The organism is Spirochaeta dissipatitropha (genome assembly GCF_054657935.1).
On the sequence record NZ_BAAHXT010000004.1, the window covers coordinates 171,688 to 287,030 of the forward strand.

Annotated in this window: 98 protein-coding genes and 7 tRNA genes (2 of these 105 only partly in view); 51 read left to right on the plus strand and 54 right to left on the minus strand. The window is 45.2% G+C overall.

Annotated elements, in window-relative coordinates:
- Positions 1-537, plus strand: partial view of a tetratricopeptide repeat protein gene (locus ACYQ2L_RS06255; protein WP_460052767.1) — the 3' portion only. Its footprint begins 342 nt before the window's first position; 537 of the gene's 879 nt are visible here — the last part of the coding sequence; its start codon lies off the left edge, out of view; it ends in the stop codon at positions 535-537.
- A 27-nt stretch (positions 538-564) separates the two neighbouring features.
- On the opposite strand, the gene ACYQ2L_RS06260 is transcribed toward ACYQ2L_RS06255, so the two are convergent.
- On the minus strand, positions 565-1,419 hold the full coding sequence (locus ACYQ2L_RS06260; protein WP_460052775.1) for a M23 family metallopeptidase: 855 nt from the start codon (positions 1,417-1,419) through the stop codon (positions 565-567).
- Between the two features lie 223 nt (positions 1,420-1,642).
- Between ACYQ2L_RS06260 and ACYQ2L_RS06265 the strand changes: the two genes are divergently transcribed.
- Entirely contained in the window at positions 1,643-1,951 is a 309-nt protein-coding gene (locus ACYQ2L_RS06265) for an ArsR/SmtB family transcription factor (RefSeq protein WP_460052782.1), read from the plus strand.
- Positions 1,948-3,009: a 3-dehydroquinate synthase gene (locus ACYQ2L_RS06270; RefSeq protein ID WP_460052786.1), complete on the plus strand. Its 1,062-nt coding sequence runs from the start codon at positions 1,948-1,950 to the stop codon at positions 3,007-3,009. Before ACYQ2L_RS06265 ends, ACYQ2L_RS06270 begins: the two co-directional genes overlap by 4 nt.
- 52 nt (positions 3,010-3,061) lie before the next feature.
- Here the strand turns inward: ACYQ2L_RS06270 and ACYQ2L_RS06275 are convergent, their stop codons facing one another.
- The 4 genes from ACYQ2L_RS06275 to ACYQ2L_RS06290 are packed head-to-tail and all read right to left on the minus strand — an operon-like array spanning position 3,062 to position 8,523.
- On the minus strand, positions 3,062-5,533 hold the full coding sequence (locus tag ACYQ2L_RS06275) for a helicase-related protein (protein ID WP_460052789.1): 2,472 nt from the start codon (positions 5,531-5,533) through the stop codon (positions 3,062-3,064).
- Entirely contained in the window at positions 5,530-6,855 is a 1,326-nt protein-coding gene (hisS, locus tag ACYQ2L_RS06280) for a histidine--tRNA ligase (protein WP_460052792.1), read from the minus strand. The genes ACYQ2L_RS06275 and hisS overlap by 4 nt, the downstream gene beginning before the upstream one ends.
- A complete protein-coding gene (locus ACYQ2L_RS06285) occupies positions 6,855-7,541 on the minus strand; it encodes an aminotransferase class IV (protein ID WP_460052797.1) in 687 nt (228 codons plus the stop codon). The genes hisS and ACYQ2L_RS06285 overlap by 1 nt, the downstream gene beginning before the upstream one ends.
- On the minus strand, positions 7,510-8,523 hold the full coding sequence (locus ACYQ2L_RS06290; RefSeq protein WP_460052800.1) for an aminodeoxychorismate synthase component I: 1,014 nt from the start codon (positions 8,521-8,523) through the stop codon (positions 7,510-7,512). Before ACYQ2L_RS06290 ends, ACYQ2L_RS06285 begins: the two co-directional genes overlap by 32 nt.
- An 81-nt stretch (positions 8,524-8,604) precedes the next feature.
- On the opposite strand from ACYQ2L_RS06290, the gene pcnB reads away from it, so the two are divergent.
- Positions 8,605-9,774 carry a polynucleotide adenylyltransferase PcnB gene (gene pcnB / locus ACYQ2L_RS06295; protein WP_460052803.1) on the plus strand — a complete coding sequence of 390 codons (1,170 nt, stop codon included), beginning with the start codon at positions 8,605-8,607 and terminating at the stop codon, positions 9,772-9,774.
- Between the two features lie 21 nt (positions 9,775-9,795).
- Here the strand turns inward: pcnB and ACYQ2L_RS06300 are convergent, their stop codons facing one another.
- The 6 genes from ACYQ2L_RS06300 to ACYQ2L_RS06325 form a co-directional block, all read right to left on the minus strand.
- Positions 9,796-10,392 carry a chemotaxis protein CheD gene (locus ACYQ2L_RS06300; protein ID WP_460052806.1) on the minus strand — a complete coding sequence of 199 codons (597 nt, stop codon included), beginning with the start codon at positions 10,390-10,392 and terminating at the stop codon, positions 9,796-9,798.
- A 14-nt stretch (positions 10,393-10,406) separates the two neighbouring features.
- The gene (locus tag ACYQ2L_RS06305) at positions 10,407-12,188 is read right to left on the minus strand and encodes a hypothetical protein (protein ID WP_460052810.1); all 1,782 of its coding nucleotides are present in this window, start codon (positions 12,186-12,188) and stop codon (positions 10,407-10,409) included.
- A gap of 6 nt (positions 12,189-12,194) precedes the next feature.
- Positions 12,195-13,391 (minus strand): tetratricopeptide repeat protein, encoded by a 1,197-nt coding sequence (locus ACYQ2L_RS06310; RefSeq protein ID WP_460052817.1) that lies wholly within the window; start codon positions 13,389-13,391, stop codon positions 12,195-12,197.
- 74 nt (positions 13,392-13,465) lie between these two features.
- The gene (locus ACYQ2L_RS06315) at positions 13,466-14,335 is read right to left on the minus strand and encodes a hypothetical protein (protein WP_460052822.1); all 870 of its coding nucleotides are present in this window, start codon (positions 14,333-14,335) and stop codon (positions 13,466-13,468) included.
- A 36-nt stretch (positions 14,336-14,371) separates the two neighbouring features.
- Positions 14,372-15,391 (minus strand): RluA family pseudouridine synthase, encoded by a 1,020-nt coding sequence (locus ACYQ2L_RS06320; protein WP_460052825.1) that lies wholly within the window; start codon positions 15,389-15,391, stop codon positions 14,372-14,374.
- The gene (locus ACYQ2L_RS06325; protein ID WP_460052829.1) at positions 15,378-16,682 is read right to left on the minus strand and encodes an HD domain-containing protein; all 1,305 of its coding nucleotides are present in this window, start codon (positions 16,680-16,682) and stop codon (positions 15,378-15,380) included. Before ACYQ2L_RS06325 ends, ACYQ2L_RS06320 begins: the two co-directional genes overlap by 14 nt.
- An 86-nt stretch (positions 16,683-16,768) precedes the next feature.
- On the opposite strand from ACYQ2L_RS06325, the gene nrdR reads away from it, so the two are divergent.
- Entirely contained in the window at positions 16,769-17,236 is a 468-nt protein-coding gene (nrdR, locus tag ACYQ2L_RS06330; RefSeq protein ID WP_460052835.1) for a transcriptional regulator NrdR, read from the plus strand.
- A 126-nt stretch (positions 17,237-17,362) separates the two neighbouring features.
- Here the strand turns inward: nrdR and ACYQ2L_RS06335 are convergent.
- The 5 genes from ACYQ2L_RS06335 to murJ all read right to left on the minus strand — a co-directional run bounded on the left by ACYQ2L_RS06335 (position 17,363) and on the right by murJ (position 23,588).
- Positions 17,363-17,435: transfer RNA gene (locus ACYQ2L_RS06335), tRNA-Met, on the minus strand.
- Positions 17,436-17,517: 82 nt separating this feature from the next.
- On the minus strand, positions 17,518-20,235 hold the full coding sequence (locus tag ACYQ2L_RS06340; RefSeq protein WP_460052840.1) for a hypothetical protein: 2,718 nt from the start codon (positions 20,233-20,235) through the stop codon (positions 17,518-17,520).
- A gap of 140 nt (positions 20,236-20,375) precedes the next feature.
- On the minus strand, positions 20,376-21,197 hold the full coding sequence (locus ACYQ2L_RS06345; protein WP_460052845.1) for a hypothetical protein: 822 nt from the start codon (positions 21,195-21,197) through the stop codon (positions 20,376-20,378).
- On the minus strand, positions 21,194-21,928 hold the full coding sequence (locus ACYQ2L_RS06350; protein ID WP_460052849.1) for a hypothetical protein: 735 nt from the start codon (positions 21,926-21,928) through the stop codon (positions 21,194-21,196). The genes ACYQ2L_RS06345 and ACYQ2L_RS06350 overlap by 4 nt, the downstream gene beginning before the upstream one ends.
- A gap of 52 nt (positions 21,929-21,980) precedes the next feature.
- A complete protein-coding gene (gene murJ / locus ACYQ2L_RS06355) occupies positions 21,981-23,588 on the minus strand; it encodes a murein biosynthesis integral membrane protein MurJ (RefSeq protein ID WP_460052854.1) in 1,608 nt (535 codons plus the stop codon).
- A 50-nt stretch (positions 23,589-23,638) separates the two neighbouring features.
- Here murJ and ilvY point away from each other — a divergent pair, with 50 nt between their 5' ends.
- Entirely contained in the window at positions 23,639-24,553 is a 915-nt protein-coding gene (gene ilvY / locus ACYQ2L_RS06360; RefSeq protein ID WP_460052857.1) for an HTH-type transcriptional activator IlvY, read from the plus strand.
- A 41-nt stretch (positions 24,554-24,594) separates the two neighbouring features.
- On the opposite strand, the gene ACYQ2L_RS06365 is transcribed toward ilvY, so the two are convergent.
- From ACYQ2L_RS06365 to ACYQ2L_RS06445, 17 genes are all read right to left on the minus strand, one after another.
- A tRNA-Leu gene (locus ACYQ2L_RS06365) sits at positions 24,595-24,678 on the minus strand.
- Positions 24,679-24,787: 109 nt separating this feature from the next.
- A complete protein-coding gene (pepF, locus tag ACYQ2L_RS06370) occupies positions 24,788-26,602 on the minus strand; it encodes an oligoendopeptidase F (RefSeq protein ID WP_460052861.1) in 1,815 nt (604 codons plus the stop codon).
- 4 nt (positions 26,603-26,606) lie between these two features.
- On the minus strand, positions 26,607-27,254 hold the full coding sequence (gene rdgB / locus ACYQ2L_RS06375) for an RdgB/HAM1 family non-canonical purine NTP pyrophosphatase (RefSeq protein ID WP_460052864.1): 648 nt from the start codon (positions 27,252-27,254) through the stop codon (positions 26,607-26,609).
- Entirely contained in the window at positions 27,175-28,170 is a 996-nt protein-coding gene (locus tag ACYQ2L_RS06380; protein WP_460052867.1) for a hypothetical protein, read from the minus strand. Before ACYQ2L_RS06380 ends, rdgB begins: the two co-directional genes overlap by 80 nt.
- Before the next feature lie 284 nt (positions 28,171-28,454).
- Positions 28,455-29,438 (minus strand): DHH family phosphoesterase, encoded by a 984-nt coding sequence (locus tag ACYQ2L_RS06385; RefSeq protein WP_460052869.1) that lies wholly within the window; start codon positions 29,436-29,438, stop codon positions 28,455-28,457.
- A gap of 10 nt (positions 29,439-29,448) precedes the next feature.
- Positions 29,449-29,883: a hypothetical protein gene (locus ACYQ2L_RS06390; protein WP_460052872.1), complete on the minus strand. Its 435-nt coding sequence runs from the start codon at positions 29,881-29,883 to the stop codon at positions 29,449-29,451.
- Positions 29,884-29,992: 109 nt separating this feature from the next.
- Positions 29,993-30,922 (minus strand): ornithine carbamoyltransferase, encoded by a 930-nt coding sequence (gene argF, locus ACYQ2L_RS06395; RefSeq protein WP_487247720.1) that lies wholly within the window; start codon positions 30,920-30,922, stop codon positions 29,993-29,995.
- Between the two features lie 44 nt (positions 30,923-30,966).
- Positions 30,967-33,333, minus strand: coding sequence for an endopeptidase La (gene lon, locus ACYQ2L_RS06400; protein WP_460052878.1), 2,367 nt, complete (start codon positions 33,331-33,333; stop codon positions 30,967-30,969).
- Positions 33,330-34,571: an ATP-dependent Clp protease ATP-binding subunit ClpX gene (gene clpX / locus ACYQ2L_RS06405; RefSeq protein ID WP_460052882.1), complete on the minus strand. Its 1,242-nt coding sequence runs from the start codon at positions 34,569-34,571 to the stop codon at positions 33,330-33,332. Before clpX ends, lon begins: the two co-directional genes overlap by 4 nt.
- Entirely contained in the window at positions 34,561-35,169 is a 609-nt protein-coding gene (clpP, locus tag ACYQ2L_RS06410; RefSeq protein ID WP_460052885.1) for an ATP-dependent Clp endopeptidase proteolytic subunit ClpP, read from the minus strand. The genes clpX and clpP overlap by 11 nt, the downstream gene beginning before the upstream one ends.
- Before the next feature lie 22 nt (positions 35,170-35,191).
- Positions 35,192-36,544, minus strand: a complete 1,353-nt coding sequence (gene tig / locus ACYQ2L_RS06415) for a trigger factor (protein ID WP_460052888.1) — start codon at positions 36,542-36,544, stop codon at positions 35,192-35,194.
- Positions 36,545-36,606: 62 nt separating this feature from the next.
- Positions 36,607-36,678, minus strand: a tRNA-Gly gene (locus ACYQ2L_RS06420).
- A 52-nt stretch (positions 36,679-36,730) separates the two neighbouring features.
- Positions 36,731-36,812: transfer RNA gene (locus tag ACYQ2L_RS06425), tRNA-Leu, on the minus strand.
- A 104-nt stretch (positions 36,813-36,916) separates the two neighbouring features.
- A tRNA-Lys gene (locus ACYQ2L_RS06430) sits at positions 36,917-36,989 on the minus strand.
- A 29-nt stretch (positions 36,990-37,018) separates the two neighbouring features.
- Positions 37,019-37,092 (minus strand) — tRNA-Arg (locus ACYQ2L_RS06435).
- Between the two features lie 18 nt (positions 37,093-37,110).
- Positions 37,111-37,182 (minus strand) — tRNA-His (locus tag ACYQ2L_RS06440).
- Positions 37,183-37,219: 37 nt separating this feature from the next.
- Complete coding sequence (locus ACYQ2L_RS06445) at positions 37,220-39,433, minus strand: AAA family ATPase (RefSeq protein ID WP_460052890.1); 2,214 nt, start codon at positions 39,431-39,433, stop codon at positions 37,220-37,222.
- Positions 39,434-39,513: 80 nt separating this feature from the next.
- Here ACYQ2L_RS06445 and ACYQ2L_RS06450 point away from each other — a divergent pair, with 80 nt between their 5' ends.
- Together ACYQ2L_RS06450 and ACYQ2L_RS06455 are read left to right on the plus strand one after the other, a co-directional pair.
- Positions 39,514-41,529, plus strand: coding sequence for a hypothetical protein (locus ACYQ2L_RS06450; protein ID WP_460052895.1), 2,016 nt, complete (start codon positions 39,514-39,516; stop codon positions 41,527-41,529).
- Positions 41,513-42,550, plus strand: coding sequence for a PQQ-binding-like beta-propeller repeat protein (locus ACYQ2L_RS06455; protein WP_460052898.1), 1,038 nt, complete (start codon positions 41,513-41,515; stop codon positions 42,548-42,550). The genes ACYQ2L_RS06450 and ACYQ2L_RS06455 overlap by 17 nt, the downstream gene beginning before the upstream one ends.
- On the opposite strand, the gene ACYQ2L_RS06460 is transcribed toward ACYQ2L_RS06455, so the two are convergent.
- Positions 42,547-43,692, minus strand: a complete 1,146-nt coding sequence (locus tag ACYQ2L_RS06460; protein ID WP_460052902.1) for a coiled-coil domain-containing protein — start codon at positions 43,690-43,692, stop codon at positions 42,547-42,549. The two genes, ACYQ2L_RS06455 and ACYQ2L_RS06460, sit on opposite strands and share 4 nt — an antisense overlap.
- A 174-nt stretch (positions 43,693-43,866) precedes the next feature.
- On the opposite strand from ACYQ2L_RS06460, the gene ACYQ2L_RS06465 reads away from it, so the two are divergent.
- The 3 genes from ACYQ2L_RS06465 (at position 43,867) to ACYQ2L_RS06475 (ending at position 47,202) form a co-directional block, all read left to right on the plus strand.
- A complete protein-coding gene (locus ACYQ2L_RS06465) occupies positions 43,867-45,081 on the plus strand; it encodes an extracellular solute-binding protein (protein WP_460052904.1) in 1,215 nt (404 codons plus the stop codon).
- A gap of 62 nt (positions 45,082-45,143) precedes the next feature.
- Complete coding sequence (locus tag ACYQ2L_RS06470) at positions 45,144-46,259, plus strand: carbohydrate ABC transporter permease (RefSeq protein ID WP_460052907.1); 1,116 nt, start codon at positions 45,144-45,146, stop codon at positions 46,257-46,259.
- Between the two features lies 1 nt (position 46,260).
- On the plus strand, positions 46,261-47,202 hold the full coding sequence (locus ACYQ2L_RS06475) for a sugar ABC transporter permease (RefSeq protein ID WP_460052911.1): 942 nt from the start codon (positions 46,261-46,263) through the stop codon (positions 47,200-47,202).
- A gap of 50 nt (positions 47,203-47,252) precedes the next feature.
- Here ACYQ2L_RS06475 and ACYQ2L_RS06480 read toward each other — a convergent pair whose 3' ends face one another.
- Together ACYQ2L_RS06480 and ACYQ2L_RS06485 are read right to left on the minus strand one after the other, a co-directional pair.
- Positions 47,253-47,483, minus strand: a complete 231-nt coding sequence (locus ACYQ2L_RS06480; protein ID WP_460052913.1) for a cation transporter — start codon at positions 47,481-47,483, stop codon at positions 47,253-47,255.
- A gap of 39 nt (positions 47,484-47,522) precedes the next feature.
- Positions 47,523-48,239: a histidine phosphatase family protein gene (locus tag ACYQ2L_RS06485; protein ID WP_460052917.1), complete on the minus strand. Its 717-nt coding sequence runs from the start codon at positions 48,237-48,239 to the stop codon at positions 47,523-47,525.
- Positions 48,240-48,355: 116 nt separating this feature from the next.
- Here ACYQ2L_RS06485 and ACYQ2L_RS06490 point away from each other — a divergent pair, with 116 nt between their 5' ends.
- A complete protein-coding gene (locus tag ACYQ2L_RS06490) occupies positions 48,356-49,990 on the plus strand; it encodes an ABC-F family ATP-binding cassette domain-containing protein (protein ID WP_460052922.1) in 1,635 nt (544 codons plus the stop codon).
- A 14-nt stretch (positions 49,991-50,004) separates the two neighbouring features.
- Here ACYQ2L_RS06490 and ACYQ2L_RS06495 read toward each other — a convergent pair whose 3' ends face one another.
- Positions 50,005-51,363, minus strand: coding sequence for a deoxyribodipyrimidine photo-lyase (locus ACYQ2L_RS06495; RefSeq protein WP_460052926.1), 1,359 nt, complete (start codon positions 51,361-51,363; stop codon positions 50,005-50,007).
- A gap of 39 nt (positions 51,364-51,402) precedes the next feature.
- Between ACYQ2L_RS06495 and ACYQ2L_RS06500 the strand changes: the two genes are divergently transcribed.
- From ACYQ2L_RS06500 to ACYQ2L_RS06525, 6 genes are all read left to right on the plus strand, one after another.
- Positions 51,403-52,821 carry a sigma-54-dependent transcriptional regulator gene (locus ACYQ2L_RS06500; protein ID WP_460052929.1) on the plus strand — a complete coding sequence of 473 codons (1,419 nt, stop codon included), beginning with the start codon at positions 51,403-51,405 and terminating at the stop codon, positions 52,819-52,821.
- Between the two features lie 374 nt (positions 52,822-53,195).
- Positions 53,196-53,630, plus strand: a complete 435-nt coding sequence (locus tag ACYQ2L_RS06505; RefSeq protein WP_460052933.1) for a response regulator — start codon at positions 53,196-53,198, stop codon at positions 53,628-53,630.
- Between the two features lie 52 nt (positions 53,631-53,682).
- Positions 53,683-54,486 carry a tetratricopeptide repeat protein gene (locus ACYQ2L_RS06510; RefSeq protein ID WP_460052937.1) on the plus strand — a complete coding sequence of 268 codons (804 nt, stop codon included), beginning with the start codon at positions 53,683-53,685 and terminating at the stop codon, positions 54,484-54,486.
- Positions 54,483-55,685, plus strand: a complete 1,203-nt coding sequence (locus ACYQ2L_RS06515) for an acetate/propionate family kinase (RefSeq protein ID WP_460052941.1) — start codon at positions 54,483-54,485, stop codon at positions 55,683-55,685. The genes ACYQ2L_RS06510 and ACYQ2L_RS06515 overlap by 4 nt, the downstream gene beginning before the upstream one ends.
- Positions 55,686-55,687: 2 nt before the next feature.
- The gene (locus ACYQ2L_RS06520) at positions 55,688-57,184 is read left to right on the plus strand and encodes a DUF2779 domain-containing protein (RefSeq protein WP_460052943.1); all 1,497 of its coding nucleotides are present in this window, start codon (positions 55,688-55,690) and stop codon (positions 57,182-57,184) included.
- 8 nt (positions 57,185-57,192) lie between these two features.
- Positions 57,193-57,498 (plus strand): YhbY family RNA-binding protein, encoded by a 306-nt coding sequence (locus tag ACYQ2L_RS06525; protein WP_460052946.1) that lies wholly within the window; start codon positions 57,193-57,195, stop codon positions 57,496-57,498.
- Between the two features lie 19 nt (positions 57,499-57,517).
- On the opposite strand, the gene ACYQ2L_RS06530 is transcribed toward ACYQ2L_RS06525, so the two are convergent.
- Positions 57,518-57,997, minus strand: a complete 480-nt coding sequence (locus tag ACYQ2L_RS06530; protein ID WP_460052948.1) for a MarR family winged helix-turn-helix transcriptional regulator — start codon at positions 57,995-57,997, stop codon at positions 57,518-57,520.
- Between the two features lie 294 nt (positions 57,998-58,291).
- Here ACYQ2L_RS06530 and ACYQ2L_RS06535 point away from each other — a divergent pair, with 294 nt between their 5' ends.
- The 4 genes from ACYQ2L_RS06535 to ACYQ2L_RS06550 all read left to right on the plus strand — a co-directional run bounded on the left by ACYQ2L_RS06535 (position 58,292) and on the right by ACYQ2L_RS06550 (position 61,951).
- Positions 58,292-59,179: a glycine betaine ABC transporter substrate-binding protein gene (locus ACYQ2L_RS06535; RefSeq protein ID WP_460052950.1), complete on the plus strand. Its 888-nt coding sequence runs from the start codon at positions 58,292-58,294 to the stop codon at positions 59,177-59,179.
- 90 nt (positions 59,180-59,269) lie between these two features.
- A complete protein-coding gene (locus ACYQ2L_RS06540; protein ID WP_460052953.1) occupies positions 59,270-60,529 on the plus strand; it encodes a quaternary amine ABC transporter ATP-binding protein in 1,260 nt (419 codons plus the stop codon).
- Complete coding sequence (locus tag ACYQ2L_RS06545) at positions 60,519-61,373, plus strand: ABC transporter permease (RefSeq protein ID WP_460052956.1); 855 nt, start codon at positions 60,519-60,521, stop codon at positions 61,371-61,373. The genes ACYQ2L_RS06540 and ACYQ2L_RS06545 overlap by 11 nt, the downstream gene beginning before the upstream one ends.
- Before the next feature lie 113 nt (positions 61,374-61,486).
- Positions 61,487-61,951, plus strand: a complete 465-nt coding sequence (locus tag ACYQ2L_RS06550; RefSeq protein ID WP_460052959.1) for a hypothetical protein — start codon at positions 61,487-61,489, stop codon at positions 61,949-61,951.
- Between the two features lie 8 nt (positions 61,952-61,959).
- Here the strand turns inward: ACYQ2L_RS06550 and hemW are convergent, their stop codons facing one another.
- Positions 61,960-63,267 (minus strand): radical SAM family heme chaperone HemW, encoded by a 1,308-nt coding sequence (hemW, locus tag ACYQ2L_RS06555; RefSeq protein WP_460052961.1) that lies wholly within the window; start codon positions 63,265-63,267, stop codon positions 61,960-61,962.
- Between the two features lie 108 nt (positions 63,268-63,375).
- Positions 63,376-65,040, minus strand: a complete 1,665-nt coding sequence (locus tag ACYQ2L_RS06560) for a diphosphate--fructose-6-phosphate 1-phosphotransferase (protein WP_460052965.1) — start codon at positions 65,038-65,040, stop codon at positions 63,376-63,378.
- Positions 65,041-65,310: 270 nt separating this feature from the next.
- Here ACYQ2L_RS06560 and ACYQ2L_RS06565 point away from each other — a divergent pair, with 270 nt between their 5' ends.
- The 5 genes from ACYQ2L_RS06565 (at position 65,311) to ACYQ2L_RS06585 (ending at position 71,912) form a co-directional block, all read left to right on the plus strand.
- Positions 65,311-67,146 carry an alpha-amylase family glycosyl hydrolase gene (locus tag ACYQ2L_RS06565; protein ID WP_460052968.1) on the plus strand — a complete coding sequence of 612 codons (1,836 nt, stop codon included), beginning with the start codon at positions 65,311-65,313 and terminating at the stop codon, positions 67,144-67,146.
- A gap of 32 nt (positions 67,147-67,178) precedes the next feature.
- Positions 67,179-68,444, plus strand: a complete 1,266-nt coding sequence (manA, locus tag ACYQ2L_RS06570) for a mannose-6-phosphate isomerase, class I (RefSeq protein WP_460052971.1) — start codon at positions 67,179-67,181, stop codon at positions 68,442-68,444.
- On the plus strand, positions 68,444-68,914 hold the full coding sequence (locus ACYQ2L_RS06575; protein WP_460052975.1) for a DUF188 domain-containing protein: 471 nt from the start codon (positions 68,444-68,446) through the stop codon (positions 68,912-68,914). The genes manA and ACYQ2L_RS06575 overlap by 1 nt, the downstream gene beginning before the upstream one ends.
- 78 nt (positions 68,915-68,992) lie before the next feature.
- Positions 68,993-70,240 carry an FprA family A-type flavoprotein gene (locus ACYQ2L_RS06580; protein WP_460052979.1) on the plus strand — a complete coding sequence of 416 codons (1,248 nt, stop codon included), beginning with the start codon at positions 68,993-68,995 and terminating at the stop codon, positions 70,238-70,240.
- The gene (locus tag ACYQ2L_RS06585; protein ID WP_460052982.1) at positions 70,227-71,912 is read left to right on the plus strand and encodes a bacteriohemerythrin; all 1,686 of its coding nucleotides are present in this window, start codon (positions 70,227-70,229) and stop codon (positions 71,910-71,912) included. Before ACYQ2L_RS06580 ends, ACYQ2L_RS06585 begins: the two co-directional genes overlap by 14 nt.
- Positions 71,913-71,960: 48 nt before the next feature.
- On the opposite strand, the gene ACYQ2L_RS06590 is transcribed toward ACYQ2L_RS06585, so the two are convergent.
- Together ACYQ2L_RS06590 and asnS are read right to left on the minus strand one after the other, a co-directional pair.
- Entirely contained in the window at positions 71,961-72,929 is a 969-nt protein-coding gene (locus tag ACYQ2L_RS06590) for a TraB/GumN family protein (protein ID WP_460052984.1), read from the minus strand.
- Positions 72,916-74,304, minus strand: a complete 1,389-nt coding sequence (gene asnS / locus ACYQ2L_RS06595; protein WP_460052987.1) for an asparagine--tRNA ligase — start codon at positions 74,302-74,304, stop codon at positions 72,916-72,918. Before asnS ends, ACYQ2L_RS06590 begins: the two co-directional genes overlap by 14 nt.
- A gap of 75 nt (positions 74,305-74,379) precedes the next feature.
- Here asnS and ACYQ2L_RS06600 point away from each other — a divergent pair, with 75 nt between their 5' ends.
- The 10 genes from ACYQ2L_RS06600 (at position 74,380) to ACYQ2L_RS06645 (ending at position 86,291) form a co-directional block, all read left to right on the plus strand.
- The gene (locus tag ACYQ2L_RS06600; RefSeq protein WP_460052991.1) at positions 74,380-75,636 is read left to right on the plus strand and encodes an arginine deiminase family protein; all 1,257 of its coding nucleotides are present in this window, start codon (positions 74,380-74,382) and stop codon (positions 75,634-75,636) included.
- A 35-nt stretch (positions 75,637-75,671) separates the two neighbouring features.
- Entirely contained in the window at positions 75,672-77,885 is a 2,214-nt protein-coding gene (locus tag ACYQ2L_RS06605) for a bifunctional alpha,alpha-trehalose-phosphate synthase (UDP-forming)/trehalose-phosphatase (RefSeq protein ID WP_460052995.1), read from the plus strand.
- A 34-nt stretch (positions 77,886-77,919) separates the two neighbouring features.
- Positions 77,920-78,567: a beta-phosphoglucomutase gene (pgmB, locus tag ACYQ2L_RS06610; RefSeq protein ID WP_460052998.1), complete on the plus strand. Its 648-nt coding sequence runs from the start codon at positions 77,920-77,922 to the stop codon at positions 78,565-78,567.
- Between the two features lie 80 nt (positions 78,568-78,647).
- Complete coding sequence (locus tag ACYQ2L_RS06615) at positions 78,648-80,432, plus strand: hypothetical protein (RefSeq protein ID WP_460053001.1); 1,785 nt, start codon at positions 78,648-78,650, stop codon at positions 80,430-80,432.
- Positions 80,433-81,410 carry a tRNA dihydrouridine synthase gene (locus ACYQ2L_RS06620; RefSeq protein WP_460053005.1) on the plus strand — a complete coding sequence of 326 codons (978 nt, stop codon included), beginning with the start codon at positions 80,433-80,435 and terminating at the stop codon, positions 81,408-81,410. It begins immediately after the preceding gene.
- A 90-nt stretch (positions 81,411-81,500) separates the two neighbouring features.
- Positions 81,501-83,057, plus strand: a complete 1,557-nt coding sequence (locus ACYQ2L_RS06625; RefSeq protein WP_460053009.1) for a DUF3369 domain-containing protein — start codon at positions 81,501-81,503, stop codon at positions 83,055-83,057.
- Complete coding sequence (locus ACYQ2L_RS06630) at positions 83,047-84,201, plus strand: DUF3095 family protein (RefSeq protein WP_460053013.1); 1,155 nt, start codon at positions 83,047-83,049, stop codon at positions 84,199-84,201. The genes ACYQ2L_RS06625 and ACYQ2L_RS06630 overlap by 11 nt, the downstream gene beginning before the upstream one ends.
- A gap of 25 nt (positions 84,202-84,226) precedes the next feature.
- Positions 84,227-85,327, plus strand: coding sequence for a 3-deoxy-7-phosphoheptulonate synthase (locus tag ACYQ2L_RS06635; protein WP_460053016.1), 1,101 nt, complete (start codon positions 84,227-84,229; stop codon positions 85,325-85,327).
- A complete protein-coding gene (locus tag ACYQ2L_RS06640) occupies positions 85,324-85,749 on the plus strand; it encodes a hypothetical protein (protein ID WP_460053019.1) in 426 nt (141 codons plus the stop codon). The genes ACYQ2L_RS06635 and ACYQ2L_RS06640 overlap by 4 nt, the downstream gene beginning before the upstream one ends.
- Positions 85,746-86,291: an LOG family protein gene (locus ACYQ2L_RS06645; RefSeq protein WP_460053023.1), complete on the plus strand. Its 546-nt coding sequence runs from the start codon at positions 85,746-85,748 to the stop codon at positions 86,289-86,291. The genes ACYQ2L_RS06640 and ACYQ2L_RS06645 overlap by 4 nt, the downstream gene beginning before the upstream one ends.
- Here the strand turns inward: ACYQ2L_RS06645 and gnd are convergent.
- Positions 86,268-87,719 (minus strand): decarboxylating NADP(+)-dependent phosphogluconate dehydrogenase, encoded by a 1,452-nt coding sequence (gnd, locus tag ACYQ2L_RS06650; RefSeq protein ID WP_460053026.1) that lies wholly within the window; start codon positions 87,717-87,719, stop codon positions 86,268-86,270. The genes ACYQ2L_RS06645 and gnd overlap by 24 nt on opposite strands.
- A 109-nt stretch (positions 87,720-87,828) precedes the next feature.
- Here gnd and argA point away from each other — a divergent pair, with 109 nt between their 5' ends.
- Together argA and ACYQ2L_RS06660 are read left to right on the plus strand one after the other, a co-directional pair.
- Positions 87,829-89,145, plus strand: coding sequence for an amino-acid N-acetyltransferase (gene argA, locus ACYQ2L_RS06655; protein ID WP_460053028.1), 1,317 nt, complete (start codon positions 87,829-87,831; stop codon positions 89,143-89,145).
- A gap of 6 nt (positions 89,146-89,151) precedes the next feature.
- The gene (locus ACYQ2L_RS06660) at positions 89,152-89,502 is read left to right on the plus strand and encodes a dihydroneopterin aldolase (protein ID WP_460053033.1); all 351 of its coding nucleotides are present in this window, start codon (positions 89,152-89,154) and stop codon (positions 89,500-89,502) included.
- 12 nt (positions 89,503-89,514) lie between these two features.
- Here ACYQ2L_RS06660 and ACYQ2L_RS06665 read toward each other — a convergent pair whose 3' ends face one another.
- Both ACYQ2L_RS06665 and ACYQ2L_RS06670 read right to left on the minus strand, forming a co-directional pair.
- Complete coding sequence (locus ACYQ2L_RS06665) at positions 89,515-91,818, minus strand: hypothetical protein (RefSeq protein ID WP_460053037.1); 2,304 nt, start codon at positions 91,816-91,818, stop codon at positions 89,515-89,517.
- Position 91,819: 1 nt separating this feature from the next.
- Entirely contained in the window at positions 91,820-92,362 is a 543-nt protein-coding gene (locus ACYQ2L_RS06670) for a TIGR03546 family protein (protein ID WP_460053040.1), read from the minus strand.
- A gap of 77 nt (positions 92,363-92,439) precedes the next feature.
- Here ACYQ2L_RS06670 and dcd point away from each other — a divergent pair, with 77 nt between their 5' ends.
- Positions 92,440-92,982 carry a dCTP deaminase gene (gene dcd, locus ACYQ2L_RS06675; protein ID WP_460053043.1) on the plus strand — a complete coding sequence of 181 codons (543 nt, stop codon included), beginning with the start codon at positions 92,440-92,442 and terminating at the stop codon, positions 92,980-92,982.
- 25 nt (positions 92,983-93,007) lie between these two features.
- On the opposite strand, the gene ACYQ2L_RS06680 is transcribed toward dcd, so the two are convergent.
- Positions 93,008-94,597, minus strand: coding sequence for a UTP--glucose-1-phosphate uridylyltransferase (locus ACYQ2L_RS06680; protein ID WP_460053046.1), 1,590 nt, complete (start codon positions 94,595-94,597; stop codon positions 93,008-93,010).
- Positions 94,590-95,645, minus strand: coding sequence for a glucokinase (locus tag ACYQ2L_RS06685; protein ID WP_460053049.1), 1,056 nt, complete (start codon positions 95,643-95,645; stop codon positions 94,590-94,592). The genes ACYQ2L_RS06680 and ACYQ2L_RS06685 overlap by 8 nt, the downstream gene beginning before the upstream one ends.
- A gap of 68 nt (positions 95,646-95,713) precedes the next feature.
- On the opposite strand from ACYQ2L_RS06685, the gene ACYQ2L_RS06690 reads away from it, so the two are divergent.
- Genes ACYQ2L_RS06690 through ACYQ2L_RS06700 form a run of 3 tightly spaced genes read left to right on the plus strand, consistent with a single transcriptional unit; the run spans position 95,714 to position 99,593 of the window.
- Positions 95,714-96,655, plus strand: coding sequence for an exopolyphosphatase (locus ACYQ2L_RS06690; protein WP_460053052.1), 942 nt, complete (start codon positions 95,714-95,716; stop codon positions 96,653-96,655).
- A gap of 11 nt (positions 96,656-96,666) precedes the next feature.
- On the plus strand, positions 96,667-97,119 hold the full coding sequence (locus ACYQ2L_RS06695; RefSeq protein WP_460053055.1) for a SufE family protein: 453 nt from the start codon (positions 96,667-96,669) through the stop codon (positions 97,117-97,119).
- Entirely contained in the window at positions 97,116-99,593 is a 2,478-nt protein-coding gene (locus ACYQ2L_RS06700; protein ID WP_460053058.1) for a S49 family peptidase, read from the plus strand. Before ACYQ2L_RS06695 ends, ACYQ2L_RS06700 begins: the two co-directional genes overlap by 4 nt.
- Here the strand turns inward: ACYQ2L_RS06700 and sbcB are convergent, their stop codons facing one another.
- Together sbcB and ACYQ2L_RS06710 are read right to left on the minus strand one after the other, a co-directional pair.
- On the minus strand, positions 99,594-101,060 hold the full coding sequence (gene sbcB, locus ACYQ2L_RS06705; RefSeq protein ID WP_460053061.1) for an exodeoxyribonuclease I: 1,467 nt from the start codon (positions 101,058-101,060) through the stop codon (positions 99,594-99,596).
- 17 nt (positions 101,061-101,077) lie between these two features.
- Positions 101,078-102,460, minus strand: a complete 1,383-nt coding sequence (locus ACYQ2L_RS06710) for a glycoside hydrolase family 32 protein (protein WP_460053064.1) — start codon at positions 102,458-102,460, stop codon at positions 101,078-101,080.
- Between the two features lie 47 nt (positions 102,461-102,507).
- Between ACYQ2L_RS06710 and ACYQ2L_RS06715 the strand changes: the two genes are divergently transcribed.
- The 5 genes from ACYQ2L_RS06715 to mnmC2 all read left to right on the plus strand — a co-directional run bounded on the left by ACYQ2L_RS06715 (position 102,508) and on the right by mnmC2 (position 108,435).
- On the plus strand, positions 102,508-103,668 hold the full coding sequence (locus tag ACYQ2L_RS06715; RefSeq protein WP_460053067.1) for a tRNA-queuosine alpha-mannosyltransferase domain-containing protein: 1,161 nt from the start codon (positions 102,508-102,510) through the stop codon (positions 103,666-103,668).
- A gap of 43 nt (positions 103,669-103,711) precedes the next feature.
- Entirely contained in the window at positions 103,712-104,869 is a 1,158-nt protein-coding gene (locus tag ACYQ2L_RS06720; protein WP_460053070.1) for a lycopene cyclase family protein, read from the plus strand.
- Position 104,870: 1 nt separating this feature from the next.
- Positions 104,871-105,650 carry a carotenoid biosynthesis protein gene (locus tag ACYQ2L_RS06725; RefSeq protein ID WP_460053073.1) on the plus strand — a complete coding sequence of 260 codons (780 nt, stop codon included), beginning with the start codon at positions 104,871-104,873 and terminating at the stop codon, positions 105,648-105,650.
- A gap of 72 nt (positions 105,651-105,722) precedes the next feature.
- A complete protein-coding gene (locus ACYQ2L_RS06730) occupies positions 105,723-107,678 on the plus strand; it encodes a GAF domain-containing SpoIIE family protein phosphatase (RefSeq protein ID WP_460053077.1) in 1,956 nt (651 codons plus the stop codon).
- 31 nt (positions 107,679-107,709) lie between these two features.
- Entirely contained in the window at positions 107,710-108,435 is a 726-nt protein-coding gene (gene mnmC2 / locus ACYQ2L_RS06735) for a tRNA (5-methylaminomethyl-2-thiouridine)(34)-methyltransferase MnmC2 (RefSeq protein WP_460053080.1), read from the plus strand.
- Here the strand turns inward: mnmC2 and ACYQ2L_RS06740 are convergent.
- Both ACYQ2L_RS06740 and ACYQ2L_RS06745 read right to left on the minus strand, forming a co-directional pair.
- Positions 108,423-108,728, minus strand: a complete 306-nt coding sequence (locus ACYQ2L_RS06740) for a DUF1820 family protein (RefSeq protein WP_460053082.1) — start codon at positions 108,726-108,728, stop codon at positions 108,423-108,425. The genes mnmC2 and ACYQ2L_RS06740 overlap by 13 nt on opposite strands.
- Positions 108,728-109,417: a TrmH family RNA methyltransferase gene (locus tag ACYQ2L_RS06745; protein ID WP_460053084.1), complete on the minus strand. Its 690-nt coding sequence runs from the start codon at positions 109,415-109,417 to the stop codon at positions 108,728-108,730. The genes ACYQ2L_RS06740 and ACYQ2L_RS06745 overlap by 1 nt, the downstream gene beginning before the upstream one ends.
- 67 nt (positions 109,418-109,484) lie before the next feature.
- On the opposite strand from ACYQ2L_RS06745, the gene ACYQ2L_RS06750 reads away from it, so the two are divergent.
- Positions 109,485-110,507, plus strand: a complete 1,023-nt coding sequence (locus ACYQ2L_RS06750) for a M23 family metallopeptidase (protein WP_460053087.1) — start codon at positions 109,485-109,487, stop codon at positions 110,505-110,507.
- Positions 110,508-110,516: 9 nt separating this feature from the next.
- A complete protein-coding gene (gene rlmD / locus ACYQ2L_RS06755) occupies positions 110,517-111,788 on the plus strand; it encodes a 23S rRNA (uracil(1939)-C(5))-methyltransferase RlmD (protein WP_460053090.1) in 1,272 nt (423 codons plus the stop codon).
- Positions 111,789-111,800: 12 nt separating this feature from the next.
- Here rlmD and ACYQ2L_RS06760 read toward each other — a convergent pair whose 3' ends face one another.
- Positions 111,801-112,883, minus strand: coding sequence for a THUMP domain-containing protein (locus tag ACYQ2L_RS06760; RefSeq protein ID WP_460053094.1), 1,083 nt, complete (start codon positions 112,881-112,883; stop codon positions 111,801-111,803).
- Between the two features lie 65 nt (positions 112,884-112,948).
- Here ACYQ2L_RS06760 and ACYQ2L_RS06765 point away from each other — a divergent pair, with 65 nt between their 5' ends.
- Positions 112,949-113,737, plus strand: coding sequence for an outer membrane lipoprotein-sorting protein (locus tag ACYQ2L_RS06765; protein ID WP_460053098.1), 789 nt, complete (start codon positions 112,949-112,951; stop codon positions 113,735-113,737).
- On the opposite strand, the gene cls is transcribed toward ACYQ2L_RS06765, so the two are convergent.
- Entirely contained in the window at positions 113,697-115,157 is a 1,461-nt protein-coding gene (gene cls / locus ACYQ2L_RS06770) for a cardiolipin synthase (protein WP_460053102.1), read from the minus strand. The two genes, ACYQ2L_RS06765 and cls, sit on opposite strands and share 41 nt — an antisense overlap.
- A 79-nt stretch (positions 115,158-115,236) precedes the next feature.
- On the minus strand, positions 115,237-115,343 hold the 3' portion of the coding sequence (locus ACYQ2L_RS06775; RefSeq protein ID WP_460053107.1) for an AMP-binding protein. 793 nt of this gene lie beyond the right edge of the window; the window shows 107 of its 900 coding nt (coding positions 794-900); its start codon lies off the right edge, out of view; it ends in the stop codon at positions 115,237-115,239.

Sequence of the window (115,343 nt, forward strand, 5' to 3'; positions counted from 1 at the left end):
TCTTCATTATCCGGTGAGAAAGTGCGTGCGCGTGTGGCTCTTGCAGAAATATCACTTCAGGAGAGGAACGGGACCCAGGCATTGGAGCTATTGAGTGGTCTGGAGGATGATCTCGATTCTCAAGCGATTGAAAGAGCAATGGTGTATCACAGCAGAGGAATTGCGCAGCGCTTGAACGGTAATTATGGCGAAGCGCTTGCAGCACTGAATGAGGCTATCAAAATAGCAGAGCGCAGGGGGGATTTACTCGCAAAAGCTTCAAGTCATTTTCAGCTGGCATCGGTATATTCATTACAGAATGATTTTGAAACAGCTCTCAAACACGCAGATATTTCGCTGCAGCTGGACAGACAGCTGGAAAATTCTATGGGAGTGATCTCTTCACTGCAAGCACTGGCAGCAATTTACGATCGAATGTCGGAAAGGGAATTGGCGAGCTGGTATCTCCTCCGGGCTCAATCGGTTCAGCAAGGAATAAGCAGTCAGGAAAGCGGTCAGAAAAGTCTCTGGGAATCAGAAGCAATTCGAATGGAATGAGTTAATTAGTATTCTTTTTGGGGTTGATTATCTGCGTATACGTCGTGGAAAGTCATTCGAAATTGCCAGAAACTGGGCAGGGTCAAGAATCTGATTTTCCATCCAGAGTTCAAGGTGCAGGTGTGGCCCCGTAGAGAGCCCTGACGAGCCAAGGGTGCCTATTAAATCCCTCTGATTGACTCTGTCTCCCTCATTAACACGAATGCTTGCCAGATGGGCATACATGGTCCGGAATCCATAGCGGTGACGGATCCAGATATAATTACCATAGTCGAAGGCAGACCCGGTTTTCTCTACTACCCCATCAGCAAGGGCAAGGATCGGTGCGCCCGGTCTTGGTTCCGCTATGTCAAAACCTTTATGCAGGTATACCTGATTCGTGAAGGGGTGGATATTCGGACCGTATTCCAGGGTAACGATTCCCCTGCCGTCGGGGAGGGGCCATGCATTCGGAATATGCCGTAGCAGATTCTTGTTCAGGGTGAATAATCTTTCTACGTTCTCCAGTGAGGCGGCAGCCTGATAAAACTGTTCAGCGATACCAGGTAAGTCGTCGGGATTGTCGGACAGGATAATGTCATTCATTCTTCCGGTATATGCAGAGGACTGGGCAGCCGGGTTTCCGTACTGTGCAATGGTCCTGTCGATTGTAATATTGAATGTTTCAGCGGCACGGATCAGTGAAGCGATCTCAGCAGAAACCAGTTCAAGGCTGGCCTCGGTACTTGATGAGCTATCTACATTATCGTTACGCGTTCTGAGCATGTTGTTTGCCATAACAGCGGTTCCCACCGTCATGAGTGCAAAGATGCACAGCCCGAAAATTACCGACGCAATGTGGATACGGAACTGGTATGGCTGCTCCGATTCCGAGTCAGGCATTATTATGAGAGTAAATTCACCAAATTTTTTCTTTTTCTGACTATTTTTTCTCTTTTGCCTTTGCACTCGCTCTCCCGATACACATCTAACATCTCATGACTTGGATGATTCGTCAAGACTAATACAGTAAGCCATTTAATATTGTTATCGGTAAACATATGCTGTTGCATTATTGATTTTTATATTGTAAAGTAACTATATAAGAAAATTTTGGAGTGGAAATATGCAAGTAGCGCAGCCATGTCCGGAGGATTATCTAAGCGAGCGAGCACAGCGTCTCAAGGTCTGCGGACATCCTCTTCGTCTTAAATTATTATGTGCAATATATTACTCCGGTGAACCCTGTGTCAGTCAGCTGTGGGAGTGTGTAGGGCAGGCTCAGCCTGTCGTTTCACAACACCTTGCTGTTCTCAAGGATAACGGAATTGTCAGCTCTGAGATCAAGGGAAATCGCCGTATATATTCCATTACTGATCCATTTATAAGGAATATTGTTTCATCGGTTGTTTCTGAATCTGGTGTCAATGTATGACTTTGAACGTAGATAAGTTCTCGACTGCTGTTCACTTTGGTTCCACAAGACTATCTGAACTCCGTTGTGATCTGAGTGTGTACGACAGTGTCATGGCCGCAGCCCCGCATGGTGTAAAACTTCCTCCAGGGGATCTAACCTTGCAGGCTGATGAACAACATAAAACCTGGGATACCGTTACTCTTGTTCTACAGACACTGCTAGATAGAGGAGTCGCCAGGGACGGTAGTCTGCTTGCTGTCGGTGGCGGTGTGCTTTGTGATTTATCTGCCTTTGCTGCATCAATCTATATGCGGGGAATCAACTGTATACTGGTCCCGAGTACGCTCCTGTCTATGGTTGATGCTGCCTTCGGCGGAAAAACAGGAATGAATTTCGGTGGTTACAAGAACATGATTGGCACCTTTTATCCTGCTTCTGAATTGATTATCGAGGTTGATTTTTTACGTAGTCTTCCCGATTACGAGCTGCAAAGCGGTATGGGAGAAGTTTTCAAGGCTGCATTACTCGATAGTGGGGATTTATGGAAGAAGCTTCGGAAACATGCCGCGGAGCTAATGGATTCAGACCGCAGAGATGACTCACGCTGGGAAACAGATAGATATGTCTGGGAGGAAATAATCAGAGAAGCCCTGGCGATCAAAGGAAGCATTGTGGAGGCTGATTTCCGGGAGTCCGGTCAACGAGCCTTTTTGAATCTTGGACACACCTTTGGACATGCTGCTGAATCTGTACTTGGTTTCGGGACAATTCCTCATGGAACCCTGGTTGTGTGGGGAATACTATGTGCCCTGAAATCAGGCTTATGTCTGGGAAAAACACCGCAGTCCTATTATGACGAAGTTTATCAATTGGCAATTGAACTGGGTTATCCTGAAAAGATAAAGCTTCCAGACGGGAAATCGATTGAAGATCTCATAAGCGCAATGCGTTCTGACAAGAAAAAGCGTGACGGGCAGGTTCGTTTTGTTCTTCAGCATGGTCAGGCTGACACCTTTCAGGAAGTAGTCAGTGAAACCGTACTGAGAGAGGTTCTGGCTGAAGCAGTTCTGAGCTGAACACCCCCTCAGTCAGTTTTTTATCGGACATTTGAGTAATTTGTGTTCTAATTCAGGCCTCGTACATATGTATGAGGCGCCTGTAACTTTCATTTACTGCATGCTCTGCATCCAGATTTTTATGTTCAGGAAGCTCTTCAAGCAGCTCTTCCAGAGAAGCCAGACTCTCTCCGAGGGCCGTGAAATAGAACCTTTGAACACTAAAATAGAAGGTTCCCGTACCATTGCTTTTTAAACTTATAAATCCTAGATTTTTTGATTTCTTTTTTAATCCAGCAGGTTTCATAAGCAGATGCAGGTTGGAGCAGATTTCTGTAAAGATATCATCGTTTGACAATGTGAATTGTTTTCTTCCGGGCCAGTTCCTGATAATATCCTTATCCAGATCAAAAAAACGTATATGTGAAAGTATAACTGCTATTTTTTCGCGGGAAAACAATTCATGTCCCTCGTATATAACAACTGCCTTCCTGTTGCCGATCTCCTGAGGCAGATTGGAAACACCTTTACGCATACAGTTTTTCAACTCCGGCCAGGGCAGTTCAACAATGTTCTTACTGCCTTTCTGCTGTCTGACTGGAAAATCATGATTATTGATTTTGACACTGTACTGATTGGAGTCTGCCTTTGTTTTTCTACCTTTTTCCGCATCCTGCAACATTGACAGAAGCTCCGGGCGGACGGTATGAATCATATCGGGTTCAAGAGGTGAGACCGAGCGAGCCCACATTCTGGTCGTTCTGACTATTTCACCTGCCAGAATGAAGCGAGGTGTTTCCCTGAATAATATTGATCCGGGATGTATCTGTATTCTATCTGTTGTGAGGCTTCGATACTGTCCTTTTCCGGAACGTACACAGATAAACTGGATCAACCCGGTAGCCATTGCGCATAAATAGTCTTCTATGCGCCCACCACTCAGGAGAGGAACGCCTTGTTCGCTCACAATTTCCCCTAACTGGTTTTTTACATTGAATATCTCTGCCATCGCCTGGGAGTCGAGGTAGTTACGTTCACAAAAGTCACTGCGGTTGCGGGCAGATTTATAGGAACGAAACATACGAATATAGGAGACAAAGTCACCCTTGCTGTCACGGAAGCCATGATGTGCTTTCCTTGCTGCAACCTCTTCTCCCGGAGGCAGCAGGAAAGGAGACGGGCAGGTGAGGAATGATGTGCCAATCAATACTTCATCCATTACCTGCGGATAATCGTACATAGCAGATATTATAATGCGTGAATGACGAGGGAGCAGGGGGAACTTGGCCATCATTTCGCCGATTTTTGAAAGAGAGTTGTCGGGATTTAATGCATTGAGATCCTTGAGGGTATCGATCGCACCTATAATTCCCTGTCTTCCTGGAGGACTGATAAAATCAAACCCTTCAAAATTCCGGATGCCGATTTCAGCCATTCGGAGAACTACTTCACTTAGATCCGTGCGATATATTTCTTCCTGGGCGTATAAGGGACGACTTTCATAATCATCCCTGGAGTATAATCGATAACAGGTTCCGGGTTGGGTTCTCCCTGCCCGCCCTTTGCGTTGATTTGCTGAGGCCCGGGATACAGGACCCTCAACGAGCGAAGATGTAAATGTCTTGGGATTGTAAAAGTTTGTCTTTGCCAGGCCGGTGTCAATGACAGTCGTAATACCATCTATAGTTACGCTGGTTTCAGCAATATTTGTAGCGATAACTATCTTCATCTTGTTTTTCGGTGCTGGAAGAAAAACTGATTCCTGTTCTTCCTTGCTGAGTCGGCCGTAAAGCGGCTGAATATGAAGTTTCCGCCTGTAGGGCATGCGTTCAAGCTGCAATACAGTATCCTTGATGAATTTCTCGCCACTGCAGAACACCAGAATGTCTCCATCCTGTTTGTTATCGATTACTCTTCCCACAACGTCGGAGATTCTGGTTATAAAACCCTCATACCCCTGCTCAGAAGGCGGAGGGTTATAAATTACCTGCACAGGATATACGGGTGTATCTATGCGTATTACAGGGCACTTGTTGAAATACTCGGAAAATATTTCAGCATTGATTGTTGCTGATGATATAATCACCCGTAATTCAGGCCTGCTATCCAGGGCTCGCTTCAGCAATCCCAGTATAAAATCAATGGTCAGGCTGCGTTCGTGGGCTTCATCCACAATAATAACAGAATACTGAGTCAGACTCGTATCATGCTTGATTTCCTGTAGCAGAGTACCGTCGGTCATTATTTTTAGATGTGTAGCGGGAGTAGTGTGATCTTCGAACCGCATCTTGTAGGCAACAAAATCAACATTTTCAGGTTTAATCTGCTTACGGATAAAATCGCAGACTGATACTGCAGCGATTCTTCGCGGCTGAGTTACACCAACCATTCCTTTCTTTGTATATCCTGCTTCCTGGAGCAGCACTGGAAGCTGGGTGGTCTTTCCTGAACCGGTCGGGCTTTCAACTACAATAACCTGATTGTCTTTCAACGCATCGAGAATCCTGCTGCGCTGGGCATATACCGGAAGGTCTTGATATCTCATAATTTCCTGCTTTTGTCACTGATTATCTCAGTATTATTTTTCAGATGTGAGCCAATATCCTGCAAGGGGATATTTTCCATACTTTCACGGCTCACAAGGTTCTTTATATTAGCCGTTCCTGTAGTTTTTTCATCAGGTCCAAAAAGTATACCGAAGGGAATGTTCTTTTTCTCGGCAAAGGAAAACTGCTTCGGGAGTTTTTTGGCCTCGGGATACACCTCTATTTTAAGCCCCTGGGCCCTGAGAGCTGCTGCAAGACGATGATAATCCGGTAGACAGCCTTCATCTACGCAGAAAATCAATGCATGAGTCTGCGGGCCGAGATCAGGGATCGAGTTCAGTTCATCAAGGCCGGCAAGTAACCTGTCCAGACCTATTGATGCGCCAACTCCGGGCAGTTCCTGTTTGCTGTACAGTGCAGCAAGATCGTTATATCTACCACCGCTACAGACAGATCCAATCTCAGGGAGTTCACTGAGAAAGGTTTCAAAGACAATTCCAGTGTAGTAATCCAGTCCCCTGGTGATTGAGGGATCTATTACGATATCTGCTTCGATACCAGCGTCTTCACAGAGCTGAATAACCTGGCCCAGCCGTCGGGATGCATCAGTTTCACCGCCTGCGAGACGTGTCATATTTTCCAGCGTCTGGGCATTGTTCCCGGCAGGCTGAATAAATGCAAGGATATCTTCTGCAGCAGAATGGCTACTGAGTGTGGTCAGTCCTTCAAGCACCTTGTCCTGACCGATTTTTCTGAGTTTATCTACAAGTCTCAGAATTTCGACTGATTGTTGGGCGATTTCCAGACGGTCAAGCAGTTGGTTGAAAAGCCCACGGTGAGAGACTTTAATACTGATTCTGTCGATCTGCAGGGCCTTGAAAGAGGCTGCCATTATACTCAGGATTTCAAAATCCGAGGATACTGAGTCAGATCCTACTATATCAAAATCACACTGCACAAATTCACGGTATCTACCTCGTTGGGTATTTTCACCCCTGAAGACCTTCGAGATGTGATATCTCTTGAAAGGCAACTGCAGTTCGTTATGGTGCATAGCCATGAATCTGGCAAAGGGAACTGTGAGATCAAAACGCAGTGCAATATCCCTGCCCCCGTGATCTATAAAGTGGTAGACCTGTTTATCCGTTTCACCTCCGCCTTTTCCCAGCAGTACTTCAGTGTACTCCAGCATGGGTGTATCAATCGGAACGCAGCCGAATCCTTCAAATACATTCTGGAGTTTGCTCTGCAGGTGGAGCCTCAGCCGTTCATCATTCGGCATCATATCTCTGAAACCTTTTAGAATTCTGGGGTTTATCATCAGCTTCTCTCCTGTGCTTCACGTAAATTATGTATAGTGCTTGTAGGAAAACACCGTGTTCCTAACGGATTCATTGCATTCAGAATGCAGATTGAATCATATAAAAATAGATCCGTACAACGGATACTAGCTTCAGTTAACCTTCCGGAACGGAGTTCCCTGTTTCTGGAAGTGCTGTACAGCAGCGGGGTATCAGGTGTGAACCACTTGCCACCGCGATGGAAGGCAAGTGCTGAATAACCAGCATCTGTAATAAAGCCATTATATACCAGAATGACTTCCTCTGTCGCCTCCAGGCCTTTACTGCAGTTCTGTATATAATGCCTGTTTTCAAATTTGAGTGGATAGATTTCGTTCAGGGGAATATGAGTGGGCAGATCCCGAAGTATGAAGGATGTGATTTCTTTTTTGCTGTACTCAACTATTTCAGTATCTATCAATTTCTCAGTCGTATAACGGAAACGCAATTTCCATGTGCCAGTCGATGAATCAGGAACGGATTCAAGCGCACGGGAATAATATGCTTTCGCCTTTTCTTCAGCGCTGAATCTTGTGTCTCCTGCAGCACGCAATGCAAGTATCATCCGGTCAATATGATCCTCTGGATAGCAGGCTGAACCTTCTATTATACAGATAGCCTCAAAAAATACTGTATCAGCCGAAATGTGGAATTCTGATCTTGGCATGTAGTTCAGCATATTCTTCTTTGGGATCACTGTAAATGGTTATTCCTCCTCCAGCCCTGAAGCGTGGAAAGGCAAGAAGTGGCTGGCTGCTTAATCCTCCTGCTCTCTGCTCTATAAATCGTATCATTACGGCACTGCAGAATTCATTCCCGTCGAAAAAACCAAGGATACCAGTATAATAACCTCGATCTTCACCTTCAGCCTGGCGTATCAGTTCCATAGTACGTTTTTTCGGTGCCCCGCTTATCGATCCGGCTGGCAGCATACTCTGAAGTGCCAGGGCCAGTTTCTTTTTCCAGCTCGTACCAAGCTGAGCAATTATTTCTGAACTTGCCTGAATAATGCCGCCCGAATCACTTTGTATGTGTTCCAGGTATCTATATTTGCGTACTTCAATCTCAGATGCAATTGATCCCAGGTCGTTACGCAGGAGATCAACTACCGTCAGATGTTCTGCTGCTTCCTTCGGATTGTTCAGCAAGCTGTTTTCAGCATCCTGTTCCGACGCGAGAATAGTTCCTTTCATTGGATATGTCGAAATTTCTCCTTCAGAACTAATTCGGATAAAGGACTCAGGTGAAAACACGCAGAAGTGATCCTTCAACCAGAACCTGTATGGTGCCCTGGCATACAGCAATACCTGTTTGAGATCTGTATTCAGGCGAATATCTACCGGGTATGTCAGGTTGGCAAGAAAGGATTCACCGTACAATTGACCTTCATGAATAACAGAAAAGCCTTTCAGGTATTCATGGTAGGCTTTTTTTCTGAATATCTCAATCTTTGGTACAGTATTAAGTGAGTAATCCAGTGGAAGATTTGATCCTAAGGGGGTCGAATACAGGATGTCTGAGGGATCAATCGAATCAAGCGTCCAGAGCATGGGCTGCTTCATTTCTACATCCAGGATGAAGAGGTAGGGGACAGATGCAATGCTTAATTCATGTAAGTCTGAAAAAAAATCTATGTATATACCGCTCACAAAAAGGACTATACAGAATCCTGATTCAAAGGTACACTACTATCAGACATATCAATACCATACATTTGAAGGTGCAGCACCTTGCTGATTCGATACACAACCGGAAAAAACGGAAAAGCTATACCACAGGCGAAAATATATACCTCCCAGGAACATGGAATTCAACCTGCCTCTATAGATTATGATGCTGTCAGAATCGCCAGGAGACTACGCCGGCATGGTTTTCAGGCTTATATTGTAGGCGGTGCTGTGAGGGATCTCCTCCTGGGAAGAAGTCCGAAAGACTTCGATATGGCTACTAATGCCTCACCGGCACAGATCAGAAAACTCTTTAGAAACTCAAGGGTTATCGGAAAAAGGTTCCGACTTGTTCATATATTTTTCCAGGATAAAATCATTGAGGTTGCCACCTTCAGAGCACTTGAGTCCGAGGGCTTCCATACAGTGTATGGAAGCATTGAAGAGGATGCCGCCCGGCGTGACTTCACCCTGAATTCTCTTTACTACGATACAGAGAATAATCAGGTTCTTGATTTCAACACAGGATTTGAGGATATCAGGAGCGGTATAGTAAAGCCAGTTATTCCCGTAAAGCGGATTTTTCATGAAGATCCGGTAAGGATGATCAGGGCTGTCAAATATTCGGTCCGCTGTAATTTCAAGTTAACTTTCAGACTCAAGCGAAATCTGCTTCGCTCATCGGATTTACTGGCTTCTACGCCTAATTCCAGGATGACTGAGGAAGTATTCAAGATATTACAGTCCGGGAACGCCGCTGGTATTTTGCGTACATGCTTTGAATACAAACTTCTCGTTCATATGCTCCCGTTTCTTGATGCACAATTGCGTGACAAGACCACTGCGTATTTTGATGGCTTTTTTTCTTCAATGAATAAGCTGGATGCGGCAATAGAACATTTGCCTTCAGAATCAAGATCTATTGCTATTGCGTATATAGCTTCCGAGTATTTCTACAATATCACCGAGATAGGCAAGAAGCGGAAGATTCCAAGTGGTGATGTATATACTGCGCTCAAGATGTTTCTCAAACCGGTAACCCCGCCAAACCGCGATGTCGAATCGGCTGTTCATATGTTGATTAAGGGAAGAAAGCAGTATTTTGAGAATGGCTATTTTACCGTGCCACTTGCAGGCGAACAGATCGAACCTCAGCGGCCGAGAAGGGCCAGAAATAAAAGAAGACGTTCCGGGAGAAAACCTGCCGGAGGACAGAATCCTGTGCAGCCATAGGCGAATACAGGCTCTGATTTATCAGAAAAGATCCGGCTCGCTGCTTTTGGGTTCGGGAGCGGTCTGTACGGTACGCAGGAATTGTTTTTCTTCTGCCACAATCTGCTGTTCTTCCTGAACCTTGCGGATACCTTTCAGAAAAACCTGGGATGTGTCCGGCAGAAACAGAACCTTGCGTGCATAAGTATTGCCGACTTCCTGTGCTACAACTGGTATTCCCTCCGTCTTGAGGTACTCAAATGCGAAACTGACATTGCTTTCTGATACGGTAAAGCCGGTCGATTCTCCATCAAATTTGAACATTTTTGCTCCACCGAATACCTTGGCTTTGAGTCTATGCTTCTGGGCACCGAGCTTGAGCAGCTGATTTATCAGTAATTCCATAGCAAAAAGTCCATAACGGCCTTCCTTGCTGGTGTATAGATGGCTCTTATCTACGGAGCCCGGGAGAAGGAAATGGTTCATACCACCGATTCTGGCTTGCGAATCAAACAGTACTACGGCAATACAGCTGCCAAGAACTGTTGATATTATGACCGGATCACCGGTAGCGTGATACTCACCAGGATGAAGGACATAAGTCAAACGATCAAGTTTAGAATTGTATTGTGTGTCCATTTATTGCACCATTTTCAGAAGAGTGTTACCTCACCGCTTTCAGCTGTTTGATCATCAACCACAAACCCAGCAAGATCACTGGCTGCTTTCTTATGCGTATAGATTGTAAATCGCTCTATAAGCTGTACTAAACGGCTGCTCTCTATTTCCCATTCTGTCAGACCCATTTTTGCAAGCAGCTTCTGCCGTTGATCGGCTGCTTCAGTCTTTACGTCATTCAATGTTTTAAAGATACTATCCAGATCATCCAGAAGTCCACGTAAACCTTTTAAATCCTGCTTGCTTGTTTTGAATAATTCCTGGAAATTTCGGGAGAATACGGAAAAACTATGTATCTGTGTACTGAGTTCATTTTGTGTTTTATGTAGACTATTAAAATCACTGGCAATTTTACTGAAACGCGATTCTACCTGGGACTGCTGATCATCAATCATTCTTCTGTATTTCGTAATAGAAGAGTTTGTGCCTTGAATGAAATCCTGCACTGTATCTATAGCTTCCTGAACGTGACCGGTCACTTGATCTGTCAGTTCATTCATTTCTTCAATGGTACCGTCCATATCCCGAAGCACTGAGCTTTTTGCAACTTCAATCCGTGATGACATATTAAGGTTGTGGAAGCGAGATATTATTGTCTGGAAAGACTGGAAGTTATGATCGATCTGGAACACTCCCTGGACCAGATTTTTACTGTCATGTGAGAGTGTCTCTTTTTTCTGCATCGCATTACGCATCTGCTGAAATAAGCCTGAAAGACTTTTTTCCGTTTCAGCGAGCCAGTCAGAAAAAATGTGTTTCTGATCAGCAGGGAAGAGCTCTCTGAGTTTTCGGTTGATAGCGTCATCCACCTCGTTAATAATTTTATGAGCGCGGGCAGATTCTGCTTCAAAGCATTCCAGACTCTGAATGAGTCGTTCCTGAACCTCTTTTATTACTGTTCCTGCTAAATCGGGGAGACTCATTAAAAAGCTGAGTTCATCCAGAGATGCCTGGTCATCTGTCAAGTCGGTTGAACTTTCCATCTCTTCAAGGGTCATTATTACATGGTCGATTGATTGCTTGATAATATCCTGCTGTTGAATTTCCTGCATAATGACGGTCAATGGGGACTTTATTCTTGCTGCTTCTTCGCGTATTCCCAGGAAAATGGAAAATATTCTGTCAGCCGATTCGAGAAAAGCCTGAACTCTTTGCTCAAGCACAGGCTTGAAACTCTGGAAAAGTTCCTGTTCAACCGTCCTCGCAGAAGAAACATTCTGTCTGAAAGTGTGAAAGAGTGTAGAAACCAGTTCTCCCTTGCGGGTAGTATCCTCAGTCAGCGCGATAGTCCGGCCGGAAATCCGTTGCAGTTCTTCAGTAATAAAAGAGAAACCGCGGCCTGCGCTACCTGCTTTTAAGGCCACTGTAAGAGCATTCAGGGAAATAAGTTCCATTAATTCCGAATCTGTACGGATTCTATTGATATGATCTTCCAGTGCATACAGATACTTGATTCCCTGTTCCATATCTGCAAAGACGCTGTCATCCTCATGCAGCATGGACTGGAATTGCTGATCCGATGTCTGTATAGCTGAAAATAATCTTTCGGCTGCAGAAAATACTGGACTTTTACCCAGTGAAGTGTCAGAGGAGAGGCTCCCTATGAGCCTGGATGATTGATCCAGACTATATTCCATCTCCTTGATCAGTAAAGGGAATTGCTGTGCGAGCGAGAGATACACATTTTCGGTATGTGCTTCAAGCTCGCGCAGTTTATGAATCAGGGTATCCCGTAAAGCAATGCTGCGTAACTCCATTGATTGTTATGCTTCTTCCTGAATTCGATCCCGCAGATACTCAACCTTTTCTCTATAGGTTTCAGTATCAATCTGTAATGTTTCTTCCAGCAGGCTTAAAGCACGATCATAATCAGCTTCGGCATAGGCATTTACACTCAATGCGTATGTGGTTAATCCGGGGTCTGAACCAAGATCAATTGCAGTATTATAGTAGAATTCTGCAAGACGATAGTTACCTCGTGAATAATTAATGAGGCCTAAATAGTAATAGGGAATGTAGTTGGCATCCTGCAGGTTCAAAGCCTGTATAAAACGCTGTTCAGCTCGGTCAAGTCTGTCATTAGTGTAATGCTCGATACCATCGAGAACAAGACTTCTGAATGTCTGGCGTGTCTCAATATAAAAGTGGAAGTCTTCGGTAAGTGTTTCAGGGTCAATCCAGGCAAAGGCCGATCTGAGGACTTTGTCATTATTTTCCTGCAGACTGCCTTCCCTTGCTAATGCACTTATACTGTCCCACAAAAGCCGATTGTATTCACGAATCGGGGAGTGTAGAAGAAATGAAATCATACCCCATGCTCTCGGGTAGAAATCAGTTAAATTTTCCTGGGCTGTCTGAACATCCATAAGGAGGATTTCTTCGGCACTCAAGCGATCGAATAGACCGTTTACAAGATCATTCTGTAGTGTTTCGAGCCAGGAGAGATTTTCCCGGTATGAAACAGTCTCGAATTCCTTGTCATACTGGGCATATTCGAAATACACAGCAAAGCCTTCTCTGAGCCATAACGGAGGATTTGGTATAAATGATCTGAGAAACTGGATAAATGCCTGGTGGCTCAAGGTCTGTAGATTTTCTCTGCTCTCACTGGCATAGCCAATCAGCTCGCTGCGCTGCGGATCACTGTAATGAAGATAGACATAATCCTCATCAGGATTATCGATAAAGCGCCCTATATATGCTTCGTAATTACTGCGGTCACCGAAAATCCTGACTCGCAATGGATGTTGTAAAGAATCCGGATGAAAATGAAAGTAGGAGTTGTAAAACTCGTAAAGGGCTTCCATTGCTTCAAGCTGATATTCAGCGTTCTCCTGGCTGATATCTGATACAACGTAATAGTAGTTGCCTGCTGCTGTGTAGTCTTCTGCTGCAGCGGCTGTCGCTGCTGTTAATCCTGTCAAAGCCAGCACAAGACTTATTCTGATCAGCTTTTTCATCTATTGTACCCTCCATATATACATATTAGGTGCGGTAAATCAGGATGTCAAACTCTTGTTGCCTGGTTTACCGACTATCTGTGGTTTGTCATTACAGTATCGACCTTTATGTGCAATTCCTCGATCATGATACCAGTGAATCTTTCAATATTGTCCACTATATAGCGGTGTAGCTGGTGAATTGTGCCGGAGAGCTGCGTTCCGAAAGGAACTCTCAAGCTGATATTAAGCCGGTATCCAGCTTTTTCCATCCGAATGGATACCTTCTGCACCTGCAGTTCAGGTGCGAACTCTGCAACACAATGAAATATCATCTGACCCAAAGCTGCTTCAGATATACTGACTGTGCCCTTGGTGGAAAACTCCGGGCGGACCACGGTTTTTTCAAAAACCTTGCTTTTTTTTCCGAATGAGAGTCCCCCTGAGAAAAGGATCTTGAAGGAATCTGCCATAATCTTGGGATAGTTCTGTTTAACTTCAATCGAAGGAACCGGGATTACGTGTCTTCCATGGTTCTTTCGATGATGTATTGCGGTCTGAATTTCATTTTCTGTCGCAATTTCCTCTATGTGTATCATTTTATGCACAGAAGGAAGATCAAGGGCTTCAGTAATCCTGTGAATCATCTTTTCTGAAGTACCTAGTATGAGGATATTATTTATCTGCTCTTTTTTGAGCATGTTCAGGACTTCTTCACGGTGCTCTTTATCAGCAAAAATCGCAGTTTTGACAGCGGCAAGATATGCATTTTCCCGTTTGGCAGATCTGCCGGCCAGAATTTTATCCTTGCGGATCAGCAGTCCATCATCGATCATATGGGTAATTGAATATTTTTCCATGATCAGTGCCGAACGAAAGCTTTTTCCGGTACCACTTTTCCCTACAAGAGCATAAACCTTGACGCCTTTCATTCTCCATGACATGTTACGAAACAAATTGCGCATAGCTGTATAGTATCTCTTGCAGGCATTTTTGTATACTTAGGGCACAGATAACTGCAACTGAATATTCTTTATTACCTGCGCATACCACTGTTTTCTGCCTTCTGTATCTCTGGGTGCTGCTGAAATACAATCCAGCCTGAATTGCTCATACCATCTACGGGGAAGCGGTGCGCTAATCAGAACCCGATCTGAATGTTCCCATGCGGGAAGGCTTACGACCGCAGCATGCAGAAACATAGAATGGGCACTTCCTTCGGTGCTGCCGTATTTCCTGTCACCGTAGACCGGCCAGCCGCGTTCTGATGTCTGAATACGTATCTGGTGTGTTCTTCCGGTTTCAATTTCGAGGGCGGTCAGGGAATAGGAGCTTGACCTGCTCTCCGGGCTGTATCCTTCCGCGGAACCTATTTTCAGACAGTGGGTAACGGCAAGATCGCCTCCAGAGTTTGCAATATAACTTTTCATTTCGCTGCGCTGTACCCTATCAGTCCATGTCATAATTCCGGTTTTCTGAATTGATCCCTGTAGCACTGCGAGATAAATCTTTCTTATGCCCCCGTTTTTCATGGCTTCTGAAAACCACTGGGCTCCAGCCAGTGATTTACTGAAAACAATGGCACCTGATGTGTTTCTGTCAAGCCGATGCAAGGGCCCGGGACGAAAGCTTAATGATGGTTCTGCCTGCTCAAGCAAATATGGCTTTACTCTGGCTGCCAGGGATTCCGGACCGTCATGAACTAGCATTCCGGCAGGTTTTGAGAATACGATTATATGTTTGTTCTCATAAAGTACAGGTATATCTGCAGAAGATAGAGCAGGAGAACTTCCTCTTTTTCCAGCTTCAGGTTGCTGTATGAGGAATGCTGCGATGCCGATTTTGTCACCGCTGTATACCCTTTCGGAGGGAGTGACTTTATTTCCGTTTACACGTATCAGGCCTTTACGTATAGCAGCAAAGAGTCCGGATAATCCCGCATCCTGCTGTATGCGTTTGACAAGAATATCGATTCTCCGTCCATCATCGTTTGTACCGGCGGTGTATTCAATCCATTCCATGATTAAGAAGCCTGGTTAATTTCTGTATGCTTGACGTCTTTAACGGTGTCAGTGATGGATGTAGAGCTAATCGTACCAAACGTAGAGCAGCTGTGAAATCCTTTATAACCTGGGGAGTGAAAACAGTGCGGGTTTCTGCATATGGTCGCCATCCCTTGCTGCTTAGAATATGCATATTGATTTCAAAAGAGATATTCTCGGGAATATCAATAAGAATGAACTCCTCAGGGACGGGTCGATTCAGCTCTGATGCAAGAAAATCGGCAATCTTTTTTTCGGTTTCTGTACGATCAGGAAGGGCCGTCATAGCAGAATGATGGGGGAAATCCGGGTTAAATGGTATTTCACAGACCGTCTGAAAAAATTCCCGTCGGTGCACAGACTGGATAAGCTGGAATTCCGGTTCTTCATTATTTCTGCAAAGACTGTAGAAGCTTTCGTCATCAAGGTCGTACAGTTCTTCTGCTATGATTTTTCCGGAGTCGAGACCAAGATACAAACCTTTTTTAATCATGCCGGTAGCAATTCTGACAGTTCTATGCCAGTACACTGCACGATACATGAGGTATTTGGAAAACAGTAGATTTTCGAGTGCAGAGATACCTGATTCAAGGATACCGACACCAAATTCAGGATGCGGACGAATTTGGTCAAGTACATAATCAGTATCCTGCACACCATAAGGAACACCACAGAAATATGCATCACGGTTGAGGTAATCCAGCTTGTCGGGATCAAGTGCAGAACTAAGCAAGTGTCTGAAAAACAGAATTTCCCCTGTCACAGGGCCTACGAATGAACTGTCAACTATTGCTGCAGCAGCTTCTGCATTGATCTCGATATCATTTTCAAGTATCGCTTTTATAGGCTCTGAAAGAATGTGCTTTGCAGTCAGTTGTTCATGTTCGACTAGAGGAAGTTCTTTCAGTGCGTGAGTGTATGGAAAATGTCCTACATCGTGCAGAAGGGCTGCGCAGAGAAAAGCTTTTGCTCCTTCAAGACTGACTTCCGGTGCGCCTGGGTAAGAGAGCAGGTTACGTAACATTTTCCTTGCAATTTGCAGTACGCCGAGACTGTGATTCAACCTTGTATGTGTTGCACCTGGATAAACCAGAAAGGATGGGCCCAGCTGCTTTATTCTGGTCAATTGCTGAAGCGGTGGACTGTTTACCAGTTTCAGCATCGGGTCATCAAGATAGATATGACCCCACAAAGGATCCCGTATGGAGTTTGGCTGCCTGCTGTCCAGATAATGAAAAATACGCGATTGATTTGGAGTACTGAAACTCATAATAGAAGACCGTAGCTTAAAATTGATCTGCTGTCCAGCCTGAGCATACTATTGTGTGACAGCTGGAATGCCGGTATAGTAATAATATGAAATGCCCAAGATGCGGCAGTATGGATAACAGAGTAATTGAATCCAGAACACTGGCCAGCGGTGAATCGATACGACGGAGAAGAGAGTGCTCTGAGTGCAGCTTCCGCTTTACCTCATACGAAAGAATTGTTGAGAAACAATTGATGATTGTAAAAAAGCATAATCGTCGGGAGCCATTCAGCCGTGAAAAGCTGGAAAGAGGGATTCATAGAGCGCTTGAAAAACGAGATATCAGTCAGCGTGAAATTGAAGAAATAGTTAACGATCTTGAGGATAAAGCCAGCCTGCAAGGTGGCAGTGATCACGAAATATCATCCAGTGCCATTGGTGAAATGGTACTCGAAAAGCTCTACCATGTAGACCGCGTAGCCTACGTTCGTTTTGCATCAGTATACAGGAACTTCTCTGACCTGCAGGAATTCATACGGGAAATAGAAAATTTTTCACGGGATATTGCTGAATAGCGAGTGCAGATAGCTGAAAGATGTGGAGCCTGGTTCTATATTCCGGAGTTATTTCTGATAAAAAAAAAGCAGCATGGGAAAGTGCAAACAGTTTTTGCAATTTTCCCATGCTGCTTTTTTATATTTTGGTGGCGAAGGGACTTGAACCCCTGACCGAACGGATATGAGCCGTTTGCTCTACCGACTGAGCTACGCCACCGTTTGACAACGATGCAGAAGATAGCAGGATTCACGGTGAGTGTCAAGCAGAGTCATTATTCCGTATAGAAAAAGCTCTAAAATTATACCATTTTCTGTGCCTGGGCTGTATCCAGAAGTTTTTGTGACCAGTAATTTTGTTTGAGATATGCAATCTTGTCCTTGGGATTATCCATTTTTGTGCTTCTCTCCTGGAGTTGTTTTGCAGCCTTCCCGATAATGGCATTCGGATCCTCTATCGGTTCATCAGCCATGAGTAATGCTTGAGCATAGAGGTAATAATATATTGCTGAACTCGGATCAATTGGACTTATACTGCTACTGCGCAGCAGTGACTGCATGTGCTCAAGAGCTTGTTTACTGCAATGTTTTCTTAATTCTGCAGTAGCTGAATAGCATCTGCCAAGCAAAACAGGAGGGTAGGTGTGTTCTGACTCAAAAAAGATGCCTGTTCCCTCTATCAGTAAAAAACCAGTAGAAAAAGGATTGGTGTTCTGGGCAGAAAACAATTCAGTCCACTGTTCTTCTGTCTGATCAAGGACTGACTGAGCAAGACTGTATTCATTATACAGTAATAGAGCTTCTCCCAGAAATAGGTCTCGCTCCGGATGTTGAGGCTGTTTTCTGAAGATTCTGATGGATGCGGATGGTGCCTTGGTATAACTCAGACACCTGATTTGCCAGCGTAAAAACATTCCCAGAGCTTCGGGGTTTTCTATGCTGCGGGAATAGGCACTCCCTGTACCGAATTTCTGCATTGCGGTCTCATAATTACCTAATTCAAAATCAACTCGAGCCAGCATGAACTGGAGTTTCAGGGATAGTAATGTCCATCCAGAACGCTGACAGGTGGGAATAATGGCTGTGCAGATTTCTCTGGTTCTGCTGTAGTTGCCATAGAGAAATTGCTTGGCAGCCACTATCACAGATGTATGAGCATATATCAGCGTGTTCTTTACCGGATTTGCAAAGTCGAGGGCAATCTGCATATAGTCCAGGGCTTCCCACATCGATCCCTGGATCAGCCTGCAGCGGGCAATGAGAATATTTGCTTCGATTATACCAGCTCTTTCATGAGCTTCCTGAAATGAGATTATTGCTTTTTTTGCATACTGCAGTGCGGCATTCCAGTTTCTGGATGCCTGATTCATTTTGGCGATTGCGAGCAGGACATAGCCGCTGTCAGCAGAAGGAATGTCAACGAGGTGACTGAAATCGTGAACATCGCTTCGAAGATTTCGAATACTTTCTGAATCATTTTCTGCCAGAGCGAGGAGCATCCGGCAGGTCCATAGAACCCAACGTATTCTCACAGCCACTCCTCTTGAAAATGTAAGTCCGAGTATCTGATGAGCATGTCTGACTAGTCTACCTGCTTCTTCGACTCTGCCGCTAAGTAAAAGTTGTCTGCTTAATGATAAAAACCAGTTAAGAACCCTGTGTGGATCAGCTACAGTGGTGCCAATCTGAAGCAGCTGCATCGTCATCTGCAGTTTTGACTTATCAAGTTTTCTCTGAATAAATAATTCTGCCTTCTGCATCAGCCGTTTCCGTTCGGTTCTTTCCATCCAGGTCAGGTTCTGGTTTGGGGTATCAAGAATGGCTGGAAGAGGAAATCTGATTGATAGAATGAGTCCTTTATCAGCCAGATGACGGCATATATCAGGATATACAAAAGGTGATATGCCTTCTTCCTGTAGAAATTCGAGTAGCATTTCACTATTAAGGCTAGAGCCGAAGAGCTGAAAGCAGAACAGTACGGTCTGGCTGCGTGAATCACACTCCTCTGCAAGGGCGTGAAATCCTTTTGCTCCAAGACTGTCCCAGTATTCATTTAGACGTGAAGGCCTTTTCAGTCTCTGATGGTCGAGTATCGTGCAGGCTTTTTTGGGAAGGTGGGGGAGGGCGCGGGCCTCCTCCCGGCTTATCATCACCGGTATTCCAATTTCCCTTTTTAACATGGTTTCAGTGAACCATGATGTAATCAGGCTTAATGAATCGTTCAGCTCATCTTCACAGTACATTGCAAGGACGAGAGGTTTTCCCAGATATTCGGCTGCTGCGAGTCTCTCCTCAAGGCAGTTATATATCTGTTGTCGTATTCTATATAAGGGCTGCTCGGCTAAAGAAACCGGATTTGCCGGTTCACTCATGATCTGTTCTCGTAATTGCTTGCTGAATACATCAGCATGCTCTTCTCCCCAAATTACAAAGGGAGGATCCTGGATCAACCGGAGAGAAAGATAGCAGTCTCTGAATGCTGACTGAAGGAATTCCTGCACAGAAGATTCGATTGTCGAGACAGTTTCAAGTGGAAAACTGGACTGTATCCACTTCAGAGATGCTTTGTAACCGGGTTCATAATAGGATTCGAGTGCAGAGAACAGGAAGTCATGTATTTCGCGATCAACACTGAATTGCTGAAAACCAATGTTCAATGCCTCCTTGTCCTTAATTCCGAGAACTCTGCTGAGGCCTCCTTGTCTGACATTATCTTCATGGAATCTGAACAGATGTTCAAAATTGTGACGTGCATCGTCTCCTATCCAGAATGAATCCTCATGTTCAGCCTGCAGTAGTCTGTTGCGTAAGCTGCGAAACAGACTGGTATCATCCGTGTTTTCTACGGAATCTATCAATACTGAAAAGCCCATCAAGTCGTGACGAATTTCATTCAACTGTGTGAATGCCCTGTAGACTGCGGCCGCCATGAGCTCCAGATCAGCCAGGCGCGAACTTGGAAACTGAAACAGATAATAACCCGAGCTTTTTGGATCAATATGTATTCCCTGACTGTCCATACACACGGAAAGAATAGACTGAATTTGTTTTACTATTTCAGCGGAACAACGTTCAATCTGTTTATAACTTCGGATTTCGAATAAGGTATAATGCATTTACATCCCCGTCTGTCTTATATCGGCAGGAATCGCATCCGGGTTTATACGTGGAAACTGAAGCAATAACCATTATTCAGGGGAACGGGATATGCACAGCCGGCTGGAAATTGAGGGGAGCTGCGGAAATAGAGTGAACCATACTTTGATGACATCAAGAGGTAGCTTGTTTCTGATGGTTCAGGAAGGCTTACAAGCCCATAGGCCAGAGACGCAGCATATACACTTAGCTCGCTCAGACGTTCGGGGAGATCTATAGTGTCATCATGAGCAAGAATTACTGCAATGTATCCGAAAACACGATCCTGAAGCCGTATAGGCACCTGGATATCGTATCTGGACTGTTTCTCAAAAGGGCGAACAGGAAAGCAGAATTGCTCCGGGATTCTGCTGATTTTGTGATTCGTCTGGATATGCATTACCGCATTTTCTCTTTTTCCTTGCAGCTCTATTGCAATTCTATGTTCTGCCCAGGGGCTGATGCCATCCCTGAGATGATGCAGTAGCGAATGTACTTTTTTTAGCTGCGGAACCTTTTCAGTCTGAACGTTGAGAGCTTCAGTAATCAAGGGATGTTTCTGTACTCCATCTGTATGAAGCGCAAGTCTGAGCATTTTGTCGTTTATGCTTATAACATGTGTGGTTACTGAAAATGCTCCGTTACGGGACGGTATTTCCAGCCGAACAAGCTGGAGTTGCGTCTCACTTAATACAGAACTAATGCAGTGAACATCGGTATAATCGCTGCTCAAGGCCTGAATTGTTGCAGGAATTGGCGGATGCTGCGGAATCAGAAGCTTTATCTGAAGCTGATTTCTTAAAGCAGTGCTTAATGCCAGAAATACTTCGGTTGAACCTGGATTCATGATCCGCTGCCAATTGTCCATGTGTGACTTGCAGGCTGGAATCTTGGCGTCCCGGCGGATTGTCGGAGGTCGTCCCAGGGGACAACTATATCAGAAATTTTCCAGGTTCCATTCGTCCGGGATAAGGTGATTTCAGATACAGCGCTTGTCCTGGAAGTAAACAGTCGTACAGCAAGACGGTACCCGGAATCGGATTCACGGAAAACACCTGTCCTGTAGTGCTCAAGGGATATCTCGCCATCGAGAATTGGTTCCAGTTCCAGTTCCAGCAGAAAACTGTTTTCTTCAAGCAGGGTACCACTTGCTATTTCTCCACGCAGAAGCGCTTCAAGGAAGGAATCAAGGGTTGATTTCGCTGTGTGAGTTCCGGAATGCAGGTAGTCCATTTCTGTGTCGAGTGCGGCTTTGCTATGACTCGGTTCTGCACTGTTCAATAGCTTGTCTAGAGCTCGATCCGCTGGATCAACGGATGCTATCCTTACATCATTTTCCTGCCTTAAATCGCCTTCCGGAGGAATAAACCCGGATTGCTGTCCGGTGTTGTCTCTATTTGTCTGCAGATTCACTACTGGTCTTTCTCCAGCTAATTCTTCAGTGCTGAGTACCCGTCCTGTTACCGTAGCTTCATTTTCCGGGCTCTCTTCCTGACAACCGATAAACAGTACTGCAGATACAAGCAGCAAGCAACAAGCAGGAATAAGCACTGTGTGTAGCAGTTTACGAATAGGCATATTCAGAGATTAGCAGAGCTTCATCCGGAAAGCAAGCAGAGCACAGGCTTGTTCAACTTTTTCGCTTTTTTATTGCCTGAACAAGAAACAATGCAATTGGATCTTTGGTAATCCAGAGCAGAAAGACTCCTGTAGAGCAATAGACTATAGCTGTTAGTGTCAGTGGAATACCGGCAAATACAAGACGTGATGCCGATGTCGAAACCAGATTTTCCAGTATAGGACTTAGGAATATTACCGGTACTGACGACACAAGTGAAAGAAGCAGAAGTTTACCTGAATACATTAGAACCGGTGAAAAGACAGTACCAATCCCTTCGATATTTTTCTTTTTAAGCATCCAAACCAATGCAATAGTATTTACCAGCCCGGCAATTGATAATGCAGCGGCAATACCAACTCCCTGAAATCTGAAGGAAAGGGACCATGCCAGAACAATATTCACAGTGAAGGAGGCTATGCCTGCGAGAGTTGGACTCCGGGTATCTTTCTGGGCATAAAATGCCGGTGCAATGATACGGTTTGCAGCAATGAAGATAAGTCCGAGCATATGATAAAGAAAAATTTCTGCAGTAATCAGCACTGATTCCCGTCCGAATTGCCCGGTCTGAAAAAGTACTGCAACTATATGAACTCTCTGGATTATCGCAAATACAGCTATTGGTAAGGTAACTAGCAGGACTGCATCAAGAGATTTCTTCAATCGATCATTAAACCTGTCCCACTCGTGTTTTGATGCTGCAATTGAAAGCTCCGGAAGCAGTACAGTTCCGATAGACATTACAAAAACACCTAGTATTAGCTCCTGCAGACGCAGTGATATCTGGATACTTGTCGCTGCTCCGACACCGTATGCCAGCCCGGTTGATACAAAGGCATTTAATTCATACACAGCCATTCCAAGCAGAGTCGGCGCCATCAACATGAGAACGCGCTTCATGCCGGGGTTCAGAAATGCTCTTCTGACCGAAATTATCCTGAACCGAGCTCCCATTTTAATTACTGCCGGTAATTGCACGCAAGCCTGTAGGACACCGCCGACGAGTACGCCTATCGCCATAGCGCGTGCAGGGTTTGGAACCCAGAAAACAATTAGCGGTGGAACTGTAAGAAAACTGATGTTAAATAAAATCGGTCCCACACCGGAGGGAACGAATACACCATGTGAATTAAGTATTCCCTGAAAGAAAGCCGCAATTGAAACCATCGCGAGAAAAGGAAACATAAGCCTTATCAGAAAGGCTGTCTCAATGGTATCCATGGCAATTGTTGGATCTGTTGACATTGCTGCATATGTTTGCGCGATATAAGCAGCGCCTGCCATTCCCATGGCTACCACAATACCTACCGTCCAGATTAGTGCTGTAAATGTCGCAGACAGGAATTCTTCTGTTTTTTTATCATTCCCCTCAGCGAAATATCCCTGCATTGTAGGGATGAGAGCCGTAGACATGGCACCTTCTGCCAGAAGCTTTCTGAAGAGGTTAGGTGTATTATAGGCAGCTGTGAATGCTTCAGCCAGGAGGCCTGTACCAAGCAGGCTTGTTCTGGTAATTTCCCGTAAAAGACCAAGAATTCGTGATATCATGGTCAGGCCAGACAGCTTACTGCTGTCTCTCATCATTTTTGAATTCCGTCGGTGATCATCAGCATTATTCATGAGATCGGAGCATATCATGAATCGGCTGAATGCGTAAGAAGCAGAAAGGAATGAATACAATGGATATTCGAGACATGCAGTTATTTTTAACTCTCTCCGAGACCCTTCATTTCAGGATCACCGGAGAAATCTGCCATCTTAGCCCATCGGCAGTGAGCAGAGCATTGCAGCGAATGGAACAGGAGCTCGATCAGGAATTGATACATCGTGAGTCACGGGATATCAGTCTTACTATGGCAGGGAGGATATTTGCTGAGTTCTGCCGCGAAGTACTTTCTAAATGGCATTCAATGGAACGTGAATTAGGTACTAAATCCGGACAGCTGCATGGCGAGCTGCGATTATTCGCTTCAGTGACAGCCAGTATCGCAGTGCTTCCCCGCCTGTTGGCACGATTGCGTACTGCATTTCCTGGAATCAGGGTTGTTCTGGAGACCGGGGCTCACGCAGAGGCTTTACAGAGAGTCAGCGATGGGCATGCCGATATTGCTGTCGCTGCCCTTCCGAAGATACTCCCGGATGGACTTTCCTCCTGTTCACTGCTTGATTCAGATCTTATTTTTATTGCTCCAAGAATATCTGTCGAGTCTTTTGATCCGTCAAGAATTCCTGATAATTTAACGCCTGAAGCTGCCTCGGAGCTTCCCATGGTTGTGCCACGGGATGGAATTGCGCGCGAAGAGCTAATGCAATGGTTTTTATCTGATGGGGGAGGCCTGCATCCCAGAATATATGCAGAAGTTTCCGGGAGCGAAGGAATTCTCAGTATGGTACGCCTCGGGTTTGGAATCGGTCTTGTGCCAAGAATCGTTCTTGAATCCTCTGCGCTGAGCACTGAGGTTCGTATTCTGAAAGCAATGCCATCACTGGAGCCCTTCCATTTAGGACTGGTTGCTCAGTCGAGACGAATTGATGAACCGGAATTATCGGCCTTCTGGAACCTGGGTGAAGCAGGGCAGGTATAGTATAAAAAAAAAGCATCCAGCCCGATGGGCTGAATGCTTTATGCGGCAGAGAGGACTTGAACCTCCACGTCCTTGCGAACACCAGCCCCTCAAGCTGGCGCGTCTACCGATTCCGCCACTGCCGCGAAACGATGGGGTGAATATATCGGGAAGCCTTGATCATGTCAATAAGATAGCGGAAAAAAATTAGTCATAGCTATCTACCGTATAATATTCAGCAGATAGCCCCGGTTTTCAGTCCATCTCATCCAGAGCTTTTTCCAGTTTTCCCAGCAAATCACTGAATACCCTGATAGCTTTGGCAACGACCTCAGGACTATGCATATCTGCACCTGCAGTCGCCAGATTATCAATAGGAAATTTTGAGCCACCGGATTTCAGAAAGCTGAAATATTTCTCAAGTGCACCGGGTTTATTTCCAAGAACATCGTCTGACAGACTGATTGCCGCGCTTATACCTGTGGCGTATTTATATACATAAAATGCGCGATAGAAATGTGGTATCCGTAATCCTTCAATATCATCAGGTGCCTCAATTGCTACGGATTCACCAAAGTATTGGCGTTGAAGATTTGCATATTCAGTGCGTAAACTTTCAACGGTGAGAGGTTTGCCGGTTTCTACCATGGAGTGTGTTATTTTTTCATATTCAGCAAACATGGTCTGACGGAACAGGGTAGCCAGAATATCATCAATTCTCAGATTCAGAAGATATGCTGTTATTTGTGGATTATCTGAGTATTTACCCAGCATATGATTAAAAAGTAGTTGTTCATTGAATGTAGAGGCTACTTCCGCTTCAAAGATTGTGTACTGGTAATTCTGGAAAGGATTGTTTTTTGCTGAGTAATAGGAGTGCATGGAATGCCCTCCCTCATGAGCAAGTGTGAATATATCCCGGAGTACATCTTCCTTGTAATTCATAAGAATGTACGGGTTACCAAGAAAGCTGCCGGCTGAGAAAGCACCTGAACGTTTCCCCTTGTTTTCATAGCGGTCGACCCATCCGTTTCTGAGTCCGTCTGAAAGCACGGAGACATATTCTGCTCCCAGAGGAGCAAGAGCTTCTTCGAGAAGCTGTACAGCATCCTCATAACTATGTGTCATCTTGATATCTTTCAGAAGAGGCACTCTTACATCGAACAATCTGAGCTTGGGAATGCCAAGAATTCGAGAGCGCAGCTGGTAGTATGAGTGTAATACAGGGAATGCTTCATGAACCTGGTTAATCAATGTGTCGTAGACAGATTCAGGAACATCGTCTGCGAATAGTTTGGATTCTCGGGACGAATTGAAACCACGTACACGCGCCTGATATACATCAAGCTGAACGCTTCCTCCATAGAGTGCTGCAATAGTATTCTGGTGAGCTTCGATATGACCATAGAACTGCAGATAAGCTTTCTCGCGGACCTCACGGCTGCTATGCTGCATCAATGAAGAGAAACTTGACTGTGTCAGGGGCTTAAGCCCTTCCGGGGTTTCAATAGTGCCATAATCGATATCTACATCTGTCAGAGCAGAAAAAGCTTTATTGGCGGTTTGGTTACTTTCTGCCTGCATTGCAAGCAGTTTTTCTTCTTTTCCACTCAGGATATACGGTTTGTAGCGAAGCAGGCGTGATAGATAGATGGTATACTCTTCAAGAATTTCATTTTTCATAAAACCCTGAATAGTCTCATCGGGAATAGCCTGGATTTCCGGACTCTGAAATGCTGCTTCAGTTTCTATCCGTGCAGACAGTTGCATGAATCTTGCGAACCTTGCCTGATTTTCGCTGTTCCCCGCATCTTCGGAGTATTTTAGATGGGCATAATAGCCGAGTCGTTCCTCATCCATACTTATTGACATCATCAGCTTCAGGGCGTCCCTGAGGCTTTCTGCTGATGTGCCCAGTGTTCCCTGCAATGCAGTGATCGAAGGAATACGTTCTTCCAGCTGTTTGTAGGTTGCTTCCCATTCTGTATCTGATGAAAAAAGGCTGCCAAGATCCCATTGATCTGATGGCTTGATTTCATTTCGTAAAGGTGTTGTATATTTTTCAGACATGTCTTTATCCTAACTCAGTCAAAGCAGTTTGCATAGCCGACAGGGCCGTTCTCATGGCCTTTCCCCGGTGACTGATTCTATGCTTTTCAGCATCAGTGAGATCTGCGACATGTCGGCCGTATTCAGGAATAAAAAAGATCGGATCATAGCCGAATCCGCCACTACCTGAAGATGGCTTCATGGCTATTCTGCCTTCCATGCTGTCCTGTACCGAGATAAATCTATCTGGATTTATCAGAACACTTATGGCACAGATGTATCTTGCACTACGTTCGGGACCATCCACGATATCAACCAACTCTGACAGGAGTTTCTGATTGCGGTCTTTATCATTCAGGCATGGATTATTCTGATCATCACTGCCATATCTCGCTGAATAAATACCAGGTTTGCCATCTAGTGCATCTACACAAATGCCAGAGTCATCAGCAATAACAGCATCTATGCCCAGCTGTTTGATAAGTTTTTTTTCAATCAAAAGGGCATAGAGATGCTCAGCTTTTATCCATGCATTTTCGGAAAAACTATTTCCTGTTTCTTCAGGATTAAAATCAATATCCAGTTGATCAGGACTAATTATGTTGATTCCTGGAATAATCTCCTGTATCTCTTTCAGTTTGTGTTGGTTGTTGCTTGCCAGTGCTATAGTCATGTTTTAATGATACCATGGTATCCTGAGTTGATTCCATACGAAGTATCATACCAGTACTCATATTCTGATACATCCTTCTGAAGTAGGCCATTGTGTAATGAATCGTACCTTCCGGAAGACCTGTCACTTCTGACACTTCGCTGTGCATTGGTTTAACGCAGATTCTTCTGAGTTGACGTCTGCAATTTGAAAGCAGATGACTGTAATATCTTTCTCTTTGCTCCAGTATATGACGCTCATCATTGCTGAAATACTGGCAGTGCAGTTTGTACTGAATACTGCGTAAATTAATCATTGCTGCATTCCTGCGTTTTCGTATGGTCTGCCGCCGGTGATCCCTGCTGTTGATTTTCTGGCGGAGGGTATCAATCATTCCCTGGAACTCCTTTAGATCTATACCAATAACATCAGCGCAGATTTGCGTCTCCTGTTCGCTTATAAATTCACAGTTCATCAAGGCGAGCACCATAATTCGTTTTTGCAGTACGTTTTTTTTTCTGATTTTTTCACTGCAGAGTGAATGAAAATTTTTCACAATCATTTCTGGATTGACAGATGCTTCAGAAATCTCTTCATTTACTGTATCGTGAGTATTATCGGTTACTGTGTACTCTATGTCATAATTCCCGAAAGAGTTCATATTACCTACTCTGCGTTTGTAGAACGAGCTGTATTGGTATTTCATGCTTAGGAACAGATACGCTTCAAAGCAGCTGTCAGCTTTATAACTGTAGTTTTTTAGCAGTCTAAGCATCCTGCTGTAAAAAAACAACAAAAATTCACCGCATTCATCTTCTCCTCCGCGGCCGCTGCGTCTCGGATAATTATATATTATCGGGGCGATTCTCTTGAAAACATCTTCAAGTGACTTCTTTTTTTCCTGAAAATCCAGCACAGTTCGAGTCAGTTCGGTCATTATTCCTCTCCTCAACAGGAGATATGCAATATTCGGGCCATGACCGATATAAATTGCAGCATATAGAGTCATGAATTTGTGCGAATGTAGAAATTATCTGCTTGTATAGTGATAAATATGCAACAATTGTATGATTCAGTGGCAGAGTCATTCCGGGTTTAGGTGTAAAACCCGGAAACCACTTTATTTTGTTACAATCCGTTACAAACATTATCGAAATGATTTACGAGCGCGTCATTTCTTTTCTCTAGTTGATTCGATATAAGTCATATTGTACAGGAAATTCAGCGATTGAAAGCTTCAGTAAAAAGTGCGATTAATTTTTTCTTGACTTCCGGAATTGGCATATCCTGTCTGAATCCGGAGGCACGGGCATGCCCACCTCCGCCAAGTTTGAGAGCAATCTGAGATACATCAATATGTTCAGCGGAACGTAGACTTCCGACCGTTACGCCAGGTTCAATCTCGCGGAGAAATGCAATTGCCTCACAATTTTCGATACTCAGGAGCAGATAGTAGAGACTATCACTATCACGTTCGTTCTGCCCGAATTCCTGTTCATCACTAAGTAGAGAATGAGAGATAAAAAACTGGCCATCGAAATATGATTCAGCACGATCCAGTAAGCGGGCCAGATGTTTGCGTGACTGCATTGACCTGCCATCGTTTACCTTTCTGTATGTCAATCTTGGTGAAGCACCTTTCTGAACAAGCCTTGATGCTGCCATAAAAACATCACCGCTTCCAGCTTCGAGAAATCTGAAAAATCCAGTGTCTGTAATCAGTCCCATAAACAGGAGTTTTGCTTCTTCAGTCGTGACCTCGCCACTAAGATCTTCGATGATACGCTGAACCATCAATGCAGTGGCAGGGATTTTTGCGTCTACCATTCTGATTGCGCCGTATGGGTGACCGGCCGCATGATGGTCGATTACTGCAATCTTGAAATGTCTCACCTGCTGCTGTAGACCGCCGATTCTGTCAAAACTTGAGCTGTCAACAACAATTACACCGGCATCGGGGTATTCACGCAGCATTTCATCCGAAATTTCAGGTTTAAATTCAGACGCAAATTCCCGTATTTCGCTACGGTCAAATGGACCGACATTAAAGGTTTCAGCAATTTTGCCGCTTCTTCGAAGAAAGCTGCGAAGTGCGAGGGAGGAGCCGACACAATCACCATCAGGCTCCATGTGTGAGAGGATAAAAAAGGCCCGATGATCCTCCAGAAATTCCTTGAGGTCATCGGGTATATTAATTGATTTCATGCAGATAGTTTTAATAGTTCAGCTCGAGAGTTTCAATACCTTCGAAGTACTCCCGCCAGTTGATTGTTCTGTCTATTGCTTTGTAAACGTGGTGCATTCTGTTCCTGGGAAGAAAAAGATTTACATGCGATACAGAACCGTCTATAAAAACAACATTCATAAAAGGGACAGCCGGTGAATGAGTGTAGGCCACTGATCCTGCTGCTGCAGCAGATCCGAACCATGAAAGAGGTAGATCAGCATACGCAAGCCGTCCGTTTGATCGCCGGTACTGCACACGATAGCCGAAACTGGTTGCATATACTTCTTCGATTTGAAGCGATCTCACGTAGATATTGGATTCACGGTTCTGAACTTCAAATCCAAATTGAGCTGATACATGCAGACCGCTTGCCAGAAAGAGAAAACAAATAAACACTAACTGAAAGGCAATGCGTTTCTTCATGGCCTACCTCCTTGTTGTACATCTTATAGATTATAGTATAGATGTATGTGCCGTGCTTTGCAAGAAAATAACTGGCTGAGCTTTCTACGAAAAAATCTCAGTATGAGCGCTATTCTTTTACCATAGTGGACAGCATAACCGCTTTGATAGTGTGTTTTCGGTTTTCTGCCTGATCCCAAACACGTGATGAGTTCCCTTCAAAAACGTCTTTACTTACTTCCTGACCAACAACAGCAGGAAGACAGTGAAGGAAAACCGCATTTTCACCAGCGAGTGACATCAAAGTGGCGTTTACCTGGTAATCTCCCAGAAGTTTTTTTCTTTGTTCCGCCTGTGCTTCTTCACCCATAGAAACCCATACGTCAGTATAAACTACATCAGATCCGCGTACATCCAGGAGATTGCTGCTGATTACGGGCGGTGTTTCTGAAAATTCGTTTACCGCATCTATCAGCTCCTGTGGGGGCGAAAGTTCAGCTGGACAAATGATTCGACATTTGATTCCTAGTTTTCCGCAAATAATGAGTAGTGAGCTTGCGACATTATTTCGACCATCACCGATATAGCTGAGCACTCTGCCTTTGAGATTTCCGAAATTTTCCTGCATCGTAAGTATATCAGCAAGTGCCTGAGTAGGGTGATAGGTATCAGTAAGACCATTGAAAACAGGTACCCCTGAATACTCGGCGAGTGTTTCTACCGTAGCCTGCTTGAAGCCGCGAAACTGGATTCCGTCAAACATTCGACCAAGAACACGCGCGGTATCCTCAACACTCTCTTTACCTCCAAGCTGAATATCCGCTGTCGACAGGAAAACCGGATGCCCACCTTCTTCACCAAATGCAGTCTCAAAAGCACAACGAGTTCTTGTCGATCGTTTTTCAAATATCATTGCAAGAGTCATGCCCTGAAAACGTTGTTTGCGTATTCCCTGAATTCGTTCCTGTTTCAGTTCTGCAGCAAAATCAATAAGGCCGGATATTTCTTCACTGGAAAAATCAAAAAGATGAAGTAGTGAACGCCCGGTGAGTTTACCAATCATAATTTACCCCCTAATACACAAGCACTGTTATCAAAGTAGTTTTATTCAGCCGGAAACAGAAGAGCCACGGCTTCAAGTATAGTAGCAGGAAAATGGAAGGTTGTCTGCTGTCGGATTTCACGTGGCAATTCCTCAGCATCAAGCTGGTTCTCTGTTGGCAGCAGAATAGCTTTAATACCGTTTCGGTGTGCTGCAAGTACTTTTTCTTTTATACCACCGACCGGGAGAATGCGTCCGGTCAATGTAATTTCACCTGTCATGGACCAACCACAGGGGAGTGGGGTTTCAAGCAGGGCAGATAGAAGCGCCATGGTCATAGTAATTCCTGCTGAGGGGCCATCTTTCGGAATAGCGCCTTCAGGTACATGAATATGCATATCCTGCTCACACAAGCTGACATTCAGACCTGCAAAATGTTTGCTGTTGCTTCTCAGGAAGGTGTGGGCAATACGGGCGCTTTCTTTCATTACATCCCCGAGATTACCTGTTAGTGTCAGATCGCCTTTGCCGGGGAATAGACTTACTTCTACAGGAAGAAGAGTCCCTCCTGCTTCGGTCCATGCCATGCCCAGAGCCATTCCGATACGTTGTTCCTGAACCATAAGATCACGGCGGGCTGTTCTTTTACCAAGAAATTTTCTGACTCGGGCCGGAGTAACTACAAAGCTGAACTGTTCTTCGGCTGACCTCTCTGGATAACCTTCTGCGACTGCTTCCCGGGCAATCCTGCGCATAACTGCTGCGGTATGTCGCTCAAGGTTTCTCACACCGCTTTCCATGGTGTATTCATTAATCATTGTCCGGAGTGCCGTGCTCTGGAAGGTTATTGAGGCCCAGTCCAGACCATTTTCCTGCTGCTGCTTCGGAATAAGGAATTTTTCTGCTATCTTGGCCTTTTCGTATTCGGTATAACCGGGAACCTCGATAATTTCCATTCTATCACGAAGAGCATGAGGAATTGTATGCAGACTGTTAGCTGTGGTAAGAAAAACAACTTTCGAAAGATCGTATGGGACATCAAGATAATGATCCATGAAACTATTGTTCTGTTCAGGATCAAGAACTTCAAGAAGAGCAGAAGCGGGATCTCCCCGATGATCAGAAGAAATTTTATCTATTTCATCAAGAAGAAAAACCGGATTGACTGTTTTAAGTCTGCGTAGCCCCTGAATTATTTTTCCTGGCATTGCGCCGACGTAGGTGCGCCTGTGACCACGTATTTCGGCCTCATCCCGAACCCCACCTAATGAAATCCTTGTGAACTCCCTGCCCAGTGCTCTGGCCATTGATTTACCGAGGGAGGTTTTTCCTGTTCCAGGAGGCCCTACAAAACAGAGGATCGGGCCTTTAACACCAGGATTTAATTTCTGGATTGCAATATATTCCAGGATCCGTTGTTTGGGCTTGTCCATGTCATAGTGATCGTTGTCGAGAATATTCTGGGCATCGTCTATAGATGGGATCGGTTCATCGTTAGCAAGCCATGGTATATCAATAATCCATTCGATATAAGTCCTGAGAATCCCAGCTTCCGGAGCCATTGGCTGCATGCGCTCAAGGCGTTTCAGTTCTTTTCTTGCCTTGGCATTTACTTCTTCCGGCAGCTGTAGATTGTCCAGAGCCTCTTCCAGCTCATGGATTCCATTATCATCAGGAGTCTCTTTTCCAAGTTCCTTGTTGATTTCCTTGAGCTGTTCATTCAGATAATACTCTTTTTGACTGCGTTCCATTCGCTGTTTGACGCGGTCAGAGATGCTGCGCTTTAGGTTTTGAACTTCTATCTCGGCGTCCAGAGCTATAGCAGTTTCCTCAAGCCTGTAGGTAGTATCCTCAGCGTTCAGCAGATCGAGTTTTTTCTTTCTGTCAATATTTGCGTGACCAGCTACTAGATCCACGAGTTTATTCGGAGTATCTGCGCGCTCAACCTGTTTAAGTATTTCAGGGTTAACCCGTTTGTTGTCACCAACAAGTTCCTGGAAACTGGTCTGGATAGATTTCATCAAAGTGCCGGCATTAGAAGGGGCAGGGCTGTCTGATATGTCACCAGTTCGGACAAGTATGGGACTACCACTGTTCTGTATGAAATCAAGCAGTCTGACACGACGCTCGCCTTCAATCAGTACCCGGGTAGATCCATTTGGAAGCTTCATAACCTGCATTATTCTGGCAACCGTTCCGACGGGATTTAGACTGTCTTGTGGTGAAGCCTTGCTGTCTGCCTGATGCAGCTGTGGTACAACGACAATCCTGCGGTCCCCATTCATCGCTGTGTCGATACTTTCCGCACCGCTGTCCTTGGCAATAAAAAAGGGGCCGACCATATGCGGGAAAATTATTATTTCAGCGCTGGGCAACAAGGGGAGCTCATCTGAGTCCCCCTTGTTCAGTGGTCTATCGAATAACTTCATGCTGATTGTTTAATTTCAATCACCTCTGGTTTGGCTTCCTGGGTGATAACCTCACGACTGATGATTACCTTTTTACGGCCTTCCATAGATGGCAACTCAAACATAAGGTCTATCATGACATGTTCGACAATTGATCTCAGTCCGCGTGCGCCGGTTTTTCTGTCAAGAGCAACCTTTGCAATTTCCTGGACAGCCTCCCGCTGGAATTCGATCTCGACATCGTCGAGTCCGAGAGAAGCCTCGTATTGCCTGATGATAGAGTTTTTGGGCTCGGTAATTATCCGCTCGAGATCTTCAATGGAGAGCTCATCCAAAGCAACGTTAATCGGCATACGACCGATAAATTCGGGTATCAGACCGAATTTAATAAGGTCATCCGGATGCATAGCTGCATAGAGTTCCGAGAGATGCTTGTTCTTGGCCGAACTTACATCAGCACCGAAACCCATCGGGTGTTCAGAAACCCGGCTCTCAATAACCTTGTCGAGTCCGACGAATGCGCCACCACAGATAAACAGGATATTACTGGTATCGAGCTTTATCATTTCCTGGCTTGGGTGTTTGCGGCCACCCTGGGGAGGAACTGAAGCAATTGTACCTTCAATGATTTTCAGCAGTGCCTGCTGTACGCCTTCACCAGATACATCACGGGTAATAGAAACGTTTTCTGATTTACGTCCTATCTTGTCTATTTCGTCAATATAGATAATACCACGCTCGGCAGCAGCAATATTGTTGCCTGCAGCCTGTATAAGCTTCAGGAGAATGTTTTCAACATCTTCACCGACATATCCCGCTTCGGTCAGTGTCGTGGCATCAGCAATCGCAAAAGGAACCTTTAATTTACGAGCAAGTGTTTTAGCAAGCAGGGTCTTGCCGGTGCCGGTTGGCCCGATCATGAGGACATTTGATTTTTCAACCTCGACATCGCTTTCTATCTTTGCTTTATGCGTTACACGCTTGTAGTGATTATAAACTGCAACAGACAGTGTCCGTTTCGGACGCTCCTGACCGACTATATACTGATCAAGATATTCTTTTATTTCCTTCGGAGTAGGGATAGAATCAAGATACTCTGCTGTTACAACATCTTCCTCATCATCAATTATCTTCTTGCAGACATTTACGCATTCATCACAGATGTATACGCCGGGGCCGGCTATTAGTTTTTTGGCCATTTCGGCATTTTTACCGCAGAATGAACAGGTTTTCTGATTCTCGTTTCGCTTATTCAGCATTTTTTTCCCTTATCAGTATCTTGTCTACAATGCCATAGTCCTTGCTTTCCTGCGCCGACATAAAGAAATCTCTTTCCATATCGGCCTCTATCTTTTCAAAACTGTGACCGGTATGTTGCGCGAAGTACTCAATCAGAAGGCGCTTCAGCCGCATTATTTCACGGGCCTGGATTCCGATATCACTGGCCTGTCCCTGTGCACCGCCCCACGGCTGATGCATGAGCACACGGCTGGATGGGAGGGCGAAACGTTTGCCGGCAGTCCCTGCAGCAAGCAGGACAGCGCCCATAGATGCTGCCTGACCCATACAGATTGTCTGAACATCAGGTCTGATATACTGTATTGTATCATAGATTGCCAGTCCGGCGGTAACTGAACCGCCGGGTGAATGGATGTACAGACTGATATCCTTGTCCGGATCCTGTGATTCCAGAAACAGAAGTTGGGCGACAACGAGGTCGGCAGTTACATCATGAATCTCACCATCGAGAAAAACGATTCGATCCTTCAGCAGCCGTGAATAGATATCGTATGAACGTTCACCGACACCGGTTTGCTCCACGACCATTGGTACTAACGTATTGTTCTGCACATTCATGTATTATTCCTTGGCGTTCAATTTACTGATTCGGCTGCACAACGTCCAGATATGTGGATTTTTTTCCTTTTTTAATCTTAGCCTTGCTTAACAGCAGATCCTGAGCTTTTCTTTCCTGAAGATCCTGTTTGAGGTAGGGGAGCATGCCTTGTTTGGTAAAATACTCCTTGATTTCATCAAGACTGGCACCGCTCTGTTCTGCCTGTTCCGCAATCTCGGCATCCAGTTCCTCGTCGCTGACTTCAATCTTTTCTGTTTCGATAAGTTTCTGCATTATCAGGCTGCGCTTGAGATTTTTCTCTGCAGCAGGTTTCCATTCTTCCAGAAGTTCATCTTTGGTTTTTCCCTGCATCTGGAGCAGCTGCAGTACCTGTGCTTCTTCTGTGCGAAACTGGTGTACGAAACGCTGCCAGGAGTTGTCAAGTTCGGCGGTAATCATGGAACCAGGTACAGGAACAGTGCTGCTGTCCACAAGTGCATCCATTATCTGATCAATCTTGATCTGACGGATTTTCAATTCAAGATTTTTTTCAAGACGGTTTTTGATATCGTTTTTCAGGTCATCAATTGTTTCGTATTTTTCGCTTACATCCTGGGCAAGCTCGTCATCAATGGCAGGAAGTTCTTTTTCCTTAACATTGGTTATTTCAACTGATATTTTCTTTTCGGTTCCGGCAAGGTCTGTGTTCTCAAAATCTTCAGGGAATGATTTGCTGATAACTTTTTTGTCACCTTTTTTCAGGCCGATTACATCATCATCAATTTTGTACAGATTGTAGCCGGTGCCGATCGTAAAGGTGAAATCCTCACGTCTGCTTCCATCCACAGGGCTGTCGTTTTCATCAAGTTCCTCATAATTCAAGGTTACGATATGTTCTTTCTTGATTTTGGCATCGTCTTTTTCAACGACTACAGCATTCTGTTCCTGAATCTGTTCAAGCTCACGTTTTTCATCTTCCTTGCTGATGTTAACCTGGGGTTCTTCTGCAGGAATTCCTGAATACTCACCGACTGTAATCTCTGGAAAGATATCGTAAGTAACCGAGAACACCAGATCTTTTTCAAGTGAAAATTCTGGTTCATCCTCGAGAGTTGGTGTGCAGTAGGGTAGCGGCTTTTCCTCAATTTCCTCAAACACACTTCTCAGTGATGATTCGAGTGTTTTCTGGGAAGCTTCATAGCGGATAGATTCTCCGAACTTTCGTTCAAGTACACTTGGTGGAACCTTGCCTTTCCTGAATCCCTTTATCTGGGCATCTTTTGCATATTCTTTCAGGAGATTGTCATATTCCGTGCGTACAGTTTCCTGCCCGACAGTAACCGTCAGTTTCACCGCCGAATTATCGAGGTGTTCAATCTGTTTTTCTTTAACCACAGGTATATCCTTGTACATAGAGTATAAAAAAAGCGTACTGGCAATCCAGTACGCTTTTAAAGAGCGAGAGACGGGATTCGAACCCGCGACATCCACCTTGGCAAGGTGGAGCTCTACCACTGAGCTACTCTCGCAAGTTAACAGAAAAGCTTTGCGCTGTACGATCAGTGCCATTCATACGAGCAGTGCGAGAGAAGGGACTTGAACCCCCACACCCGAAGGTACCAGATCCTAAGTCTGGCGTGTCTACCAATTCCACCACTCTCGCTTTCAGCGCCTGCTGTAAAGCGCACTTGCAAAACGGAATATATATGATTCCTGAAAAACCGTCAAGACCTCCCAGAAATAATTCAGCGCTTCCGTTGTGCGTTCTGAGCCGTGTAGGGATCGAACCTACGACCCGCAGATTAAGAGTCTGCTGCTCTGCCAGCTGAGCTAACGGCCCGATTGTTGCCTGGAAAAACAACAAAAAAATACACCCGGCAGGATTCGAACCTGCGACCCACGGATTCGAAGTCCGGCACTCTATCCAGCTGAGCTACGGGTGCAAAAAAAGTAAAAAAACGGGTGGATGACGGGACTTGAACCCGCAACAACCAGAACCACAATCTGGCGCTCTACCATTGAACTACACCCACCGTGTGCCGAGGAAAATATCTCAAGACAGAGAAATTGTCAAGCGGATGCAGAAAGAAATATGAATTTCATGAACCATGTCACGGGGCTTTTTGTCATTGTCCTGATCAACTCCTCGGCAAGTTCTACAAGTTGCTGGTCTGTACATCTTTCCGACAGGTCCTTGCCGAATCTGCTGGATGTGTCCAGAATCCATCGGGATATTATTTCCTTGTTCAGTATGCGTTTTTCCTCCAGGATTATCTCCTCATACCGGATATTCTTCCAGCCGGCTTCTGCTGCCATCTCCGTGAGGTCATCAGGTTTCCAAGCAGTCTTGGGATCATCCATTGATTCATAGATGTTGTTTTCAGTTTCAGTTAGTGCGTTTGTTGCTGAAGGATTCATTTTTCTGAAATCATTATCAAGAAACTGGCTTAGTCTGCTTCCCCCTGCAGGATACAGCTCTGCCAGAACCATCAACGCACCTTCCTGTGCCTGTTGATGCATTTCTTTAAGAATTTTTTCTTTTTGCGGAGATTCAAGAAGGATATTGACTCCTGTGATCCTGTCGAATGGATGCAATGTTTGCTGGAGGATTTCGGAAGTACAGCCTTTTTTTTCAAGAATGAGCGGACGATCCTCTTCAGGAAGCTCCTCTGATTTATGCGTGAGAAATTCAAGTTCCTTACTATCATAGGGCAGCGCTGTTACCCCGCCTTCCGGACAGTTTCTCAGGGCCTCACCTGTCAGAACGGTACAGAACTGCCCTGCAGTAAGAATTGTATGGTGCCTTGCAAATTTCATTCTGCTCCAGATATGATCGCGGAGTTCATTCAGGTATCCATTTCCACTTCGCTGTATTCTACGTATCCAGGCATCCCGCCCCTTGTCTCTGGGGGAAAAACTAAGTATTTCCGGAAAATCATCGGAACTATGTACAGTCAGTTGTATCTCACGCCTTCTGTTGACGGTTTGATGGATGCTGCCTTCCCAACCGAGCTTCCCGGGTTGGTAGAAAACCTTACCTTTCAGTCCTGAAGGCAGGTAGTCCTGGGCTACCCAGTGATCTCTGTATGCATGAGGGTATGCATAGCCTTGTCCATGTCCAAATCCATGCTTGTCTCTACTGTCATCCCTTAGATGATTAGGAACTTCATGCTGTGCTTCCTGTTCAACCGTCTTGAGGGCATCAAAATAACCAAGCGATGAATTTGATTTTGGTGCATTGGCGAGATACAGAACTGCATGTGTAAGAAAATATTGCCCCTCGGGCATACCGACACGCTCGAATGCCTGGGCAGCTTGATTCACGACTCCGAGTGCATGCGGGTCAGCCAGGCCAATGTCTTCTCCAGCAGAGATAAGCATTCTCCGGAAAATGTATCGTGGATCCTCACCTGAATATACCATTCTGCTTAACCAGTACAGAGCGGCATCCGGATCGGACCCTCTGACGGATTTGATAAAAGCACTGATGGTATCATAATGATAATCACCTTCTCTATCATAGAGGACGGCTTTGCGCTGTATGCTGTCTTCAGCGACAGGCAGGGTAACGTGAATTGTTTCACCCTCGTGAGGAGGGAACTGCGAACCGCTTGTTTCTACCGCAAGTTCGATTGCTCCAAGTAGACTTCTGGCATCACCGTCAGCTATCTGGACCAGATGATCGAGAGCATCAGGATCAATAGTCACATCGTATTTTCCGTATCCCCGGACAGGATCACGCAGGGCTTGCTCAGCCACCTTCTGCAGATCATTTGTGCCCAGCGGCTTGAGCTGAAATACCCTCGATCTGCTTACGAGCGCCGAATTTACAGCGAAATAGGGGTTTTCAGTGGTTGCTCCAATAAAAATTACGGTACCGTTTTCAACCCATGGCAGCAATGCATCCTGCTGAGCTTTATTCCAGCGGTGCACCTCATCCACGAAGAGTATTGTACTGCGGTCATACAGATCACGCATGCTTTTAGCCTGTTCAATCGCTTTCCGGACTTCGGCAACACCTCCAAGAACAGCGTTCAGCGATGTGAATGCCCGTTTGGTAGTATTGGCTATGACTCTTGCCAGCGTTGTTTTTCCTGTACCTGGAGGACCGTAAAAAATCAGGGTACTGATTCGATCCGCCTGAATGGCCCTTCTGAGCAGTCTACCTTCTCCAATAATATGTTCCTGCCCTATGAACTCTTCGAGCTGCCGGGGCCGCATTCGGTCAGGAAAAGGGGCATGTGAATCAATGTTACTGAATAGACTCATATCTGTATTCGACATGGCGCATACTATAGCATAATATTACATGGAAAAATATGGGAAAGCTGGACGTTTATCTTCCTGTGGTATAGGTTATGAGCATGAAACTGAAGATCGGATCTCTGACTTTGCTGATAATGGTATGTATTCTCGTGCCGAATATCAGTACTGCTGAATTACCTGAATATGCGGTTTCTCTGGTAGAGAGCTTCTCTTCCGGAGAGCGGATTGCTCAGACAGTTCAGAAACATGAACGGTACAGGCAGGTATGGCTTCAAGATCGTTATGCTACAGCGCTGTCTCTCAATTCACTTCAGGATGAGAGGAAAGGGGCTGAATTTGCGGCAGAATTGGCTGTTCCGTTTCAGGATAAAGATGAGTCTTTAGTGACCGAACTCGAAGCTCTACTCATGTCGGAAATGCCCAGACCCCAGACAGAGGCATATCATAAGCGACTGGCGGCACTGAGAATTTATCAGATACAAAGTGGAGTTTCAGCTGAACTGATTGATCTGTTTATAGACACTGCTTTCGCTTTTACACAAGGCGATTATTCTTCTGAGCAGATACAGAATTATTTCGCTAATGCAGGTCGGTTAACCATTGATGCTCCTCGAGGAGATGATATACGAACATGGCGTTTTCTGCTTACCCAGGATTTAAGTCAGCAGCTTCTGGTGACCCTGTCCCGGAGCGGAGATAACCTTGTATCAGGTATTTATGCCTTCGCCGAAGATGTCAGTTCACTTGATGCCGAGGCTTCTGCTCAGCTTACGAGTATTGCCACACACATTATGAGGCTTAACGTACGCCATAGTTCACTACTTTCATGGCTGGCTGCTCTTCTGGATAATGAAAGCTCCGAAGATAGAGAAAAACAAATAGGTTTTTTACCTGGTGATATACCTGTATTCCCGGTCGAAATAGCAGAAAGTATCCGAAAAGATCCGCTTGTTGCAGCTTCTTTTGATTATCTGCGGAATTTGCTGCCGCAAGGCAGTAAGGAATCCGATTTCATCAAGTCAGTCATTCGCTTGGCTGTTACTTCCAGGCGACCATCATCTGTTGCGTGGTCAGATTTTTTTACTACGATGGATCTGATTGATGATGACCCTGTATATTTTTCCTATATTACTGGAGATGAATCGAAGTCTGATACTGAGGCTGAAAGTGATTCTGGCACTATTCTACGGCCGGTAATAATGAGCGCTGCCAGAAATATCCAGCCTTTATTAATAGATGACAGCTGGATAACTGAATATCTGCATAAAGCCAGGGCTTCAAGGAATAGTCTGCAGACTTTTGAACGGCAGCAGGGACGGGCCTGGTCTTCTGATCTGTATCAGAAGACTGAAGTGTTCGGCAGCAGAATCATGCAGGAGTCACTTGCAGGCATAGAAGATCAAAGACTGTATGAGATTATGAGAGATGCTCAACGTGAATGGCTTGATGGCTTACGCATAGCTGGCTCCCGCAGGATCGAGTATTACAATGCTGGTTTCCCCGAAACAATACTTGTCATTGAAAAAGGCACAGATGAGAGTAGAATACAGAGAGCTCTGGATATCTGGCTGCGTGATACAGCTAATGGATCTGAAGCTCACAGTTTCTCATTGAATCCCAGGGAATGGTTTGCCGCGCATGGTTTAATTATACTGCCAGTTGATCGTGATCATATAATCTGGCATGGTGACATTGGTGATGCAGCAGCAGAAGCCAGTCGCTATCTAAGCGAGATGTTGGATAGCCTTCATAATTCACCTCGATATCCCAAGGCATTTCTGGAGATTCTGACAACAGATGTGGCAATCAGGATAGCAGGTCTTCAGCATATATGGATTTCCCGAAGCCTTGAGGAGAGGGTGCGAAAAGATCTTGTCCGGCACCCCGTTGATTATCTTCATTATGAGAAACTTAGTGACTATCTGTATTCGCTTGAAATTTTTCTTGATGATCTTTCCCGTGAGGTTTCCACTTTGCCGTCTCTGCTTCAGGTGCCTTTTGGTTATATTTCCCGTTCCGCTGAATCAAATGAAAAAGCCGTGGCTATGCCCTGGCTACTTTCCTATCTTTCACTGAAAACAATGCTGGAGTTAACAGATGTTCTTGAAAATTAAACGGCCTCGGTATTTTGCAACATCTTTATGGCTTCTATCGGCTGTAATTGCTGCTGTATACATTGTCGGTATAGCAGGCTGCAGCATAGAGGAAACACAAGATAGTGATGATTCTGTACAGCTTGATGATTCAGTTCAGGACATGGATCAAGGCAGTCCAGGCGAAGAGATCTGGGTATTTACTCCCCCACAGGAATCAGTTGACTGGTCACAGTATTCGATTGATCGCAACAGCACGTTGTGGGTAATAGAGGATAACTTTATTCCTTTTCAGGAACCTGTTGTTTTTGAAAGTATTGATAATCTGGTGCTTTGCGTCCAGACAATCAATGGCATTGTCGGGATTAATGGAAATACGGGTGATGTTCTCTGGGAAAGAGAAGGTGAGGTCGTTGCCTATTATGCTGATAATACACTTTCCGCACCAGAACTGCACATAGTGGATAGATCCGGTTTTACAGTATCCCTTGATCCATTTAATGGAGAAGTGTCCAGCCGTTTTTTTAGCTCCTGGGAAGCTGTTTCTGTGTCAGATGATTGGCCCACGGCTGAAATTACAGCCATATACCACGAAGCAGCCTACAGGTTAAACCACAACTTCCTCTCTCGACTTGTTGTCGATGAACGTAGTGCGACTGATGTTCTTGATTCTGATAGTGACGGATATAATATGGTTCTTGATGAAAATGATATTCTTATTTCCACACTGCCTTTCAGGGCGGCACTGCAGCCATCCTCATATTCCGGCTCGGAAGAAATGGTTTCAAACAGATTCAGTGTTCCTGTAAGCGGCAGGTATGAATTTTTCATATCAAATTTTGAATCACAGCCAGTACTTTTTGGAATATCATCAACGGAAGGACAGGTACTGCAGAACAATGAGGATTATGGTGCGATTACCGATGGCTTTGTCATAGATTTGAGGCAAGCCAGTATGTATGAGCTATGGTTTCGTTTTCCTCATGATTTTCCTGAAGGTGAATTGACCTACGTTAATGCAGCTCTTCTAATGGAGGATTAATCGCTTATGCCCTGTATTGATCCTCTTGATTCAATCAAGCGCTGTATTTCTGCTTCCGTATTAAACAGCTCGTCTTCATAACGCTGTTTTTCCTGCTGCAGGGACTGTATCTGCTGTTCTGTTGTATGTAGTTTCTTCTTGATATCCTGCTGTCGGCTTTGTGCCTTCCTTAACTGGATAGCAGCTTCTATTCTTTCAATTCGCTGTTGTTCGGATTGAGCTTCTTCCGTCAGCACCTGGATTCTTCGTATTAGTTCCTGTACTCCATTTGGTGTGCTTCCTTCCTTGAGAGGGTTGTTGCTATAGTATTTCTTGGCAATGCTTACCAGCAGGGTCTCGATTTCTTTTTGCAGAGCACGATTCTCCAGTTCCAGTATATCCAGTTGCTGATTCGGATTTTTGCTTCCACATAATTCTCCGAGACGATCATTAATGGTGTTCATTGTTGATTCGAGTTCGCTTTGAGCGGTTCTTATTTCATCGATTCGTTTCTGATTCTGCCAGTATCCAGCGGCAGCAGTTTCAACGTCCGGATCCATTAATTCCTGCAGCAGATTTTCGCCAAGCAGTTTCTTTCCCAGTTCTGATGCTTCCTGTTCAAGATATTTCTGGAGACTGCTTCGTCTTGATTTCCGCGTCGCAATCTTGAGTCCTCCACCAATTGAATTAAGTCCAAGTCGGCCCTTTCCGGCTTGGAGCTGATCAATTTCTCTGTCGATATCCGAAATCTGTCTGGATATTTCACGGGCTGGTTTCAGGAGCTCCGAAAAACTTCTTGATGCAAGTTCCCGGTGACCGTAAAGTGAAATCACCAGTTCACCAACATGTCGGAAAACCGGCTTATTGGCTGCTTCTGCAGACTTTATGCGAGCAGGTACGTCTTTAAGACTTGAAAGTATTTCCTGCTTTTCCTGCAGCAGACCGGTTATGTCGTCAATAATAGACTGGTTATGACTTTTTCTGTTTTTCGCTGACCGTGCTGTTTCAGCATCCTTTCCCCAGTCGGTTTGAGCCTGATCAGTATGGAACTCTCCCGAATCCAGTAATACTGTACCGAGATCCAGCCATGCTGCTTCCAGAGACTGATTTGAACTCTGGTATGTCTTTTGTGCTTCTTTCATAGAGCGCTGTAGTGATCTCATGTAATTACCTCCGTAATGCAGTCTCTTTCTTCAATGTAGCGTTTTTTCTTCTTATTTGAAAGAAGACTGTCTGTATAATTCACCATTCTTCAGGAAATCCTTGACAAGTTATAGAACTGGGCGTAAGATGCAAAGATAAAGCGGTTTAATAAACCGTGTTTCAAGGAGCTGAGAATGAAAAGAATAGCTGCTGCAGGAATTATTCTGCTGATATTGCTTGCTGCTGGATGCCAGCAGGATGGTGCTGACGATGGGATTTCCATTAGTTTATGGACCCAGGAAGGGGAAGCCGATGGAGCATTTCAGTATGTTGTCAGTCTTGCTGAGTCGTATATGCTTGCAAACCCCGATATAAAGGTCGAGGTAGTAAACAAGGAGACTGAAGCACTTCGAGAAGATTTTATTACTTCCAGTCTCGCAGGTGGGGCACCAGAGCTGCTCTGGACCGTTAATGATCATGCTGGACCTTTCGTCGTAGCTGATCTGATTCAGCCAGTAGATGGTTTCTACAACCCCAATGATTACATAGATGGTGTGGAAATGGGCGGTAACATCTGGGGTGTTCCTATCAATGCCGGTAACCATCTTATGCTAATGTACAATAAACGATTGGTTCCGGAAGCTCCGCAAAATACAGACGATATGATAGCCGCGGCTAAAAATGCTACTGCCAATAATCCTGATGTATATGGACTTGTGTATAATTTCACAGAGCCTTTCTGGCTGGTTCCATGGCTTGGAGGTTTTGGTGGATCTGTCTTTGAAGAAGATGGTGTCACTCCCAATCTGAACTCCCAGGAAATGATCGATACCCTTCAGTTTATGTACGATCTGAAATTCACACACCGAATCACACCACAGGAAGCTGACTACAACACCATGGACACTCTGTTCAAGGAAGGCAAGGCTGCCATGATTATTAATGGTGACTGGACACTTGGAGAATATCCCGAGATTCTTGGTGATGATTTCGCAGTTGCTCCGATACCGATGATCAGCAGTACCGGTCTATGGCCTGCTCCTTATACCTCAGGTAAATATTTCATGGTTCCTTCGCAGGTTAGTGGTGAAGTGCTTGATGCAGTCAAGGATTTTATTACGTTCGCAATTAACGAACAAAATCAGAGAGAGCTTGTTACCAGATTGAACAGACTGCCTGGACTGCTCAGTCTTGCAGACGATCCATTACTCACGAGCGATCCTATTCAGCAAGGTTCCATTGCTCAGATGCAGGTTGGAACACCTATGCCGTCAACTGTTGAAATGCGTGCAAACTGGGATGCCATGCAGCCGGAACAAAATTCGGTGTTAACCGGAAATATGTCGCCTGCTGAAGCCGCTGCTCGAATGCAGACTGCAGCCGAGCAGGGTATAAGGCAGATGCAATAGTCTTATTTATGCAAAATGGCAGGGGCATTATAGCCCCTGCTGTCTTTTTTACAGGAGGTAACATGGCAGGTTTATCCGCCTCGATCATTATCAGGAGCCTTTCCGAGGTTGGTGGCGCTATTCTGTTCGCAGCAATTGGAATCGCGGTTCTTGAGGTCCTGCTGTATATAATACTAGTACGTGTACTTAAATGGAAATATGCGATTCCGGTTATGCTTTTACTACCGGGCGCTATAGGGTTGCTTGTAATAGTAGTTGGGCCCATACTATACCAGTTTTACCTTGCATTCACCAACATGAGTATCCGCAGGTTCCCTACAGGAAATAATCCTCCCGATATAGGTCTTGCACCATTTATTGAGAATATTAAAAGAGTATTTACCGGGCCTCTGCTTCAGCATAGAGGTTTTTTCTCTATTCTATTTACTACCGTTCATTGGACCTTACTCCAGGTTGTAATACATGTTTTCTTCGGCATGATTATTGCGATGCTGTTGAACAGGAAAATGAAAATGCGGGGTATATACCGTGCATTGATCCTGCTTCCCTGGGCTTTGCCTCAGGTTATAGTAGCCCTGACCTGGCGTGGTGAGTTCAATTATGAATATGGATTTGTCAATGTCATGCTTGATCGTATGGGATTCGAAAGAATAAGGTGGAAGTCAGATCCCTTCTGGAATTTCGTTTCATTTCATATCGTAAATGGCTGGCTTGGAATTCCATTTATGATGACAATTCTTCTTGGTGGCTTGCAGAGTATTGATAGCACCTATTATGAGGCTTCAGAGATGGATGGTGCGAGTCATATTGCTCAATTTCAGCACATAACCATGCCTTTGATAAAACCGGTTATGACACCTGCGGTAATACTAGGAATAATCTGGACATTCAATCAGTTTAATGTTCCGTATTTTCTCAATGAACAGAATATAGAAGAAAATCAGATTCTTGTCACAGCACTGTTTCGTGTTATGACTCAATTTTTTCAGTATGGCTTTGCAGCAACCCTGGGGTTTGTAATATTTCTTCTTCTGTTGGCTGCAGCTGTATTCTATATCCGGGTTTCAGGTTTTCAGGTTGTAAGTGACTTGAATTCAGGATCTCTCACCCTTGTTGGCTCGAACAACAAAAAAAAGCAGCTGCTGAGTGCAGCTGAAATTTCCGGAAAGGAGGCCTGAAATGTTGATAGAAATCAAGAAAGAATCCAATTTTTTACCGAAAAAACCAGGTTTTATATATGATATACAGCGCTACGGCTTTTTTAAATGGTTTTTTTACCGGGCCAGAGGTGATGCACCATTTACCAGGATTCTTATACATATAGCACTTATTCTGTTTGTAATTGCAGCAGTTTATCCAGCCGTCAGAATTTTCTCTGTCAGTTTGCGGCCGGGCAACAGGCTTCTGACAACAGATCTTTCGATAATTCCTGAGGGGGCAAGCCTCGAAAACTTCCGGAATATATTCGTAGGTCAAAATGCTAACTTTCTGTTATGGATATACAATTCTCTTGTGATTACAATTTCTACATCTATAATAGGAGTTGCCCTTGCCGCGACAAGTGCTTATGCTTTCAGTCGCTATAGATTCCCGGGGAAGCTTCCGGGACTCGTATTTTTGTTAACTACACAGATGATCCCTGCAGGTATGCTCATAATACCATTATACATACTGGCTATTCGTTTTAATCTGCAAAACCAATGGCTGGGATTGGTTTTAGCCTATTCTGTTGGGTCAATTCCTTTCAGTATCTGGATACTAAAAGGTTATTACGATACGATACCTGTTGAACTTGAACAATCTGCCATGATAGATGGTGCGACCAGCATGCAGGCTTTTACAAAGATAATCCTTCCACTATCTACACCAGCTCTGGCTATCGCATTTCTTTTCAATTTTACCCAGGTCTGGAATGATTTTCTGCTGGCAAGAGTAATTATTAGCCAGGACAGTATGTTTACCTGGACGCTTGGTTTGCAGCGCATGCAGTCACAGTTTACTACACAATGGGGGCAGTTTGCTGCGGCATCGCTGATGATATCAATACCGGTACTGACAATATTTATCAGTTCATCAAAATATCTGCTGTCCGGTTTGACTCTCGGCGGTGTAAAAGGTTGATGTTTCTGGTATGTAAATATTTTATCTGATTTCAGCTGCACGGACACATACTATGTATCTGTCCGTGCAGCTGTATAGCCTATTTTTTTGACAATAGTTATGAGTTTTTCAACGGTTTCCTCATTTCCATCATAGGATAGTTCGATTTGCTGTGTTGCCCGATCAACATAAATATCTTTTACACCATCCATTTTTCTGCCAAGGTGTTCGATCGTATACACGCACGATGAACAGTTAGCTCCATCAAGCTGAAGTCTTGTTGTTATTGTATCATTTTGCATAATCGATAATGTACTTAAACTTATAAAAGTAGTAAAGAATTATACCGTGTTTCCTGACAGTTCTTCCGGGAGAAAATGGAAACGATTGTGAAATCTGATCGACATAATTCCTGAGCTTATCTGAATGCAGCTGATTCCTGTATTGTGCGAGTAAAGCCGATCACTGTATGCGTGATCAGCCTTGAGAACTACAGAAAGCAGGGCACTTATAAACAAACGATGGCTGACCAATATGACTGTTTGATCATCCGGCATTGCAGTTAGTTTTTCCAGAACCTTTTTTGCACGCAGATAGCAGCCACGCTGTTGTTCAGGGTTTTTAAGACTATTCCAGCCGCATTCCTTGAGTTCTGAATCTGTATAGAGATCTGGATGTTTTCTGCTGTAGTATGCTTTTCCATAACCAGGAACTGTTTTAAATGCCTTCCTGGTGTCGTCGAATTCCAGACAGCCCCCTCTCTCATGCAGATCTTTCCATGCGTGTACCTGAATATCTGTTTTACGGCCAATATATTCAGCGGTTTGAACCGCACGCAGCATATAGCTCGTAAAGATTTTCGTCTTTCCTGCCCGTGGGGAGTGTGTATTGATTTCTGGATTGCTGATATATTCAGCTATGTATTTCGCAGCACATTCAGCTTGTTTTCTACCGGTCTCGGTAAGCAGTGGCTCACAGCTGCGTTTCTGCAGGTAATCACTCTTTCCTTCCAGAATATTATTTGAAGATTCGCCATGACGTATACAATAAATCTGCATGCTGATACATTATAGCTTAACGATACCCCGGTCAATTATAAACCGCCTGCAGTGCAGTATTGACCTTTCATTTCGGTACGCGTTACAAAACCCAACACACACAGAGGAGCTAAGAAGTGATTAGTGTAAATGAAGTAGGCTTATCATTCGGTAATATACCATTATTTAAAGATGTTTCAATTAAATTTACCCCAGGCAATTGCTATGGAGTGATAGGTGCAAACGGAGCCGGGAAATCAACATTTCTGCGGATACTGTCAGGAGATATTCAACCGGACTCCGGTGATGTATCTATCAGCACCGGGCAACGACTGGCGGTGCTCAGACAGGATCAATTTGCTTTTGATGAACATACCGTAATGCATACAGTAATTATGGGGCATAAGCATCTGTATGACATAATGATGGAACGTGAGGCAGTCTATGCCAAAGAGGAATTTTCTGAAGAAGATGGTCTTCGTGCCTCGACACTTGAAGGTGAATTTGCTGATCTGAATGGTTGGGAAGCGGAAGCAGAGGCTTCGACTCTCCTGGATGGACTGGGAATTGATGAATCGCTTCATGATAAAAAAATGTCGGAACTTGAAGGCGGTCTGAAGGTCAGGGTGCTGCTTGCTCAGGCCTTGTTCGGTAATCCCGATATTCTGCTTCTGGATGAGCCGACAAATAACCTTGATCTTGAATCGATTAACTGGTTAGAGGGCTTTCTTGAGAAATTCAATAACACTGTTATCGTTGTTTCGCATGACAGGCATTTTCTAAATCGGGTCTGTACTCATATTGCAGATATAGATTTTCAGAAAATATCTGTGTATGTAGGTAATTATGATTTCTGGTATCAGGCAAGTCAGCTTGCATTGAAGCAGTCCCGCGACCAGCAAAAAAGGGCCGAGGATAAAGCAAAGGAATTAAAGGATTTTATTCAGCGCTTTGCTTCAAATGCTGCCAAAAGTAAACAGGCAACCTCTCGTAAGAAGATGCTGGATAAGCTGAATCTGGATAATTTCAAGGCCAGCAGCAGACGGTTTCCGTACGTTGCTTTCAAACCGGAGCGCGAATGTGGACGAATAGTTCTCAATATAGAAAATATCTCGAAAACCATAGAAGACGAAAAATTGCTTGATAACTTTTCACTGACTGTAAATCGCGGTGATAAAATAGCGTTTGTTGGCCGTGAGCACGCGTCCAAGAGTGCTCTTTTCGATATAGTCTCCGGGGAGATGGAAGCAGATAGTGGTACTTATGAGTGGGGAGTGACAATAAGTCAGTCATATTTTCCTATTGAAAGTTCCCGCTATTTTACGGAAAAGATATCTATTATCGATTGGCTCAAACAGTATTCCGACAGTACAGACGAGAGTTATGTTCGCGGCTTTCTTGGAAGAATGCTTTTTTCAGGGGATGATGCCCTCAAAAACGTGCAGGTCCTATCGGGAGGCGAGAAGGTCCGCTGTATGCTGTCAAAGATGATGCTTTCCGGAGCAAATACCCTGATAATGGACGATCCTACCAATCATCTTGATCTTGAAGCCATTACCGCACTCAATAATGCCTTAATCGAATTTCCGGAAGTCGTTATGTTCACATCACATGATCATCAGTTTGTTCATAGTATTGCCAACCGCATAGTCGAAATTACTCCGGGAGGCATAATCGACCGAATGATGCCTTTTGATGATTATCTCGAGGACGCTGGGGTTCAGGCTCTTAGGGATGAATATTATCATGGTCATCAGCGTGCTGCTATTTAATTAAATATTGAACGTCAGTCCGATTGGTCTGAAGCAGATGTCTGCGTCCATTTATCGGCGTAGGCATCTATATTAAATTTCCGTTTCAAGCCGGAATCATTCATATACCTGATCTTCCCGAAAACCGGCCGTTCCTGCCAGGCGCGATCATGTTTGCCGAAACACCAGGCAACACCCGCGTATCCATTCGGATCCCTTCCGTCAAGTTCCCAGTCGTCGTTCAAACGAATCAGTCGTTCGTAAGCTGTTTCGAAATCAGGTGACCATTCGATAACTTTCTTTCCCCAGTACATACGCATGTATCCATGCATCCATCCGAGTATTCGCATCTGATTTTGTGCAGCATTCCAGTACTTATCGTGTGTAGCAGCCTGCTCCAGCTCTTCGTATGTATAAAGATATTCACGAGGATCAGAATTATGCTTGTGCAGTGTTTTCAGTGCCCAATCCGGAAGACATTCCGGGTTATCATAGTTGCCGTTATATTCAGTAAAGTTACATGATAGTTCACGCCTTACAATCAACTCTTCCCATAATACATCAACGCTCTCTCCAGAACCTCTGTCTCTTGCTTCCAGTGCTATCCTGAGGGGGCTGATCATCCCGTAATGAAGATAGGGACTAAGTATAGAGCTTCCTTCAAGTGATGGATCGTTCCTGTCGTCAGCAAAACTTCCAAGGTTCTGCTCTATGAAAATATGAAGCCTTCTTTCAGCCTGAAGTTCTCCACCCTTGATTTTGCTGGAAATGCTAATACTGCCGGGTGATGCATGTGCGGCTGCAGTATCCATTAGTTTATCCTCTAAATCGCTCTCAGAGAGGAACTCGAGCTCTGGATAAAGTGATTTCACATCTGGAAGATTATGGTTTGTCAGCTCATATTGTTTGATTGCTTCCAGGTAATCACCCCAAAGTGCATGAATTTTAGGACGGATTATACCGGCTGAATATGCCTCTTTCGGATAGGCAGTGCGTACTGGAAGAACAGTATTACTTTCGATCTGAATAATCGGCTTGGAGATCCTTTTTCTGATCTGAGAATACCAATCGCGATGAATTCGAAGATAGCCTTGATCCAGTATGCAAACTTCTGCATATCTGCTGAGCAGGACAATGGCATCGGGCGGATTCCCACTGACAATATGCAGTGTAATATTTCTACTGCCCAGTTCCTGAAAGGTCTCACGCAAGCCTTCCAGTAGAAATGCGTAATGTCTGACGTTTGCAGACATAAACCCTTTGGTCAGTACAAATACAACCAGCAGGGGTAAATTTTGCTTGTTAGCTTCGATTATGGCCCGTTCGAGGGCAGGATTCCAGTGACTGCGTACAGAGGACTGCATCCAGTACATTACATAAGGTGTATATGACATAGTTGTATAATAGTGTATTTTTCGTACAATATGAAACTTATGATGGAAACGCAACTGACAGAAACTGATGAACCAGCCATAGTTTTAATCGTGGAAGATGATCCGGTTAGTTCTGAACTGTATACACTGCAGATAGAGGCAAACCTGAACGCCAGATGTGTGATCTGCGATGATTCACGTCAGGTCGTTCCAGTGCTGGTACAGCACCAGGTGGATCTAATAGTGCTGGATCTGCATATGCCACATGTCTCCGGGCAGGAAGTACTCGCTCAGGTTTCTCTGCAGTTTCCTGACATTCCGGTGCTTGTTGCTACCAGTGAGGACAGCGTACAGGTTGCCGTTGAATGTATGCGACGGGGAGCTTTTGACTTTATTACCAAGCCGGTATCAGAACCTCGCCTGGTTACCGCAGTACAGCATGGTCTTAATTTTCAGGCCCTTCGCAGGGAAATACAGGCATTGAGTTCCTCCATGCAGGCTTATGAAATCAAGCAGCCGGAAGCATTTCGGGATATTATAACTGTAAGCCACCGAATGCGGCAGCTCTTCGCATATATTGAAGCAATTGCAGCCAGTCCCAAACCAGTTCTGGTCCTTGGTGAGAGTGGTACAGGCAAGGAATTGATTGCTCAGGTGCTGCATAACATCAGTGAATGCCCTGGAGAGTTCGTTCCATGTAATGTGAGCGGACTTGATGAAACCATGTTTTCAGATACACTTTTCGGCCATATGAAAGGAGCTTTTACCGGTGCCGCATCGAGTCGTAGGGGATTGGTAGAACATGCGGCAGGCGGTACACTATTTCTGGATGAGATCGGGGATCTCCCTATGGGAGCTCAGGTCAAGCTTCTAAGGCTTCTACAGGAGGCTGAATATTATCCTCTTGGTTCCGATGTTCCTCGAAAGGCTCACTTAAGGGTTGTTGCTGCCACAAACGCTAATCTTACTGAAAAAATGGAGACAGGAAGCTTCAGAAAGGACCTTTATTACCGTTTGATGGCTCATACTGTTCGGGTCCCGGCCTTGAAAGACCGAATGGAGGATGTACCTCATCTGGTCGAATTCTTTGTCGGATCCGCAAGCAACGAACTGAAGCGAAGCCGTCCGCAAGTTCCGCAGGAAATATACGCTATTCTGGAAAACTACGATTTTCCCGGGAATATTCGTGAACTCCAATCATTGGTATATGATGCTGTCAGTAGATCAAACGGTCCTCAACTTTCGATAGAGCCTATTCGAGGCTATATAACCGGCAATAATGAAGCGCCCGGGAAGACCGGGATTATGAGCGGTGTCTCATTAAGCTATACAGGTAGGTTTCCAAAACTTTCCGAGGTGGAAGATTATTTTATTCAGGAAGCAATTCGTCTCAGTGACGGGAATCAATCAGCTGCTGCTCGAATGCTGGGGATTGCTCAATCTACACTTAGCAGGCGTTTAGGCATGCAAAACGCATAGTTTTTTACTCATTATGCATTTTGCATAGACAGTAGTCTCTCTCAAGTTGATATTCCTGAACTCATCTCCGTAGATCTGTTTTTTAATTCCTTTTTTAATAAGGAATTAAAATTTTAACATCATTTTTTTACTCCTGATTCAATTCTTGGCACTATAATTGCATAACTATTTATGCACAGCAATTGGGCTGGCAATGGGATTATTTTTGCCAGAAATGTAATATTGAATGTAAAAAAAAATGTAATGTAAAATTAATATATATATGACTGTCCCATTCCTCCCTCCCTCATCCACTTACGGGAGCAAGTCGTTGACTTGCTCCCGTATTCTTGTATACTAGAGCTATCCAAAGATCGTTTGCAGGAGATGTGAGCATGAAAACCAAATCTGATTTTCCCAGCATTAATGACAAAGAACCTGAGGGTTTGAAACCGGACGGATCTGCATATCGAGTACTAATCGTAGATGATTCAATGTTTACCGGTAAACAGCTAAGCCAGATTCTTACCAGTGCAGGCTTTGAAGTTGCAGCAACTGCAACTGACGGTGCAGAAGGTGTTGAAAAATATAAAGAGCTTCACCCTGGAATTGATCTTGTTACCATGGATATTACCATGCCGAAAATGGATGGGGTTACAGCACTTGAGCATATTGTTTCTTATGACAAAGATGCCAGGGTTATTATGATTTCTGCCCTTGGTAAAAATGATCTTGTGAAAAAATCACTTCTGCTAGGTGCCAAGAATTATATAGTGAAACCCCTGGACAGAAAAAAAGTGCTTGAACGCATTGTAGCCGTTCTACAGTAGGTTTAGGTAACTATGAGTTTACTGGCTAGAGATAACGTTATACAATCAAGATATGTCTCTATTCAATAACATCAATAACAGGATCAATGTTTTAACTGCAGCAGCATGTATTCTCTTCTTTTGTCTTTCAGCGATGCTATATGCTGAAATTAGACCTGAAGAGGTTTATGCAGATGCAGCCGCTTCTGCAGTGCGTTTGAAAGAGCATAGTATTGTGGCTGCTATAGATGCTCTTCTCGAGCTGAACCCACCGAATTCATTTAAATTTGAACATTGGTACAATGTCGGCGTCCTGCAGTACGATGCCGGCTTGTTTGAGGAGGCGGCTGTTTCCTTTGAATTGGCTGAAGAAAGCACAGATAATCGTTCTGATCTGGCTGATGCCCAATTCAATCGGGGACTTACTGCACTGAGGTCTGCCGACTATACATTCGCGATTCAGCTGTTTTCCGCAGCCATTGAGACTGATCCATCAGCCAGTATGCTGGTTAACAGAGGGAATGCCTTCTATGCCTCCGCTGAATATGATTCAGCGCTTTCAGATTATCTTGAAGCCATAGAACTCAATCAGTCCTATGCCGAGGCACATTATAATGCAGGTAATATATTCTATGACCGCAATGAGCTTGATCAGGCTTATTCAGCCTACAGCAGAGCGATCCGGAATCGTGAGGGTTTTTTTGAGGCTTACGTTAACCGTGGCAATATTTCGCTTTTTCGAGGTGAATACAGGGCTGCCGCCGAAGATTTCAGGAAAGCCATTGAGCTATTTCCGGAAGATGAGGATGTTGCTGCACAACTTGATGCAGCTGAAAATATTTTGCAACAAAGAGAAGCTGAAGGAGAATCTAATTGAAAGATCAAGTTGCGCGTATACTGGTAATTAATTGTGGCAGTTCATCACTCAAATATGAAGTGTTTTTAATGCCTGAGAGAAAAAGCCTGGGTAAGGGGCTGGTAGAGCGGATCGGAACGGAAGCGGGACACCTGTCTCAGTGCGGTATAAACGGATCTATTAACCTTAATCAGGCGATTGATTCTCATGCTGAAGCAGTCCAGCTCATGGTTACGGCTCTTACTAATGAAAAGAATGGTATTGTAGAAAATATCAATCAGATAACGGGGGTGGGGCACAGGGTTGTACACGGCGGAGAAAAATATAGTTCCTCAGTTCGTATTGATAAACATGTAATCGAGGCAATCACTGAATGTATTGAGCTTGCACCATTGCATAACCCTGTAAATCTTTCAGGAATTACGCAGGCAATGCAGTTCCTGCCTGATGTTACACAGGTGGCTGTTTTTGATACCGCCTTTCATCAGACATTGAAACCGGCCGCGTATCTGTACGGACTCCCAAGAGATCTGTATGAGAAATATAAAATCAGGAGATATGGTTTTCATGGTACCAGCCATCGTTATGTAGCTGGAGAAGCCACGAAGTTTATGAAGCGGCATCCCAGTAATACGAATCTCATTGTCTGTCATCTGGGAAATGGAGCATCCATAACTGCAATCAGCGCAGGTATTTCCGTTGATACATCAATGGGTTTTACTCCGCTGGAAGGTCTGGTTATGGGTACCCGCAGCGGTGACATTGATCCTGCGATTCTGTTTTATCTCATGGAACGGGGTTATAACGAGAAGGATCTCAATGTCCTTCTGAATAAGCAAAGCGGCTTGCTTGGATTGTCAGGTATATCTAATGATCTTCGTGATGTCGAAGCGGCGGCTGAATCCGGAAACAGAAATGCGATAGAAGCCCTGGATGTCTATGCCCATAAAATTCGTCATTATATTGGAGCCTACGCAGCAAATATTGTAAGAACAGATATTCTCGTATTTACAGGTGGTGTAGGTGAAAACGGCACCAGAATGCGGGAGCGCATCTGTACTATGCTTGAAAATCTTGGATTCGTGATTGATCATCGTAAGAATCTGGAGAACGGCAACAAAGCGGGAATAATTTCAAAAGATTATAGTCCAACTGCAATTATGGTTATGCCAACCAATGAAGAATTGCAGATTGCCATTGATACTTATGAAATGCTGTAATAGTGTTTTTTTCAGATTATTTTGCAGATTGGCTTGAAACCAAGCTTAAGCAGCGTGATGTTAGACCCTCCGGAGATGAAGAAAGATTAGCAGCTGCTCATGATGCGCTGCTTGAGCAGCAAGTGCGTTCTTCGATGATAAATTATTATCCGGAAGCCGACCGCTGTCCGGATCCGGCATTTGTTCTCAAGCAGAGACTTCAATCCTACAGATCTGATACAGCGCTTCGTGTAATCAAAACAGCTGAGATCGAATACGAGCTGGCTATAGCATCCTGTAAGACAAAATCCTCGTACCTCAACAGAACCACTCTCGTGTACCCATACTCATGCTGGCAGGAGTCTATATGGTGTTCTGTCGATGTTATGATTCCTGTTGGCACACAAGGCTGGAAAATTCAACGTATACTGCCGAATGCCAGATTGAAATCAGGTATTATTACCCAGACTGCACTGTTTTATCTTTGTCTGAGTAATTCTGGTGCTGTTCATGTAGATGTAGAGTTTATAGGTCCGGGTGGAAAAATCATTCCCGGTACCAGATTGGTGAAAAAGCGTGGTGAAGAAATCAGGACTCTCGCCAGGACATTTATGGATGAAACCTCAGTCGAATATGCTGGGCCTGGTGCTTTTTTTCCGATACAGCGTGCCGCTGCAGATGACGCAGCAAATGAAAATTCACCATATCATGTCAGGCATCTTCTCAGAGGAAAAGGAGATTATCGAAGTCTTCTCAGAGACGGCATAGAGGATATCCGCAGCATACCATCCTCAGTGCGACTGTCACAGCGACAGAGGAACCAGCAGAAGGCATTAATTGAAAATACTGTATTTCCGGACGCCGTTTCACTGGCTGCATGGTGTCAGGAAATTGATGAGTCAATCGTATTTCTTGACTTCGAGTCAGTACAATCATCTATCACATTATATCCATCAGTGCCGCCCTGGCAGTATGTGCCTGTTATGTATTCGATTTCCGACTCAGCTGCCAGCAGCGGCTGGAAATGCCTTGATCCAGCCTCAGATAATCTTTCCGGGCTTGCTGATTCGCTTGCCGAGGATCTTGCCGGTGCTGGATCTATTGGTGTATTCGGGGCTGCGATGGAACTGCATTGTTTGCTGTTTCTTTCTGAATATACCAGTAAACGTGAAAACAAAGAGATATTGTTGACTGCCAGAGATAGAATTGTCGATTTACATCATCCTTTTGAGTCTGGATGGGTATATTTTCCGGAACAGAAAGGTAAGACTTCCTTGAAGTCTTTAACTGAGGTCTTGAGTCCAGATGAGTGCAATGATGCAAAGACAGTATTTGATGGGAGAACTGCCAGTTTGCAGTATTACTGGCAGCGCTGCGGTTATCCGGATGGTACCTATCCAACTCGTTGGCATTCACAGGTGATTATGAACGAAATCGAGCAGTATTCCCGCAATGATACACTGTATTTATGTCGTTTGTGGGAGCTCCTTCGTTGCACTGAATTCTCTAAGCGTGTATAATCCTGCTGATGTCAGAAATAACAAGCTCTCAACGCAAATATTTATCAAAACAAGCCCATAATCTTGAACCTGTAGTAATGGTGGGAAGAAAGGGCTTTACTGAAGAGATAATCGAAGCTGTGAATCAGGCTCTTGAATCACATGAACTTATAAAAGTTCGATTTGTTGATTTTAAAGCCGAACGCGCTCTAATCAGTGAGCAACTTGCTGTGAAAAACAATGCCAGTCTTGTAAGAATCATAGGCAATACTGCAATTCTGTACAGAGAATGTGAGAACACGGAAAAACGTCGTTATCGTCTCCCATCAAAATAATGCATTAACACCTGCTGTATCAGTAGAACATCTCACCAATCGAGCCGGCGTCGACAGGCAGTTTGTCTGTCTCCATCAGGCTTGAAGTCAGTTCAAGTGCTGTCAGTATCATTTTTTGCTGCCATTCGTCCAGTTGATCGAATTTTTGAGTGAAATCCTCCTGGAAAATCGTCGGATTCTCATTCAGTATTTCATTAGCAGCATCGGTCGTATCTACCAGTACCCGACGCTTGTCTACTGTACTTCTGGTTCGTTCGATCAGTTCTCTTTTTTCGAGTCGATCCAGAATATTTGTTACAGTAGCCTGACTCAAGCATACTGATCTTGCCAGATTTCCTATAGTTGGATGTGACTGGGCAGCGATCGCCTTAAGTATCATCAATTGCGGTCCTGTAAGACCGAACCTCTTGTTAAGCTGCTTGGAGTGAATGGATAGAGCCTGAAATATCTTGCGCAGCTGATGATATATTTCATTACGAAGCTCATTACTATCTGCCATAGCAATAGATTATACCACAAACATTATTAGGGCAATATAGAGGATATTGCAAAGTGCATTTTTTCAATTACCTCTATATTTTTATTTAGCTCGCTAAAGAAAAATTTCGATTGCAAAGCATTAGCACCAAATTGTAGGAAAATCATAATTAATTGTATAATAACTAATTAGCAGTTATCAAGCTGGCGTATCTGACTATTTCATGTCTATTCTTCGCTCGGATTGTTCATTACTTGACCGATGTACATAATTTTAGTAGTATATTATTTATACCAGTAAACATAAGGAGTTAATATGAAACTGAATCGCATTATCGCAATGCTTGTAATTGCTGTCATAGCACCGATTTTATTTTTCGCAGGATGTGAGGCCTCAGACACTTCGAAAGAAGCCCGTCTGGTCTACGTGAATTGGGAAGAAGGCATAGCCTGGACGCATCTTGCACAGGCCATTCTTGAAGATGAGATGGGTTATGATGTAACCATTACGGCCGCAGATGTAGGCCCCGCATTTTCATCAGTTGCCTCAGGCGACTATGATGCTTTTATGGAAGCATGGTTGCCAGGTCTTCACGCTAACTACGTGAATCAGTACGAGGGCGATCTTGAGGTTGTGGGTACTATTTATCATGATGGTGTGACAGGTCTTATCGTACCGCAGTACATGTACGACGATGGCGTCACAAGCATTTCTGATCTTGCCCGACCCGAGGTTGTAGAAAAGCTTGGCGGTGTTATTACCGGTATCGATGCAGGCGCAGGAATGATGATTACAACCGAGGAAGGAATTATTCCTTCATACGGTCTGGATGAAGCAGGAATTTCCCTGATGGCATCTTCTGATGCAGCTATGATGGCGGCAATTGATGCTGCGATCCGTAATGAAGAATACATCGTCGGAATGGGCTGGCAGCCGCACTCAATGTTCGGATATTTTGATCTGGCTATCCTTGAACAGGATGAAGAAATCTTCTTTGATCTTGACGACATAGAAATAATCGGACGCACAGGTCTGGCTGAAGACAAGCCGGAACTGCATCAATTCCTGAATAACATGTATTTTACCAATGAGACTATCGGTCCTCTGATGGTTCATATTAATGAATCCAACCTCAGTACACTTGCGGCTGCAAGGGAATGGAAGGATCAGAACCGGGAAATCTGGGAAAACTGGATTCCGTAGTTTTTATCAAACTGCAGAGGATATCCTCTGCAGTTTTTTTTTCTGATTTTTAATAGTATTTTGTACTATAGCAAGTACTAAAGGAGAGTTATGGCAATTATAGAAATAAGGGATCTGTACAAGATCTTTGGCCCGAATCCTAAACGAGCGATTCCACTGATAAAACAAGGTGTCTCAAAACCTGATATCTTAAAAAAGACTGGCTGCACCATAGCAATTAATGGCGCCTCATTCGAGATTCATAAAAAAGAGACTTTCGTAGTTATGGGTTTGTCCGGCAGTGGAAAATCTACTTTTATCCGCTGTCTTAATCGTCTCATTGATCCTACCGCAGGTGAAATACTGATTGATGGCGAAGACATCATGAAAATGGATAAGGAAAAGCTTCGTGAGGTTCGCAGGAGCAAAATGTCCATGGTTTTTCAGCATTTTGGACTTTTACCTCACAGAAACGTAATTAATAACGTTGAATTCGGTCTTGAAGTAAGTGGAATGGATAAGGAACAAAGACGGGAAAAAGCGATGAAGGCTGTTAAACTGGTTGGACTTGCCGGTTTTGAAAACAGTCTGACTTCTGAATTGAGCGGTGGTATGCAGCAGCGGGTAGGTCTTGCCCGGGCACTTGCCAACGATCCCGAAATTCTGCTGATGGATGAAGCATTCAGTGCACTGGATCCACTGATCCGTACACAAATGCAGGATGAGTTGCTTGAACTTCAGGCACGTATGAACAAAACAATTGTATTCATTACCCATGATCTGGATGAAGCACTCAAACTAGGTGATCGTATTGCGATTCTCGGTCCTGACGGCCGGGTACGGCAGATTGGAACTCCAGAGGAAATCCTCTCTAATCCTGCAGATGAATACGTTGAGCGCTTTGTACAGAATGTTGATCACACAAAAGTTATTACCGCATCGACATTGGGTTTCCGTGCAAGTTCTATTACCTATCCGCGTGAAGATGTGAAAGCCGCTATGCGGGTCATGGAGCAGAAGAGTATCTCGTCAGTTTTTGTGACAGATTCACAACGAAAACTGAAGGGTATTGTCACGATTGATGATGTGCTGCGGCTCCATAAAAAAGGCGAGAAAGATATCAGTTCTATTATAATTGATGATGTTTATACGACCAATGACAGCACACCGATTTCGGATCTGCTGCCGACAGCAATGGCTACGAAATATCCAATAGCAATTACGGATGACGAAGGAATATTTCATGGAGCACTGAGCCGTGCGGCCATTATAACTGAGATGTCAAAGGGAGCTGATCAAGAGAATAGCCCTCAGTCATTGCGTGAGCAGTTGAGTAACGATGACGAACAGGAGGTGCATAATGCTGAATAACATACAGAGTATTTTCCAGATTGGACGCAGCTTCGAAACTGTTGTGCGATGGTTGCAGGATAATATGGGCTGGCTTTTTGATGCGATACGTGCGGTGATTATTGCGGTATTAAATGTAATTGCTTCTATACTAGAGTTTCCTCCCGCGATATTGATGATAATTATTCTGACCTTGATAGCCTGGTTTGTCGCCAGCCGCGGTGTCGGAATCTTTACCCTGATCGGATTTACGATAATCTGGTACATGGGGCTCTGGTCGCATACCATGAGTACTTTTTCACTCGTTCTGACATCAGTTTTTATGGCCCTGTTCCTGGGGATTCCTACAGGCATTCTTTGCTCAAAGAGTGATAAGGCATGGAATATCGCACGTCCGATTCTGGACTTTATGCAGACCTTGCCGGCATTTGTGTACCTTATTCCGGCTGTTCTGTTTTTCAGACTCGGTGCAGTTCCCGGGGTAGTGGCTACACTTATATTCAGTCTGCCTCCTGCAGTACGCCTTACAAATCTCGGGATCAGACAGGTGCCGAAAGAAATAAAGGAAGCAGCTATATCATTCGGCTGTACTAACCGTCAGATGCTGATCAAAGCTGAGCTTCCTGTTGCATTGTCTACGATAATGGCTGGAGTGAATCAGACTATCATGCTTGCATTATCAATGGTAGTTATTGCTGGTCTGATTGGTGCCGGAGGCCTTGGTAATGAAGTTGCACGTGGAGTTACCCAGCTTCGGATCGACGTCGGCTTTGAAGCCGGTCTCGCTATTGTTATACTCGCTATTTTTCTCGATCGTGTAACCCAGGCACTTGGCACACTGTCTCAACGTATGGCTTCCAAATAGCATATAGTTAGGCCGATGGCAAGCGCTGTTTATTTAACAGCGCTTTGCTTGTATCTGCAAATTGCCTGAATCTTCTTCTTGCACAGTTCACTCAGGATGTGCACAATAGAGCTATGTTCGACCTCCACTTACGCATTGCACCACTACGAAACGGGCGTTTACATGTGCACATTCCGCATCAGTTCCGCTGGTTTTTTGGAACTCTTGCGGTATTGACAGCCTGGGTAGCTTTTTATACTGGCATCTGGAGTCCGGTTGCCATAGGTGTGCTATGCCTTGCCGTTCTGGCACTCCTGTATGACGAGCGTTGGGTATTTGACCGGGAAGCCTCCGAGGTGCATTACAGAATGGGATTTCTGTTTGTGGGCAGGCATCTTGGTATTTCAATGCGGGAAATTGAACGATTTGAATGCAGTACTGTGAACCAGAAGGGCCGGGATCTCTGCCAGTTACTGCTCTGGACTATCGGTCAGGAACCATTTCTGATTGACTCACGTCCTGCAGAATACGGTAAACTCCTGCTTGAGGAAGCTGAAATAATTGCTGAGTATTGCGGCCGTCCGCTTGACCGTACCTGAGTCAGAGATCAGCAGCTCCATGCGGAAGGCCAGTGTGCGTGTTTCAGGCTGTTCAGTTCTTCTTCAATACTGGATAATCCATGTCGGACAACTGAATCGAGCAGCATACGTCCCTTATCGGAACAAGTAAGTCTACTGTCATTCCCCGGGGATAGAAAAAAAACTTCCTGATCTGATCTGAAAAGCTGGAGAAGTCCCAGTCCATGTTCGCCGAACACCTTCTCGACATCTTCAAGTGATATACCGTCTTTTGTCCTCAGGCCTGTTATACAGTAATCCTTGAAAAGGTCAGAGGGAGACAATGCTTCAATTTCATGCTTCCATGATCTATCGCTTGCCGAACTGTATTCAAATAATGTTGGGTTGGTCAGCCTCGCGGGAAACAGGGTACCCTTATCATCTCTTACTGGTATAGTTCCAACTGCGCCAGGTCCAAGTCCCCAGTATGGCCGCATATTCCAGTAACTCAGATTGTGGACAGATTTACAGCCGTTTCTGGTATAATTTGATACTTCATACTGCTCATAGCCTGACCCTACAAGACCCTTGTGCATCAGCTCCCACAGCTCGTCCTGGTCAGGTAGTTCGAGCTCGCCACGCTGAATAAGCTGATCCAGAGGAGTTTTTTCCTCGATTGTCAGACTGTAGTGGGATATATGCGGTGGCTGCCAGTGATGAACAGCCGTCAGATCTTCGTATATATCATCCGGTGTCTGCTCAGGAATGCCACTAATAAAATCCAGGCTCCATGTGTGATTATTATCTACCCACAGATCTTTAACAAGCTGCAGTGCATTTTCTACAGTGCTTCTGTATGCACGTCTGGTCAGTAGCCGAAGTAGTTTGTCCGAGAAACTTTGTACACCAATACTGAGACGGTTTACCGATTGCTTTTTTGCGGCATCGAGAAGTTCAGCACTTATATGCTCAGGATTAGCTTCCATTGTCCATTCGAACACCTGATTTTCGCAGCGGAGATTCTTTTTAAGACGGCCGAGAAAATCATAAAGCAGGGGAGGTGGTATTATGCTGGGTGTCCCACCGCCAAGATAGATACTCTTAATGCATGGGTAGGCTGAGTATTCAGCAAAAAAAGCTGCCTCTTCCAGTATTCTTTCAAGTGTTCTTGACAGTACCTGCTGTGACCAACCCGTTTCAAAATAGAAATCGCAATATCTACAGCGACTTGAGCAGAATGGAATATGAATATAGACCGAAACAGCCTCAGTATGTTCCGGGAACAGTGTTATTCCCGGTTTGAGTCTGGCAAATTGATTTTTCTGACTTTCTGTCAGCACTGAATACGGTCTTCTCATGTGTAAGTCCTCGACTCCTGTATACATAAAGTGGAAAAAAAACCGCTCTGCATGTACAGAGCGGTGATTCACAGCTGGAGATTATCTATCTCGGTTGCTGTAAAACAATCAGGCTTTTTCCAGTGCCAATGTGACAGTCGGCTGATCGCAAACCTCACTGGGGCCATAGTATTGAATCGCACCAGGAAAAACAAAGCTGGTCTGACTTGCCCAGATCTCTCTGTGCTTGACGAATTCCTTGAAAGGCGCACCATCCAGCTCTACAAGTGCTTTGCGGATGACTGGTTTGGGGGAACCATGCCGCTGTTCCATATTCATCATCATGGTAAGGGGAATACCTCCCGCAAGCCATTGATCGGCAGGCTTTTCAAGATTACGCACAGAACTCAGGTAGCCTGTCAGTCCCTGTGATATCAGGAGATTCGCAGCATAACCAAGGCTGTAGCAGTAGTCGGCATCAAAATTTGATGGGAATGCACATCTGCCTTCATAACCGAAGAAATGATTCAGGGCAGAGAATTTACCGTTGTAGTTGCCGGACTTTTTCATTTCTGCAAGTTTCTTTTCTACCATACCGATTAGAAGTTTTTCAGTTTCTATTCGACTGACCTGAACGTTTCCATGTGGATCTCTGTCCATAAGAAGCTGTTTCTGAATATCCGGTGGGAGTTCAGCGAAGACGATTCCGGACTCTTTTTTGAGCCTTTTGATGACCCAGTCACACTGATCTTCGAATGACTTGAGTTTTTCATATTCAGCGGCTTCAGTTGCAAGAAGATCGTTGAGTTGAGCAATAAGATCGTTCATTTCCGGAATAAACTCAATAAGGCCTTCAGGAATCAGCACAAGACCAAAGTCTTCACCGTTCTGGCTGCGGACAGCAACCGTGCTGGCGATTGACTGCACAATTTCATCCAGTGTCTGTTTCTTCTCAGCTACTTCCTCAGAAATCAGGCAGACGTTGGGTCGGGTCTGAAGCGCACATTCCAGTGCAATATGGCTTGCTGATCGCCCCATGAGCTTGATGAAATGCCAGTATTTTTTGGCACTGTTGGCATCTCGGCCAATGTTCCCGATCAGTTCGCTGTAGGTCTTGGTGGCAGTATCAAAACCGAATGAGGTTTCAATATATTCGTTCTTAAGGTCACCATCGATTGTCTTGGGTACTCCGATTACCTGTATATCGGTTCCCTCTGAAACAAAATATTCAGCCAGAAGGGCAGCATTGGTATTGGAGTCATCCCCTCCAATAATTACAATTGCGCTAAGATTTTCTTCTTTTGCGACACGTAGAGATGTTGCAAATTGTTCATCTGTTGCGATCTTGGTTCTACCTGACCCAATCATGTCGAATCCGCCGGTGTTACGGTATTCATTCATGAAATCATCGGTTATTTCAACATAATCATTTTCGAGAAGACCGGAAGGGCCACCCTTGAATCCGATCAGGACAGATTCTGGATTAGCTTTCTTGAGCCCGTCATAGATCCCGGCTATTACATTATGACCGCCGGGAGCCTGTCCACCGGAAAGGATAACAGCAACCTTCAGTTTTTTCAGGCTGATCTTGTTGGATCCCTTGGTAAAACTGGCAATCGGCTTGCCATATGTGTGGCTGAAGAGTGTCTTCAGTTCTGCCTGATCAGCAATAGCCTCGGTTGCGCTACCGAATTCTATGCCGATATCGGAAGGATTCCCCTGTAGGGCTGTCGGAAGCTTTGGCTGATACTCGTATCGTGCTTTCTGCAATGGAGATTTGTATAGTGTACTCATGCCCATATTTTACCCATTGTGAAAGAATGTTGCAAGCTTGCTTCAATGTCAGGATTGTGCTTGAATGAATGCATGCATTTCGACGATTGTCACGAGATTCATCCATTACCCGGGCCGGATTGGAAGCCAGGAGTCAGCTTTAATAACTCAGAAAATATTGCTGAATTCAGTATATGGGCCCCGGGAGCTGATGATGTTCATCTCGTGATGTTTCGGGAGGATATTTCAGATATATCCGGTAGGCATGATGTACAACTATTATCGCAAGCAATGGAATATGATCCAGGCAGCGGATTATGGAGTACAAAGCTAACTGCTGAAAAGTGTCTCGATTTATTCTATGAATATCATATAGTTCGTGATGGGAGACTTCGAAAGAGCCTTGATCCATACGCTCGTGCTGTTGGACTCAACAGAGTGAGTAACCGGGAATTCCTGCCTAAGCTAAGGGGACTGGTTCTGGATTCGAGTGTATTCGCGGATCCAGTGCCACTAGCTGAAGGAACAGTATTCCCCTGTGATGCAGTGATATACGAGTTACACATCAGAGATTTTACTATCAATCACAAAGGAATAGCCAAGCCCGGAACATTTGCTGCCTGTATAGAGCGTATACCTTATCTGAAATCACTTGGAATCACTCATGTTCAGATAATGCCGGTTCTGAAAACGGCATTTCTTGATGAAAGCAGGCAGAGCTTTGATAATGCTTCTACTGGAGAATGTAACTATAACTGGGGTTATGATCCCCATTCTTTTTTTGCACTGAATAACTGGTATTCAGAAAATCCGGAGGATCCCTGTCTGGTGATACTCGAATTACGGAATCTTGTCAGAGAACTTCATGCTGCAGGTCTGCGGGTTATTCTCGATGTTGTCTATAACCATATGGCAGATGCCTCTATTCTGGAGGATATAGTTCCCGGATATTATTTCAGAAGGGATTATGGAGGAGCTTTTCGCTCTGACAGTCAATGCGGCAATGATCTGGCTAGTGCAAGATACATGGTCAGAAAGCTGGTCTGTGATTCCGTCACCTATCTCACAAAAACCTTCGGTATAGATGGTTTTCGATTTGACCTAATGGGTTTGCTGGATGCAGATACAGTGTTGTCCGCCAAAGCTGCTGCTGAGAAAGCCAGTGGGAGAAGCGACCTTTTTTTCTATGGGGAAGGCTGGCGAATGTATTCAGGGCCTCACAACCTTAGAATGATGGATCAGGATTATATGCAGTTCACCGATGAGGTTGCTGTATTTAACGATGAACTGCGTGATCTGCTCAAATCCGGAGGAGCACGTGAGGTTGGCAGAGGATTTGCAACTGAAGCTGAAGTTGATATTGCTGCTCTTGTTCAGAATATGCTGGGTAACCCAGTAAAATATTTTCAGGTTATGTCTCCGAGAAATCTTGTCCAGTATGCAGCTGCTCATGATGGTATGACCCTTCATGATTCTATAGCCTATAACTGTCAGCTTGATGATTCACGTTCCACTGATATCCGGGAAATAGACCGACGCATCTGCCTTGTGAATTTTTTATTGTTATGCAGTCAAGGTATTGTTATGCTTCATTCCGGCCAGGAATTCGGGAGAAGCAAATCGAATTCAGACAGAACAGATGAACCGGATAGTGATTGGGCAATCATCGGAAAATATATAGCAAACAGCTATAATTCAAGCGACCTGATAAATGGACTTCCAGCAGAATTAGACAGTCGTCAGGAAAAGCTTCTGAATTACTGCTCCAGTCTGATTCACGCAAGACGGAATCTATCTGTTTTACGTCTTGCCAGTTCTCGTGTAATTGAAAAACGAAGCTGTCAATTGCAATCACAACATAAAATGTTCCTGGCTTTTGCATTGAGGGAGAACGCCTCGATTTATCTTGTTTGTGCCAATGCCGGTTCAGACGAAGTTCAGTTGGATATCCCGGAGGAACTGCTTGGCTGTTCGATGAAAGGCATATCAGTATCGGTAATAGTTGACCGGGATTTCGTGAATCTTGCTGGAATAGCTGTACCCGCAGGAATCACAGTAAAAAAGCGTAAGCTGATTCTTCAGGGGCTGTCATGGGCACTGCTTTTGCTTGTGGATGAAACTGATTGACCTGCAGCTGCAGGCCAGTTTATTGTATGCATATGCAGAAGACAGCCTTTCATTTAATTAATCCCGTCAAGAACTATGCCTGGGGTTCGCTTGAGCATATTGCCGCCTATCAGAACAGACCAGCGCCCACAGTCCAACCTGAAGCTGAGCTATGGATGGGCGCTCACCCCAGTGACAGCTCACAGATAGTACTGCATGGACATCGCGTCAGTCTGTACCGGGAAATCCAGAGAGATCCTGATTTCTGGCTCGGGCCGGCTGTCGCTGCTGATTTTTTCGGTGAGTTTCCGTATCTGCTCAAGATTCTTGCAGCTGAAAAGGCTTTGAGCATACAGGTGCATCCATCTTTAATACAAGCCAGAGACGGTTTTGCCCGTGAAGAAGAATCTGGAATACCGCTTTCTGCAGCACATCGTATTTACAAGGATGCCAATCATAAACCTGAAATGATTGTGGCTCAATCAGATTTCTGGGCTTTATCTGGCTTCAGACCGGAACTTCAGATACAATCCTGCTTTACCAGCTTGTTCACATTTGCCGGGAAAAAGCTTCTGAAGACTGGATTACTGATAGATCTGCATGAACGAGTCAATGAACTGGGAACATCTGAAACAGCGCTCCAATCCTTCTTCAGCTGTCTTATGAAAATTTTACTTGGGGATAAGCAGGCAGGTCTGCAGCTGCTTTCAGCAGCTCAGGAAGCAGCCAGGACAGATCTTTTTCCTTCTGATTACTATATTTCTGAATGGATACTGCGTTTGAGTCGACAGTTTCCTGATGATCCCAGTGCAATTGCTCCACTTTATCTTAATGTATTGAATCTTAAACCAGGCGAAGCAGTATCGCTTGAGGCAGGCTTGCTTCATGCGTATCTTTCCGGATTGGGAATTGAAATCATGGCCAATTCCGATAACGTGATCCGTGCTGGCCTGACTATCAAACACATGGATGGAAATGCCCTGGTAGAAACCGTTCGCTGCATCGGAGAGACTCCTGGAATACTGAAGGCCGAGACAATTCAGCCCGGTGCCGAGTTATTTCCTCAGCTGTTCCGTGAGTTCTCCTTGATTCGTCTGCAGCCCGATGTCAAAGCGCAATATATAGACCGCAGCTGGACACCCGGGGGGAGCGGTCCGCGTATTCTACTTGCAGGACGTAATTCGCGACTGAGTATTTACGATGAAAACGGTAATGGTCATGAGATCAGCTCAGGTAATTCTGTGATAATCCCGCATGCTGTTGAATCCTTCAGCGTCAGAGGAACCGGAGAAGGCTTTCTTTCTTCCATAGGTATATAATGTCCGAAGTCAGAAAGGTTTATCTAGATGCTGACAGCCTCCCTGCAAAAGTCAGGGAGGTGGTATTCCGTCAGGCTCTGAAGGGTAAAATCAAGGCAATCCTTGTTGCCAACCGACCGATTCCCCATCCGCGACATGACTCGGTTCAGATGAAGGAAGTAGCTTCAGGAGAGGGAGTAGCTGACGAGTATATTCTCGGGCATGCATCCCCGGTTGATCTTGTTGTAACTCGGGATATCCCCCTTGCTTATCGACTTGCTGCAATGGGAATATGTGTTATTAATGACAGAGGTGTACATTATGATCTGGATACAGCCAGAGAACGTCTGTCTGTTCGCAATTTCGCATTTGAACTCCGGTCAGATGGAATTGATCCGGGACGATCCAGCAATTTTGGTCATAAAGAATTGCATGCATTTTCCGCGATGTTCCAGCAGGCTCTCAGTGGTGAATTAGAAAAAAATTACTAATTTACTTCTCTCTTGCTTGTGTATGATCACTGCTGCTTGTAGAATAGTGACAGATAAAAAGCAGCTTGGGGGTTATACATGTCAGAGAATACAATTAGTGAAGTCAGTGAAGGAATCTACAGATTATCTGCTAATGTCGACAATATTCTGTTTGAAGGAATCTGGCCTATTCCTCATGGAGTAGCCATGAACTCCTACATTGTCAAAGGCGACAAGGTTGCAATTGTAGATGGTGTATGTGAGTGGGATGGAGTACCTGAAACACTTTTCTCGCAGTTGGAGAAAATGCAGGTTCACATCAATGACATTGATTATGTTATTCTGAACCATCTCGAGCCTGATCACACTGGCTGGCTGAATGCATTCAAAAAGCTTCGTTCAGAGTTTACTATTGTAACCAGTAAGAAGGGCGCGAAGATCGCAGAGGCTTTCTACGGTATTACCGAAAACATCCTGACGGTATCCGATGGTGATGAAATCGATCTCGGTCAGGGCCGCGTATTACGCTTCTATGAGATACCTAATGTACACTGGCCGGAAACAATTGCCACATACGACACCAGAAGCTGTACACTGTTTCCCTGCGATGCCTTTGGCTCTTACGGTTCTGTTCAGAGCAGCGCCCCTTACGATGATATGCTAAGCCAGGAGGAAATTGATTTTTTCGAAGATGAAGCGTTACGGTATTATGCTAATATAGTTGCGGCTTTCAGCATTCCTACAAAGAAGGCTATCGACAAACTTGGTCCGCTGGAAATAAAGGCTATTGCTCCTGGTCATGGAATCGTTTGGCGCAGGAATCCTGCAAAAATCGTCACGGACTATATTCGTTATGCAGGTTACTCAAAAGGTCCGGCAAAGGAACATGTGACTGTCATATACGGTAGCATGTATGGTATGACTGAACAGGGAATTAAACCAGTCGTTGAGGGACTTGAGAGTGAAGGTATCACTGTTCATCTGCACAGGATCCCCGAAAGTAATATCTCATTTGTGTTGAAGGATGTCTGGCAATCAACAGGTGTTGTGCTTGCAATGCCGACCTACGAATACAAAATGTTCCCGCCGATGGCAGCCGTTCTGGATGAAATAGGCAAGAAGAAAGTGTTGAATCGTCTTGCTTTCCGCTTTGGCTCCTATGGCTGGTCTGGCGGTGCACAGAAGGAACTGGACGAGATTACTTCACGTCTGAAAATGAACTGGCAGTTTATAGATCCTGTTGAATTCAACGGTGCGCCCTCCAGTGATGAGCTGGATATGATTCGGCTGCGTGGAGCCGAACTTGGTAGACTGGTGAAAGAGAGCGTGCTTAATGCAGCAAATTAATATAGCAGGGATGACTGGTTCGGTCCGGTCATCCCTTTTTTTGTGTGCTCTGCTTGGAATTGTATCAGCTATATCTGCCCACCTTGATTTTCTCGCTGGAGCTGCCGCCGCGGTTCTCATAGCTACTGTGTATTATTTTTTTTATCGCAGGTCCGGTAAAAAACACAGCACAGATGTAACAGTGGAATTAAATGCAGTTGCAAAAATCGATCTCGGAGAGCCTGCTGGAATAACGGCGTATCTGGAACAGGTAGGCACCCGGCAGCGGGAAGCATTGTTCATGACCACAAGTGGTTTTGAAGATATCGGCAGACAGGTATCCCTGATTGTTACAGATACCGATGATCAGCTGAAAGCAGCCGGAGAGAGTGCTCAGGCAGTCATGGAAATTCTTGGCAGTCTGAAAATACTGCATGATCAGCTGAATGAACAGCGAGGGATCGTAGACAGTAACTCATCTTCTGTAGAGGAGTTGTTTCAGACTATACAATCAATTACCGGTAATGCCGAACGAATTCAGCAGCGAATGGACAAGCTCAAGGATTCCTCACGTAATGGTCGTGAAACATTAGGTGTTTTACACAAAGCAATTCAGCAGGCATCTACACAGAGTAAATCTCTGGAAAAGGCCAATAGACTGATTGATGATATTGCTGCTAAAACTCATCTTCTAGCCATGAATGCTGCAATTGAAGCCGCAAAGGCCGGGAAATATGGTGCCGGTTTTGCAGTTGTTGCAGGTGAGATTCGTGCTCTGGCAGCACAGGCTTCTGCAGGGGCTGCTAAAAGCCAGGATGAGTTGAGTAACCTGAATTCAACAATCATACATATGGTTAAACAGTTCAACTCAATGGATGCACTTTTCAGCAATCTGGAAGAGCATATTGATAGTGTGTATGAGCATCAGCACAGTACTATGACTGCAATGCAGGAACAGCGTGCCGGGACTACCCATATTCTGGATTCTGCCCAGCAGCTACAGAAGACTGTTGATCTCATACAGGAGCAGGAAGGACTTATTGGAACTGCCGCTGAACAGACGCATACAAGTATGTGCGGACTGCTTGAATTGAGTGAAAATACATCCAGCCGGGTTCAGCATCTGTATGAGGAATCTTCCAGGATGCAGCAGATTGTTGAAATTAGTGCGGGTTGGTCTTTGAGTATCGAACAGGGGCTTTCTGTCGTTCACGCAGCTTTCAGTAAACTGGAAATAGTAGCACCGGAAGATCTGGACACAAGATTCTTTCGCTGGTCCAATGATCTGTCTACTAATGTCGATTTGTTTGATGAACAGCATCAGGAGCTTATCCGGATACTAAATGATATGCATCTGGCGGTGGTTGAGGGGAAGGGGCGTCAGTGTGTTGGCGATGTCCTGGATCGCCTTCTGAAATACACGGATTACCATTTCAAGTGTGAACTGCATAATTTTCGAGAACATGGGTACCCTGACTGTGAGCTTCATAGTCAGATACACTCCAAACTCGTGGAAAAAGCAATGGAGCTGAAAGCCGAGTTTGAAGCAGGCAGCAACACAGTTGTTCTGGAAACACTGAGAGTGCTGCGTTCATGGCTCATAAATCATATTAGGGATTGTGACGGTAAGTACAAGGACTTTTTTATTAACAAGAAAATACTGAAGCCGGAAACTGCAAGCGTTCACAGCTGAATCAGTTCCGGTTTCAGTATAATTCGTCGCTATCGGGTTTTTTACGGACTACATGCGAATTGCCCGGTAGCCGCTGGAACGCATTAATTCTATCAGGTTGTCCGGGCCGACCAGATGCCCGGCACCTACGACTACGAAGCTGTTTCCACCATTCTCGAGATATTCCAGAAGTTCTGTATGCCATTTCCTGTTTCGGGCAGCAAACATAAGTTCATAGAAGACCTCAAGTTCATCTGTTGACAGAAGTGCTTCAACGATTACCTCAGTCATAGCCTCGAGATCACCTGAATGCCATATCTGCAGCAGATGAGCAACATAATCTCCAAGTTCCTTATAATTCTCGATGCTGCGCATCATTTCGGCAGCCTGGGTCCGTGTCGGTAGCTCACCGAACATCGAAAGCTGCATCTCTACAGTTTCAAGACCATGAACAGGCATTTCGAGTTCAGCGGCCAGCTGAGCAAAGTGCATATCAATTCCGTAATCTGGATTTATACCATGTGCAGCAGCAAGCTGTGTAACAATGGTTGCCTCGATAACCCAGGGTTTCAGGTGTTTGACTGCATGAAAGGGAATACCGAATTCGGCAAGCACACCTGTAAGCAACTTAATTTCATCACTGTTCAAATCATCTTCAAGGTTCTGCCCTTCAGGATATTCCATGAGGGATTGAACTCCAAAAAAGGCATCTGCACTGACTGAGTTAAGATCGATCTCCAGGATCAAGCGGTCGCTGCTTTCAAACAAACGATATATTTCATCGGGAAGCGGGTAAATCTCTTCAGATGCAAGGTGAATTGAACCAAGTATATGCATCTGTACGTCATTGTGTTCAATTGTCCACAGAAAAAGATCTCCATCGTCGTCGTACCTGTCATCTTCTGCTTCCACTACTGCTGGTGCTTCACCTGGAATATCTGTGTCCGGTTCGGTGGCACAGGAGACAGGAAGAAACAGCAGCAGTCCGAGCATTAGAAAACCGTAAAGGCTTTTGGTAATCTTTCTAGAAATCTGCATGGTTAACCGTCCTTGGGAATGGGATGACATCACGAATATTCTGCATGCCGGTAACATATTGTACAAGCCTTTCGAAGCCCAGCCCGAAACCAGAGTGTGGTACACTTCCGTAGCGCCGCAGATCAAGATACCACCAATAATCTTCAGGATTCAGGTCAACTGCTTTCATACGTTGCTCAAGAACCTGCAGGTTATCCTCACGCTGGCTGCCACCAATGATCTCTCCGAGTCTCGGTACCAGTACATCCATAGCCCTTACAGTTTTTCCATCCGGATTCTGCTTCATATAAAATGCCTTGCAGTCCATTGGATAATCATAAACAATAACCGGAGATAAAAAGATTTTCTCGGTGAGTGCTTTTTCATGTTCTGTCTGCAGTGCTGCGCCCCATTCCGGTTTGAAATCAAATTCCAGACCGCTCTTTTCAAGTGCATCAATTGCATCCGTATATGATATACGCTTGAAGGGACTGGTCGCTACTTTTTGCAAGGATTCAATTATTCCTTTTTCTATCTGTGCATTGAAAAACGCCATGTCTTCTGGATTCTCGCGCAATACATCAGAAATAACAGTTCTTACAAAGTCTTCTGCCAGATCCATATTTGCTTCGTTATCGCAGAATGCAAGTTCCGGCTCAATCATCCAGAATTCTGCAAGGTGCCGAACCGTGTTTGAATTCTCTGCCCGAAATGTAGGACCGAATGTGTAGGCTCGTTCCAGACTGCAGGCATAAACTTCAGCTTGCAGCTGACCGGTAACAGCAAGATATGCTGGTTTGTTGAAAAAATCATGAGCGTAATCAAGGGTAAGCGCAGGACGCGAGGCAATTTCTTCCAGAGGCAGGGTTGTTACCTGGAACATCTCCCCGGCACCTTCCGCATCGATTCCGGTAATAATCGGAGTATGCACCCACAGAAATTCCCTGTCCTGGAAAAATTTATGAATGGAGTTACTCATACTGTTTCTGATTCTTGCGATTGCACCGAATGTATTGGTTCGTGGGCGTAGATGCGCAATTTCACGCAGATACTCAAAACTGTGACGCTTTTTCTGCAGCGGGTATTCAGGTGGACAATCACCAATCAATTCAAGCTTGTCAGCATGCAGTTCTACTGTCTGATTTTTTCCTGGAGATTCCTGCAGACAGCCGTTCGCACGAATTGACACACCGGTAGCCAGCTGTTTAAGAATATCAGAATCAGGGAACTTCTGTTTGTCTATAATTATCTGAAGATTTTTAAGACAAGAACCGTCGTTCAGCTCGATAAACACGATATCTTTTGTATCCCGATGGGTTCTGACCCAACCCTGTGCTTTAACCGGTTCGTTCCCGGGCTTAGAGGCCAATAGATGGCGAATTCTCTGATTTTCCATAGTCTAATCTTTACCACAAGCAAGGATAGCAGTCAAACCCTGTGTTCCTCCTGAAATCCATGTTATTCTGTTTCCATGAAAATTTTCATTGATTCTGAGATTGGCACACTGGAAACTGTCATTATTCATCAGCCCGGAGCTGAAATCGAGACCGTAACCCCTGCAAGTGCAGAGGAATTACTGTACAATGATGTAATACCTTTAGCTCAGGTTCAGCGTGAACATAGTGAACTGAGTCAGCTGCTTTCCGGATTGTGTAATGTTCTGCAATCCAGTGATTTACTGCTTGCTGCACTTGGCGATCCTGATGAACGTACGGCACTTGCACTCGAATTAATGAGACCGGCAGTACGCGACAGGCTTGATCAGGGTTGGCTGCGTGAGCTCTCGGAACTACCCGTGGAAAAATTTCTGCAGGCTATGATATGCGGAGTTCCAAACAGGCGACAGTCTTTCGAAGATTTTTTATCTGACAGACGGTATGATATTCCAGCATTGCCGAACTGGTATTTTATGAGGGATGCTGCAATGGCATACCTTGATGGACTTATTGTCGGCTCGATGGCATATCCGGTCAGACGAAATGAAGCCCTTCTGGCCAGGCGGATGCTGAATGGACTTGCTCCATTGATCTGGGATGGGAGTCAAGCGCGTGCTCCGGGATTAAGTCTTGAAGGTGGTGATTTTATGGTTGCCGGCCCGGATACCCTGTTGGTCGGCTTGTCAGAGCGAACATCAGCAGCAGGCCTGGATATACTGCTCAAGTCGATAATGGAGTTCAGAATGCAGGGTGAGAGGGCAGATTACGTACTTGATGTAATTGCTGTTCAGCTTCCGCATGCGCGAACCTGTATTCATCTGGATATGGTGGCAAACTTTCTGGACCGGAACTGTATGCTGGTATATGCACCGCTGATTCTTGACCGGGAACGTGCGCCTGTTATACATTGCCGGATAGAACCGGGGAAAACACCCAGGTTTAAGTATGTTGATTCTCTGCCTGAAGTATTGGCGGCAATTGGTATGCCTGTTGAAATCGTTAGCTGTGGAGGTGGATTTCAGGTTAGTGGTGAACGGGAGCAATGGCTTGCAGGAAACAATGTATTTGCCTATGGCCCTGGACAGATAGTAGCTTATGATTGCAACCCTCTGACGCTTGATGCAATGTCACAGGCTGGGTTCGAAATAATCAGAGCAGAGACTATACTTTCAGGTTCAACTGATCCTCGTTCAGCAGGCAGAAAAGTCGTTACAATTAGCGGCACCGAACTTGCAAGAGGCGGCGGAGGGGTTCGCTGTATGACCATGCCGCTTTGCAGAAGCGGCATATGAGGAATCTGGGATATTTTACGGAGGAGTAAAGGCTTATGAGTGAAGAAAAAAATGACAGAATAGTTATTGTTTCCAATCGGTTATCGGTATCTGCTGTCAAGAATGGAGATACCATTGAGTATGCTCAGAGCATGGGTGGGTTGGCAACGGGGCTGTCGAGCCTCCATGGGGATTACGAAATGCTGTGGGTTGGGTGGCCAGGGATTCCCCGAGAAGACCTCACCACCGAGGAGCAGTCTTCTATGGACAGCCATCTGCAGAAAAATTATGGATGCGCTGCTGTTCAGCTTTCAAGACAGGATGTACAGGAGTTTTATTTAGGTTTCTGTAACAACACTATCTGGCCGTTATTTCATTATTTTCCTTCGTATGTTGAGTACAATCATGAATTATGGAATGCCTACGAGCGTGTTAACCTTTCTTTTTTCGAACAATTGAAACCATTGCTGCGTGAGGATGATATAGTCTGGATTCACGATTATCAGCTCATGTTATTGCCACAACTTGTGAGAGAATCTTTCCCGGACATCCGGATAGGTTATTTTCTCCATATTCCGTTTCCGTCGTATGAGCTCTTCAGACTTCTTCCCTGGCGCCGTGAAATTCTCGACGGACTCTTAGGTTCTGATCTGATTGGTTTTCATACATATGATTATGCCCGTCACTTTCTTTCTGCTGTAAGAAGAATTGAAGGTCATGATCATCATCTCGGGCATATTAAAACCGGCGGTAGATCTATCTCCGTCGATGTTTTCCCAATGGGAATCGACTACGACAAGTTCGCAGAATCCGGTAAAATTGAGGAAGTTAAATCTTTTATTACGAATATAAAACGCGGTATGGCGCACCGAAAAATGATTCTTTCAGTAGACCGTCTGGATTATTCCAAGGGAATTCCCAATAGATTATGGGGATTCCGATATTTTCTGGATAAACATCCAGAATGGTACGGCAAGGTTACACTGGCTATGATCGTCGCTCCAAGCAGAGAAGGAGTGCCACAGTATCAGGACCTCAAACGTGAGGTAGAAGAACTCGTAAGTGACATAAACGGTACGTTCGGGACCATAGAATGGGTTCCTGTTCAGTATTTCTACCGACCCTTTCCCTTTACCGAGTTGACTGCCATGTACAGTGAAGCAAGCGTTCTGCTCGTCACCCCTTTGCGGGATGGCATGAATTTGATTGCCAAGGAATATGTAGCTGCTAAAACTGATGGCGATGGTGTAGTAATCCTGAGTGAGACGGCCGGTGCCGCCCGTGAACTAGGTGAAACTATAATGGTCAATCCGACGAATCTACCAGAGATCGGAGAGGCAATTAATACAGCATTGAATATGAAGGATCAGGACAAGGCAAGACGGAATACTGTGATGCACCAGAGGATACGCCGTTATGACATCCGAACATGGGCACAGGATTTTACGGCTAAACTGATTGAAGCTGCTGCAAATCATAACCAGAATGGTGCCCTGCCGCTGAATACAGCAAGGAGACAGGAGATCAGTACGGATTTTGCTTCTGCAGAATCACGCCTGCTGCTACTTGATTATGACGGAACACTGGTAGGATTCAAGGCTGTACCGGAGGATGCAACTGCTGATTCTGAACTTCATGACCTGATAGCCAGTCTTGCTGATCTTCCAGACACTGAGGTTGTAATAATCAGTGGAAGGGACAGGGATTTTCTTGAATCCCAGTGGGACAACCTCCCGGTCGGTTTGATTGCTGGACATGGAGTCTGGCAGCGCAGGCTTGGAGGAGAATGGGAAGTCTCGGAAGTGCTCGATATAGAGTGGAAAGACGCGATCAGACCTGTTATGCAACGCTACCGTGACCGGACTCCAGGGGCATCCATAGAGGAAAAAGCATTTTCTATTGCATGGCATTATCGCCGTAGCGAACCTGAACTGGCTGCTATCAGACTAGGCGAACTGCGGGAGGCCCTGCTCGGGCTGACTTCCAATCTGAATGTCTCTGTTCTTGACGGAAATAAGGTTCTTGAAGTAAAAAACAGCAGTGTCAATAAGGGTAGAGGAGCTGCACGGTATATGATGGGCAGCGAATATAAATTTATTCTGGCCGCAGGTGACGATCACACTGATGAAGATCTGTTTGCCATGCTTCCTGACCATGCGAACAGTATTAAAATCGGTGCACAGCAAACTGTAGCCAAATACTTCCTTCCTGGTCCGAAGGAAGTTCGCAAATTTCTTCATCAGCTTTTAGAAAACAGTAAGCTGCAATGAAGCAGCGTAATTACAATTGAATAATGGAGGAACTATGATCAAGGGATGGATTTTTGATCTTGACGGGGTAATAACTGATACGGCGGAGTTTCATTTCAAGGCATGGAAGAAACTGGCAGAAGAAGAAAATTTACCTTTTACTCGTGAAGATAACGAACAGCTCAGAGGAGTTTCCCGTGCGGATTCCCTGAAGCTGCTTCTGAAGGGAAAAAAGGTCAGTCAGGAACACTTTGAGGACATGATGACCAGGAAAAACAAGGATTATCAGGCGCTTGTTGAAGGAATGGGGCCTGCTGATGCTCTTCCCGGAGCCAGAGAATTGGTCAAAAAACTCAGAAATGCTGGTATACGCACAGCCATTGGTTCATCCAGTCGAAACGCACAAAGAGTAATTGAGCTTCTTCAGATGGAAAATCTTTTTGACGGAGTCGCAGATGGTCATTCAGTAGAGAATGCCAAACCTGCTCCCGATCTATTTCTTCATGCTGCAGAACTTCTTGGCCTTTCACCCGAAGAATGCATTGTTGTCGAAGATGCAGAAGCCGGTGTTGAGGCTGCATTAGCAGGAGGTATGACTGTGGTTGGTGTCGGACCGGTTGAACGTGTGGGGAAAGCGCACTTTGTTTTCGGTGATACCTCCTCAATCGATCCAGAGTTGGTAATGAATAGGAAACTGCATTGATCAATCGGCTGCAGGCCGATAAATGGTAGTACTATACCTCCGAATCTGCTATATTCGCATTTGAGAGAGAGGAGTTATGAATGCAGCAGACACAGAAGGTAACAGAGCATGATTTTCACATTCCGGTGCTGGGTACCGGTTATTCCATTGATACTGCCCTGAAAGTAGCCCGTTTCGGCATTTCTTCGGTACTTTCATTGGTTGATGATACTCTTATAGAGCAGGCACGGGAATATCACTGCAGGAAGAACTCCATTGTGTATGAAGCGATTTCTTCCACAGCTGTTGACCATCGTGCCCGGCGGATTACTGCGTATCTTGATCTGCTGCATGATCTGGTGCAGAAACAGATAGTTGAAATGCAGAAAATGGAATTCAATACGGGCAGTGATCTTGATACATGTTTCGAGATGCTGCCGGATGGTGAATTGCGGACCGCCTATTTTCGCTTACTTGATATGGAGGATGGATCAGAAAGAACGGCCCTTGCCGAGTTTCTTAAAAAGTCAATCCAACCTGGAAGTATTGATGTAAACATAATGACCAAACTCGATCGTCAGCGATGGGTAAACGGCGAACCTGTAGACAGCAATTACTCGGATGCATCTGCTGCCCTGCGAGGGTTCGCTGAGAGTAAACTGAATGCTGGAATAGTTTTTTCTGCCGGCATGAACCCCAGACTGTTTGCTGCTATTGAACAGTATCCGGATTTTTTCGCAGATAATAATGGTTATATAAAAAAGAAAATAATTCTTAAGGTAAGTGATTATCGCTCAGCTAATATTCAGGGAACCATTCTTGCGAAGAAGGGAATCTGGATCAGTGAATACCGCATAGAGTCCGGCCTGAATTGTGGAGGGCATGCCTTTGCAGCAAAGGGCAGTCTCATGGGACCTATCCTTGCAGAATTCCGCGAAAAGAAGGAGGAGTTATTCAATAAACTCCATGCGGTCTATTGTGATAAATGTGCTGAATCAGGCAGAAATCCGGGAAATATAGATATCAGGATTACTGTGCAGGGTGGAATTGGAACCTCCGATGAAAATAAAATGTTGTTAAAGTATTTTCAGGTGAGCAGTGTTGGATGGGGAACCCCATTTCTCCTTGTTCCTGAGGCCGTAAATCTTGACGAATCAGATATGAAACTTCTCTGTGATGCAGAAAAAAAAGACGTGTTTCTCAGTCAGGCATCTCCGCTCGGTGTACCGTTCTGGAATCTTCATACTTCCGAGAGTGAAAACGCAAGGAAGAAACGGATAACTTCCGGAAAGCCGGGAGTTGCATGCAGAAAAAAATATCTGGCATTCAACGATGAATACACCGAGGAACCTATCTGTCCAGCAAGCAGTAAATTCCAGAGACATAAACTCGAAGACCTTGCGCATTCAGATCTTCCGGTCGCGGTTCTTGACAGACTTCGGGAACGAGTTCTTGCAAAAGCCTGCCTGTGTATGGATCTCGGGGCTACTTTTACAAGAGGTATTGGTATTGAACCGAAGGGGACACCGGCAATTACACCTGGACCGAATATTATCAATTTTAATAGAATCGTAGGTTTGAAAGAGATGGTAGCTCACATTTATGGTCGTTTGAATATTATATCTGTAAAGAATCGATCTCATGCATTTATCCGTGAACTGGAGATCTATATTGATACTATAGGGCAGGAGTTCAAGGATGCTGCCTTGGGAATTGGTGAAAAAAGCGAGAAATATTTTGGTGAAGTCAGAAAAAATCTGCTGGCAGGAATAGAGTATTATCGTGAGCTGGCAGATGAAATTCTTCAGAAAGAGAAGACCGATTTTCTGAAACAACTTGATTCCCTGAGAAATTATCTTGTCGGAACCTTGCCGGAGAACCTTTGAATGTCAATGCCTTTGCAGCTTGCGCCGATGGCAACCCTCAGCCATCGGGCTCTGCGTGAGCTTATTGAGTCTTTCGGAGGTTGTGACGAATATTTTACCGAAATGATCAGCGCCAGGGGATTACTGAGCGGTGGTCATCTCGAACAGTATTATATTGATCCCGGACCACGCCCCGAGAAGCTGGTATATCAGCTTATGGGACCTGATGCGGAGTCGATTGCATCTGCGGCTGCTTTTCTCGATTCCAGGGATTGCCTGGGCATCGATATCAACATGGGCTGTTCGGCTCCACATATTACCAGACTTGGCGGAGGCGTAAGCTGGATGGCAGAAAACGCTGCAGCAGTTGAAATGGTACAGAGGGTTCGTGAAGAGGTTAAAAAACATCGTCTGAGTGTGAAGATACGACTCGGTTTTGATGAGGATCCGGATCGTCTTCTTGAGCTTGGAAGAAAACTTGAGTCAGCCGGGGTTGAGATGATAATTCTGCATCCGCGAACCGCAAAACAGAAATTCAAGAGAAGCGCTCGCTGGAGTTTTGTAGAGTTGCTGAATAATGAACTTTCTATACCTGTTACCGGAAACGGAGATGTATCCGATGCCAGGACCTTGGTTTCACGTGCAGGAGGGCCTTGGTCTGGTGTCATGGTAGGCAGAGCAGCGGTACAGCAGCCGTGGATCTTTATACAGGCAGAAAATGCTTTAGCATCGGACAGCCCCTCATCGGTGCTTGAAATTGACAGAGAAGAGACCGGGCAGAGATTCCTCGATCTATTAAAACAGTATCAACCGCATGAATTCTGGAAGAGCAGGGCACATCGTTTTTTTGAGTATTACAGTGCAAATTTTACCTGGGGGCACGCCATGAGGACGGCAATACAGAATGAAACAGATATTCATGCGATAGGCACAATTTTCAGGGAGTATTTTCGCAAGCATCCTGACGAGCGTATTCAGAAATATACGGTTAATCCATGAATAATAAAGCTCTAGAGGAAATTGCAGAAAGCTCTGTATACTGACAGTTTCCAGGAGCAAAATAAATCCAGATGTGTTATACTTTTTTCTATGGCAAGATCTAATGATATAATGCTGACAGATATTGTTATACCGGATCAAAGCCATGGGCTTTCATGGCAGGTACTCATTGTCGACGATGAGGAGGTTATACACACAGTTACAAAGCTTGTACTGCGTGATATGAGCTTCGAAAATAAAAGAGTAGAGTTTGTCAGCGCTTACTCAGCGAAAGAAGCCTGCCGCATACTCGAAACCAACAATTCTATAGCTGTCATGCTGCTTGATGTAGTAATGGAACATGAACATGCAGGATTTGAGGTCGTAGAGTATACAAGAAACTCCTTGAATAATCAGGACGTCCGGATCATTATGAGAACCGGACAACCAGGATATGCACCGGAACGGGATGTAATCACACAGTACGATATAAATGATTACAAGGAAAAAACAGAGCTCACATCCAAGAAACTTTTCAGTACAATACTGACTGCCCTGCGGTCGTACCGTGATATCAAGAGAATACAGCGAAGTAAGAGTGGACTGGAAGACATAATATCGACCTCACGCTCTATGTTTCGTTTGCACAGTTCAGTTGATAAATTCGCCTCGACTGTTTTTGAACAGACGATATCCTTACTAGGAGGAGATCACAGTGAATCTCTGAATAGATATTCCGGTTTCGCAGTTGTGAAGGATGAAGCAGACACAAATATTGTAAAGACCTCAGCTGATCTCACACAGTATGCTGGCACCGATATTCAGGAGATCAAGGATCCTGCCTTGCTTGATCTCCTGGAATCTGCTCTCAGTAAGCATCAAACCATTTATAGTAATAATCTTTATGTCGGATATTTTCAATCAAGATCCGGTCTGGAAACATTGGTGTATCTGCGAAGTCCGGAATATTTTAATGAAGAAGAAATTGATTTGCTGCGTATTTTTTCCAGCAACGTAAACCTGGCGTTCGACAACATATGTCTAAAAAAAGAAATAATGGATACTCAACGTGAAATACTATTTACCATTAGTGATGTCGTTGAAAACCGTTCACGAAGTACGGCCAGGCACATCAAGCGTGTCGTTGAATATTCTGTAGCAATTGGTGAAGCCCTGGATCTTGATGATGAAGAATTAGGTTATCTCAGACATGGGGTTCCTATGCATGATATTGGCAAAATTGGTATTTCAGATTCAATTCTGAATAAGCCTGGTCCTTTAACAGCAGAAGAATTTGAAGTTATGAAGACTCATACCTTGATTGGACATAAAATTCTGGCAAAATCGAGTAGGAAAATTCTGCAGACCGGTGCTGTAATCGCCCTACAGCACCACGAGCGTTGGGACGGTAGTGGATATCCGGCAGGCCTGGCGGGGACTGAGATTGATATCCTGGCTCGCATTACTTCTGTAGCAGATGTCTACGATGCACTCTGTCAGAATAGGGTATACAAAGAGGCCTGGTCTCCAGAATCTGCCTGCGAATATATATTGTCCCAGAGCGGTTCGATGTTTGATCCAACAGTCGTCAGTGCATTCAAGGATAACTATGAGCGTATTCTCAAGACCCAACTGGCTTTTCCTGATGAGGACTACAATGACACTTGATGATTATCAGCAGCTGCCGATCTTTGATTCTTTTCCCGATATTTTTAATGAGACTTCTTTTACCCGGGTTCCCGGGAATTGGCACGTTATAGTCTGTGACATCGAACGCTCAACAACTGCTGTACGGAATGGCCAGTACAAGGAAGTGAATATGGCAGCTGCAGCAGCTGTATCCGTTGCAGGAAATATACTTGGTCATCTTGATTTTCCTTTTACATTCGGTGGGGACGGAATATCCGCTGTTCTGCCGGAAAAAGTGGCTGGGGCTGTGCTCGGGGCACTTGTGGATCTGCAAGCGACAGTCAGGCAGGTATATGGACTGCACTTGAGAATAGGTTCCATTGCCGTACAGAATCTGCCTTCAGGCACAGATCTTTTCTTTGCCAGGCTACGGGTTGGAAATAGATTCATTCAGGCAGTTTTTGCTGGGGAAGGAGTCCTTGAAGCTGAACGTTTACTGAAGCAGGGTAAACTTGAAGATTCAGTACTCGGTCTGTCGGGCACTGCAAACATGAGCGGCATAAGCTGTCGATGGAAGGATATTCCATCACGCAGCGGTGAAACCTATACACTGATTGTCCAGCCGCTGGCTGATAATCTCCCTGAACGTTTTGAAACGATTCGCAGATTATGGAAGGAAATTGCAGTAATTCTCGGCCGGGAAGATCTGTATCATCCTGTGCAGAACGGCATACAAAGGATGATAAACAGTCAGAAGGAAGCCTCCAGGGAAGCCGTTCTGCATGGAGGTTCAAAAAAAGGATTTAAGTATCACCTTGCCATGATACGTGTCAGATTTGAAGCAGTTATGGCCGGATTAATTATTTTCCTTAAAATTCCCTTACGTATGAACGGAAAATACCTGCCCGGAATTCCTCAGGACAATATTGTGCATGCTGATTTCAGGAAGTTTGACGGTCAGCTGAAAGCAGTATTTGCCTGTAACAGTAAACAACGAGAGCAGCTGGATCTGCTCTTGCAGGATTTCAGAGAAAATAATCTGATTACATTTGGAAGACATATATCCGACAGGTCTGTAATTACCTGCCTGATACATGTCAACGCTGATCAGGAAGTTCACTTTATCGATGGTGGTGATGGTGGCTACACACTGGCTGCAGCACAAATGAAGGATTGTTTATAATCCCGTTTTTCGATATGCTATGCTCATGGTTAGGACAGAAAATCTGCGAATTGCAGGTATGGAGAGGCTGGTTTCTCCCAAAGAACTGCTGAATGAATTTCCTTTAAGCGAATCTGCTTGTAAAACCGTCACAGAAGGAAGAGCTGCCGTTGAACGCATTCTTACCGGTTCTGACAAGAGAATGCTTGCGATAGTCGGACCATGTTCAATTCATGATCCTGCTGCAGGACTCGATTATGCAAGCAAGCTTGCAGAGATCAGAAAGCGGGTCGAAAAAGATATTTGCGTTATTATGCGGGTATACTTCGAAAAACCAAGAACCAAACTCGGCTGGCGTGGATTGATTATCGATCCGCATCTGAATGGAAGCTATGATATACAGGAAGGCTTGAGGCAGGCACGTTCTTTTTTGCTGGCTGTCAATGAACTGGGTATTCCAGCAGGGTCAGAAGCTCTTGATCCAATTGTTCCTCAGTATATAGCGGATCTGTTAAGCTGGGTCTCAATTGGTGCCAGAACTACCGAAAGTCAGACTCATCGTGAAATGTCCAGTGGCTTGTCAATGCCGGTAGGCTTCAAGAATGGTACGGACGGCTCTGTGGATTCTGCAGTCAATGCTATAGCCAGTAGCTCAGCTTCCCATAGTTTCATCGGGATCGATGCTAACGGACAAACTTGTGTTCTCAGAACAACGGGAAATACCGCCACACACCTGATTCTCAGAGGAGGTCGTTCTGGTCCGAATTACCATGAGGAAGACATAGAAGATGCCCGCAGTATGCTGAGAAATGCCGGTCTTCCAGAGGCTATAGTTGTCGATTGCAGTCATGGGAACAGCCGGAAGGATTATCGTCGCCAGAGTATGGTTCTTGAATCTGTTGTCCGTCAGCGAATAGTCGGAAATCGCTCGATTCTTGGATTCATGCTTGAGAGTAATTTGAAGTCTGGAAACCAGGGCCTGGCAAATCCGGATGAGCTTGAATACGGGGTTTCTATTACCGATGCCTGCATAGATATGCAGATGACCGAAGATCTTCTCTACGGTGCTCAAGAGATGCTTCAGGTAGAGCGTGATCCAATAGTCGGTAAATTCAACCTGCCCATTCGCGAGAGGGTTCAGAAATGAAGAAATTTTTCCTGCTGATTTCAACTGTATTGTTTTTTTCATCCTGTTCAACCAGCATTCAATCCCTGCATGACAGACCGGGACATTATGCTGGGCGTACGGTTACTGTGTCCGGTAGCGTTGATCGTGTCTTTCCCCTGGCGATTGGAGACTACCGTCTTGCAGTACTACGTGACGAAACTGCTGCTATACCGGTTCTGTTCAGAAGATCCGTGCAGGCAGGAGATTCGGTACGGCTTAAAACAGATGTAATTGGATTCTCTGCAGATGGAATCCGGGCTTCCCGGGATGATTTTGAAAACCAGATGTCAGCTGTACTCCCTGTAGACAATTCAGCAGAGTTTTCCAGGAGAGTAATGAATATTCTTGTACCGCTGGCAGAGACATTTGAAATGAGCTATCTGCTGGTTGAACAACAATGAATGCCTGTGTTTTTTGCGGTTCATCAAGCGGTACTGATTCAAGCTTCGCCGAAGAAGCTGCTGCAGTTGGTGCAGGTATTGCAGTTGAGGGTTTCGGTCTGGTCTATGGGGGAGCCTGTATCGGGCTGATGGGTGTTGTTGCCGATGCTGCATTGGCACATGGGGCTCGTGTAACCGGTATTCTACCAGAACATCTGCAGCGTGTTGAAATAGCTCACCGCGGTTTGCATCAGCTTATAATTGTCCCGGACATGCATAGCAGGAAGGCTGCAATGGCCGAGTCTTCGGATGTATTTATTGCATTGCCGGGCGGTTTGGGCACTCTTGAAGAATTATTTGAAGTCATGACCTGGGCTGGAATCGGGTTACATAAGAAACCATGCCTGCTCCTGAATACCGACGGCTACTACACGCAACTCATTGCTTTTCTGAAACAGGCAGTGGAGAAGGGCTTTATTCGACCCGAAGGGCTGGATTACCTGAAGGTATGCAACAGCCCCCGGGAAATACAGCAGTCTCTAAGCGTTATACGTACCAGCTGAAACTGATCCACCTGAGCCTGTCCAATTGCTGTGAAAAAATTCACCGCGTGGACGGTCGATACGTTCGTAGGTATGTGCACCAAAATAATCTCGTTGGGCCTGTATCATATTAGCTGGAAGGCGTTCACTCCGATAACCATCAAAGAATGACAATGCCGTAGCCATGGCCGGTATAGCCGTTCCGCTCAGCGCAGCCTGGGATACCACACGCCGCCATCCGTTCTGGGCCTTGTGTATGAGGGTTGAGAAATAGCTGTCAAGCAGCAGATTCTGTAAATCGGCATCTCTTTGATACGCATCATGAATCCGGTCCAGGAAAACACTGCGAATAATACAGCCCTCACGCCACATAAGCGCGACTGCACCGAAATCAATGTTCCATCCATATTCTTCGGACGCCTGACGCATAAGCATAAAACCCTGCGCGTAGGAGATTATCTTGCTTGCCAGTAATGCCTGGCGAATATCTTCTACGAATTCATCGCGATTACCTGAAAAATCAGATCCGACAGGTCCCTGCAGTATTTTAGATGCATGCACCCGTTCTTCCTTAAGGGAAGACAAGGCTCTGGCTAATACAGCTTCGATAATTAGACTCAAGGGAATACCGCTGTCCAGTGCATAAATACCGGTCCATTTCCCTGTGCCTTTCTGGCCTGCTGCATCCAGTATGTTTTCCAGAAGCAGTGAGCCGTCATCCTCGCGGAAAGCAAGGATATCCCGGGTGATCTCGACAAGGAAACTATCCAGTTCTGTATCATTCCAGCCTGAAAAAATAGCTTCCATTTTTTCGGCAGGCAAATGGAGGACTTCCTTCATGAGGTAATATGCCTCGCTTATAAGTTGCATATCACCGTATTCAATTCCGTTGTGAACCATTTTTACAAAGTGCCCTGAACCCTCTGCGCCTACCCATTCGCAACAGGGGGCCCCGTCCTCTGTTTTTGCGGCAATGGACTGAAAAATATCCTTGATGTGCGGCCATGCATCAGCATTACCACCAGGCATAATCGACGGTCCTCTACGGGCACCTTCTTCGCCCCCGGAAACACCTGCGCCAACGAATAAAATCCCCTTTTCCTTCAGGAACGCTGTGCGTCGTGATGAATCAGGAAAATGAGAGTTGCCACCATCTATGATAATGTCTCCTTCTTCAAGAAACGGCAGCAGTTTATCGATGAAAATGTCTACTACATTCCCGGCTTTTACCATCAGCATGATTTTTCTGGGGCGTTTGAGCTGTGATACCAGCTCCTCTATTGAATATGCTGCCTGTATTGATCGACCCTCAGCGCTGTCCTTCATAAAGTCCCTGGTTTTCTCGGGACTACGGTTGTAGACGGCTACTGTATACCCATGGTCGCTCATGTTGAGAACAAGATTCTGTCCCATTACAGCCAACCCTATAAGTGCTATATCTGCCTGCATACTATGCTCCTCAATCTAACTTACCTATAGAGTAATGAATTTACGGGGGGAACGCCAAGTGGCATCATGGTAGATTGCCAATTTCTCTTGTTTTAGCCATAATGCCTTCATGGCAGTTCACCTTATTCGGGACATATTTGCATATGCTGATCGCTTCCAGAACTCGGTATTCGTAATACAGATTGATTATGACGTAATTGCGCATCCTTCATTTCCGGTTGTGCTTCAGGATCTCGTCCTTCTTCATCAGATCGGAATCAAGATAGTTCTGGTTCCAGGTGCCAAGCGGCATATTGATAATGTGCTGGATCGCTACGGAATTGAGTGTCCTTTTGTTAACGGAGTCAGGATCAGTAGCAGTGATTCCATTCCTTTTATCAAAATGGCTGCTTTTGATACTGCTAACCGGATTATGACCCTTATGAGCCGACATCATGTGACCGGTATTATCGGTAACTGGGTGCGGGCAAGAGCCCTTGGTGTCGTTGATGGAATCGATTATGAATCAACCGGTAGAGTAGACAGAATCAGCATCGAAAGCGTAAGTGCTGTTCTGAAGGACGGTTTTATACCGATTTTCCCCTGCATAGGCTGGAGTGCAGCTGGCAGCCCCTACAACATATCGAGTCCGGAACTCGCCAGCAGACTGTCGGTAGATTTGAAAGCTGCTAAACTCTTTTTCCTGACTTCCTCGGATGTTCTTACCAGGGAGACCTTTGTTATCCCGGACGGAATACACCTCGATGAAGACGGCCGTATTTCCCGCTTGTATCCTGAGCAGGGCGAGCTGCTGCTTCAAAGCAATCCGGATTGTGAACAGTATTTCAGGTCCATACTTCGATGCTCGGTAGAAGCTTGCCGTGGAGGTGTTGAACGGGCTCATATAGTTGATGGACGGCGGGATGGGGTGATTCTGGAAGAGGTTTTTACCAATCAGGGCGTAGGCACCATGATCCATAAGTCCCCTTTTGAGAGTCTTCGTCCGATGAACGATGAGGATGTGCCTGCGGTAATCCGTTTGATGCAGCCTGCAATGGAAAAGGGCATACTTGTGCATCGATCAGCAGATGACCTTCTTCAGCGAATCAGCGATTATGTTGTTTTTTCAGCAGATGGTCAGATCGTGGGCTGCGGGGCGTTGCACCGTTGGGCAGATACAGTGGGCGAAATCGCCGCACTTGCAACCGATTCACAGAAAGCATATGCCGGAGTAGGTGAACAGATAATGCTGTATCTACTGAATGAAGCCAGGAAGAAAGGTCTTCAGGAGGTTTTCGTTCTGACAACACAGGCATTCGACTGGTTTTCCCGCCATGGTTTTACTACCGGCAGCGTCGATGATCTACCGGAAGAACGACGTTTGCGCTATAACCCCCAAAGGAAAAGCCGCATTCTGATAAAAAATATCGAGGCACAGGAAAAATAAGAAATTATGCAGCTACATATTCAGGATCTTAAAGTCAGATGTATTGTAGGTATCTACAGGAAGGAACGGGTCCGCCGTCAAACCATATATTTTGACATTATTGCGGAATATTCCTCCGCTCGTATTCAACTCAGTGACCGCATTGAAGATGGTGTCTGTTATGCCAGTATTGCATATACGGTCGAAAGAACCGCTATCGAAGGCAGATTTCTCACTCTTGAAGCCCTGTGCAGGGCAGCAGCAGATGCCGTATTCAGTGAATTTTCCGCAGTCACCAAACAGCAAATCAAAATCAGAAAGCCGGCCGCACTCCCGGGATCTGCGGTTGCTGGCGTGTCATGTATTTTCAATCGATGAAATGACCTCTACTCAGAAGCCGGGCAAACGAGGCGTAGCAGGGAGACTATCCCTGATACGGGCAGCCTCTTCCTCGGCTCGTCTTCTTGCTTCAGCCTCTGCTTCACGCTGGGCCCGCTCAGCTTCTGCTCTGGCTGCTTTTTCTGCGGCTTCGCGCTCGGCTTCCAGGCGTTTTGCCAACTCTTCAGCCTCGCGCCGGGCCTTTTCCTCTGCTTCTATCGCACGCTGCCGGGCTTCGTCCTCTGCTGCTGATAAGTACTCGTCAGCTCGTTCGGTTATCTGTTTCTCCAGATCACTCAAGGCATCTTCCCAGTTATTGTAAGGGCCGGTGATCTCCTGCTGGAAATCATTCATTATAGCCCGGTATTCTGCCAGACTGTTTTCATATCCTTGATATCTTTCAGTAAGACTATCCAGACGGTCAGTGTAGCTGTCGAGCCTGGAAAGCTGTTCATCAACACGCCTCCGAAGTTCTTCCTCTGCCATGTTCTGAAACTGCTCCCACTCGGAACGCAGAATTTCCTCAAAGCTTCCTGATAGAAGATCGTCAAGGTTCGTTGAAATATGCACATCGGATATCGAGCTGTCTGCAATAACAGAGGACATGGAGATGTTTAATACATCTAAACTGCTTATGATATCCTGGAGAAGCTTATCAATTCTCTGATTTCCACTTTCGATTCTTATGTCCGGATCAGGTATATTAAGCTGCATAAGGTTTTCCATATTGCCTGCATCTTTAAGGTCCGTTGTCCAGACAAGATCCGCAAGACCTGAGACCGCCACATGGCCAATTGATGGTAGTTCATGACTTATCTGTACCTGAAGGCCGATATAGGAAGCCCTCAAATCTAGCGGGTTACTGTTCGGTGAATGCAGGGGTAAATATGCATCAAGTTCAAAGCGTCCATCAGCAGAACTCCGCTGATAGCTGAAGCTGGTAGGCTGTTGTATGAGCCCGGGGTAGCTGCTTAGTTGAAGTATTTCAATAGAGGTTTCAGCAGTGTTTGATCTGAACGACGAGGCACCACGCCCGATGTAAAAACCAGGATACTCCATGGTTGGAAATACAATATCCATTCCCCCTCTTTGGGCTGAAGCGCTGCGTTCACGAGTGCTGGGGCCGGATCTGTTCTGAAGTTCCTTCAAACGTTCTATGAACACGAATACCTGTTGTATTCTTTCAACATGCTGCCAGGCTGCATCTGTCAGGAATACCGAAGCGGCTTCAGCCGCAATGCCTGCTGGATCTCCGACTGCACCGTCAAATTCCAGGCGAACAAGTCCTATATCTGATGAAAGGCTGCTGCTGATAGACGAAATCTGCTCGGAGGTTTGTTTAAGATCGGTCTGACCGTTTTCTATTATGCCTGAAGCAATCTGTTCTGCTCTGTTAATTTGAGTCTGCAGCTGTGTGAATAGCGTTCTGGCAGCTTCTATATCTTCTATTGTGCGGAAGTCCCGGGGCCGCATTGCGACAGCCTCCCGGCTTGTCAATTCCAGATCGGTGGCTACAGTATTGAGAGTTTCGGCTTCGCTGCTCCATTTTTCAAATACCTCGGCAAATTCTTTCTCAGCCGTTTCAATTTTTTGAATGAATTCCAGTTCTGATAGGTAGTCTGTAACGTAGCTGCTTATATCATCACTACTGAATGATGGAATGTCCAGCAATCCCCTGCCAGAAGCTTCAGCCTCAGGTGAAGCTGAAATTCTGCCGTAGTCATCTGTTTCTGTTATTGATAGTGCTCCGGAACTGCTGCGGGCCCGCCCGAAGTCAACGGCAGCAACACTCATATCCAGAATTGCAAGTTTTCTTTCGAAGAGAGAGGGCATATGAATGTCCAGCACTGCATTTTCTGCGTTAAAGAGGTTGAACATCGGGTTGCCAACGTCAGCAACCGACAGCGATTCAATCTGGATTGTACCTCTAAAAAGATTCAGGCTGAGTCCCTCAACTTCTGCTTTTGCCTGGAACAGGTATTCCATTCCGTCCTGAAGGGCATTACTGACAAGAGTGTTGAGGAAGAATAAATTGAAAATCACAGCCCCCGAGATGACAGCAATGGGGACACTCAAACGCCCCATTCTCAGCATACCTTTATTTTTTTTGATCTGTTTTGCGAGCTTTGAGAGCCGCTTCCCTGTTTTAGGATCGATATTCTGCGCAAGCTCTATTGTTCCTGCATCATTTTTAAAAAAGTATGATTCCAGGAATTCACGGTCCTGGGGTAGATGAAGCTTCAGAACAAGTTTTTTGCGGAATTTCTCAGGTCTGTATTTCTTTCTGAGCATTCCAGGTAGTTTTTTTTCTGCCACATCAGCCTCCGATTACTTCAAAAAAGCCTGACCATTGCCGGTAAGCGTTCAGGAACTTTGCGACCAATGGGGTCTTGTATATTTTCTGCATGATTTTACTGCCCGCAATTCCGGGAATCAATTTATTTCTTATCGGAATCACTAATGCCTTTACTATTATGAAAACGGGTAGGAAAAGCAGAAACCCGCCTGCCAGTCCGCCCATGACAATCGTATTGTAGAAACGTGTATACGGCATGAGAGGAAGCTCATAGACTTGGCTCCAGAAGGGGTAGAGCTGTTCATTCAACAATATCCAGCGGCCTATTTCATGAAGTGCTGGATCTGCGGCTGCTGCTATAAGAGAAAACAGAGCGTAAGCAAGCAAAGCCATAGCCTGATTGACTTTGACCAGAAAAATCATAACAAGCAGAAACCAGGCAACAGGTGAGCCGGTGGGAATCAGAGCGGCCCATAATCCCAGTGCTATTCCTCCGGCAAGTTCACCGGGTCTCTTATTGGAATACAATGCCGCAAAAACCTTGGCAATAGCTGAAATAATCATAAATTCTTCCCCCGCAGAACAGTATTTGCTCCGACAGACCAGCAGACAAAATAGTTCGATTATGCCATAATACTAATATGATTCTATCAGGTAAAGAGATCCAGAAACGCCTCGGTGGTGATATCCGAATTGATCCGTTCAGTGAAGATCAGGTCAATCCTAACAGCTACAATCTAACATTACATAACGAGCTTTTAGTCTACGAGAATTATGAGCTTGATATGAAAATGAATAATCAAAGCCGCAAACTGCTTGTTCCGGATGAAGGGCTGCTGCTTGAACCGAACCGATTGTACCTTGGCCGAACAATTGAGTATACCCAGACCCAGAACCTTGTTCCGATGCTTGAAGGACGGTCGTCAATTGGTCGGTTGGGCTTGTTTGTACATATTACCGCAGGTTTCGGTGATGTAGGTTTCAGTGGTTTCTGGACACTCGAAATTTTTTGCGTACAGCCAATCAGGATATATGCTGGTGTCGAAATCGCCCAGGTTTTCTATCATACAATTGAGGGCGAATATGAGAGTTATACCAGTGGTAAATACCAGAACAATAAGGGCATTCAACACTCTATGTTATATAAAGATTTCGAGAAAAAAGAAAAGCAGCAGCTGGTTTGATACAGCTGCTGCTGGTAACAGTCTTTTAATCAGTTCCGTTTTTCAGTAATTCTTCCAGACCGAGAGGGCGATAACGGCCATTCTCGAGTGTCATTCCATATACATCAACAAGCAGTTCGTGCAATCCGGAGTTCAATCGATCTGCTTCCTGTTTCAGTGACCTGATTTTGCTATCCTGACATTCTTTCAGTTGTTCCGGCATTCTGCCGCTGGTAAGCATGGTTTCGAGCAGCAGCTTTGCAGCCAGAAAACGCTTGTATTTATTAATTCCAAAAATAAGCGGGCCATCAAGCATACCGATTACTTCCCATGTAACCTGTTCAGCCTGGGAGTACTTTCCCGGATCCTTATCCTGATCACTCAGCCGCACCGGCAGCCGGGAAATAATTGATTCAAGATGTTCAACCAGGTAATCAAGACGAAATAAACCCGTCGCAGCATTAAAAAGTATCGGGGTACCGCTTTGTTCTGCTTCTGCCAGAGCTTCAGGAGCGACTGCTGGACCAATATCACCGCAGGTGAGTGTTCCATCTGCCTCGCGTACAAGAACCCCGCCTTTAACATCTACCGGTGTCTTGAAAGAAAACTCGAATGCAGCGGGACGTCCGCTCAGGGCAAAATATGCAAGACTTGCGGGTTGTATAGTGAACCCGAGGTTATCAACGTTTCCTATATATGCGAAGCGTTTGCCTGCACTGTAGAGCTCTCGGTAAATGTTCGACAAGACCTGGAAATTCTGTCCATGACCACCTGGGATAGCTACTGGAGTATTTTCCTTCCCGTAGGCTTTGTCAAAAATAGTACGGGGACTTCCATCTGAGCTGTGTGAGAAGGCAGACAGGAGCGGCTGCATTGCGTCCTTCACCTGTGTTATATCAATTCCGGTGTGCTCAATCAATTCTTTCAGAAGCGGACTATTTCTGAACTCCTTATAGGAATCAAGAAGTTCCTCTCTTGTAAAAACACTGCTCATCTGGAACATAGGTGCTGCAGGCAGTGTTTTGCCTGGAATCGCTCCGAAAGTCTGCTTGTACGCAAACGCGTTCAGAAGCAGGCTTCTCATTTTAAGTTCAAGGAATGAGAAACCGGGACTTCCATCGGGATGTACAAAAGCTGGAGTCAGCCCCTTCGGTTTCTTCCGGGCATCTTCAGCGATGGAGGAAAATTCATCTGTGAGTGCATCAAAAATATCAGCATTTAAACCGCGGTTCTTTTTAGTGTCACAGTAACTGGTTGCCGATCCGCCATTCAAAACCCCATAAGCTGTATATGGGACAAGCGCCAGGCCGAGTAGTTCAAGTTGACTGTGGTCAAGCAATACTTCTTCACCAGCATCGGCAGGGGTTTCAATAGAGCAGGTCTGGAGTAAAGCCTCGGCATTCAATCCTGCATTGCCGAGCGCTTCTCTCAGCTGACCGGCTTCAATCTCAAGACTGAGCCTCGAACTGGCATCTATAATATCATGACCGTTTATTCCCGGCAGGGTATCCATTTTTACCGGCTGTAAATGATCAAAATCACCCCTGTTTACCCGCTCGAGCAGTGATAGACTCATTTCGACATCTACACCGGCATCGATAAGTCTCTGTCTGAGAATCTCATTGATTTCAGTCATTGCTGCCTCCTAGAATCCTGGCAGCATTTGCTGCCCCGTATAAAGAAACATCGTAATTCTTGACTATGTAGACTGGTATTCCGGCAATCACTTTCTGGATATTGGGGTTGTAGTTCTGTAGAAAAGTTTTCATGAAGAGCTGGTCACCGGTAAAGAACTGCTCGTTTTTTGAAGCAATCCCGCCTGCCAGAAATAGTCCTGCGCCAGGAATAAGGGTTGCTGCTGCATTGGATGCAAAATTCGCGTACATTTTGACAAAATACTGAATAACTTTTTTGGCCAGTACATGATTTTCTTCAGCAGCTTTGCTGATGTGAGCCGGTCTCTCGAGTGGTGTAATGCTGTCGATCGCTTCAATAACCGGATCTCCGTTCCCTTCACCAAGACTTCGGAAGTAACGGTAAAGATTTCCTATTCCCATACCTGAAACAGAAAGCTCAGCACCTGGACGTTGCCCGCCAAGTTCCTCCTGCAGGAAACGGTAAAAGCTGATCATGGTTTCATCGACAGGAGACAGATCACTGTGGCCGCCCTCAGATGGAAAGGCATGGAAACCCTTGCTGCTTCTGATCAGAAAACCGACTCCGAGGCCGGTTCCAGCACCTACTGCCGCCATAACATCGCCATGGGGTGAAGGCATGCTGCCGTCAGGATGCGGAAGCGGACAGACTTCATCAGGGTCATTCAGGTTGAGAAGCGGAAGTCCGTAACACACAGCCGAGAAATCGTTGATAACAAAGACCGGAGCATCGAAGTGACTGGAGATAGTCGAGCCATCAACAGACCAGGCAACATTAGTCAGTTTGCAGATATTGTTACGTACAGGACCTGCAGCACTGAAACAGCAGGACTGGATAGCCAGCTGAGGATGACTGCTGCGGAAATCTTCCAGAGAATCCTGGACTGCTTCCTCAATACCTGACAGCTTCTGCGATGAATATCGCTTCTTCTGAACAATACGGAACGAATCCCCTTCAGGGGCCATCAATGCAATCGTTGTGTTCGTGCCGCCTATGTCTCCGGCGACTATTACTGTATCGGTTTTCATAGATACTATATTCATATCATTCTTGCGCTGGTTCCGACAATGGGTTAGTCTGTTAGCTGGAGGTTCTGATGGAACAGAATACCATGAAATATCGTTTGGTTACCCGTAGTGACTTTGATGGGCTGGTTTGCGGAATGCTTTTAAAGGAACTTGATCTGATTGATGATATCACCTTTGTTCATCCAAAAGACATGCAGGACGGGCTGATCGCTATTGATGGTCATGATATTACTACCAATCTTCCTTACGTCGATGGTGTTCATCTGGCGTTTGATCATCACCATAGTGAGACAATCAGGGTAGGCAAAAAAGATAATTATATAATCGAGCCAGAGGCTAAATCCGCAGCCCGTGTTGTATACAATTATTACGGTGGAGCAGAACGTTTCACCAATATACCTGCAGATATGCTGGAAGCAGTTGATAAAGGAGACTCCGCGGATTTCACCCTGGAGGAAGTCCTGAAACCGGATGGATGGCAGCTGCTGAACTTCATTATGGATGCGAGAACCGGACTGGGCAGATTCCGTAGTTTCAGAATCAGTAATTATCAACTCATGATGGAGCTGATTGACTATTGCAGGAATCACAGCGTAGAGGAAATACTCGAAACGCCTGATGTCAAGGAACGGGTTGACCTTTATCTATCGCATCAGGAGTCCTTTCAGAAACAGCTCAAGGAATGCAGCCGTCTGGATGGTAAGGTACTCATTGTTGATTTCAGGAACCAGGACACCATTTTTGCGGGTAATCGTTTTGTAAAATATGCTTTGTTCCCGGAGGCAGCTATCTCCATACAGGCTATGTGGGGTTTCAAGAAGCAAAATACAGTATTTACCGTAGGAAAATCCATTTTCAACAACAGCTGTTCCATAAATATCGGAGAACTTATGCTGTCCTACGGGGGCGGTGGACATGCCAATGCCGGGACCTGTCAGATCGATAACGACAGAGGTGATGAAGTGCTTGAAGAATTGATTAAGGCAATACATCATTATTGTGAAGATTAAAGAGGGATACAATGTCAGCTGTTAGCAATACAGGCCAGGTAGAGGCCTTTTTCCGAAATGTTGAAGAGGAATTGGTTAGTCTGCAAACGATTGATTCATTTGAAATGCTCAGGGAAATCATCGCCTATAGCGATAGACTCGGAGAATTTCCTCGGGAATTGATGACTGAGGACAACAGGGTTCATGGTTGTCAGTCAACCGTATTTATTCATACTGAATGTACAGATAAGTGCCTGGCATTTTCTGCATTTTCGGATGCACAGGTTCTCAGGGGGTATCTGGGAATTTTGATTGCAGGTCTGAATGGTATGAATCCTGATGATTTTCTGAAACATGCAGAATCCATTGTAGAGGGCTTTGCCAAACGTACAAATATAGCTGCAAGTGTGACACCGACCCGTGCCAACGCGTTCGGGAATATCTTCGAGCTCATGCAGAAGCAGGTTAAGGAACTTAATTCATGAAGCACAGATTTATTTTATTTCTCTCCGTATGCCTGTTTTTTGGTTCAGCTGCAGTACTGTCCTCACAGGAAGGCGAGCAGAACTCAAATGCATTATTCCGATTTGAGTCGGCAGCAAGCCCGGATATTATGTTTGCTGCTGGTCTTAACCCGGCAGCTCTTGGTTTCAGCAACACCAGTGGTTTCTTTTCAGAAATCAGTTACCCCTTGAATGAGCATAATAAAAGCATTCGCTATAACCCATTGCTTGCTCAGAGCAATACTTATCTTTCTCTGGTTTTGCCTGGGATTGGTCTCAGTTATGAGTCGTACAATCTACAAGGGACGGAAGATGAATCATATCTGACTGTTGGTGCCGGAGCACGCTTTGCCCGCTGGCTTTCCCTGGGATATGCAGCTCGCTATCGGATCGGAAATCTGACAGAAGCAGAATTTATTGCAGGCTTATTAATGAGACCTCATGCTTCATTGAGTCTCGCTGCGGCTTACAAGGCAGATTCTAACGATACATGGTCGGTCCAGCCTGCAGCTGCATTTCGTCCGCTCGCACTTCTGCCACTATCGGAGGGTACTGCTGAACGACTGACAATAAGTGCCGATGCCATGTATAATGCACAGGGAGCAATTGGTGATTTCTTCGGATTTCAGCAAACAGCGGTTACTCTCGAGATTGTACCGGGAATGTTTGTTTACGGTAATTATCACGCCGATCAATCGTGGTCTGCTGGAATGGATTTCTCGATTGGATTTGGCCGTAGCGGTTTCCGTGCTGTTTCAGATTCCAGTGAGATATCGATTTCATCACGCAGCAGTCTGGAATTTCCGGCTTACCGGACACTGCCATCACCGGCAGATTCAAGGATAATTGAATATCAGGGGACTCTCAGCTTTGTCGAGACAGAATCCTTTCAAAACATAGGGTCTTTCACGATGTCTGACGGACGTAGGCCTTACCGTGACTTCATTGCAGAAATCGAGACTTATAGCGACGATCCATCGGTCACAGCCCTTATGTTCAGGAACGTACAGTTTCAGGGCGATCTGGCAATAGCTACTGAGATAGCTGCTGCTCTGTCTGCATTCAGATCAAGAGGTAAGGATGTATTATTTTCACTTGAAGGAGCTGATAGCCTCACATACTATATAGCCGCAGCCAGCGGGGCTCAGATATATATGCGTCCTGGAAGTATGATTCTGGTACAGGGTTTCGGTAGCAGCCAGCTGTTTTTCGGCAATCTACTGGCGGGTATGGGAATCGATGTCATCGGCTTTGAGACACATCCTGCAAAATCAGCAAATCACTCATTGACCGAGAGCGCGTATTCCGAAGAAGCACGTGAGAATATTGAAGCATATCTGTCAGATGCCTATGCTCAATACCTTGAAGCTATAGCTGAGGGTAGAAGAGAGCAGCTAACAGAAGAAATTTCTGTAATCTGGGATGATGCACCTTTTCTGGTCATTGCTGATGCCCTGAATTATGGACTGATTGACGGTATCCTCTATGAAGATCAAGTACAGGAACTGATCAATGACCTGTATCCCGGAGCGGAGAAGGCCAGACCTGACCGAACCGTGACCCGTGATGCTTCCTGGTACCGGCCGAGAAACCCACGGATCGCAGTTATTACAGCAACAGGGCCAATATTCACTGGAAGCGGATTGACTGGAACCAGTATTGGCAGTGATACACTTGCAGCTCAGATACGTCAGGCCCGTGAGGATGATAACACCGAAGCTATTCTCCTGCGGGTAAGTAGCGGAGGAGGATCTGCTCTGGCTTCAGATATTATTGCACGTGAGGTATATCTTACCGTTCATGGACCGGATAGCAAGCCACTAGTTGTGTCCATGGGTTCAGTAGCTGCCAGCGGAGGATACTATATCGCGGCCTATGCAGACTATATATTTGCCTATCCTACGACTTTAACCGGATCTATTGGAGTCACCTCCTTGAGTATTCATGTCGATCGTCTTCTTGAAGAATGGAATATCACCTCTGAGCGTATTGAAACAAGCTCTTCCAGTGGGTTTCTGGATCCGTTCTTTCCATTGCGTGAAGATGATGCACGAGCGTACAGCCGGAGTATGGATGCAATCTATGAGCAATTCCTGACCGTAGCATCAGAAGGCCGTAAAATGGATCGTGATGAACTGGATATTCATGCCCGTGGTCAGGTCTGGACAGGCACACAGGCTCTGGATCGCGGATTGATCGATGAACTTGGCGGTTTCTATGACGCTTTATTGAAGACCCGTGAACTTGCAGGAATTGAGGGTGATTTTGAAATCTATAGCCCGTCTTCCTCCAGCTGGCAGGAACTCAGTGGAATGACTGCCGGTCTGGCTCGGCTGGTAATATCCGAACCGACGATTCCAGGACTGGATGGTCTACTGAACGAATACAAGCTCCTGAAACAACTGTCTGAAGAAGGAATATTGTACTGGACTCCGTTATCAGGGTTTATTGATTAATCAACCTGAGTAGTGGAAGACTTTCTGTTCAAGTTTCTTTCCGTAGTCCTTAAGGGATTTAAGAATAACACTGCCCCGGGCATCAAGTTCGGGGCTTTCCCATAGCTGCTGGATTCGTTTCAGGTATGTCTCCATTGTGAGTGCACTGCTGACCGGGGGTTGAAGCAGGCGCTTTGCACAGAAAGCCTGATACTGATCACGGTCCTTCTGATCAAGATGCTCCCAGGCATTTCTCCAGCGGTACCTGCGGAATAGTACAGGAATACGCTGGTCATGGCTGGCAGGCTGAATGTGCTGCAGTTGCTCTGCATTTGACGTACGGATTTTGAGAAACATTTCCTTGTCCTCATCTGCAAAGAATCCGCCGAATGGGCCTCCTCCATATATCATAAGTTCCGGATCGTCGGGGATATCCCTGACGGGCCCGGCGGCATATACAGACTGGAATTTCTGGATCAGCAGGGTATTGCGGTACAGCATACGGGCATGTTCGAAGCACTTTTTGATATCAATATTCAGCCGTGAAGCACTGCCTGCATCCAGTGCATTGACAGGAGTCAGTACAGGGCTGCGATTTTCATGGATTTCACTTACATGAATTCGCTGCTCGGGAGCCAGAACTTCCTTGCTGCTGAAAATTCTCCGACGGATTTCTTCTACAGGCAGCTCCAGTATAGGCTCGGGATCGTAACGGAGATCAGCTACGATAACTGCCTTGGGGTTCTCAGGGTTTATCCCGACAGGTGCAACAGCTGTAGTACAGCCCTCAATCCTTGTATGAATGCCTTCGGTATGCAGCACAGGTTTTCTGACGCCAATATCCAGCAGCTGTCGTACCTTGTCGCGTGTCCGGTGTTCCCACGCAAACTGGTACAGCCTTTGATTACTGTTTCTTATCATCCTGGCTATTTCAATGGTAGCATATACATCTGCAAGGGCATCATGTGCACCACTATGTTCAATATTGTTGGCTATTGTCAGCTGATCAAGCTTGAACAATGGTTTCCCGTCTACATGTTTCGGCCAGTTGATATTACCTGGCCGAAGATCATGGGCCAGACGCACTACATTTATCAGATCCCAGCGACTGTTTCCGTTTGCATAATGCCATGAGTAAGGGTCAATGAAGTTCCTGTAAAACAGATTTCTTATAAACTCATCGTCAAACCGGATATTATTGTAGCCGACCACGCAGGTACCGGGAGTCGACAATTCGCGGTGAATGGATTCAGCAAATTCGCGCTCCCGCAATCCGCGTTTCTGCACACTATCCGGTGTTATTCCAGTTACCAGACAGGCCTGTGGATCAGGCAGATAATCCGGAGTAAGTCTGCAGAAAAGCACAACAGGATCTGCAACCGGGTTAAAATCATAGTCTGTTCTCAGAGCAGCAAACTGTGCAATGCGATCGTATTTTGAATTGCGGCCGAATGTTTCCAGGTCGTACCATAGCAGGGTGTTTGGCATGAAATGATACTACTACATCAGAGAGCAAGATGCCACAGGACAGCAGAAAAACCCGCATCTGGTGTACAGTGAATAATGCCCTGGTCAAATGCAGGATCAAGGCTCCGTGATACCACCTGCTCTCCGTCATTTATAAAAATCTCCAGGGTCATTCCGTCCCGGAAAATTCTGGCTGTTCTCAGTCGGCTGCAGAGTTGATAAGGAATCAGTTCTTCGCGTCCAGGCTGTAATCCATGCTCCCTGAAAATGATTTGATAAACAGCCTTGGGGGCTATACCGAGATCAATTGTGCCGTAGCACCCCTGATCCTCTGCTTTACAGTCGAAATGAATTTCCAGTTCAAAATTCAGGCTGCTGTATACATGTGCTGATTCTTTATGCAGATCCAGCCTGAACTCATCTCTTCGCAGGCTTGTGATCTCCGGCCATGGCCGCTGGATCAGATGATTTTTCTTCTCTCCGCCAAGTTCAAGAACTCTAGGCAGGCTGAGTGCACCGCACCAACCATATCCTGCTGGATATCCACGCAGCCAGGCGATAAGCAGTGGATGCCTGCAGAATTCTTCTGTACAGAGAATATTACTGGCATATAAACCATTCTCATTTCCGCTGTCAGTATCCAGTATTCCGTGATGCTCTGGAATAAAACGTGCATTGCTGAGGTCAAAAGTACCAATCCAGTATTCTATTGAGCGGTAAGGAGAAACCAGAAGTACCCATTTATCTTCAATTTTTACAAAGTTCGGGCATTCAGGAAAGCGCATGCTGCCTGCTTCGAAGCTGAAAAGTTCAGAGACATATCGAAACTGATGCAGCGCCAGGTCAATAGCTTCATATAACAGCAATGTTCCGTGCCCCTCTCTGCTGGCGGCTATAACAACAAAGGTTTTACCCTCAGCACGAAAGAAAAACGGATCTCTCCAGTCATCATCTATGTGAAAAGGGGGCAGTGGTAATACATCACTGATACGTTTTACAAAATGGCTCAGGTTACTGTCGCTGACGGCCAGATTCTGCATGTTTCTTGTGGAACTATTCCCTGGATGTCCGGTATACAGCAGTGTAGGGTGTCCCTGGAAAGGTATAATTCCGCTACCCGACCAGCAGCCTTTCTCCTGCAGATGTTCTCTGGGTTCAAGTGCAATTGACAGGTCTTCAAAACGAAGCAGATCAGATGATTTACAGTGCCCCCAGTACATTGTTCCATGGGTATCATTGTAGGGATTATGCTGGTAAAATATGTGGTAGTTGCCTTGAAAAAATAAAGGTGCATTCGGATCGTTCATCCAGCCACCGGGCGGCGAAAAATGGTAGATTGGCCGCATGCAGTCGGTAGAAGCTCTTTCACTCAGCAGCGAGCGTGCTATGTGCGGCTGTGATGTGCTTTTCAAAATATGCATGCCCCTATCCAATCCCCGTAATTCAGTATAAGGCAGGTTTATCTTCTGTGAAAGAAAAATGTGAACATAAAACACGTATTCTATATCTGGAAGCGTTTTATGGTGGCTCTCACAAGCATTTTGCTGATTTATACATTCAACATAGCCGTTTTGAGATTGACCTTTTGACTCTACCGGATATTTCCTGGAAACAGCGTATGCGTGGTGCTGCTTTTGAACTGGCACTGCAAGTGGAGAATCCGGAAGTCTATGCGGCTGTAATTTGTGGTGGTATGATGCGGATCCAGGATTTACGTTCAATCTGGGGAAAGCGCTGTCCTCCAGTAATCCTGTATGTCCATGAAACTCATCTCAGCTATCCGGTACACCCTATTGAATCACAAACTACTAAACTTTTTGAATTTTATCAGAGTGAACTAGGAAATATGCTGTCATCGGATGTACTGCTTTTTAACTCTCGAAAACATGCTGATCGTTTTCTATGTGCTGCTGATCAGTTCTACAGCAGGATCAGTAAAATAGGAAGCTTCCCTGATTTGATTCGGGAAAAAATCCATGTGGTGTATCCTGGTTGTTGTACATCAGGAGATATAGCCAGGAGGACCAAAAACAGAAAACCAGGACCTCTCCGTATTCTCTGGAATCACCGCTGGGAATTTGACAAACGTCCTGAGGATTTTTTCAGCTTGCTTGAGGATCTACAGAAGAGGAATCGAAGCTTTGAGCTCATTCTATTAGGAGAAAATCCCTGGCCGAATGCTGATATTGCCTCAGGAAGGCATAATCAGTATTTAATTAGTATTTGTGAACAATTCAGGGATTCAATTCTACATCAAGGATATATTCATTCTCGTAAGGAGTACATCTCCTGGCTTGAACACGCTGATCTGGTTATCAGTACATCTGCTCAGGAAAATTTCGGAATATCGGTTGCAGAAGCTATGTTTTATGGGTGCAGGCCACTGCTTCCCGACCGACTGTCATATCCCGAAATCGTTCCGGAAACTCTTCACAGAGTTTGCCTGTATAAGGATCTGCATGATGCAGCTGACAAATTAGATGCTCTTTGTCTTCTGGCAGAGCAGGGCCATGAAATTATGGAAGCAGGGGACAGGGATCTGCTCGCGACTGCAATGCAGGGTTTCAGCTGGGAACAGCTGTCCAGCGAACTGGACCGGCATGTACGCAGTATATGTGATTTAATTTGACAGAGTAACTCTAAAATCAGTATCCTTATCTCTGGAGATTCCAGTGCAGAAATATGACTATATAATTGCAGGTGGCGGTATGGCAGGGCTCAGCCTTGCGTATCACATGGCACTCAGCCCCTTAAGTACCTCGAATATCCTGGTGATCGATAGTGCAAAAAAGGTATCCAATGACCGAACATGGTGTTACTGGACCAATAAAGCTCATGTTTTTGATAGTATCGCAGCAAAAACATGGAATTTTCTGCAATACACAGGACAGGACTGGCAGAAAAAAATCGACTTACTGGATTATCGTTATCAGATGGTTCGCGGGATTGATTTTTACAACACGGTATACGCTGAACTGGATAAGCATGCCAGCATTGATTTCTTTTACGGAAATATTGATTCAATAGAAGATATCGAGGATGGTGCGGTGGTAAGGATCGGAAAAGAAAGTTTCTCTGCATCATTTGTATTTGACAGCACCTTTACAGCCTCTGAGTTCAAGGTTGATGAGCAGAAATATCATTTTCTCAAACAGCATTTCGTAGGCTGGGTTATAGAGGCAGAAGAAGGTACATTCGAGCCTGATGCAGCCACATTCTTCGACTTCCGGACTCCTCAGCAAAATGAGATGCGGTTTATGTACATACTACCTGAAAGCAGCTCAAAAGCCCTGGTAGAATTTACTCTGTTCAGCTATCGCCTGCTGGAACGCAATGAGTACGAAGATGCAATACGAAACTACCTTCGGGATGTTATGAGGATTACCGACTACAACATTATACACACAGAAAACGGTATAATCCCGATGACTGATCAACCCTTCCACCGAAAACAGGGAAAACACATTCTCAGAATCGGAACGAAAGGGGGACGTGTCAAGGCGTCAACTGGATTTGCTTTCTACCGGACCAATCAGGATTCACAAAATATTGTTTCTTCACTGATTAACAATCATCATCCATTTTCACTCCCGAAACAGCCATGGCGCTATGGCCTCTTTGATTCTATGCTTCTGCAGATTCTCTATCGAAAGGGTGAATTGGCAGAACCTGTATTCACCAGATTATTCCAGAGAAATCCAATCGACAGGCTGTTCAGGTTTCTTGATGAGGAGGGGAGCCTGTTCGAGAACCTCCTGCTTATGAAAACCACTGTCTGGCGGTATTTTCTCTCAGCATGGTTAAAGCTGAAAGTATGCAGGGAGGTGTAATTTGATTTCCGATTTTCTTGTTTCAGCCTGGAGCCAGCTTGGATTAACCAGCAGGCTATTGTTCGTTCTATGGTTGTTGGGAATGATTTCTCTGCCTGTTGTTAAATGGATATGGGGAAGCAAGGCAGAACGTACAGGCATCAGCGTAGGGGTGATTCTGCAGGTCAGTCTGGTGCTCTCAATAATTTTTAACAGTGCCGGATTTGCAGCGGGTCTGTGGGTTTTTCTGATAGTTTCAGGCTTGGGTTGGCTCAGTGAGGCAATCGGCTGCCGCATTGGTTTCCCTTTCGGGAAGTATCATTATACAAAGGTACTTCAACCCCAGTTGATGTCTGTTCCGGTAATAATACCGCTGGCATGGATGATGATGATGGCTCCGTCATGGGCAGTTGGTAGTTCCATTGCAGTTTTTTTCGGTTTTTCACCTATCGGTATTGTCGCAGCAGCAATCTCCGCTTTGGCATTTACCAGTTGGGATCTGTATCTTGATCCGCAGATGGTTTTCTGGGACTTCTGGCGTTGGCCCAAAGGCGGAAAATACTTTGGCATACCCTTGAGTAATTATGCCGGCTGGCTTGCAGTCTCGTTCCTTATCACTGGAATCGTATGGCTTTCAGGGTTTTCTGTTACAGCCGCAGAACCCTTATTGCTGGTATTTATACTTACGGCAGTACTACAGGCTATTGCACAGCTCGTATTCTGGCGCCTCTACGGTTCTGGCATAATAGGCTTAATTGGAATGGGGACTTTGTCGATACTTTCAATATTGGTGTTTTTCTAGCTTGATAATCAGCTTGCAAAAACTGCCTGCCTCGGGGCATAATGTGAATAACGCGGCAGCTAGGAGTCTTACATGCTATTAGAGCAAATCAGTGCTTTCTTTACTTCCCCTATGTGGGCGAAGTTTCTATTTCTGTTTTTGCTGACCATTACCTTGACATATCAGGAAAGCCGGAAGGATCCGGAACTTTACCGTACATTTCATAGAATACTACTTGTACTTTTTATAAGGGATGTCCTCTACATTTTTGTTCCGATGGCTACAGTGCTAATTGTATCCGATATTCTGATTTTCTGGGTTTATATGCAAAAATTCAGGACTATGAAAGGAAGCCTTGAGAACGATAAGGTCCTGATGATTATCAGCGCTGTTTTTGCTGTTTTTCTTGTGGTGAATACAGTATTCAATATCCTTGATTCTGCCTGGTCCCGTGCCGGAGCAATTGTGATCATGGCTCATTACATTTACATGTCCATACAGACATATCGGGTTTCCGAGTTCAATACTGATAATTCAGAAATGATTGTCGCCACAAGATATCCATTGCTGCTTATACCAGTTCTGACAAATATTGCTCTGATAGTCTTCGGCTACACATCTGATTTCGTGCATTTGATTATTATTCCCGGCAGCTATTTTCTGCATTTTATTATTATGTTTCAGATGCAGGATCAATATGAGATTGAATCCAGAGATGAAAGGGATTTTCTTCAGAACGATATTTCAACCATTGTTAACTTCATGCAGAGTATTGGCCGTGCAATTTCTGCTCGTATGGATATTGATGAAATTCTCCAGACCGTTGTCCAGTCAGCAAGTCAGAACACCAATGCTGACGGGGGATCGATACTCCTTATAGAGGAGGATGATCAGGGTAATGAAATTCTGATTCCACGGGCACAGTACGGTATTTACTGTCCTCCTGTCCCATTCAGTGAAATGGTTAAAACCAAGCTTGATGCTATCCGCAGAAACTACGAAAGCATGAAGATTCCTGTTACGGAAACAGTTCTCGGTGAATGTGCACGACTTAAAAAACCAATCTATATACGTGACGCTTCTGTTGATGAGCGTATGGTTCACAATCAGAGTGAAGATGCCATGTATGTCAGTTCATTCATGGCTATGCCGATTATTTCAGACGGAAAGGTTTTCGGTGTTCTGTCGGTTGTCATGCGGCGTAGTGACAGATTGTTTTCGGATAAGGACTATGAACACATGGAAACCTTTGCGAACTATACCGCAATAACCATGAATAACCTGTTCACTTATCTGGAACTTCTTGAGAAACAACAGCTTGATAAAGAGGTTAACATTGCGGCCGACCTTCAGACCAATCTGCTTCCCAAAAAGATTCCACAGCTGCCACAACTCGGACTTGCTGCCTACAGTGTGGCTGCCAAGGGTGTATCCGGTGACTATTATGACATGCTACCCCTGAAGCGCGGTAAGAAGATGGCATTGCTGATGTGTGATGTTGCCGGAAAGGGTGTACCTGCGGCTATGGTTATGGTCATTATCCGTACTATCGTGCACCTGATCGCTGGAGCAGAGAACAGTACCTCACGGGTTTTGCGCTGGGTTAACCGTGGTATTGCAGGTCAGGTCAGTATAGAGCGTTATGCTACTATGTGTTACATGACATACGATACCGAGAAATATGAGGTAGAATATTCGAATGCAGCGCACCATCCACTCATGATCTATCGAGCGGCCGAAGGAAAAATCGATACTTATGACACGCCTGGATTACCGATAGGGCTCGACAGAAAGACTGAATATGGTGAGATCACCATTAAGGTCGCACCAGGAGATGTCATGTGTCTGTATACAGACGGTATTAATGAAGCTATGAACTCAGCTGGTGATCAGTTCACTACAGAAAGTATTGCAGAGTCGCTACGAAAAAATTCACAGAAGTCGGCTGATGAAATCCTTGCTGCTCTAATGACTGAGATAGAGAAATTTGTTGCCGGTGCACCACAGCATGATGACCAAACTATCATGATCATGAAGATTGCTTCCTGAGGAAGCCTCGAATACTGAAACGGATAACATAGTGCGCTTTGCTGAAATAGACATGCGGGCAGGCGGGGTTTATTCAATAGAATTCGGCGACTGCTATTTTTCTGTTCCTGACGGCATCGATGAAGCATTTTATGTATACCTGCAAGCCAATCGTGTGGGTGATAGAATCAAGAGCTGCAAGGGTGTATTGCACATTGCCGAGATCGGTTTCGGAACCGGCCTTAACTGTGCCTTGACTCTTCGTGAATACCTTTCAGCCAATGATCCCTGCTGTAATTTGATTTATTCTTCATTTGAAAAGTTCCCTGTCCGGAAGCCTGATCTGGTACGAATTGTAAACACATTTGCAGGCTCCCATGAAGAATTTCATGAAATCTGGTCAGACGTAATAGAAAGTATTCCCGAAATATCCGCCGATATTTCAGGTCCTGTACGATTCCAGCTCCAGCTTAAGCAAGGGTTTGTTCTTGAATTATATATTGGCGATGCAGCAGCAGAACTGGAGAATCTACAAACTCCGGTAGATATCTGGTATCTGGATGGTTTTTCTCCATCCATCGATACCGGATTATGGAATCGTGAACTATTCATGGAAATATCAGCATTGAGCGGCGAAAATGCCAGGTTTTCAAGTTTTACAGCCGCAGGCTGGGTACGTAGAGGGCTCGCCGAATTCGGGTGGGAGGTTCAGAGGTGTCCAGGCTTTGGCCGTAAGCGGCATATGATCTGCGGCCAATACAAGCCTCAGCTCTGCTGATCACCATTGCTGTTGCTGAGCACTGAAAAATTGCGCATTTTTTCTTCACCTGTCTTGTCCGGATCAGAATTGAAAACTTCAATTAATTGTATGCTTTGGAGTGGAATCATCAGATGTTCGGTCTTTCCGAATTTCTTGCGTATATCTTCAGTTTCAGGATCAATGATTACTTTTTCCTCTGGCATAATCAGTTCAGCTATGGAGACGAAATACGGGTGTGTCATATCAAGACCGCGAGCTTTCAGACTGTATTTTTTATCGTTATATAGAAATTCGACCCTGTAAATCGTCATTATTCTTCTCCCTGCTGCATGATATCTTTATGATATCGATCTTCGATTTTTTTTACCTGACGAATACTATTTCGTACATACTGAAGTCGGAGATCTGTTATCTCTTTTTCATCCAACTGCCATTGTACGCTGGAGTTATGCAGGCGTTCAATGAGCCTGTTCAGAATAATCGCGACAGAAACCGAAATATTATAGCTCTCTACAAAACCGTGCATCGGAATACGAATAAACTCATCAGCTTCCCGCATTGCAAGTTCACTCAGGCCATTCAGCTCAGTGCCGAACAGAAGTGCAGCGGGGCCTTTTTCAATATCAAAATCAGCTGGAGTTACATCCTCAGCATGCGGACTGGTAGCTACTATACGATAGCCTCTAGAACGCAGGGACTTTATAGCGGTCATAGTGTTATTGTCTGTTTCTCTGTATCGATGTCTGCTGAGCCACTGTGCCGTACCTAGTTCAATTCCGCTGGTTGTGCGATGACTGTTTCTGTTTTCTATGATGTGAACATCCTGAACACCACAGGCATCACAGCTTCGAAGAACCGCACTGGCATTATGCGGTTGGAAGATATCTTCCAGAACCACACAGAGATAACGGGTACGGAACGGGAGTACGTTTTCAATTCGTTGTAATCTCTCGGGGCTTATAAAACCCTGCAGATACTTGATTAGTTTTTCATCGCTCATGTCGATCAAGATATATACGAAAAAAGGTGCTTTGAGAAGTGTATGACCTGTGTTACTATTTTTTCCGATGAATAAACAACAATGGTTCTTCTACATGCTGATTCTCTTTTCATGCCCCGTGATCTTTGCTGACATAGATCCCTCCACGGATTCAATCCAGTATCTACGTTATTCATCTGACGGGAAATATGTCTTTCCACTTGCTGTCGATCCTGCACACCTCTCATGGACCAGGTATCATTGGGATGGCGGTAATGCTGTAGATATTGAAGTTGCACCACGTTTTTCAGCTGATTCACCTGAATACAGATCTATCACCAGGGCTCCGGTACTTGCGGTGACAGGGGGGACTGCGATTCCTCTTGACAACCTGAGAGGCGGTTATTCCGTGGTTTTACAGGGAGATGATGGATTACAGTACTATTATGCTCATCTGCGTGAACAACAGTTCTCCAGCCCGGTCCGGGTAGAACGAGGGGATATTATTGGACGCGTCGGGAGCACTGGACAATGGGCGCAGTTTCTGGAACCTCACCTGCATTTTTCTATTGCAGAGGGGCATCACTCAGGTTATGTATGGGATACAAATATTCACGCCGCCGGGTTCCTGGCTGAACACTTCGATCTGTACTGGCAGCATCGTGATGAAGCACGGTATTTACCGGACGATCCCTATGGATGGCCATTTCCTGAACCTGGAGTACTTTTAGAAGATTTTGCTGAAACCGGGCGTATTTATCGTGATCAGGCTGCACTGGTTCTTCTTCCTCCCGAGCCTTTGCCAGTACTTGGTGATGACGGCAAAAGTATGGAAAAAGTGCCTGTTGTCAGCCCGATGGATGGTATGATGAGCTACAGCAGAGATACCGTCTTTGGACCGAGAATCCAGATAGTAAATGAGCACAGAGGTCACCTACTGGTTTTTTTCGGAATTCATTCTGATGTTGCCAGAGACGGCTTGACCGTGCATAAAGGACAAATGATTGGATATGTCAGCCCTGACAGCCCTTTGAGGCTTCAATATTTCCGTTATGGCAGACTCTCAGACTACCAGCCCCTACTTGATTCTAGGCGTAATCTACTGGAATAATGCCTGACTATGTCTAAAAGAAAACGAGGCCGAAAACGACGGCCATCAGAGATTCCGCAACCGACAGCAGCACAGACTGCTGAGCCATATTGTATTCACTTCGATCATTGCGGCGGCTGTACACTGCAGCACTTCACCTACGAAGCACAGCTGGAACTGAAACAGCAGATTGTTGACAAAGCCTTTTCCCGTGAAGGGCTGATTGATCAGCTCCCCGCTGCACTCCCTGTTTTTCCCGCAGCGCGCACCCGGGGTTACAGAAACAAACTGGAATACACCTTCAGCCGCAGACGATGGCTTACTCCAGATGAAATTGCAAGTGAGGAAGAATTCGAACATCGGGATGGAGCAGGTTTTCATGTGAGGGGACATTTTGACCGTGTTCTGGACCTCGAGTCCTGCTGGCATCAGCCTGAGCCTTCAAATGAAATAAGGTGTTTTGTACGTGACAAGGCCCGGGAACTTGGAATTTCATTTTATGATATTGCAGAAAATGAAGGCGAAATTCGTACGCTGATGCTCAGAAATACCCGTGAAGGCAAGTGGATGGTAGTTGTGATGTTTGGCAAAGAACTATCACAGCCTACCAAGCAGCTGCTGGAGATGCTTCGTGATCGATTCCCTCAGATTGCCAGTCTGTATTACATAATCAACACAGGAAAAAACTCCAGTCCAATCGGACATGACTGTCACTTGTTTTCAGGCACAGAGGTGTTATATGAGAATTGCGGAAAACTGCGATTTGCAATTCACCCTGCGTCATTCTTTCAGACCAATACAGAGCAGGCCGAGGAGCTGTATCGCATAACATCTGAGTGGGCAAATCTTGCCGGAACCGAGACCGTATACGATCTTTACAGTGGAATAGGAAGCATTGGTCTGTCACTTGCGGACTCAGCAGGTAAGGTTATAGGGATTGAGATCATTGAAGATGCTGTAGATGGTGCCCGGGAGAATGCAGACCTGAACAATATCACGAACTCGGTTTTCTTTGCTGGTGAAGCCGAGAAAATCTGTACCAGGGATTTTTTCGCCGAGCATGGTCAGCCTGATCTGATAATCCTGGATCCACCACGCCCTGGTCTTCATAAAACCTTGATTACATCCCTACGGGAAATTGCAGCTCCAAGAATTATATACATCAGCTGTAATCCGGCAACTCAGGCAGACGATCTTGAATTACTTACTGACATGTACCGTGTGGTGAAGAGGCAGGCGGTTGACCTCTTTCCTCAGACAATGCATGTGGAAAATATTTGTGAGCTTGAGCTTAAACAATGAATGCTGCCCGTATCAGATACGTCTGAGGGTAAACATTCCAGGATAACTGCCTCCGATCTCTATTACTCTGGCATCTACCTGACACCATTGAGGGGATTCTTCCAGGATATAATTGAAGAGTCCCCGTTTCTTTCCTGTAAGCAGTACCATGCATCCGCCCGGACGAATAACACTGGCAGTAGAGTCCAGAAGCTGCTGGTAAAAATTTCTGAAATTGATTTTTTTACCCAGACGCAATCCGAATGGCGGATTTGTTATTATAAGATCTACTGAGCCAGGCAGAAATTCAGATGACAGATCAAGCGCATCCCATTGACGTAAATCAATGCTGTCTGCACATTCAGCAGCAATGGCATTTTCCATACAGCCGGAAACAGCTTCCGGATCATTGTCACCACCAATAATTTTCGCTCCCTTTACAGATGCAAAAGCCTCAAGCAGAATCGTACCTGATCCACAGAAAGGATCTATAAGCGTTAAGTGTTCCGAGCTGCTGGAAGACTCTTGTGCAGGTTGCAGGTAATGAAATCCATTCTGTATCATTGCGGAAGCAATGGTTGTCCTGAGTGTCACGCGTGGTCGGAATTGCCAGTTCCAGCGCTTGTCCATAGGCTCCTTATTGAGTTGCAGGCTCATGTAAGCCTTTTCATCCTGTATGTCTATGCGTATTATTAGTTCTGGATTATCGAGAGAAACTCCGGCTTCGGTACGGGCAAAAAGTACAGCACCTATACTTCGGTTGATATCATTAGAAGAAAAAGGATGTATGCCGCTGCGAACTGCATTAACGCGAAATGAGCTTACTGTTTTCAGTTCGGGTATATCCACTGTTTCAGCCCAGGCACAGAGTTGATCCTGCAGCAGTTCGACACTGGCAGTTATACTGCCCAGATGTTCAAGCACGAAATATACCGTTCTGAGTTTATATAATAAGTCAATATTACATGGATTTCCTTCCAGAAAAACCATGCCTGTGCGCGGCTCTCCGGCTTTGGCTGACCCGGCAGGGAGTGTATTCAAGTGGTCAATTTCACGGGCGCAAATATCTTCCAGTCCCGGGTCGCAGATAAACCTCAGGGATTCAGTATGTCTCATTGCTATGGTATACTCTATGCATTGATCAGAGGCAATAGATGCCGCAGCTGCAGTCGGGAGATTACATGCGCTTTTTCATTCAGATTATTACAACCGCTATTATAGTTTTCCATGTACCAGCAGTCTTAAGTGCCGATATGCTCTCAGTAGAGGATATACTTGAGAACATTCAGCGTACAAGCCCCTGGCAGTTTCAGGAAATACAAGCTGTTTTGAACGTGACACGTAATGAATCCAGTAATGATTTTGTTGTTCAGCGGAGTATAATTGCGAATGAAACTATTATATCGGTACAGGATAGTGTAGATAATCTTATTCGCCTGCGTTTTGCAGATAATACTGTCAACATACAGGCAGATGGGCGTCGTGTATTTACCCTGGAAGGGAACATGAAGTTTCTTGATTTCCTTTCCAGTGATTTTTCTTATTACGATGTACTCTCGTCACGGAGCTTTGAGTCTGGCTATGAATCCATAGAAATAGATTCTGGCATACGCAATGGTGAGAGTGTTTATGAAGTGAGTGGAATAAATCGGGATGCAGAAAATTACAGCCTTTTACAGTATCATTCCCGGGTGCTATTTATAGATGCAGATACGGGTTTATTGATAGAAGATATTGCCTACAACAGAGAGGGGTATCCGATCAGAAGGCTTCTATACAGTGACTACAGACCTGTTTCCGAACATACTGACCTTGAATTCCCACACAGGATCGAAGCTGAAAACCTTCACCGACAGTATAGCAGAAGCAGTCTGATTATCGAGTATCCAGCTGATTTATTCCCACCGGAGGATGATTCCGATGTAATGCTCATAGATACGGAGCAGCAAGTCTCATTGCAGCATCCCTGAGTTTGACTGCTATAGGCCTACTGTTCAGTTCATCTGCAGATATAGATCTTGATTCCACAATACGTGAATCGACATATTCATTCAGTTCTTCTGCCAGTACCGAACTGTAGCATTCCAGACCCAACTCGAAATTCAAGCGCAGACTTCGTGGATCCCAGTTTGCTGAACCTATCAGGGACCAGGTACTATCGACTGTGAGCACTTTGCTATGGTCAAATGGAGGCGGAGAGTACCAGACCCTGCAGCCCCATTCCAGGATCTGCCATAATTGAGCCTGAGCAGCCCATGCTACCATTTTTAGATTATTGTTTTCGGGAAGTACTATATCCACCTGAACACCACGCATCGCACAGGTGTTCAATGCGCTTATTAGCGCACTGTCCGGAAGAAAGTAGGGGGTCATAATTCTTACAGATCTCTGAGCAGTAGAGAGGGCCCCCAGGAAACATAATCTCATCCGGTCAAAGTTATGATCAGGTCCGTCCGGAATAGCACGGCAGAATACATCACCCTGTGGATGTTGAGGTGGAAACCAGTCAGTTCCACTGAGCTTTTCTTTTGTAGTAAATTCCCAGTCCTCAGCAAAAGTAGCCTGAAGGTGCTGCACTACTGGTCCTGTAACAGAAAAGTGAATATCCCGTGTGCTATGGCCGCTTTCAGATCCGCTTATACAGCCTTGACGTATGTTCATGCCGCCAGTAAAGCCGGATAAACCATCTACAAGCAGAATTTTTCTATGACTACGCAGATTCATGTATGGAGTTGTCCATGGAAAGAAGCTGGGCATAAATTGTGCACAGCGTACTCCGAGGTTTCTGAGCCGGTGTGTTATCGGTGGTATTGTATAGCGTGAGCCCACTGAATCGATCAGGACACGAACCTGGACTCCTCGATTATGTGCAGCTGCCAGTGCATCGGCAAATCGCTTCCCAGCTGCATCATTATCAAAAATATAGCTTGTCAGTGAAATGGAAATTTCAGCAGATTCTATAGCTGCCAGCATTGCTGGATAAGCCTGATCCCCATTATACAAAGGTTTGACAGTATTTCCTGTGAACAGTTGCTGTCCGCTGAGTCTTTCTCCAAGTCTGGATAGAGATACAAGGTGACGCTGATTATAATCGAGCACTTCCCGGAAATCATCAATAGAAATCTGATGTGGTCCTGAGGTAATCCTGGTGTTTTCATCACCGCGGGTTCCGCTGACCCGCCTTTTTATTCTGTTTATTCCAAGCAGTATGTACAATATGCTTCCAACAATGGGAACCAGCCAGATCAAGCCGATCCAGCCGATCGCTGCGCGTGAATCGCGTTTATACAGAAGCGCATGAACAGACGTGGACAGGAGAAATATAAACCAGAAGCTGGCTGTTAAAAATGGCCAGAACCTGACTAATAGCTCCAATACAGAACTAAGCATATAAAAAACACCCCATCGCAATCATTACCGAAGTTAGCCGATAGGTCAAGCGTGGGGTGTATGAACAGAAAACTCTGTTTTAAAGTGTCTTTGTTGCAACTGCCCGGGCTTTTTCATAACCGAACAGTTCGTCGCGCTTCAGCGTACCGGGGGTGATGTTAACACCAAATTCAGATTCTACTGCTG

Bases quoted from the DNA above. Each gene is read 5' to 3' on its own strand.
- ACYQ2L_RS06260 (WP_460052775.1), bottom strand. From the start codon at position 1,419: ATGCCTGACTCGGAATCGGAGCAGCCATACCAGTTCCGTATCCACATT.
- ACYQ2L_RS06265 (WP_460052782.1), top strand. From the start codon at position 1,643: ATGCAAGTAGCGCAGCCATGTCCGGAGGATTATCTAAGCGAGCGAGCA.
- ACYQ2L_RS06270 (WP_460052786.1), top strand. From the start codon at position 1,948: ATGACTTTGAACGTAGATAAGTTCTCGACTGCTGTTCACTTTGGTTCC.
- ACYQ2L_RS06275 (WP_460052789.1), bottom strand. From the start codon at position 5,533: ATGAGATATCAAGACCTTCCGGTATATGCCCAGCGCAGCAGGATTCTC.
- hisS (WP_460052792.1), bottom strand. From the start codon at position 6,855: ATGATAAACCCCAGAATTCTAAAAGGTTTCAGAGATATGATGCCGAAT.
- ACYQ2L_RS06285 (WP_460052797.1), bottom strand. From the start codon at position 7,541: ATGCCAAGATCAGAATTCCACATTTCGGCTGATACAGTATTTTTTGAG.
- ACYQ2L_RS06300 (WP_460052806.1), bottom strand. From the start codon at position 10,392: ATGGACACACAATACAATTCTAAACTTGATCGTTTGACTTATGTCCTT.
- ACYQ2L_RS06305 (WP_460052810.1), bottom strand. From the start codon at position 12,188: ATGGAGTTACGCAGCATTGCTTTACGGGATACCCTGATTCATAAACTG.
- ACYQ2L_RS06310 (WP_460052817.1), bottom strand. From the start codon at position 13,391: ATGAAAAAGCTGATCAGAATAAGTCTTGTGCTGGCTTTGACAGGATTA.
- ACYQ2L_RS06315 (WP_460052822.1), bottom strand. From the start codon at position 14,335: ATGCGCAATTTGTTTCGTAACATGTCATGGAGAATGAAAGGCGTCAAG.
- ACYQ2L_RS06320 (WP_460052825.1), bottom strand. From the start codon at position 15,391: ATGGAATGGATTGAATACACCGCCGGTACAAACGATGATGGACGGAGA.
- ACYQ2L_RS06325 (WP_460052829.1), bottom strand. From the start codon at position 16,682: ATGAGTTTCAGTACTCCAAATCAATCGCGTATTTTTCATTATCTGGAC.
- nrdR (WP_460052835.1), top strand. From the start codon at position 16,769: ATGAAATGCCCAAGATGCGGCAGTATGGATAACAGAGTAATTGAATCC.
- ACYQ2L_RS06340 (WP_460052840.1), bottom strand. From the start codon at position 20,235: ATGGACAGTCAGGGAATACATATTGATCCAAAAAGCTCGGGTTATTAT.
- ACYQ2L_RS06345 (WP_460052845.1), bottom strand. From the start codon at position 21,197: ATGAATCCAGGTTCAACCGAAGTATTTCTGGCATTAAGCACTGCTTTA.
- ACYQ2L_RS06350 (WP_460052849.1), bottom strand. From the start codon at position 21,928: ATGCCTATTCGTAAACTGCTACACACAGTGCTTATTCCTGCTTGTTGC.
- murJ (WP_460052854.1), bottom strand. From the start codon at position 23,588: ATGAATAATGCTGATGATCACCGACGGAATTCAAAAATGATGAGAGAC.
- ilvY (WP_460052857.1), top strand. From the start codon at position 23,639: ATGAATACAATGGATATTCGAGACATGCAGTTATTTTTAACTCTCTCC.
- pepF (WP_460052861.1), bottom strand. From the start codon at position 26,602: ATGTCTGAAAAATATACAACACCTTTACGAAATGAAATCAAGCCATCA.
- rdgB (WP_460052864.1), bottom strand. From the start codon at position 27,254: ATGACTATAGCACTGGCAAGCAACAACCAACACAAACTGAAAGAGATA.
- ACYQ2L_RS06380 (WP_460052867.1), bottom strand. From the start codon at position 28,170: ATGACCGAACTGACTCGAACTGTGCTGGATTTTCAGGAAAAAAAGAAG.
- ACYQ2L_RS06385 (WP_460052869.1), bottom strand. From the start codon at position 29,438: ATGAAATCAATTAATATACCCGATGACCTCAAGGAATTTCTGGAGGAT.
- ACYQ2L_RS06390 (WP_460052872.1), bottom strand. From the start codon at position 29,883: ATGAAGAAACGCATTGCCTTTCAGTTAGTGTTTATTTGTTTTCTCTTT.
- lon (WP_460052878.1), bottom strand. From the start codon at position 33,333: ATGAAGTTATTCGATAGACCACTGAACAAGGGGGACTCAGATGAGCTC.
- clpX (WP_460052882.1), bottom strand. From the start codon at position 34,571: ATGCTGAATAAGCGAAACGAGAATCAGAAAACCTGTTCATTCTGCGGT.
- clpP (WP_460052885.1), bottom strand. From the start codon at position 35,169: ATGAATGTGCAGAACAATACGTTAGTACCAATGGTCGTGGAGCAAACC.
- ACYQ2L_RS06445 (WP_460052890.1), bottom strand. From the start codon at position 39,433: ATGTCGAATACAGATATGAGTCTATTCAGTAACATTGATTCACATGCC.
- ACYQ2L_RS06450 (WP_460052895.1), top strand. From the start codon at position 39,514: ATGAAACTGAAGATCGGATCTCTGACTTTGCTGATAATGGTATGTATT.
- ACYQ2L_RS06455 (WP_460052898.1), top strand. From the start codon at position 41,513: ATGTTCTTGAAAATTAAACGGCCTCGGTATTTTGCAACATCTTTATGG.
- ACYQ2L_RS06460 (WP_460052902.1), bottom strand. From the start codon at position 43,692: ATGAGATCACTACAGCGCTCTATGAAAGAAGCACAAAAGACATACCAG.
- ACYQ2L_RS06465 (WP_460052904.1), top strand. From the start codon at position 43,867: ATGAAAAGAATAGCTGCTGCAGGAATTATTCTGCTGATATTGCTTGCT.
- ACYQ2L_RS06470 (WP_460052907.1), top strand. From the start codon at position 45,144: ATGGCAGGTTTATCCGCCTCGATCATTATCAGGAGCCTTTCCGAGGTT.
- ACYQ2L_RS06475 (WP_460052911.1), top strand. From the start codon at position 46,261: ATGTTGATAGAAATCAAGAAAGAATCCAATTTTTTACCGAAAAAACCA.
- ACYQ2L_RS06480 (WP_460052913.1), bottom strand. From the start codon at position 47,483: ATGCAAAATGATACAATAACAACAAGACTTCAGCTTGATGGAGCTAAC.
- ACYQ2L_RS06485 (WP_460052917.1), bottom strand. From the start codon at position 48,239: ATGCAGATTTATTGTATACGTCATGGCGAATCTTCAAATAATATTCTG.
- ACYQ2L_RS06495 (WP_460052926.1), bottom strand. From the start codon at position 51,363: ATGTCATATACACCTTATGTAATGTACTGGATGCAGTCCTCTGTACGC.
- ACYQ2L_RS06500 (WP_460052929.1), top strand. From the start codon at position 51,403: ATGATGGAAACGCAACTGACAGAAACTGATGAACCAGCCATAGTTTTA.
- ACYQ2L_RS06505 (WP_460052933.1), top strand. From the start codon at position 53,196: ATGAAAACCAAATCTGATTTTCCCAGCATTAATGACAAAGAACCTGAG.
- ACYQ2L_RS06510 (WP_460052937.1), top strand. From the start codon at position 53,683: ATGTCTCTATTCAATAACATCAATAACAGGATCAATGTTTTAACTGCA.
- ACYQ2L_RS06525 (WP_460052946.1), top strand. From the start codon at position 57,193: ATGTCAGAAATAACAAGCTCTCAACGCAAATATTTATCAAAACAAGCC.
- ACYQ2L_RS06530 (WP_460052948.1), bottom strand. From the start codon at position 57,997: ATGGCAGATAGTAATGAGCTTCGTAATGAAATATATCATCAGCTGCGC.
- ACYQ2L_RS06535 (WP_460052950.1), top strand. From the start codon at position 58,292: ATGAAACTGAATCGCATTATCGCAATGCTTGTAATTGCTGTCATAGCA.
- ACYQ2L_RS06540 (WP_460052953.1), top strand. From the start codon at position 59,270: ATGGCAATTATAGAAATAAGGGATCTGTACAAGATCTTTGGCCCGAAT.
- ACYQ2L_RS06545 (WP_460052956.1), top strand. From the start codon at position 60,519: ATGCTGAATAACATACAGAGTATTTTCCAGATTGGACGCAGCTTCGAA.
- ACYQ2L_RS06550 (WP_460052959.1), top strand. From the start codon at position 61,487: ATGTTCGACCTCCACTTACGCATTGCACCACTACGAAACGGGCGTTTA.
- hemW (WP_460052961.1), bottom strand. From the start codon at position 63,267: ATGAGAAGACCGTATTCAGTGCTGACAGAAAGTCAGAAAAATCAATTT.
- ACYQ2L_RS06560 (WP_460052965.1), bottom strand. From the start codon at position 65,040: ATGAGTACACTATACAAATCTCCATTGCAGAAAGCACGATACGAGTAT.
- ACYQ2L_RS06565 (WP_460052968.1), top strand. From the start codon at position 65,311: ATGGAATATGATCCAGGCAGCGGATTATGGAGTACAAAGCTAACTGCT.
- manA (WP_460052971.1), top strand. From the start codon at position 67,179: ATGCAGAAGACAGCCTTTCATTTAATTAATCCCGTCAAGAACTATGCC.
- ACYQ2L_RS06575 (WP_460052975.1), top strand. From the start codon at position 68,444: ATGTCCGAAGTCAGAAAGGTTTATCTAGATGCTGACAGCCTCCCTGCA.
- ACYQ2L_RS06580 (WP_460052979.1), top strand. From the start codon at position 68,993: ATGTCAGAGAATACAATTAGTGAAGTCAGTGAAGGAATCTACAGATTA.
- ACYQ2L_RS06585 (WP_460052982.1), top strand. From the start codon at position 70,227: ATGCAGCAAATTAATATAGCAGGGATGACTGGTTCGGTCCGGTCATCC.
- ACYQ2L_RS06590 (WP_460052984.1), bottom strand. From the start codon at position 72,929: ATGCAGATTTCTAGAAAGATTACCAAAAGCCTTTACGGTTTTCTAATG.
- asnS (WP_460052987.1), bottom strand. From the start codon at position 74,304: ATGGAAAATCAGAGAATTCGCCATCTATTGGCCTCTAAGCCCGGGAAC.
- ACYQ2L_RS06600 (WP_460052991.1), top strand. From the start codon at position 74,380: ATGAAAATTTTCATTGATTCTGAGATTGGCACACTGGAAACTGTCATT.
- ACYQ2L_RS06605 (WP_460052995.1), top strand. From the start codon at position 75,672: ATGAGTGAAGAAAAAAATGACAGAATAGTTATTGTTTCCAATCGGTTA.
- pgmB (WP_460052998.1), top strand. From the start codon at position 77,920: ATGATCAAGGGATGGATTTTTGATCTTGACGGGGTAATAACTGATACG.
- ACYQ2L_RS06615 (WP_460053001.1), top strand. From the start codon at position 78,648: ATGCAGCAGACACAGAAGGTAACAGAGCATGATTTTCACATTCCGGTG.
- ACYQ2L_RS06620 (WP_460053005.1), top strand. From the start codon at position 80,433: ATGTCAATGCCTTTGCAGCTTGCGCCGATGGCAACCCTCAGCCATCGG.
- ACYQ2L_RS06625 (WP_460053009.1), top strand. From the start codon at position 81,501: ATGGCAAGATCTAATGATATAATGCTGACAGATATTGTTATACCGGAT.
- ACYQ2L_RS06630 (WP_460053013.1), top strand. From the start codon at position 83,047: ATGACACTTGATGATTATCAGCAGCTGCCGATCTTTGATTCTTTTCCC.
- ACYQ2L_RS06635 (WP_460053016.1), top strand. From the start codon at position 84,227: ATGGTTAGGACAGAAAATCTGCGAATTGCAGGTATGGAGAGGCTGGTT.
- ACYQ2L_RS06640 (WP_460053019.1), top strand. From the start codon at position 85,324: ATGAAGAAATTTTTCCTGCTGATTTCAACTGTATTGTTTTTTTCATCC.
- ACYQ2L_RS06645 (WP_460053023.1), top strand. From the start codon at position 85,746: ATGAATGCCTGTGTTTTTTGCGGTTCATCAAGCGGTACTGATTCAAGC.
- gnd (WP_460053026.1), bottom strand. From the start codon at position 87,719: ATGCAGGCAGATATAGCACTTATAGGGTTGGCTGTAATGGGACAGAAT.
- argA (WP_460053028.1), top strand. From the start codon at position 87,829: ATGGCAGTTCACCTTATTCGGGACATATTTGCATATGCTGATCGCTTC.
- ACYQ2L_RS06660 (WP_460053033.1), top strand. From the start codon at position 89,152: ATGCAGCTACATATTCAGGATCTTAAAGTCAGATGTATTGTAGGTATC.
- ACYQ2L_RS06670 (WP_460053040.1), bottom strand. From the start codon at position 92,362: ATGATTATTTCAGCTATTGCCAAGGTTTTTGCGGCATTGTATTCCAAT.
- dcd (WP_460053043.1), top strand. From the start codon at position 92,440: ATGATTCTATCAGGTAAAGAGATCCAGAAACGCCTCGGTGGTGATATC.
- ACYQ2L_RS06680 (WP_460053046.1), bottom strand. From the start codon at position 94,597: ATGACTGAAATCAATGAGATTCTCAGACAGAGACTTATCGATGCCGGT.
- ACYQ2L_RS06685 (WP_460053049.1), bottom strand. From the start codon at position 95,645: ATGAAAACCGATACAGTAATAGTCGCCGGAGACATAGGCGGCACGAAC.
- ACYQ2L_RS06690 (WP_460053052.1), top strand. From the start codon at position 95,714: ATGGAACAGAATACCATGAAATATCGTTTGGTTACCCGTAGTGACTTT.
- ACYQ2L_RS06695 (WP_460053055.1), top strand. From the start codon at position 96,667: ATGTCAGCTGTTAGCAATACAGGCCAGGTAGAGGCCTTTTTCCGAAAT.
- ACYQ2L_RS06700 (WP_460053058.1), top strand. From the start codon at position 97,116: ATGAAGCACAGATTTATTTTATTTCTCTCCGTATGCCTGTTTTTTGGT.
- sbcB (WP_460053061.1), bottom strand. From the start codon at position 101,060: ATGCCAAACACCCTGCTATGGTACGACCTGGAAACATTCGGCCGCAAT.
- ACYQ2L_RS06710 (WP_460053064.1), bottom strand. From the start codon at position 102,460: ATGCATATTTTGAAAAGCACATCACAGCCGCACATAGCACGCTCGCTG.
- ACYQ2L_RS06730 (WP_460053077.1), top strand. From the start codon at position 105,723: ATGCTATTAGAGCAAATCAGTGCTTTCTTTACTTCCCCTATGTGGGCG.
- ACYQ2L_RS06740 (WP_460053082.1), bottom strand. From the start codon at position 108,728: ATGACGATTTACAGGGTCGAATTTCTATATAACGATAAAAAATACAGT.
- ACYQ2L_RS06745 (WP_460053084.1), bottom strand. From the start codon at position 109,417: ATGAGCGATGAAAAACTAATCAAGTATCTGCAGGGTTTTATAAGCCCC.
- ACYQ2L_RS06750 (WP_460053087.1), top strand. From the start codon at position 109,485: ATGAATAAACAACAATGGTTCTTCTACATGCTGATTCTCTTTTCATGC.
- rlmD (WP_460053090.1), top strand. From the start codon at position 110,517: ATGTCTAAAAGAAAACGAGGCCGAAAACGACGGCCATCAGAGATTCCG.
- ACYQ2L_RS06760 (WP_460053094.1), bottom strand. From the start codon at position 112,883: ATGAGACATACTGAATCCCTGAGGTTTATCTGCGACCCGGGACTGGAA.
- ACYQ2L_RS06765 (WP_460053098.1), top strand. From the start codon at position 112,949: ATGCGCTTTTTCATTCAGATTATTACAACCGCTATTATAGTTTTCCAT.
- cls (WP_460053102.1), bottom strand. From the start codon at position 115,157: ATGCTTAGTTCTGTATTGGAGCTATTAGTCAGGTTCTGGCCATTTTTA.